The following is a 115,343-nucleotide window of genomic DNA, read 5'->3' as shown; positions in this document are numbered from 1 at the left end:
CCGCCTGAATTCACCACTTCCCGCTAAAAAGCAGAGATTGCTTTTTGAACCCCGGATTTCTAAATTACCTATCCGCATCCCTTAAACAGAAATCACCATGGCCCCACGATTCCAACTGTTCCTCCTGACAACCATCGTCTTTTTCCAACTGGTTTTCACTCAAGCCATCGGCCAACAAAAACGACCCTCCCTTATTCCCTCCCTCAACGCTTACTCGTTCAGCGATCTGCTCACCGCCCGCGACAAACAACAGGTTTATACCTTGTTCAACCTGCTGGAGTGGTGCGCCTCAAAAAAAATAAAGGCACTCGATCCCACCGCCTATTTCTTTCCAACCTATCCCGAAGTTCCTTCGGATGAGTATTTAAAGAAGTTCAAGGATCACGCAGCCAAATTAGGAGTGATCATCAGTGGCACAGGCATACGAAACAATTTTGCTTCTCCGGACCCAAAGGTGCGCGCTGAAGGTGTGCAGTTGGCCAAGAACTGGATTGTGGCCGCCTCGAAAATGGGCGCGCCGATCGTACGCGTCTTTGCCGGCGAGATCCCCAGCGGCTATGAAAACAAATGGACGGAAGTGGCCGGTTGGATGATCGCTTGTTTTAAAGAGTGTGCCGCCTATGGAGAACAGTATGGCGTCAAGATCGGCATCCAAAACCACGGCGACATGTTGCAAACCGCCGAACAATGCATCTATGTCATGAAGGGTGTGAACTCCCAATGGGCAGGCCTGATCGTAGACACCGGAAGTTTCAAGACGGCCGACCCTTACAAAGACATTGCAGCGGTCGTTCCCTACGCGATCAACTGGCAAGTGAAAGAAAGTGTCTTCGGGCTCGGCAACGAAGTCCCGACAGACTATAAACGGTTGGTCCAAATCATCAAAGACGGCGGCTATAAAGGCTATCTACCCGTCGAGACCCTGGCTGTGCGCGGCAAGGCATATGATCCTTTTGCGTTGGTTTCTGAGATGATCGAGGCGTTGGATAAAGCCATTAGTGAGGTGTATCGTTAACCCGCCTTTGTTGGTGTTCTTCACCAACAAATTCAGCGGCCAGCCATCCCGTTGAACCCGGTGGTTCTCCTCTTCACCCTTCCGGGACAATCCATCCGCCGCTTCGGTCACCACAGTCCCTGAGAGACTGTGTTGAGACGTTTCGCACTCCCTTATTAGCTTACTTGTACCCGCTCCTGCCACTTCGGCAAATCGACACCTTTCACCAGCAGCCACAAGCCAAGCGACAGTTCGGCGATAAAGCAAGGCATCAGGATAAACGGGAACAACTGATTTGCCAATGGCGGGTTCAGGAGCAACGTAAATGTATTGACGATATAGCACACGCCCGCCACCTGCATCAACACACCTAGCGTCTTCGGAAAATAGCCCGACCGGAAGATCAAATATCCTTCCACCAGGCACACAAATCCGAAGAAGATGAGCCCGATGCCGAAGCCATGGTCGTGGAGTTTAATAAAAATGTACGACAGCGCGTGGAGTTGAGTCGGATCGATAGATTTTAAATAAGGGGCGTCGGCCAGTACAAACAATGCCATCAAAAGATTTAGTTTGTTCGCCACCAACACCGCCGTCTGTATTAAGTTGAACAGCAAATTAAGCAGGGCAAGATTTCTATTGACCGGCCGGAGCAACACGTAAAAGATCACCATTAAGGGAATGTCACACACCTGCATGACGAGGTCAACACAAATGCCCACGCGCCATAGCAACGGAGAAGCAACGATTTGATTGGCCGTGGCCGTGGCGTCGCCGGGCACGAACAATTTCCCTCTGACAAAAAACTCCCCAAACAAGCCGGCGATAATGATGATCAAATATAACACACCACCCATTCGCGCATACGACTGTGGTGAAGATTCGGTTCCCTTGATGGCTGTCTTCATTGCCACAAAGTTAGCCGACAAAAACTACGCCACCAGTAGCCATTCAAGTATTATCCAGCGGTTTTTTAGGGTTTTCAGGTATTGAAGAAGTAAAGCACTTTGCTTAAATTGACTTACTGCCCTCACCCAACAACAGCAACCATCGCATGCCCGATTCAAACGATAAGCTGTGGCCCTACAACAAAGGTTTGGCGTTCGCCATCATTCCCTTGGTTTGGTTGGTCTTTATGGTCATTTTCATGATCGGGCAACGCTATGCCGGGTGGCAAAACACGCAAGGCACCGTGATCCTGGTGGTCGCGAGCATAAGCTTCCTGCCGGTAGTGCTTTTACTCCTCGATTTCTTCTCAGGAAGAGGTGCCGTGCTCGACATTAAGGGCGTGAAGATCGACTTTAGTAAAATCAATCTGGATACACAGGCCGTGAAGCGGGCGTCGTTCGGCTTGCCCGACAACATTGGTGTTGACGGCGCGCTGATTACAGACTCAACGGCGATGAACATCGTCAAAGTCCTGGCGACGACATTCGATCAGGAAGTGGCGGTGTTGAATTTAAAAAGCGGCGACGCCTGGTGGGTCACCCGGTTGTTGGCATTCAGCGCAGGCGCAGCGCGGACCGGCTCGCCGGCCATACTGGTTTTTATTGGCAAGAAAGAAAATGTCGCCAATGCCTTTCTGGGAATGGCAAAGCCGAAGGATATCGTGAACGCAATTGTGGAAAACAATGACCAATACAAGCTACGTTACGACAAGGCAATCGGCATTGCTCGACAGGTGCTGCTTTTTAGCGATGACACGCTCTTGCCTCCAAATTTCATGCTTGCCCCGGACATAGCGAGATATACCACCCTACCGGAGTATGTAAATCTGCACGAAGCCGTTACCGAACAAATTATCCTGGATCAGATGGCAAACAACAGCGCCTACGCCCCCGCCGGTTCGCTGGAAGAGCCGCCGGATAAAATTACGATAAGCCGCCTCCATGAATTATTTGCCCCTTGCCTATACAAAGATGAGATCGAATTGTCGGCCAGCCACGATCAACAAATCGACAAACTACTGAGTTCAAAGGCGCCCTACATAGCCCTTATGAAAGACGGCCAGTACGACAGCGCCTTAAAGCAAAGCGATGGTGAGCGATTGGTGCTCACGGAATTGTTTCGCCAATCAAAAAACAACAAACCCCAAAACCAGACCACCTAGTCACTGAAACAGGAGACCAGGTTACGACAACCCATAGTACCAAACGGACGGCCCCACCGTTGACGCGTCCGGCGGATTCTTACAGAAACTATCGCTTTATTCCAACCGGCAAAAAGAATGGAGCCAGCAAAACAGTCCTGCGGTTGGTTTTTTGCGTACTTCCCGGCTTGTGTCGCCGCCGATTTTATTGCTAAAGTTCTCATTTTCTTACAAACACCTTACAGGAGTGGCTTGGTTAGCTGAATTTGATGGATATTTTTGCGTTCTTGTCTCCTGGTTTTAATCCATTGTTTGAATATGACGTTTCATTTCCTGGCGCATTGGCTGCGTGTAGCCCTCGGCGTCATTCCGGCCATGAGTCGCCGTTGTTCGTTTTTCGCGGCACACTCCGGTCAGTCAAAAATCAAGGCCCTTCTGGTTTTCGCGTTATTGGGTATAGCCTTCCTGCCCGCAACAGCTCAATTCCTCAAATTCAAATATGTAAACCGTGGCATGCAGGAAGGGTTTGAGTATGTCAATGCCCTATGGATATCACCCGACAACAAGTTTGCCTACACGTCAAGCGACGCGGGCCTGGGTGTGTTCGACTACAATGCCACAACGGGTGCCATGGTGGTGAACGAGATTCACTACCTGGAGATGTACGGGTTTAAGGAGCCCACCGGCATTGGAAATTTTGTTTTCAGCCAAGACGGCCGGTTTGTTTACGCGTCGGGCGAGACCTCCACCTACATGTTCATCTTCACCCGCGACGCCGTCACGGGTAAGCTCACCTATGCGGGCAATTTTTCGGCGACGACCAAAATGTACGGCGGCGCCCCCAACATGTCAATCAGTCCCGACGACAAATTTCTTTATCTACAGCAAGGCGCCTATGTCGATATTTACAAACGCAACACCGTCGATGGTACAGTCACACAAACGGCGCACGTTTATACACAGGGTGGTGGCCTGTACATTAGCAACGATGGGAACTACTTGTACCAGGCAAGCAGGTACATGCACGTATACCAACGGGATCAAAACACGGGTGGCCTCACCCTCGTACAGCAGCAGCCTGTCAGTCCAGCGCTGCTGGGTAGCGGTGGCATGGCGGTGACGCCGGATGAAAAATATATTTTTCTAGGCTCATCACCCTCCGGCATTCACAGGTTTCAGCGAAACGCGGCAAACGGATTCCTCACCTACCTGGGCACGTTTTCCTATCCCACACCGGAAAACAAGAACAACCCGACCGGCCCTTCATCTGTGATGGCCCTTGACATAAATCCTGCGGGCACGCGCTTGTATGCGAGCGCCAAAGGGAACGGCAACGTCACCTCCTATGCCATCGGCGCCGACGGCTCACTGACGTTGCTCGATAGAAAGAACTCCAATCGATATTTCAACGGCCCCTTTGGCCTCTCCCTGAGCAACGACGGCAAGTTCATTTATGAATTCGGCTCCGCCGAAGGCGACCTGACGGTAAAATATTTTACCGAAAACGTCAACAGCAAGCTTGACTCCGTTGGTTTATTCCGGCTCGGCCAGTCCCTCCACCGAGGACTCACAGCGATGTCATCGACGGCCATGAGCAAGGACGGTCAGTATGTCTATACGGCCGGGTCATCGTCGATCCCGCTGAATAGCAACGAGCGATACTTCACATCGTTCCGGTCGGGCCTGTCTTCGGGAGGCGTGATGGAGGAGATCAACCGCGTGACGTTCGACAGCTTCGGAGGCACCAACATCACTTGGGTCAATGAGATGGCGGTAAGCCCCGACAATAAATACCTGTACGCCAACGCCGGCATGTCCTTGCTGGTGTTCACCCTCGATGCCTCGGGAGCCATGCAATACCAGTCGCAAATACAGTTGGCCCAAGCGCCGCGTCGCATGTCGCTAAGTGCCGATGGCAAGTTCCTGTATGTTACCGCCGACGACAATTCGCTGCGGACCTATAGCTGCGGAGCCACCGGCGATCTTACGTTGATCAATTCCTTAACCGCCAATATCGGCGCAGGCGTGACGGATTGGTTGCCCGTAGCAATCGTTCAATCGCCCGATAGCCGGTTTCTGACGGCTGTAAATGAAATCGACGGATATATTTTCCTGGTAACCTTTCAGCGCGATGCCACCACGGGGTTGCTACAGTTTCTGAGGGTCACCAACCTGCCTACCCACTACGGCTATAATGGCAACCTTTCATTTTCGTTGAACGATAAAACAAAGATGCTCTACATCGTCAACAAAAATAACAAGGACTTGCATTCCTATGCATGGGATCCGACCACCGGAGCGATTGGCGCCAGGGTATGCAGCGTAAATGCCGTCATCGATATCCAAAACAGCAGCGTCACGCCCTCGGGATCATACCTGATCCTGAACTCCCGCTACGAATCGGAGTTCTACGAACTTCGGGCCGATGGCGGGATCGCCTACATGGGCATACAGGAAAAAGTGGGGGGCGCATCCTGGTCAAGCGGAGGCACATCGGAACTCGAAACCTTTATGTTGCCTGCCAACTCCAATATGGTCTATGCATGCCGCTCCTTCGACGGTATTTGGATCTACCAGTACGAAGACAAGTTTCCACCCGCCACGCCCCAAAAAGTGACCGCCACCGGTGGTGATAAAAAAATTACGGTGTCATGGGAACCCGCTGTCACGCCCGGTGCTACGTATCATGTCTACCGGTCGACAACCGATCCGTACACAGCGAGCCTGGCCACCGAGATCGCTCAAACCACGGCCACCACCTATGTGGACACGGGCACACCCGTCGGTGTCGTCGCCTACTATTGGGTGACGGCTACCGTGTCGGGATCGACCAGCATGTTTTCACTCTCCGCCAAAGCTGCGGCCATTGATCTGCCACCCGCCGCACCACAAAATGTGACCCTGCAAACCGGCGACAAGTTCCTGAAAGTGAGCTGGGCGACCAACGGGGAAAGCGATCTGAAAAACTATACGGTATATCGCGGTTTTATAAACGACCCTTCGTCGTCCGGTATACTGGCCACCACAACATCGACCTCGTATACCGACCTTACCGTGGATTATGATAAGGTTTACTATTACTGGATCGTGGCCAACGACAGCCAATCGGCGAGCGCCAAGAGTCTGGGGGTTTCCGGAAAGGCAGCCGACGGGCCGCCCGCCGTGCCTTCGGGCATCAATCTGGCAACCGCCGATAAGTATATCACCTTAACGTGGAATGCCAATAGCGAGACCGACTTGGCCGGATACCGTATTTATAAAAACACAATGCCGAACGCGGGCACAGCGGTATTGTATTCATCGCCAACCACCACCCTACTGCGCCGACGACCAAGTGGACTATGGAAAGGCGTATTACTTTTGGCTACAGGCTGTCGACAAAACCGGCCATCAAAGTCCCTTAAGTCAGGTCTACAGCGGTTCGCCCGTCGATTCGACCCCGGGCATACCTACGGGGCTCGATCTTACCACCGCCGATAAATACATTACCCTGACGTGGCAAGCCAATAGCGAGTCGGACATCTCTTCTTATGAAGTTTTCAGGAGCACCACGGCTTCCCTCAGCGACGCCGCGTTATACAAAACCGTGAACACAACAACGGTTGAAGATCATAGCGTGGAATATCTGCAAACCTACTACTACGAGATCCGCGCCGTGGATGCCCAGGGCAACAAAAGTTCCTTTTCAACAACGGTATCCGGAATGCCCCTCGACAACCCGCCCGCAAAGCCAACGCAGGTGACGATCAGTTCCCACAGCAAAAGCAACACGCTTCAATGGCAAGCCAACAGCGAGGCCGACATAAAGGGCTATGCGGTCTACCGCGGCACCACAAACGATCCATCGAACGCAACGTTGTTGGGAACCACCGCCACCACCACGCTTATTGACACCGATGCCTTGACGGGCGAAGGCTTCTATTGGGTGAAGGCTTACGACAACAACGACCACTATAGCGCGTTCAGCGACATGGTGAGCGTGGTGATCACGGCAACGGAAGTAGCGGAAGTGGTGCGCTTCCTGGTATACCCCAATCCCGTAAGTGATTTTCTAAAACTGGAATGGGACCACGCTGCTGCGGCCGAATATATTTTCTATGACGTGAACGGAAAGCCCGTGAAGCAAGGAACCATGGCACCGGGCGAACTTATCGACGTTCGCGATCTGGCCCCCGGGCATTATGAATGCGGGATCGTCACCAACCACAAGTCGACAATCGTAAGCATCATCAAGCAATGACATAACAACAAAAGGGTCACCACAGGCACAACCTGCGGTGACCCCTTTTCAAAATCGAAGGTATTTTTACCTGTGCCTTCGAACCTATTTTATTTCACAGCAACCGGAACTTCCACATTCTCCCATTTCAACGAAAATCCACTCTTGTCCACAACATAGGCAAGCTTCTCATTAGCAGCCGCCGATTTCTTTGGCTTTACGGTCACCGTGAGCACATCCTTTGCCCGGTCGAGGTTAGCGTCTCCCCCTTTCTTAACACCCCACTGGCCGGTCTCGGAATTGAAAATGATGGTCCATTCCTTTTCACCGGGAATAGCAAATAAACTGTACTTGCCGGCGGGTAGGTCCTTGCCTTCAACTTTTATGGCGCTACTGGTTTCAAAGATGGTTGCTTCATTGGCTCCTGCTCTCCATGCTTTACCATAGGGCACCAATTCGCCCCAGATTTTTCTTCCCTTCACGGACGGGCTACTGTAATCGATGGTAATATTTGCCGCACCGACCTTTCCAGTGGCTTTTGCGGGTGGACTGGGGCGGTTTGCTTTATCGCCCTGGGCAAAGACTGCTGCCGCAAAGAGCATGCACGAGAATGTAAGAAACAGCGTCATTTTTTTTGGAGTTTTCATAGTGTGTAAAATTTAGTTAGGGTTGTATTTAGATGTATATATCGAATTGACCGTGTTGTCCGCCTTGCGTTTCCTTTATGGACAGCACGCGCGAAGGCTCTGCATTTTTCGCAAAATCATTTTGCAGGTTGGGGTCGCCTTTGAAATAGATCTGCGAGGTCAGCTCCTTAAATCCAGCGGCCCTGACTTTAAAATGGATGTGCCGGGGTCTCGAGCCATACGACGGAGGAAAAATGGTTTTAAAGGAGTATCGGCCCTGGCTATCCGACTTCACCACGCCGCGGCATTTGAATCCGTTGTTGTCGTAGTTCCCGTGTGCATCGCAGTGCCAAATATCGATCGTCGCGTTTGCGACTGGCGTGGCGCAGTTTGATGACTGAAAGACTCTTCCGCTGATCGTCAACGCATCGCCCTCGGTTTCTATCGTGGTTTTCAGAGGAGCACCCGCCTTGTAGTAAGGACCCTCTGCATCGCGTTGCGTTCTGCATTCTCCCGAAATCAGGCCCCCCGGTGTTCCGAAGAGTTTGACGATGGGAAGCAAAGTCAAGGAAGCCACAAATGATTTTCGTTTCATGTTCTGCCCGTTTAATACTTGCCAAACATTTTCTTTTCCATGCGACAGCTTTTCGAAGTCTGCCTGGATTGAACATCATCTTGAAAGCACCTGGAGTTTTCAAAACTTGTCCCGCCGATTCAATGAACCCCGCCACAGCCCGTTTGTTTTTTTTCTTTATTTTTAAGGCGTCTTTCTCTTTGGAAAATTACAAAATTATAGATCGCCGCACTTAAAATACATGGGGCAAACTAAGCCATCCAAAACAAGAATATACCGTTCCCAACGTAGTTTCCCAAATCCCGGAACTCCTCCCCTCCAGACACCGCTGGTGAATCTTGAGAAAAATATTGACTTTTGCCCTGGCGAAACTGCCTGCTGCCAGAAGCGGTCGCGGTAGTTTGGTATCAACCCGATGTTTGAATATTCAGAAAGTCTATTCGTGCGATGATCTCAACATTGACACGCGTGATTTAAAAAATTAACAGTCGAACAAATGAAGAATTTAATGTTGCCCTTGATTCTCACGGCATTACTGTCATCGTGCACGCCTGACAGCGCAAAAGAAACCATGAACGACGAACTACAGGAAAAAATCGATGAACAACTGTTGATTGCCGAGAACATGCTCAACGATCGCGAATTCAAAAATGCAATTGCACATATAGAATTGCATAAGCTTAGAAATGGAAACTATCCAAATGCTTTGTCTGAATTAATGTTTCTAACGGCAATGGATTCATCCATATTCTATTCTGTTGAATATACGAGACTTGATTCCGTTTATGAGTTAAATATAAACTTTGAACATTCCTTCTTTGGTGATGAAGAAAAAAAAGCGGGTCAATTAAAATATCCACCAGAATTTTGGAAAGGATTGGGATGTGTAAAATCCAACGTCAAGTGAAGTAGATGATCCTCTGCCCTGTAAAGGTCAGGTGAGACTGCTTCGCTAATTCGAACGACTCTCTAACCTTCTGTTGAATACCATACTCCTGCCGAGCCACCTGAATTTCCAATAGCCCCGGACCACCACCGTGTTTAAGTTGGTCAGCTGAACTCTGGCATCGTAGGTATGACCCGAATTGGGGTCGTAGATCTTGCCGCCTCCCCACACATTATTCCCCTGATACGAGAGCTGTTCAACCAGCTTTAACCCCAGTAGCTTTCGCCCCACGAGTTTGGGATCAGGATTCTCTATGTCGACGCGGGACCGCATGATCGTTTCGGTGGCGCATTGGTAATAGGTCATCTTTCCTACATAGTGACCTCCTTCTTTGGAGATCTGTATTAAAAGATTTTTCTCTTCGGATTCCCACACGCCAACAATTCGCTCGGCCGGCGACAGCACACTAAATCCTGTCGTCCCGAAAGACAAGAATAATGCTATTGCCATGACCATTGATTTTGCAGCGCTTTGATAGTTCATTCCGTCGGTGAATAAGAGTTGCCATGCTGGCTAGCAACCTCTTTTAATTAACCGCATATCCGACCGGGATTTTCACAGAGAATGGTAAAATAAATTCAGAAGCTTTCGCAGGAAGTGTAAGATACGCAAATTTCAGGAAGGGAACGCCGAAATGGGGATATATCTTCATTTGGAGAAATGGCTTATGGCCAAGGTGGCGTTTCCAGCCGGATCATCAATGTTTATTGAGGACTCGATGCATAAACCGAACGCGCCTGGAAACGATGAGACCATAATGACGCAGATAGTTTGTACCGAAATCATATCCCCGCAAACGTTGGAACAATACATCATTAAAATAATCCGGTCGACGACAAAAAAATAAATCAAAACGAACATTATCGATTCTTTAAAACGTGACGTGCATGTTCATGGCATCAAACATTCGTGTTAACTTAAAGACGCGATTAGCGGAATGACCTTTTTAACAAACCAATAAAACCCTATTAATTATGAGCAAGATCACAGTAAAAGACGGCACAGAAATTTACTACAAAGATTGGGGAACAGGCCAGCCACTTTTCTTTCACCACGGTTGGCCTTTATCTGGCGACGACTGGGACGCACAAATGATGTTCTTCCTGAACCTGGGATTCAGAGTTATCGCCCACGACCGCCGGGGACACGGAAGATCATCACAAACCGCGGAAGGACACAACATGGACACCTACGCAGCCGATGTTGCTGAACTCACCAAAGCACTTGATCTGAAAAATGCCGTACACATCGGTCACTCCACCGGCGGCGGCGAAGTGATTCGCTACGTCGCAAAACATGGACAGGGCCGCGTGGCAAAAGCGGTGCTCATCAGTGCGGTCACCCCCATCATGGTACAATCGAAAAACAATCCCGACGGCATTCCGCTTTCCATCTTCGACGACATACGCAAAGGCACCGCGACACAACGGCCACAATATTTTCAGGACTTCACCATCCCGTTCTATGGCTACAATCGCGAAGGCGCAAAAGTATCGCAAGGCATCCGCGACAACTGGTGGCGCCAGGGAATGATGGGTGGCATAAAGGCACACTACGATTGCATCAAAGCGTTTTCAGAAACTGATTTCACAGAAGACCTCAAAAGTGTGCAAGTGCCTGTGCTGGTGCTGCATGGAGAAGATGACCAAATCGTTCCGTTTCAGCTCACCGCGGTAAAGGCTGCAAAGCTTTTAAAAAATGGTAAGCTTATCACCTACCCTGGGTTTCCTCATGGGATGCCGACGACGGAGGCGGCAAAAATAAATGAGGACCTGTTGGCATTTATCAAATCTTGATGAAATAGTCAGTATCCAGTAGTCAGTAGTAGTAAGTCATTGATATTAAACTAAAAAAGGCTGTCATCTTTTTTCTGATGACAGCTTTTTTCATTTCAGATAATCCGCGCTAAGCCAATACAGGCTCCTTATTGAACTTCGCCCGGTAATCCAAAGGTGACATGCCGGTGATCCTTTTAAAGATTTCGCGGAAGGCTTTGTCGTCGGAATAGCCAACGTCGTTCATCACTTCGAAAATACTTTTTCTTCCCTTTTCCAATGTGCTCTTTGCCACTTCCACCTTGACGCGTTGTAAATATTCCACGGGTGTGTTACCGGTGGCTTTGATAAAGCGGCGGTCGAAATTTCGGCGGCTGATGGCGAGTCGCGAAGCCAGGTCTTCAAAAGAGATTTTGTCGCTCAGGTTTTCTTCAATATAGGTTTGTGCCTTACATACCAATTCGTCGCCGTGGGTTTTCTGCGTTTGGAAAATATGAAAGGGCGACTGTGAGTTTCTTTCGATGTCGATCTGAAAAATTTTTGAGCAATAGATCGCTGTCTGCCGGTCGAAGTATTCTTCCACCAGGAAAAGCATCAGGTTCAAAAACGAATATCCCCCACCGTTGGTGTAGATCCCCTTCTCGGCGGTGATCACTTTTTCGATGTGCAGGTTGACGTTTGGAAAGAGACGCCGGAACGGGGCCTCTACGTGCCAATGCGTGGAGCAGGTCTTTCCTTCCAGCAAGCCGGTGGCCGCCAGTAAAAATACGCCCGTGCAGATGCTGGCCACTTCGGAGCCGCTTTTATATTGTTCCTTGATCCAGGTCACGAGCTCTTTGTTATCTTCCATCACGTGTTCGTCATACGAAAGCGAAGGGATGATCACCAGGTCGTTCTTTTTTAATTCCCGGATGTTCACCGGGTTGACTGAAAAGAAACCCACATCCATTTTCAGCTCCTTCACAAAGCCTGCAATGCGGACTTCAATCATCGATTTATTGCCCATCGCCCGCCAAAACTCGTTGGCGCGGGTCAGGATTTCATAGGAGCCTGTGATGCTGCTCAAGTTCACATCTCCTTTGGGGACGACTATCGTTACTTGTTTCATCGCTAAAAGGGTTAACCAAATATGGGTGATTCTTTTGTCCAAATCAACCCGACACAATGTCTATTTCACACTCCAATGTTACCAAATTCAGACGGTAGTTTTGTCGAGTTCATATGAAAAAATCATCGGCGAAGAAAAACAATGTGTACACGTTGCTTGGATCAACCATGGATAACTAAATAATAAACATGAAACAAAAGATCATATTAATAACAGGAACGAACAGTGGGTTTGGTTGGCTTGCGGCGGGCAGTTGCGCCGCCCTAGGGCACAAGGTATACGCCACCATGCGCGATACAAAAGGACGCAACGCCGATAAGGCAAAGGCTTTGGTGCAGCAGGCAAACATTGAAGTATTGGATGTGGACGTCACCCAGGGAAAGTCCGTCACCGACGCCGTGGCGACCATCATAGCGAAAGAAGGGAGAATCGATGTGGTAGTGAACAACGCAGGGATCTACGCCACGGGAATTGCCGAGACGTTTACCGAAGACGATCTCGACAAAGTGATGGATGTGGATGTGCGAGGTCCCTGGAGGATCATGCGGGCCGCTTTGCCGCACATGCGCCAACAGGGAGAAGGATTGATCATCAATATTTCCAGTGTATCGGGTCGCTTCTCTTCGCCTTTCATGACCGTCTACAACAGCGCCAAGTTTGCTGTGGAAGGTCTGACCGAAGGCTTGCACTATGAAGTAAGACCCTTGGGCGTGGATGTGGTGATGATCCAACCCGGTGCATTTCCTACAGACATTTTCGGAAAGATCCTGACCGGCTCCGACACCACCGTCATCGCCGGCTATGGCGACCTGGCAAAGGTTCCGGAGCAACTCGGCGCAGGTGTAGGACAAATGTTTGAAGCCATGAAGCCCAACCCTCAATTGGTGGCCGATGCCATTGTGAGACTCATTCAAACTCCTCAGGGCAAAAGGCCACTCCGCACGGTGGTAGATCCCGCCACCGGAAACTTCGCCGAGCTCGCCAACAAACATGTGAAAGAGCAATACGACAATTTCTTAACGGCTTTTGGCATGCAAGCCATGCTGAGCTAATGGTTAGTGTACAGGTTTTCAAAAACAAAAAAGTAAAAAAATGACGACAACAACAGATTTCACCGCTACCGTCCGGGTAGACCAGACTCCAAAAGAAGTTTTCGATGCCATCACCAACGTTCGCGGATGGTGGTCGGAAGAGGTTGCCGGCGGCACGAGCAAACTTCACGATGAATTTGACTATCGCTACGAAGACATCCACAGTTGCCGGGTAAAGATCGTGGAGATGGTCCCGAACGAAAAAGTCGTTTGGCTGGTGATGGACAACTACTTCAATTTCACGAAAGACCAGACCGAATGGAAGAATACCAATGTCTGTTTTGAGATCTCCCGGAAAGATAATAAAACAGAGATCCGTTTTACGCACCTGGGCCTGACCCCGGAATACGAGTGCTTTGACGCGTGCTCCGAAGGCTGGACACACTATATCACGAAAAGTCTGCCCGCCCTGATCACCACCGGCAAAGGCATGCCCAACGGCAAGAGCAAGCCCTCCAGGACGAAATACGAAGAAAAATACCGGTCAGCCTAGACGGCAACAGAATTTCTTGATCCGCTTGCCCCGGAGAACGGTTCGAGCTCCGGGGCAGGCTTTCTTCCGAGTAATCTCTTAAACAACGTGAAAAATGAAAACAAAAGACTATACAACAACCCTAACGGTAGACGCTACCGCACAGGAAGCCTTCCAAGCGATTAACAACGTCACCCAGTGGTGGACGGAAAACCTGGTGGGCCGTTCACAAAAGTTGGGTGACGAATTTACGGTCCGGTTTGACGACGTCCATGCCTCCACGCAAGCGCTGGTGGAAGTCATTCCCAACAAAAAAGTGGTATGGCTCGTCACGGACAGCAACCTCAATTTTATTGAAGACAAATCGGAATGGACCGGCACCAAGATCAGCTTCGAGATCTTTGAGCAGGACAAAAAAACCAAGGTCCGCTTCACTCACCTGGGTTTGGCCCCAGAGGTTGAATGCTTCGACGCTTGCTCCAGTGCGTGGGGATCCTACATACAGGAAAGCTTATTGAGTCTGATCAATACCGGCAAAGGCCACCCCACCCCGGGAGAAGTCACCGTGGCGACAAAACAATAGCCTTTCCGGCTACGGGCGAACCAAAAAGTTCATTCACAAGACAGTAAAAAAACTGTCTTTTTTTCTCAAATATTTGGGTAACTTAAAAGTTACCTGTACGTTTGAGTAACTTAAAAGTTACGTATTATGACCAAGAGCATACATCACCAATTCTTCTTTCCCCACCCTCCCGAGATGGTTTGGGAATATCTGACCAACGCCGAACTGATGGCGCAATGGCTGATGAAAAACGACTTTCAGCCCATCGTCGGGCATGAATTTCAGTTCAGGACAAATCCGATCCCCAGTCTCGATATCGACGGCATCATGTATTGCACCGTGCTGGAGATCATTCCCTTCAAAAAGCTCTCCTATTCTTGGAAGGCCGGGCCCGGCGGCGGCAAGATCACGCTGGACACCGTCGTAGTCTGGGAATTGCAATCCAAAGAAAAGGGCACGGACCTTTTGCTGGAACACAGCGGTTTTTTGGAGATCGAAAATCTGAGCCTTTACAACGGCATGACCGATGGCTGGTTGAAAAACGTGAACAAGATCGCGGAACGCCTAAACGCCAAATATGGTACAACCATCATTTGATGCCTTCCAGGCCATCGCCGACCCGAGCAGGCGGAAGATGCTGAGGCTGCTCTCGAAAGACAGCCTCACCATCAACAGCCTGGGAGAACATTTTGACATGAGTCGTCCTGCGGTCTCGAAGCATGTTAAAATATTGCACGCCGCGGGGTTCATTTCCATCCAGGACATTGGCCGCGAGCGGCATTGCACGCTGAAGCAAGACGGCTTCCACCACTTGCAGGAATGGATCGACTACTTTGATAAATTCTGGGTATCGAAATTGAAAAAATTAGAAACCTTGTTGAACAACAAATCACAGAACAAAAAATAACACGCAGTATTATGGTAACAGAAACAAAAAAAGTGCTGACCACGCAGGACGTGGCAGACCGTTTTGACGCACTCGCCCAACAAGAACGCTGGTTCGAGATCCAGGACGAGTTTTTTGCCGAGAACGTCAGAAGCATTGAGCCTCCAAACTCACCGTATCTCAAGGATCTCAAGGACGAAGAAGGCAAAGGTCCCGTCCGAAAAAAGGGTGAAGATTTTGTAGCGAAGGTCCAGGCCGTTCACAGGATGCATACCACTCATCCGGTTGTGGGTGGCGATCATTTTGCCGTAGGTCGGGAAATGGATATGACGGTGGAAGGCTATGGAAGGGTTGTCATCAACGAGCTCATGCTCTACAAAGTGAAGGACGGCCAGATCGTACTGGAACAGTTTGTTTACTAACATTCGCGACCATCGTGTCTCTTCATCCGCGACACGATGGTCGCAAAAAGATCGGTGCGTCCATTAAATTTATCGTGTTGTTCAACACACTGTCGGGCGACGTCTGCCTCCAACCCTCAACCACCAAACTATGAAAACATCAATATTTTGTCTCCTTGCTTTTATAAGCCTCCTGGTTCATCCTGCCGGGGCACAGGAGATCCGCATGAAAATTCCTGCTTCAAGCCCGGGACAACGCATCGAACAGGATTTCGGGCTCGGAACGATATCGGTAAAATACTACCGGCCCAACACGAAGGGGCGAAAGATCTTTAACGGTATGGAGCCCTACGGGATTGTCTGGCGGACGGGGGCCAACAACGCCACGGTCATTCAACTCACCGACACCATCCAGGTGGAAGGCCACATGCTGCAACCCGGCGCGTATTCACTTTTCAGTATCCCCGATGCCAAGGAGTGGACGGTCATCTTCAACAAAACCATCGATCAGTGGGGAGCTTACTCCTACGACGAAAAACAGGATGTGCTTCGCGTGAAAGTGAAACCGGCAACCCTGGCCACCAAGGTGGAAACGTTGACCATTCAGTTTGCCGATGTTCACGAGGAAGATTGCCTGCTTCAGATCCTTTGGGAGAATACGGGGATAAATCTTCATCTGACAACCGATGTGGACAACCGGATCATGGCCAATATTCAAGAGGCGATGAAGGGTGAGAAGAAACCCTATTATATGTCGGCCATTTGGTGTTATAATCATAACCGGAATCTCGACCAGGCGCTGCAGTGGATGCAGGAGGCGAATAAGAATCAGCCACAGGCATACAATGTGAAATATTGGTTGGCGAGGTTGCAATTGAAGACGGGCGATAAAAAGTCGGCCATCGTTTCGGCGAATGAGGGGTTGAAGCTAGCTTTGGAGGAGAACAATGCGGAGTATATCCGTTTGAATAAGGAGGTGTTGCATGATGCTGGGGTGAACTAGGATGGCCGACACCAGCGGGAACACTTGCGCCGGTTTCCATTTTACAATCAAATTTCTTTATTTACCGGAATATTTGATTGCACGATGAGCAGAACACACACCGTTTACCAAATCAATTCCTTTACAACAAAAAAATTCACAGGCAATCCAGCGGGTGTCGTGGTGAATGCAGAAGGGCTGACAGACCGGGAAATGCTTTTGATTGCCCGCGAACTGAAAAATTCCGAGACGGCTTTCATCTTTTCTTCGCCTGAAAAGAACAGCGGCTACGATGTGGAGGTGAGATTCTTCACGCCGACCACCGAAGTGCCAATTTGCGGTCATGCCACCATCGCCGCGCATTTCGTGAGAGCTTTGGAACGGCAGGTTCAGCCCGGGCAAACGGTATGGCAAAAAACGAAGGCTGGCACTCTCCCCATAGAAATTTTAGAATCGGGTGGCGCGGTAAAGATCAAAATGACGCAGGGGAATATTGCCTTTGAGCCCATTAGCGCGTTCAACCGGTCCAACCTGTTAAAAGCGTTGGGCCTTAACGAAAACGAGCTCAACAGCGATTGCCCTATTGAGATCGCCTCTACGGGACATTCCAAAGTTATGATTGGCATACAGTCAAGGGCAAAGCTAAATCAATTGTCGCCCGACCTGGCGGAATTAAAAAAGGTCAGCGCCGCGATAGGCTGCAACGGCTATTTTGTGTTCACCTTTGATTCGGATAGCCCGGAAGTTTTAACGCATGGAAGAATGTTCGCACCGGCCATTGGTATTGATGAAGATCCGGTGACCGGCAATGCTAATGGACCTCTGGGCGCGTACATTATAAAGAACCGGCTGACGAATTTTCAGGGCGATAGATTTTCATTTATTGCCAAGCAGGGCGAGGCTATGGGGAGACCGGGGATGATGGAGGTCTTCGTTGATGTTCAAAACAACGTTCCGGTGAAGGTAGAGATCTTGGGAGAGGCGGTGCCGGTGTTTAAGACGGTGATCGAGCTTGAATAGATACCGGGCCTCTCATACGTCGAACTGCATGTTGATCTCGTGTTGGAGGAATTCGATGAAACGGGCAAAGTATTCCGGGTAAGTTTTGTTGGCCATGATCGCGACATAGTGCTTTCGCTTTAACCCGGCTTTTCCAATCTTGACGGCTTTCAATGGACTGTGGCGGAGGTAGGGCTGTGCCGCCCACTTGGCCATGACCATGATGCCCATGTCTGCTTTTACCATTTCAATGGATGCCTCTGTGAGCGGAATGGGCGTGATCTTTTTGGGCGTGACTTTGGCCGGCGCCAGGAAGAATTGATGCACGGTGACCGTCTCTAACGGCAGGGAGTGGATGAGCAGGTGTTCGCTTGCAAAGTCCTTGGGAAGGACAAACTTTTTGTCCACCCAGGCGTGGTGGCTGGGCACGATCACCACCATCTCGTCCTGGAACAACTCGATGTATTTGAGCTTTTCGTTCTTCACCGGGTCGCTGGTGATGGCCACATCCAACACACCGGACAACAATTTTTGGAGGGGATAATGGGTAGCCTCGGTGACGATCTTTAAATCGACATTGGGGTATAATAGCTGGAATTGCTTCATGACCGACGGGAGCCAATGATAGCTGGAGAAACATTCGGTGCTTATTTTTATTTCTCCAAATTCCCCGAATACGCTTTTCTTTATCTGCTGCTCCGTCTGGGCAAGTTTGTCCAAAATTTCCTTTGCCGTTTCGAAGAGCTTCTCGCCCGCCTTGGTGAGGACCATTTTTTTATTGACGCGGGAAAACAGCTTGGTGCCGATGTGTTGCTCCGCTTCCTTCAGCTGGTAGCTGAGGGCCGACTGGGTGAGGTGAAGTTTGTCAATAGCCTTGGTCAGACTCCCCTCTTCAGCAATGGCTTTGATCAATTTTAAGTGACGTATCTCCATGATGGCAAATCTCAAAAAATGGTTCACAGGAAAGCAATACGCTATACAATTTCTACCGGCTTTGGTTCAAGAGAAAATCGCATTTTCTCCTTTGCCTTCGCTCCCATCCGATTGTAAAATTCAATAGCCCGCTCGTTAAAAACGGGCGTCTGCCATTGCAGGTTTGCGCATTGATTTTGAATAGCAACATCCATAAGGAGATCAAATATTTTCTTTCCTATGCCCAAGTTCCTGTATTCAGGATTCAGATACAAACAATCAAGATACAAAAATCGTTGCGCATCCCAGGTCGAAAAATCGAAGGTAAAGGTGCAGTAGCCCACGACGCCTTCCGCGGAGGCTACCACGTAACAATATAAAGAAGGTGATTGGGAGAAGATGGCCCTTCTGAGCGCCTCCAGTTTTCCTTCCGGCGAATAGGAGGCCTGCTCGTGGGCCGCATGCTTTTCGCATAAGCTGACCAGGGTTGGTAAGTCGCCTGGTTCACAGGACCGAATGTCATATTTCATTGAGAGAGCTTTTCAATAAACACATTTCCATACACAAAGGTATCAACCCCGCCGTAACTCCTTCTCCATTTCGTCTATGAATTTTATCCATGACATGCATGAAATCTTTTTGTTTTTCCCGGAGCTACCATTTTTATACTCTTGTGAAATAAAATTGCCTCAAATTTATGAACGCACAAATCAAACACTACGAAGACAAACTGGCCTATGAAATGGATCCCTCCGACCTTTTCGCTGCGCTGAACAACGGAGAAAAGATCATCGCCCTCGATGCCCGCAAACCTTTTGGATACGAAGCCGAGCACATCCCCGGCGCGCTGAACATTCCGCACCGTGAAATGAACGAACAAACCACAAAGCACCTCGACAGAGAGGTGGTGTACGTGACCTACTGCGATGGCATTGGCTGCAACGCATCCACCAAAGGCGCGCTGAACATGGCCAGGCTGGGCTTCAAAGTAAAGGAATTGATGGGCGGGATCGAATGGTGGAAGTTCGATGGCTATGAAACGGAGGGAACCAAAGCGGCCACAGGACTGAAAGTAGAATGCGCCTGCTGACAAGCAAAGACGAGAAGTCTATTGGATCACGTTCAAAGACTTTTCCTGTCTGAATGCAGAGGGAGTAACGCCAAAACGCTTTTTGAACGACCGGCTGAAGTGGGAAACGCTTTCAAAACCGCTCTCGAAGGTGGCCTCGCTGATGGTCTTGTGGTGATCGCGCAAAAGCCGCAGGGCGTGATTTAACCGTTGCTCCAGCAACCATTTTCCGGGAGCAGTTTTGTAGATTTTCTCAAAGTCTCTTTTGAAGGTAGACAAGCTTCGGTTGCTCAACTCGGCGTACTGTTCCATCTTCAGATTGAAACAATAGTTTTCATCCATCACGCGCTGCAGCGACACGTGCTGCGGTTCGTGAAGCAACGAAGAGAAGTAGGATAGCAATTCGGCGTTGTGCGGATTGTCTGCGAGGGTCAGGATCAGTTCCTTGAACTTCAGTTCCAGCAGGGAGCGATCGGGCTCATGCGCGTCATTAAAATAGGATGAGATCGACAGAAAAAATGCCGACAAGGCATCGCTTTTATCCAGGACCATCACCGGTTCAAATTTTCCGATCGCGTTGTGCAGGGGCGTCGATCTTGTTTTTAAGGTGTTGCAAATGAATTCATCCGGGATAAAAAATAAGACAACACAAAATCCGTTGTCGAGAAAATTCTCAAAGATCCAGGCGCCCTTTCTCACAAATACACACGTCTCCTTGCCGATGTCGTACGACTTGTGGGCCGTGTGCCAGATCTTTCTTCCCTCGATCACATAAAACAGGTAGTTATACTGGCTCCACAGATCGGCAAACCGCGTCTTCATGAGGCGGGCTTCCAGGGGGCAGTTAAAGACGGTGATGAGCGTATCGCTGCAATTGAATTGGCGATAATAATTCGGATGCTGAAGAACTCTTTCGTAAAAATTTACCATGACGTCTGCAAAATGAATTACGGGAAATCGTTCAAATAGTTTGAACGACCGGGCCAAACACATCCCGAAAATACCCATAAAATCCGACCAAATGAACCGTTCAGGCATATCTTTGAGCCTTTAAGTAAAGCCCGCCGCGGGGGAAGTAGCTAGTTTTGGTGTATCACAAAACAAGATCATGCTACCCGAAAGAACCTCCCCGGCCAGAATGAGCAAAGAAGAATTTCGAAAGGTTGGCTACTACCTGGTCGATAGCATCTCTGACTTCATGGACCGAATCGGCGATGGCCCCGTCACCACCGGCGAAACGTCCACCCAACTCCAGGCATTTCTCGGGACCACGTCGCTACCGGAAACCGGCATGACGGCCGACGTCATCATGAAACGGGCCGTAGACTTGTTGTTCAATCATTCGCTTTTTAATGGACACCCCAAGTTCCTGGGATACATCACCTCTTCGGCCGCACCCCTTGGCGCATTGGCCGATCTTTTGAGCGCGGCGGTTAATCCAAATGTGGGTGCCAATATCTTAAGCCCGATGGCCACGGAGATCGAGAAGCAAACCATCGGGTGGCTGGCCGAATTCATTGGCGTTTCTCCAACGTATGGCGGCATCCTGGTGAGCGGTGGGAACATGGCCAACTTCACCGCCTTTCTTGCCGCGAGAACTGCCAAAGCGCCGAAGAGCATCAGACAAGACGGGATAGCAGCAAACGACGCGCGGTTGGTGGTCTACTGTTCCAAGGCCACACACGCCTGGATTGAAAAGGCTGCCTTCTTCTTCGGCATCGGGGCCAACGGCATCCGCTGGATCGAACAGGACGACTTCGGCAAGATGCACATCGGCTTGCTGGAGCAGGCGATCAAGAGGGACCTCAAAAACGGCTACACCCCGATCATGGTGGTGGGCAACGCGGGCGATGTGAGCACGGGTGTAGTCGATGACCTCAAATCCATTGGCGCGCTTTGCAAAACCTACAACTTGTGGTTTCATATTGATGGCGCCTATGGGATCCCGGCCGCCGTTATACCCGAACTCAAAAATGTATTCGCAGGTGTTGAAGATGCCGATTCTATTGCGCTTGACCCGCATAAGTGGCTCTACAGTCCATTGGAAGCCGGCTGCACGCTGGTGAAAGATCCCCAGACCCTGATCGACACCTACAGCACACACCCCGTATACTACAACTTCAACAGTTCGGAATCTCAACACAACTATTATGAATACGGCTTTCAAAACTCCCGCGGATTCAGGGCGCTAAAAGTGTGGGCGGCCTTGCAACACGTAGGACGAGAGGGATATATCAACATGATCGGCAAGAATATCGAGCTCTCACAACTATTCTTCCGTCTCGCCCAACGCCATCCCGAATTGGAAGCCATCACCCAAAACCTTAGCATCACCACCTTGCGATACGTTCCTGCCGAACGGCCCGACGACGCCAAGGGAAAGGAAGCCTATTTAAATACACTCAACGAAGCGTTGTTGAACCGCCTGCAACGCAAGGGAGATGTATTCCTGTCGAATGCCGTGATCAAGGGAAAATATTGTCTCCGGGGATGCATTGTAAATTTCAGAACCACAGAAAAAGATATCGAAGAGATCATCGACATCGTCGTGCGTGAGGGGCGGAAAATTCACAAGGAGTCAGTGAACGTTCTTTAAAATCACAACACTTTAAACTTAGCTAATAAAAAAAGATGAATCCAAACAAACAACTATGGGAAAAAGGCGACTTTACCCGCATTGCTGAGAGCATGCGGGAAAGTGGTACAGAGCTGGTCTCTAAACTGGGGATCACCAAAGGTATGAAGGTTCTTGATCTCGGCTGCGGCGACGGCACCACAGCCCTACCCGCCGCGCGACTAGGCGCCAACGTACTGGGTGTCGACATCGCAGAGAACCTGGTGAGGGCTGGGAACGCGCGGGCAAAAGCCGAAGGGCTCACCCACTGCACTTTCCAGGAAGGCGACGCCACCAACCTGCAGGCCCTGAGCGATCACACGTTCGATCTCACCGTGAGCATCTTCGGCGCCATGTTCGCGCCCAAGCCCCTCGATGTAGCCAAAGAAATGGTTCGCGTGACACGTCCCGGTGGCCGCATCGTGATGGGCAACTGGATCCCTGGAGACCCAACACTCGTGGCGCAAATCCTGAAAATCAGTTCTGCCTACACTCCCCCACCCCCCGAAGGATTTGTAAGTCCGATGTTGTGGGGTGTGGAGAGCAACGTCATCGAACGTTTTGGCAACGCCGGCGTGCCGAAAGAAAAGATATCGTGCGTGAAGGATACGTATAACTTTATCGCGCCTTTCACCCCCGCACAATTTGTGAGCAAGTTCAAAATCTACTATGGACCGACCATGAATGCTTTCGATGCGGCCGAAAAGAATGGCAAGGCTGTTGAATTGCAACGTGAGTTGGAGGCATTGTTCAGCAGCCAAAATAAAAGTGGCAAAGAAAGCAGCACGTCTATACCTGCGACGTTTTTAAAGGTGACGGTTCACCTTTGAAAGGATCCTCAGCTTGCCAAAAAATATCCATTGCTTTGAATAACCCCAGGCTTTAGCCTGGGGTTTACATGCCCAATTAAAACGTGCCACAGGAACAATCGGATCTGGCTTCACACGTTCTGGCACGAAACGCACACGTCGTCATCGTCATTCGCACGGACACGCCGCTAAATCTTAATGGATGATCAGAACAGCAGATGATTAAGATCGCATAGTTGCTTGGCGAACGCCCGCTCATTTGCTTTGTCCAAACAAGGAAAGCTTCGAAAAGAAATCCTCCAGCAGCAGAGAACAATCCAATTCCGTATAGACCCGGATATTTCTCCCTGTCGTATTCACTTCATACAACCCCTGGCTGTTGATCAGCGGAGCCGGTCGAAGCACATAGCGGCTTGAAGAAGGATCGGCCTCGAAGGATGACTGAAGAGCCGTCAGCAATACCAAAGGACTGTCGCCGATGACATAGGTTTCGCCGATGTTGAAGTTATACTGTATGGCAAGTTTCATAATACGCTCCAGGTTCCCGGTCAGATAGGCCCCGATTTTTCCCTGCCCTTTCACTTTGAGCACCAGGGACGAATACGGGATCAACACTTGCCGATAGCTGCTTCTTGGAATTTGCCAGACGGGAATGCGCGACTTATTAAACACCACCTGGCCCGCCTTGATATCGATCCCCAAATTATATTCCAGGCTCGTATATCCCGGGGGTGGCGGCGCAAGCTCTACATATTCGGGGCCGCCAATCCAGATCAAAGTTAACCGGCTGGCTATTTCAGGCTTTATAAGCAACGCGCTGGCCAGGTCGGTGAGCCCGGCTCCACACACGACATACAACGGCAGCTTTGTATCGTTGCGCATCGCCTCTTGAATGATAGCATTGGCCGCGTCCGAGTGCTGGGGAACACTGTCGCTTTCCAAAGCCGCGTTCGACCCCTGGAAAACCGGGAAGGATTTGCCCAGGTTCATCAGCGCCAACACCTCGTCGACTTTCTTTTTTGCATTGGCCGCCGTCACGTTCGACGGGTCGAAAGGATCGCCCGCCTTTAAGTGCGACCCAATGATCGCCCTAATCTCCACAGAGGGCGACAACAGGTGATGCACCAATTGAAACAACCCATCCGGGTCACCGCTAAAATCATTGTCAATGATGACACGCATACGCGGCCTGATAAGCTCATCCGAAAACCATGGCGCCGGCTTCTTTCCCGCATTGTTTGTCTGACCAAAACCAACCACGCTTGCTAAAAAAAACATCAGCGTGAGCGCATACAGTCTATTCTTTTTTCTGAAGTTCATTGTAAGCTATTTTTTATGAAGCTACTAAAAATAAGACAACCCCGGTTCATTCGAAACAAAGCACACCAACAATCCGGCGAAGCATCTGCATTTCGTTGCATCAACTTTGCCTGCTCGCCGAAGCTTTAGCGGAGGCGAGGCGGTTAAATGTATTTCCTCTATCCAAACCACTAACTTGCCCAAGGCCAACCCACCAATAATTCACCCTCCAATTAACATTCCGACAGGCGAATACGTTATTTTTAGGTACAGCATAACTGCCCACCTATGGAATTTATCGACTACTACAAAATTCTGGGGATCGACAAAACCGCGTCGGCCGACGACATCAAAAAGGCCTATCGCAAACTGGCCCGCAAGCTCCACCCCGACCTGAACCCGAACGACAAAGAGGCCCACAAAAAATTCCAGGAGATCAACGAAGCCAACGAAGTGCTCAGCGACCCCGAGAAGCGCAAGAAGTATGACCAATCCGGCAAAGACTGGCAACACGCCGAACACTTCGAACAACAACGCCAAAGCCGCCCCCGCCCGGAACACCACACCACCACCGGCTACGACTTCTCCGACGAAGGCGGCGACTTCTCCAGCTTCTTCGAATCCATGTTCGGCGACGCCGCACGACACCAACAACAAGCCCGTTTCCGCGGCCAAGACTTCAACGCCGAACTCCACCAGACCCTGGAAGAAGCCATGACTACCCACCAGCAAACCCTGACGGTGAACGGCAAAAACATCCGTATCACCATCCCCGCGGGCATCGAGAACGGCCAGATCATAAAACTGAAAGGCTACGGCGCCCCCGGAGCCAACGGCGGCCCGGCCGGTGACCTCTACATCACCTTCCAGATCGCCCCACACCCCACCTTCAAACGCTCGGGCGACGACCTGTTTGCCACCGCCACCATCGATCTCTACACGGCCGTGCTGGGAGGCGAAACCACCCTCGACACGCTGAGCGGCAAAGTGAAACTGAAAGTGAACCCCGAGACCCAACCCGGCACCAAGGTGAGACTGAAAGGAAAAGGCTTCCCCGTCTACAAAAAAGAAGGCCAAACCGGCGACCTCTACGTCACCTTCGACGTGAAGCTCCCGACAAACCTCACCGACAAACAACGCGAACTCTTCACAGAACTATCACAGCTTAAATAGACCACCATGGAACTCCACGATATGATCCCCGCCCGTGATTTTTGTATTCACCACAACCTCGAGGTCTCCTTCATCCGCACCCTGGAAGAACACGGCATGATCGAAACGGTGACGATAGAAGAAACGCTGTTCGTCCCCAATGTGCAACTTGAGAGGCTTGAAAAGATCGTACGGCTACACGCCGACCTGGACATCAACCTGGAGGGGATCGATACGATCATACACCTGTTGCAACGCATCGAGGAGCAGCAGGCGGAAATCATGCTATTGAAAAATCGTCTCGAACGGTATGAGGATTGACCCCTCACCTGCTCTTCATATCCCAACCTGTGACCGCGAGTGCCTGTCAAAATATCAGAACGTTCATTCGGCTCGAAGATGAGCTCAATCACCCCAAACCAACCGGAAAACATTCGGACTGGAATTCAATATTTTTATACCTATTTTCGCGGCATTATCACGCCTCATGACGCTAGAACAAAAACTACACGAACGGAGCGGATCCGTCTGTGAATTGTGCGGCAGCACAAACGCCCTGCAAGCCCATGCCGTTACACCGGCTTCCACCGATGCCGACAAAAACGTTCTCCTCTGTCAAACCTGTCTCAACCAAATCCACGCTCCCACCCAAGGCGACGTGAACCACTGGCGATGCTTGAACACCAGCATGTGGAGCACCGTCCCTGCCGTGCAGGTCATGGCCTGGCGTTTACTGCAGGCCCTTCGCCACGAAGGCTGGCCCCAAGACCTACTCGACATGCTCTACCTGGACGACGAAACCCTGGCCTGGGCAAAAGCCGGCACTGAAGACGCGGACACAACAGCCGATGAAATGGTGATCCACAAAGACAGCAACGGAACCATCTTGCAGGCCGGCGATACCGTCGTGCTCATAAAGGATCTGGACGTAAAGGGCGGTGGCTTCACCGCCAAGCGCGGCACTGCCGTGCGGGGCATCACCCTGGTAGAAGACAATGCCGGGCAGATTGAGGGAAAAGTTAGCGGGCAACAGATCGTGATCCTTACTCAGTTTGTGAAGAAGTCGGGATGATGTCTCAACAACCTAGATCAACAATGAAAAGAGTGTTAGTTCTTAAAAAAGATCTTTCCCCAACCTGGGTCAAGATCGTCGGCGTAATGATATTTTTAGCAACCCTCTACAAAATTATTTCGCTTACGTTCTTTACCGTTGGTCTGCACGTCTATTTGATTATGAACCTTATCGCCGTGTTGATCTGGCTGGTCAAGACGGTCCTCGTGGTGGACATGGACAAGCAGGAAGTCCGTGAGGGCTTATGGATCTTTGGAAATATCTATCTTGATAAATACAAGTTCCAGGGACTGGAAAAGATTTTCATCAACCGGGTAAACAGCGTCCAGACCTTCAGACAACTGACGCGGACAATCGACATCCACAATCAGCATTACAAGGCTTTTTTAAAGACGACCGATGGCGAGAAGATTTGCATTGGTGAAGATGCGGACAAAGACAAGCTGATTGCGGAAGTGAAGGCGCATAACACGGTGTTGAAGACTGTCATTTTTGACAATTCTTTGGTCGAGCCCATCCAATTAGTTTGAGGCTTAAATCGTCTTTATTATCGACACTATAGCGTAACTATTTATTTTAACGCATCATCCGTATAAACAGGGAGCATTATCCACAGGCTGGTTCACTTTTTGCAGCACTCCGAGAGCCACTCCAAATCCACAAGCACGCAAAATAATTTGATTTGATTCCTCGCGTCAGTCGTTCTTCCAACGCCACATACGATATATTTTTTTTCTATTGACAAACCCATTGTGTTTGTGGAGATTTCGAAATGAACTCGTGTTCATAAAAACGATTGATGTTAGAAACGGTTATAAAGCGCCGTGTAGTATTGTGTAGCAGGCATTCTCTTTCTTCTCACTGAGCTCCCTTGCGCGGAGCCAAGCACGCAAGGCCGCTCGATGGTCACACCCTTCTTTCCTTTTCCGGTTGATTTATTTATTGTCCGAACGCGACTGAATTTTTCGATTTCATACTTAAACAACCCCCCTATGAAAAGATTACCTCAACGTCTGGTACGTGTCTCAGGCTGGGCATGTGCGTTGTTGCTTCTCTCCTGCCAGAAACAGGACGAAGGCGTTCCGGTTGAACAACCGGTACAATTTAGCTTCCATTATACCGCGCCTTCTGTCACGGGCGGCCGAACCGAAGACGTTCTCGCAGGAGCCGCTTTTATCTTCGTTAAAGTTAGTGATGCGGCACACCAACCGGTGAAGGCCAGGATGTTGCCCCTGATCAATTTCAACGGAAAGCTCATCAGTGAACCTATCTCCCTTTTGCCGGGCAATTATTTCATAACCGAATTCCTGGTGACAGACAAATGGGGAGGCGTGATGCTTGCCACGCCGCGTGAAGGCTCCGACTTGGCCTACCTCGTAGTCGACCCGCTCGACATTTCGATGCCCATCAGCAAAGATGAAGTTTCCGAGTTTGCTCCCGAGGTGGTGGCGATAGGCGAGCATCATGCGGAGGATTTCGGGTATGCATCGTTCACCTTCCAGTATGTCAAGACCTTCGACTTTCTGATCGCCGTGGCGGCCTACGACTCCGTGGAAAACAAACTAAACCTCACCGAAGCCAAGGTGTCGATCTCCGGACCGTCGCATACGCCCATCCTTCAACAGACGATTCCGGCCGCCACCGCGCTGCTGACCATGCCCGACGTTGATCAAACCTTTACGGTACTGGTCGAAAAAGAGGGATACTCCGCCTACAAGGAATCGTTTACTACCGCCCAACTGAAGCAATATTTTAGCAGCACCGAAAATGGCCCACTCCTGGTGACCTTGCGCATGGGCCACCTTGTATTTTGGAACGCATTGGGTAGCGACGACGAGGTGATGAACAGTCTTGTGGGACCGGGCTTGTCGTTTTACAACGGCAATGACGGTCTCAATATTCCGGCCAACCACGAATATGGACCAGCCCAGGTCGGCAACGGCATCACGATCGCGCCTGGCTATTATGGTGTGCTGCAACGGGCGCACAACGTTGTCATGACCGACCCGGGTTCGGTGATCAACCCCGAGCGGGGCGCCATTTCCTGTTACTTCCGTCAAAACATATCGCCCGTTGCCTATTCGCAAAACCCGTATCGCATCTTCGATGGAGGGTATGGATTGGACAGCGGTCTGGGAGTTGAAAGTTTAGACTTTAACGGAGATGGGCTGGCCAACGCGTTGGCATTCGTATTCACGCTCGGTGGTGCCACCCCGATCGTCGTCTACAGCATGAACTTCGATGCCTACAACGGCCAATGGATCCACGTGGCTGCCGTGTGGGACCGGGCGGGCATTAACGGTACGACCGAACGAATGCGTATCTATATCAACGGTGAAAAAACCGCCTCCGGCCAAGAACTTGGATGGGGCACCACGTTTGGTCCCCAAGTCGATATTGCCGGTGGCAACAGCGACGGCAACAACATCGCGCGTCAATTCTATGTCGATGAGTTGAAGATCTATGATTATGCGAAGACAGACTACTAGGTGTTTTGATTGACGCCTACTGTCATGTCTTGACACCAACATCCACCCTTGCGTGTCGCGGGGGTGGATGTTGCTCAAGGTTCTCACCTTCCTTTCCGGTTGACTTATTTTTTATTGTCTGAACGACTGAATTATCCGACTACATACTAAACACCCCCCTATGAAAAGATTAACTCAAACTCTGGTACGTGCCACAGGCTGGGCATGTGCGTTGTTGCTTCTCTCCTGTCAGAAACAGGACGAAGGCGTGCCTGTTGAACAACAGGTACAGTTTAGCTTCCATTATACCGCCCCTTCTGATATGGCGGGTCGAACCGAAGACGACCTGGCGGAAGCCGCTTTTGTCGTCGTTACTGTTAATGATGCTGCACACCAACCTGTCCAGACTGGAAAGAAGTTGTCGCTGATCAATGTCAATGGAAAGTTTGTCAGCGAGCCCCTATCCCTGTTGCCGGGCAACTATCTCTTGTCCGACTTCGTGGTGCTCAACCAGTGGGGAGCCGTGCTCTTTGCTTCACCTCATAAACACTCCGGCATGGCGAACCTCGTGGTCGCCCCGCTCGACTTTTCGTTGCCGGTTGGCAAAGGCAAAGTTTTCGAATTTGTGCCCGAAGTGTTGTCGGTTGGTGATCACCGGGCGGAAGATTTCGGGTATGCCTCTTTCAACTTCCCGCATGTCAAGACGTTCAATTTTCATATTGCCGTGTCGGTCTGCGACACGGTGGAAGACAAGTGTACCGAAGCCATGGTATCGATCTTCAGCAAGTCGCATGGGCTCCTCCTCCAACGGAGCATTCACGCCGAGATCACGCGCCTGACCCTGCCCGACTACGAAGATAACTTTACCATTCGCGTGGAAAAGAAGGGGTACTCTACCTACCAGGAATCGTTTAGCGCGACCGCGCTGAAGCAATATCTCAAGGGAACCGAAAAAGGGCCACTCCACGTGACCTTGTGCAAGGGCCACCTCGTCTTTTGGAATACGTTGGGTTCCGACACCGAAGTGTTAAACAGCCGCGTGGGTCCGGACTTGTCGTTCTACACCGGCGGTGATGGCCTCAATAGCCCGGCCAACCACGAATATGCACCAGCCAAAAAGGGCAACGGTATCACGATCGCGCCGGGCACTTATTTCGTGGGCCAACGGCTGCACAACGTCGTCATGACAGACCCCGGCACGGTGATCAACCCCGAGCGAGGTGCTATTGTCTGTTACTTCCGTCAAAACCAATCGCCCGTCGCTTATTCAAACAACCCCTATCGCATCTTCGATGGCCCCTATGGATTGGATAGCGGCTTGGGATTTGTGAGCTATGACTACATTGGAGATGGACTGTCCGACGCGCTGTGGTTTGAACTCACGCTGGGTGGTACCACAGCCATCATCAGCAGTACAAACTTCAACGTCTACAACGGCCAGTGGCTACACGTGGCCGCGGTGTGGGACCGGGCGGGTATTAACGGCACAAACGAAACCATGCGCATCTACATCAACGGTGAAAAAGTTGCCGCCGGTCAGGAAGCCGGATGGGGCACCCTGTTTGGTGCGCAAGCCGATATCGCTGGTGGCAACGACCAGAACATCGCCGGCAAATTTTATGTCGATGAATTGAAGATCTATGATTATGCTAAGACGGACTATTAGACAGTTCTGATAGCGTCTGGCACTTTACACCAACATCCACCTTGCGCGTTGCAGGTGGATGTTGTTTTTTAGAATTGCTCCGTGTTCTTAATGGATCAACTGAATCATCCCTTTCTGATCGGGAATACACTTGCTGCGCAGGGTATAAAAATATACGCCTGTGCTGAGGCTTGCCTGGGGCCAGTTGTTTTCGTAGCTGGAGGTGGTAAAAATGCGTTCACCCCAACGGTTGTAGACCGTTAGTGAACCGTCCTGAACATGATCAGGCAATTGAAAATAGTCGTTCTTGTTGTCGCCGTTTGGCGTGATCACGTTGGGGATCAGGAATTCTCCGGCATCTTTTATCGTGACCAGCACTTCGTCTTGTGCCGCGCCACAGTGGTTGGTGACGGTGATGCCGTAGGTTCCGGCTTGTTCGATGGTGAGGGTTGATGATGTGCTGCCATCCGACCATTGCACGGTTTCGCCGGTCTTTGCGGCATACGAGAGGCGCACTTCTTTTCCATCACACAACTTTTGATCCTCGCCCAGGTCTACGACCGGCAGAGGGCTTAGGGTCACCCCTACCTCATCCGTAACGATCGTGCATCCGTTCGAGACGGTGATCTTATACGTGCCGGGTGATGTGATCGCTAGTGCTGTTGCTGTGCTTCCATCCGACCATTGAATGGTCTCTCCGGGTCCGGCCGCATAGTTCAGGCTGGCTTCTTTTCCGACGCAGAGCTGCAGGTCGTTTCCAAGATCGACGACGGGGGGAAGTTTCACCGTTACCTTCGCGGTATCGCTCACCGTTTGGCAGATGTTGGAAACTTTGACCGAATAGGTGCCCGTCGTGCTCACGGTCTTTGTGGTGGAGGTGCTGCCGTCGCTCCATAGATAGGTGGCGCCATCAAAAACGGGAAGATTCCACGCAACGGAATTGCCGGGGCAGATCAGCTGATCGTTGCCCAGCGTGAACACGATCGGCGCCGGATTGAAGACCTCGACTTCATCGTGGACGGTGTTGCCTTGCCAGGTCACGTCTACCCAGTACGTTCCGGCTTGCGTTACTTCGATTGTGCTGTTGGTGCTGCCCGTGCTCCACAGGTATTGCGCATTGCAGCGCTGGCCGGGAGACAACTTCACCTTTTCGCCATGGCATATGGTGACATCAGACCCCAGCGAGATATCCGTGGCCGGCGGCGGCTGCGGATCGTTAACGTAAGGCGAAGGATTGTTGCCGACGGACGCGACAACCGACCAGACATCGGGATCGTCGACGATCTTTGATCCAAAGACGGAGGCGCCGGTGTTAAGTACGTTGTCGACCATCAGCCAGGCGTTGTCGCCGAAGTCCAGTTCCATGTTCCAAACAATGTCTTCTCCCGGGCCCGTAACGAACCGCGCGCATTCCACAGTAGCCAGGTCGTTGGAAAGGGTGGCGACAAAAGAATCGGCTTGAAATTCGGGTTTTGTCGAGCTGTAGGGACCGATGTCCAGGAGGTAGCTGTAGTAGTAGGCCGACACCAAAACGCGATCCTGGCTATCCACTTCCACTTACGTTCCGGAGTCGAACCCCGTATCTCCAATGGAGCGGGCACTCAGGGGAATTCCATCGGGGTCTACTTTTGTCACAAAGGCATCTGCTTCGCCGTTGTTGACAATGTCGATCGTTCCGAACTTTGTACCCGGGCCGTAAAACCGGCCGGCCACAAAGATGTTGTCCTGGCTGTCGACCGCCACACCATATCCACCCTGGTCCACGCCTCCTTCGCTCTCTCTTGCCCACAGGGTATGGCCGTCGGGTGTGAGCTTCACCAAAAAGAAGTTTTCAGAAACTGTAAAGCTATGAACGATATGACCGTCGAACGAGATCTCCGGCGAGGCGAAGTAGCCGGTAAAGATCACGTTGTCGTGCGAGTCGGTTTTGATGTCCTGGATATAATCGTATGAGTTGCCTTCACCGCCGACGCCTTTGGTCCAGGCCACGGTCCCGTTTGGGCGGATGGCTGCCACAAAAGAATCGTATCCAGCGTCGACCTGGTTGACTGCCCCGGTGATGATCGGCACGCCGCCCATGGTGATGTGGTGGTCCGGCAGTCCCGCGGTAGCACTGCTCTTCTCAACAAAGATTGCTGCCAAAATGATGTTCCCATTGTCGGATATGGTGAGGCCTGCCGGGTTTTCGTCGTCCGCTCCGGTGGAACTTGTCGCCCACAGGGGGAGGCCGTCGGGGGTGTAGTTCACGACAAAGATATCCGAGCGGCCCGTGCTGGTCAGTGCAATGCAGTCGAAGGTAATGGAGGTGTAGAAGATCCCGGCCACCACAACGTTGTCGTTGGCGTCTACTTCAATTTCGGAAGCGAAGGCGGCATCGGCCGTAACCGGGTTTGTTGCCCACACCAGCGAAAAGTTTTTGTCGTACTTGGCGATAAAGGCCCCGTGACCATTGGTAGGAATAGGGAACGTGTAGGGACCAAGGACGAAGTCGTCGATGTGATAGCTTCCGGCCACGTAGAGGTTGTCGAACCGGTCGCGCGCCACATCATCGATGGTTACGTGTTTATAATAGATCAGTTGCTCCCAATCGTTGCACTGCGCGGCAGCCGCCAGGGAAAACAATGCGCTAACAAGGGTTAGAAAACAGCGACCAAACGTTGACATCGAATACGTGGATTTAGAAAAAACAACTGAACACCCAACACCAACAGGCCAGCCTGCAAACATACTAAATCTGTTATTGGTCCAGAAAGGCGTGTAGGGTTTTCGAAGCTATTCACCTTTTTTCAGCGTGCCGTCCCTCCTCCTGTGGAACAAGCAAAAGAAACAGATCCAGCACTTCTCCACCAGTTGGTTTGGGGTGGACGGGTTGCGGCCGCCGTCTGGTCACCAAAGATTCGGAAAATGTGAACAAGGTAGTTTCCGACGCAAGCCGGCATCCCCTTCCGGCCACGGCGGTTCATCGAATAATTTTTGACAAATCCATTCGTTATCCGCACCTATGCGTGTGAAAGTCCCTCTGTCGCCATGAAAAGAATTTTGATCCTGCTGCTTTGCTTTGTTTGCCGTTCGCTGGTGAGCGGGCAGACGTTTAACCGCGAACAAATCATTGGCACCTGGACCTGCCGGGAGGTGGCCTTCACGGAACCGATCGAGCAAACGCCGGAAGAAATGGCGACCGTCGAAAAAACAAAACGCGGGCTCATCGGGTCGCAGTTTATTTTCCAACCCAATGGTTTGTTCATGATGCGGCTGCCGGTGAGTGCGCCGACGGAGTTTAAAGAGCTCGAATCCATGAACAACAAGATGTGGCACATCAAAGCTAAAGAACGGATGGTTTTTGTGGGGTCGCTCGATGATGACCTGATGATCATTAATGTAAAAAATACAAACGGATATTATTATTTTCACATACAGGATTCACCGTTGGCTTTGAGGATGGAGCGGAGCCGATAGCGGTTATGGGGCAGTCGAGTTCTTGGGTTAGGACAACATTTATTACATTAGGCTTTTGTAACCATGACCGAGGCGTACTGCCGGCCCTTCGACAAAAGCACGTCGTTCCGCAGGCACGCATTTCCTCGATCTTCGCGCGTGTTTCAAGGAACCCCGTGGATAGCGCATTGTATCTGTGCCGCATTTGAAGTGGGCGTGACACATTCGGTGTTTGCCGAGGTTCGTTTTATCGGGCGTGAAGTGTATCCGGGTTCAGTGCTCTCGAAATTCGGGATGTCTTGAATTACTGGCGTAGGTTTCTAAAAAACTTGTGCCTGCGACATGACGAAGTACTTCCGCACGTTTGCAAAAGCACGTCGTTCCGCAGGCACAACTTTCCTCGATCTTCGCACTTAATCAAGGAACCCCGCGGATGGCTCGTTGAATCTGTGTGGTGATGCATTTGAATGGGCTCGAGGCATTCAGTGTTTGCCGGGGTCCGTTTTAGTTCGTGCGCAGGTTATCCGGTTTCAGTGCTTTCGAAATTCGGGATGTCTTGGACTACTGGCGTAGGTTTTTAATTAGCTTGTGCCTGCGACATGACGTACCGCCTGCCCAAAAAATCATAACTATGAAACTTCGACATTTTATCCTCCTCACGCTTATTACAACCATCAGCCCGGCCGTAGCCCAAAAGAAGTTCAACTCTATCCCAGCGCTCCGAAAACAAGGCCAGACCACACAACTGATCGTCGAAGACAAACCCTTCCTCGTGTTGGGTGGCGAGTTGGGAAATTCGAGTGCTTCGGATTTGGGGTATATGCGGCCCGTGTGGAAGAAATTGCAGGACATGCACTGCAACACCGTGCTAACCCCGGTATATTGGGAGCTGATCGAACCAGAGAAAGGCCGCTACAACTTCACCTTACTCGACAGCCTTATCGACAACGCTCGGGAACATGATTTGAAGCTTATTCTGCTTTGGTTTGGCAGCTGGAAAAACAGCATGTCCTGCTATGTGCCCGCATGGGTCAAAAAAGATTATAAAAATTTTCCGCGCGCCCACGACAAGAATGGCAGACCCCAGGAAATTCTTACGCCGTTCAGCAACAACAATCTTCAAGCGGACATCAATGCGTTTAGCGCATTGCTCAAACATGTCAAAGAGAAGGATGAGTTGTATCAAACCGTGATCATGATCCAGGTGGAGAACGAGATCGGCATGTTGCCCAGTGCGCGGGATTACCATCCCGATGCCACAAAAGCTTTTCAACAGGAAGTGCCGCAGTCACTCGTTCAGTATTTGAAACAACACAAGAGCACGCTGTCAAAAAATGTGTTGGATGCCTGGGGGAAAGAAGGGTTTAAAACGCAGGGGACGTGGGAGCAGCTCTTCGGTAAGGGATTGGCCACCGATGAGATCTTTATCGCCTGGCATTTCGCCGTCTTCACCAACCAGGTCACCAAAGCCGGTAAGAAAATTTATCCACTGCCGATGTTTGTCAATGCCGCGTTGAACAGGCCGAACGCCATCCCCGGCGACTATCCCAGCGGTGGTCCGCTGCCACACATCATCGACATCTGGAAAGCCGGCGCCCCTGCCGTCGACTTTCTTTCGCCCGATTTTTACAATCCCGACTTTAAACTTTGGAACGATCGCTATACGCGGGAAGGCAATCCGTTGTTTATTCCCGAAATACGCTTCGAACCCTCTGTGGCTGCCAAAGCATTTTATGCCATCGGTCACTATCACGCCCTTGGCTTCTCCCCTTTCTCGATCGAATCAACCGCCACACCACAGGACGAGCCGCTGGGGAAAAGCTATCGCGTCTTGTCGCAGCTTACATCACTCATCGGTGCCCAAGCCAGCGCGAACACGATGGACGGTGCTCTGCTGGACAAGAGTTCCCCTGCCGACACGATCGTGTTTGGCGCGTACACCTTCACCATCAAACATGATTACACCCTGGGATGGTCACCCAAAGCAAAAGAGGACGTGTGGCCTCAAACTGCTTGCCTGGTCATCGAAACGGCTCCCGGTGAATTCATAGTCGCCGGAACGGGCGTCGTCATCACGTTTTCATCCACCCACCCCGACCAAGGCGAGACCGGAATCCTAACCATAGAAGAAGGAAACTTCGACCACGACCAATGGACACCGGCGCGGATCCTGAACGGCGACCAAAGTCACCAGGGAAGACACCTCCGGATCGAAACCGGCAATTTTGGAATTCAAAAACTGAAACTCTACCAATACAAATAACCGGCTCAGTCGTAGTTGGCGAACGGACTTGTATTTCCTCTACGTCGCCATTGCCTGCACGCCGAAGCTTCAGCGAAGGGCGGGCGGTGAAACGTTTCAATACACCATCTACAACACCAACACCTTCGCCCCGCGAACGTGCTTGTGCTTCAAATCGATTAACGCCTCATTGGCCTTCTCAAACGGATACACGTCCACTTCCGGCTTTATCGGGATAGCAGCCGCTATCGACAAAAATTCCTCCACATCAGCACGCGTAATGTTGGCCACTGATTTTATCTCCTTCTCCATCCACAAATGATCCTGATAACGAAGCGTGAGCAATGCATTTTGATCGGCAGACTCCTTTCGAATGGCATTGATCACCAACCTCCCCCCAGGCTTCAGCTGCAGCAACGCTTGCGCGATCGTCGACCAAACCGGAGTCGTGTCGATGATCGCGTTGGCCTGGGATGGTGATGTGTCCGTCGAAGCACCGGCCCAGCGGGCACCAAGTCCCCGGGCGAATTCCTGCTCTTCGGTGCTCCGGGCATAAACATCGATAGCACTCTGCGGATATAAGTGGCGCGCCAGCTTTAACACCAGGTGACCCGACGCGCCAAACCCGGTGAGTCCAAGGGTGTCGCCATCCGACAGTCCGGCAAGTTTTAGCGAACGATAGCCGATGGCCCCTGCACAGAGCAGTGGAGCGGCTTCGGCATCGGAGAAAACGGTGGGGATGGGATAGGCAAATTTTTCGTTGACCGTCAAGTATTCTGCATAGCCGCCATGATGATCTCTTCCGGTGGCCCTGAAATCGGGGCAGAGGTTTTCCGTTCCTGCCAGGCAGTACTCGCACTTCCCGCACGACGAATAGATCCAGGCCACACCCACCCGGTCGCCTTTGCAAAAGCGGCTGGCGTTCGTTCCAACGTCGTGCACCACACCAATCACCTGGTGCCCGGGTATGACTGGATATTCCGGCGGCGGGGTGCGGCCCTCTATTTCATCGAGCTCGGTATGACAAACCCCGCAGCATAAAACTTTGATGAGCACTTCTTGCTCCGCGGGATGAGGCATGGGCACGTCGCTCCGATTGAGGGGTGCTGTTCTCCCGTCGAGGTTTGTGATCTTGGAAAGGAGCCACGCTTTCATGTGGTCGATGCTGTTTTAGGAAGATAGCAAGGGCACGGTAAACCGCAAAACCGATTTACATTTTAGGAAGGTGAAGGCGCCAGAATAAACGCTTGCCCGGCTTGAAACGAATGAGCTGGTATTCCCGGGGGAAATCCCGAAAATGACCGGCGAAAATATTATTGATAGAAGTCAATAGGTTTTCCCTTCTGACGGTTGGCTTTAGGCGTTAACCGTAACACAAATGTATTTCGTTTTAGCCGCGAAGGCATCAACCGGATAAATCCTTTGGCTTCCAGGTCGAGCTTCACATGAAACACTAGCCACGCCACGTTGGGATAGGCCTTCATCGTTTTTTCCGCTTCGGCAATGAGGGTGGCGAGCGTCGCGTCTTCGTCGTGTTTGATTTGACGCAGTATCAGATCTGCGGCAGCAGCATAGGCCTCCCTTTCAATTTTTACACCTTTGCTTTTGCGCGGATGTTCGGTTTCAATCAACTCATTGTTCTTTTCCATCAGCAAACTCCCCATGCTTTTGATAACAGTTTCAACCCGGTGGCTTAAGTTGAAGAAGCTTTCCGACGCAATATCAACAGGATAAAATTACCCTGAACAGGTCAGGATTGAACATTAGACGGATCGTTGAAAAATTTCGACAGACGCCGCCGGGCGGCAAAACACGTTTTGATGGCTTGACCGCCGGTCCAACTTTCTCTCCGTCCGTCCAACAAAGACGCTGCTTTCCTGTTATCTCTTTATCCTCTTTATCTCCATCGTTTCGCACACGCATCGCCTATGAAATCCTGCAGCGCCCCCTGGGTATTGCTCTCCCTACTTCTCGCGGTCCCGACGGCTGCTGCCGCACAGGAAAATGTGTTGCTGCATCCCGACAAATTCTACCGGAAGTTCTTTCCCCATCTGCGCATCAGGCGCCCGCTGCTGGATACAGCCTATATAAAAACCTATCCCAACGCATTGTCGGTGGGCGTGCATGTGCTTTCTCCCGGCGTTAGGCTCAACCTAAGCCCGCGCACGTCGGAGGTCCCGGCGGCGTCGAACTTTCGCACGAGCATGGGCGACATCCTGGGATTTTCGGCAGGCTATCGCTTCGTGGCCGCAGGCTTTGCCTTCCTGCTCAAATCGGGGCTTCAAAAAAATGATGCTTACACACCCAGCGCTTACCGCACTGCTACCATAAAATTCCTGGGCAGCGCTTATTCCTTCCAATTCAAATACATCCGCATCAAAGGATTCACCGACATTGGGTCCATCAACCGAAGCCTCGACGGTTCATATCGTCTCCGGCCCGACCTGATGAGCAAAGAATTTCAGTTCGAGGGGATTTACAATGCCAATTGGAAACGGTATTCCTACGCCGCGCCGATCACGTTCGCACAGCGACAGGTCCGGAGCCAGGTTGGTTTGTTGCTCAAGGCCGGCGCCTTCTACAACCAGTTGTCGGGCGACTCCGCCATCATCACCCGCACGCAACAGCCTTACTATGACCCCGCGTTTGCCAACATCACCACGCTGCGGAGAGTGATGGTGGAAGCCGGACCGGGTGTGGGTGGCAACCTCGTTTTTCGCAGAAGTTTCTTTGTTTCTTTCGTGGTCTTCTCTTCGGTCAATCTATACGTCTACAAATACCTGGAGACCCCTCAGCAAAAAACAAGTGCGCGTCAGGCATTTGTCTTTCGACCTGAAGGCAGGGCCAGCATCGGGTATCAATCCCAGCGCATGTATGGTGGCCTGCGCTTCGAATATGACTGGAGCCGTGCGGCGCTCCAATCCATTACACTCTCTACCGCTAATCGCTACATCGGCCTTGACTTCGGCTACAGGTTTACGGCACCCCGCGCCATGAAAAAGTTCTATCGCAAGACCATGCCCCCGGGCATGTAATTTGCCATCGCGCAGAAATTGGCAGCCGGAAACCTTAGATGGATCTTCGAAAAGCGTCGACCGATGCCCTGGGTTTATCAAATGTTGCCGCGAACGGAGTTTAAATGCCTTGATCAACGGCTCGTGTTGCGTCATGGCCATCACATCGCCAACCGCCAGCATGCCCCGGGGAAGCGTGTTGCCGCCTATGGAAAACACATCGCATGACGAAATAAATAAGATGAATTTAGATATTATTGTGTACACGTAACACATTGAATCCACCCTATGAAAAGAATCATTACCGCCATCGTACTATGGAGTGTCCTCGCTGCTTTGCATGCCAGCGGACAAAAAAGCGTCACCCTCCCGATTCAGAACGGACAAGACATTGCTGTGGCACAAACCCGCTCGGGAAAAGTGCGCGGTTATATTCACAACGGCATCTATGCTTATAAAGGAATTCCCTATGCCCAGGCCAAGCGCTTTCAGGCTCCGCAAAAGCCCACGCCCTGGGAAGGCATTCGAAGCTCGATGACGTATGGTCCTGTTTCTCCACTGCTCACTCCCACCACACAGGTGAACGACGAAAGCGAATTTCTTTTTCATCACGACTGGGGCTATACCAACGAGGACTGCCTCCGGTTGAATGTCTGGACCCCGGCCATCAACGACGGCAAGAAACGGCCCGTCATGTTCTGGATCCACGGCGGTGGTTACACCGCCGGATCATCGCAGGAGTTGCCCTCCTATGACGGTGAATCGATCAGCCGGAAAGGCGATGTGATCCTGGTGTCGATCAATCACCGCCTCAACATCCTCGGATTCCTCGATCTCTCCGAATATGGCGATCAATACAAAGGTTCTGCCAACGCCAGCTTTCTCGACCTGGTGGCCGCCCTGGAGTGGGTGAAGGACAACATTTCAAATTTTGGCGGCGATCCCAACAACGTCACCATCTTTGGACAATCGGGTGGCGGTGGAAAAGTGACCACGCTCATGAGTTCGCCCAAGGCAAAAGGACTGTTTCACAAAGCCATCGTGCAAAGCGGCGTGTGGTCCGACTTCCAGGACAATCTGATATCGAAACGGATCGGCGCCGCCGTGTTGAACGAGCTGGGCATCATCCCCTCGCGTGTTGACTCCATCGCGAAAGTGCCCTACGACAAACTGGTGGCGGCCGGAAACAAAGCGCTCCAAAAAGTGCGCGAACAACTCACAGCCGAAGGCAAGCCCGTCGGTGCTGGATTGCGCTTCGGCTGGGGCCCTACGCTCGACGGCGACTTTCTGCCCTACCAAATGAGCGATCCCAAGGCCCTTGCCCTCTCGGCAAATGTTCCGCTGGTGATCGGCTCCACAAAAAATGAGTTCATCACATCGATCCGCAACCCCGATCTCAGAAAGGCAACACCCGAGCAAGCCAAAGCTCATCTGCAAAAACAGTGGGGCGACAAAACGGAAGCGTACCTTGCCGCTGTGAAAAAGACCTATCCCAACGACACCCGCGCCAGCGACTTAGTGGATATCGACGGTTTCTTCCGCCCCGGCATGGTGGCCGAAGCCAATGCCAAATCGTCCAACGGTACGGCGCCGGTATACATGTATTTGTTCACGTGGCAGTCGCCCGTGTTCAATGGCGACTACAAAGCTTTTCATTGTATGGAGATCCCCTTTGTCATGAACAACATTGCGCGCTGCGAGGAAATGACCGGTGGCGGAAAAGAGGCCTATGCGCTGGCCGACAAAATGAGCCAGGCCTGGATAAACTTCGCCCGGACCGGCGACCCGAATCACAAAGGCCTGCCGCAGTGGCCAAAGTATAGCGAGGCCGTTGGCGCCACCATGATGTTCGACAACATGCCTGCCGTTCGCAACCAGCCCGACAAAGACATCCTGGCGGTATCCAGCGGAACACCTCCCAGATTTTGATTAACGCATACCCCTAAACTCATTTCAGCCATGAAGACCAATCGCAGGAAATTTATTCAGAACGCCGGGCTCAGCGCAGCAGCGCTTGGCTTTGCGCCACAGGCCATCGCCTCCGGCAGCCGGAACGATGCCGATAAAGACGGTCAGGTATTATTCATCGGAGACGATATTGCTGTGGCGAATACGGCCTATGGTAAAGTCAAAGGCTTCATGTTGCGTGGCATCAACACGTTCCTGGGCATCCCGTACGGGGCCGACACATCCGGTGCCAACCGGTTCATGCCCCCTCAGAAACCCAAACCGTGGACCGAGGTGCTGCCCGCCGTGTGGTGGGGCAACACAGCGCCCCAGAACATGGAAAAAAGATATGCGAACGTCTATGCCTCGTTTGTGGATCACTGGAACTACGACGACGTCAGCGAAGACTGTCTGAAACTAAACGTGTGGACGCCGGCCATCAACGACGGCAAGAAACGGCCCGTGATGGTTTGGCTGCACGGCGGCGGATATGCCAACGGGAACGCTATTGAACAGGACGGATACCACGGCGAAAATCTTTCCCGGAAGAACGACATCGTGTTTGTTTCCATCAACCACCGGCTGGGTCCTTTCGGCTATGCACACTTTGGCGCGGCCGGCGAGAAGTTTGGCGCTTCCGGAAACGTGGGCATGCTGGATTGTGTGGCCGCCCTGGAATGGGTGCGCGACAACATCACCAATTTTGGCGGCGACCCCGGCAATGTCACCATCATGGGACAGTCGGGTGGCGGAGCAAAAGTGTGCGTGCTCACGGCCATGCCCGCCGCAAAGGGATTGTTTCACAAGGCTGTGGCGTTGAGCGGATCTTCGTTGAAGGCCGTAGAGAAGGGCAATGCCGAAAAGCTGGCGTCCTACATTCTGAAGGAAGCCGGCCTCACCTACAACGATATGGATAAGCTCCAGCAAATGCCCTGGAAACAATACCTGGAATTTGCCTCGCGGGCCTTCACCAAGTACAGGGAAGATCTGAAGCTGCCCATGTTCGGCGGCGGCGGTGGCTTTGCTCCCGTTGTGGACGGAACCTATCTGCCACAACATCCCTACAACCTCGAGCCCGCTCCTACTGCGGCGGATGTACCCATGCTCATCTGTTCCACCTTCAACGAGCAATCGCCGAGCCGGACCGATTCCGCTCTTGAGAAAATAGACATCAACGGTGTCAAGGATAAACTCAAAGATCGCTTTGGCGATAAGACCGGAAGCATTGTGGATGCCTACACGAAAGCCTTCCCCGATAAACGGCCGATCGAGATCTGGTCTATGATTGCCAGCAACCGTCAGAATGCCATTGCCCTGGCCGATGCAAAATCCAAGCAATCGGCCGGCGTGTATGTGGCCTGGTTTGGCTGGCAGCCGCCGTTGTTCGACAACCGGATGCGTGCTTTCCACTGCTCTGATATTTGTTTTTGGTTCTACAACACCGACGTCATGATCACGCACACAGGCGGCGGCGCACGACCGCGCAAACTTTCAACCAAAATGTCGGACGCGTTGGTGAACTTTATGCGCACGGGTAATCCCAATGGAGGATCGCTGCCGCGCTGGCCTGCCTATACCGCAGCCAACGGCGAGACGATGATCCTCGACGATACATGTGCCGTGAAGAACGATCCCGACAGGGAAGCACGGAAGGCGCTGGCCTGAAGGCTTTCTGATAAACTTGGAGATATGTAGTCCGGGATGAACCTGAGTCCCGGAATTGAATAACCCTGGCCTTTAGGCCAGGGTTAAAAACACCTTCTTCCTCCGGGCTTTAGCCCTGACTGCATCCGACCATCTCCAAGGAACCATAAATCAGATTAAATCTGTGCGCCGGCAAGAGCCTAAGCCTGGGGTTATTCAGCGGCTTCATTATATTGCCATTGGATCATTCCCTTCCCCATGAAAAGAATAAATTCCTTTATCCACCTGGCCCTCGCGTTGGTGGTCTTCACGGCTTGTCAAAAAGAAAAGCCTGTCCAGGATGCCGCCCCCGTACAATCGACACCCAAGCCCTCTGCGCAAGCCATCGCCGAATGGCAGCATCAGAAGTATTCCATGTTCATTCACTTTGGTTTGTTCTCGCTGCCGGCAGGGGTCTGGAAAAATGAGAAGGTAACGAAAGGGTACAGCGAACAGATCCGCGCGCACGGAAAGATCACCAAGGAAGAATTCCACGCGCTGGCCAAGAGCTTCAATCCGGAGAAATGGAATCCCGACTCCGTTGCGTCCCTGGCAAAGCAGGCGGGAATGAAGTCGATCGTAATCACTTCCAAACATCACGATGGCTTTGCAATGTTCCACACTAAATTTTCGGATTTCAATATTGTCGACGCCACGCCCTACAAACACGACGTGATCAAGGAGCTGGCCGATGCGTGCCGGAAACAGGGCTTGAAGTTTGGCGTTTACTTCTCACTCATCGATTGGGATTTCCCCGGCGCCTCGCCGATCTCGGAAACCAACAGCGACTCCATTCCCCCCACACACCACCAGTTCAACCTAAACCAAGTGGAAGAGCTCGTGACCCAATACGGCCCGCTCTCGGAGATCTGGTTCGACATGGGCAAGCCCACCCTGCAACAAAGCCAGGAGTTGGCCGCCATGGTCAGAAAACATCAACCCGATTGCTTGCTGAGCGGCCGCCTGTGGAACGACCAGGGCGATTTTGCCGTGATGGGTGACAACGCCTCTCCCGATTTCCGCATGGGCACCCTGTGGCAAACACCGGCCTCCATGTTTGATGAAACCTGGGGCTACCGCTCCTGGCAAGTGCGCGGTGACGCCAAGGAAAAAGCAAAGGAAAAGCTCACGTCCCTCATCAAGGTGGTGAGCGCCGGCGGCAACTATTTGCTGAACATCGGTCCCATGGGCGATGGCGGGATCGTTCCCTTCGAGCGGGACGTGCTCTTAACAATGGGTGCTTGGTTTAAGCAGAATAGTGAAGGTATCTATAACACTACAGCTTCCCTCCTGCCCGAACAAACCTGGGGAGTACTGACCAGCAAACCGGGCAAAGAATATTTGTTCTTGTTGAACGGGCCTGCAGACGGCAAGTTGATTTTGAAAGGACTCCAGTCCAAGGTGACAAAAGCTTACCGGTTATCGGACAAATCGAAAGATCTTTCTTTCAGCCAGGAAAATGGTGAATGGAAAATCGATGTAGGTAAACAGAAATCAAAAGCGCTTGTCGATGTTGTTGCGTTGGAGTATGAGGGTGAGTTACAATACACGCCATCCAAAACGGTGGCGGCCACCCCTGCCGGGTCTTATCTATTGACACCAGACAATGCCATAAGTTATCATAGCTATAGCGGACGCGATTATAATTCGACCAAGCCTACCCTCATAAAGATGGAATGGTTCGTTGAGGACGCCCCCGAGGGTAAATACACCCTAGTGCTGCAGCAACTTCCTAAAGGCGAAGAAAAGGTATTGCGAATCAAAATTGACGGGCAAGAATCAACCACTACGTTAGAGAGCTACCAAATCCAAGGCATATCCGAACAGTCAAGGCATTTAATGGACGTCGCTCTGAAATCGAAAAAATTCATCACGGTGGAGATCAGCCTGGCGGATCAATCCAATCCCCATAAGAATATGGAAATGGAAGGACTCGTGCTTCGATTGGAGAAACCAATAAAGTGACGCATCGGATTGATCTTTCGATAAAAACTGTCGTATTCATCAAGACATGGGCAAACGGACTCCATTCGTAATGAGCGCTTCAAAATCCTGCTTTCTGTTCCTCCTCTGTGTAGCAAGCCTGGCGAAAGCGTTGGCCCAGTCAACACCGCCAGCCTTCAACCTACGGGTTCTGGAGACCCCACAGCCCACGGTGATCGATGGAAAGTCTATGGTTTATTATGAACTCCTCTTAGACAACTTATTGAACGACTCCCTGGAACTAAAAACCTTGGAGGTGATCCAGACCAGTGACCATTCCGTTGTCGCCACCTTTAACCGGGACGATCTAAGCCGGCGCTACGGCAGCCTCGATGGAACACACAAAGGAAGAAAGGGTGTGTTGAATCCAGATGGATCAGGGATTATCTATCTTGAAATAGCGTTGAAACAGGCCGATGCGGGTGTGCATCTTATTCATCGGCTTGAGGTCGACGCGTTGAATCAAGCGGCCGCAAAACGATCCTTCTCCGTAGAAGGCGGCAAAATCCAACATTCGAAAACCTCGCCCGTGGTGCTAGGCACGCCGTTGCGGGGTGGGCCTTGGGTGGCCATTTATGAGCCCTCCTGGGAGCGCGGTCACCGGCGGGTGATGTTCACCACCGACGGCGAACAACACATCCCCGGCCGCTTTGCCATCGACTTCATCATGCCCGACCAGCAAGGACAGTTTTCGAAGGGCAACAGCGACTCGACCAGAAATTGGTATGGCTACGGCGTCCCCGTGCTGGCCGCCAGCGATGGCGTGGTCGTGGCCACCCGCATCGATTTTATGGAAAGCCTCACCTTGTCTGCCCATCCCGACTACCCTGCTTCGAAAGCCACCGGAAATTATATTGCCATCGCCATCAACAACAACCGGGTCGTATTCTACGAGCATCTTCAACCCGGTAGCATCACCGTAAAGTCGGGACAACGCGTGAAGAAAGGAGATGTGATCGCAGCCATCGGTTTCACCGGTCAGACCACCGGCCCCCACCTTCACCTGCACGTGGCCGACCGGAACTCACCACTCGGCGCGGAGGGAGTTCCCTTTGCGATCGACGCATTCACCCTGTTGGGTGTCTATGCCGATCCCTCGGGGCTTGGCCGTCAGCCATGGACGCCGTTGGAAAATAAGAAGATGGTGAAGGAGCATCCCGGGCCGAATACGGTGATCATGTTTCAACCGTGAGGGATTTTCCACACCATGTTCTAACAACTTTCTATAGTTAGTTCTTGCCTCACCCCGGGTCTTTCTTGGGGATTTCAAAAAAAAGCCTTTCTTCCTGTTATGTTTTTTGATTTTCACCGTCTACCATCCGGATGCATTCAGAAGAATTCAAAAACAATGTTCTGCCCTTAAAAGGCGCCTTGTACCGGTTTGCTAAGTCGCTGCTGAACAATCCAGAAGAGGCTGAAGACTGTGTACAGGAAATATTTCTGAAGCTCTGGACAAGACGAGCATCTTTGAGCACGATCGCGAACCTGAAGGCTTACACCCTGCAAATGACGCGCAACCTATGTCTCGACAAGCTTAAAAGTACGAAGCACATGATGCTGGATGTCGAACAAATCGCGATTGCATCTGATGTGAACCTGCATCGTCAGTTAGAGGCTCGGGAAGCGGTGGCACTGCTGGAACATTTGGTCAAAAGACTACCGGAGTTGCAACGTACGGTCCTCCATTTGCGCAGTGTCGAGGGGCTGGAGATCAATGAAATTACCGAAATAACAGGAATGCGCGTGGAACATGTGCGCGTTACGCTATCACGGGCACGCATAACACTTCGGCAAGCGTATGAAAAATATACCGGTCATGGATAAAGAAAAGTTGGACGATCTGATCGCAAAATATTACCGCGGCGAAACCTCGCTGGAGGAAGAAGAGATTCTTTTGGCGCACTACAACCGTGTGCCATCTGACCTTTCAGCCGACCGTGCGCCATTCCTTTATTTCGATGCCAAAAGAAAAGAAGAACCGTCAGCGGCTTTTGCCGATCGAATAGAAGACCTGATGGGCAATATGCTCGCCACAAAAATCACCCGCCTTGGCCTGATGCTACGAATTGCTGCCGTACTTATTGTGGGGCTTGGTTTGAGTTGGTATTTTCTATCGACGAAAGGCGCCAGCGGAATTCAAATCCTGACCACAAAAGCGGGAGAGCAAACCCGTATCGTTCTGCCCGACAGCACCGTGGTTTGGCTAAATGAGACGACGGAGCTGCAATACCCTGATCCTTTCCAGGAACAGCAAAGAGATATCTGGCTTAAAGGTGAGGCTTATTTTGAAGTGCACAGCAATACAGCGCAGCCTTTTATCGTGCACACGGGGGAAGTTTCCACCACCGTCGTGGGCACCGCCTTTAACCTGAGGAGCTACGAAAACGAACAAACCCTGGCGCTCGATGTCACCCACGGGAGCGTTCGTTTCGGAGCAGAGAAAAACGTTGTCGTGGTGCAGGGTCAAGGTGCTCGTTTTGATTTGAAGCATCGCGAAATAGAGACCACGCCGTCAAATCCCAATGCCCGTGCGTGGAAGACGCGGCAACTGGCGTTTGATGGAACTGCGATGCGCGACATTCTTCTCGACCTGGAGCGCTATTTTCATGTGCCGTTCGAAGTCGAAGACCCGGCGTTACTCCGATGTACATTCACGGGAACATTTCAAAATGCCACCCTGGAGGAAGTTCTCGGTGCCATCGGCTACAGCCTTCACGTTCACTACACGCTTCAAGGGGGAAAGTATATTTTATCGGGACAAAATTGCGAAGGAAAATGAAACTACTGTTCACCACCGTTGCGCTCTTGATCTTGCTATGCACCGCCTCCCGAGGGCAGGATCTTAACCAAAGCGTTTCCATTTCATTCTATGATATGCGCTTTGAGCGGGTTCTTTCGGAATTGACTGCGCGATATGATCTGAAGTTTTCCTATAGCCCGGAAGGGGTTGAGCTGAATAAAAAAATAACGCTTTCCATCGAACGCATCCGCCTCGATGATGCGCTCGACAGAATTTTCAAACAAGCCGAAGTGGAATACACCGTCGTGGGTGAACAGATTGTGTTGAGAGATAAACACAACTTAGAGAAGGGTTTCGTTGTGCGAGGAAAAGTTATCGATGGCCCGTCTGGAACACCCCTCGCCCTGGCCTCGGTACGACTCGATGAAACGGGTATTGGCGTAGCCACCAATCATGATGGTGACTTTATTCTACACGCTCCCGCACAATACGCAGGTAGCAAAATAACGGTGTCCTATATCGGCTATCAGTCTTTCCGTTTTTCATATTCACCGGATAAAAATATAGTGACGATATCCTTGGAGCCGGCATCAACACAACTCGGCGCGGTCGTGGTTACATCGAAAACCGGCCACTCCATTCTCGAAGAAGCGATTGCTCGTATCCATGAGAACTATGACACAGGAAAAGTCATCTACACCTACTTCATACGGGACCTTGCCCTCGAGGACGGCGATCCCATCGAGGCCAGTGAGACCGTCTACCAGGCCTACCGCGAATCCGCTGCACCATCGGCTGACCGCCAGGTCAAAGTGGTGAAAGGGCGAAGGGTGAAAGATTTCCATGCCGTGCAGGGTATTCTGCAAACCTTCATTCGATGGACGGGATTCGAGATCGGTCTGAGCACAGATATCATTTTCTCAGCCGAGTTGAAGAACTCCCGGAACAACGATGAATTTCCGGGTGCTAACTTTTTAAGACAACATGATTTCGAGCTGGAGGGGACGAGCATGCTGGATGACAAAGAAGTTTATGTCGTTTCATTCGATCAAAAAGATGCCTATAAAAACAAAGCGTTATATAAAGGAAAATTCTACATCGACACCGAAAGCCTGGCGTTTGTCCGCACGGAAATGGAGCTTAGCCCCAAAGGTATTCACCAGGCAAAATTCTTTGGAACGTCAAAGGGCGCCGCCATGCTTTTTGGCTATTCGCATTGCGCCGTTCTTGGGCAAAAGTCTATCACAACCTATAAAGCCTGGAAAGGCAAGTGGTATCCGGCCAGCGTCGGCGTTTCCTGGAATGCAAGTCTTGCAAAACCGAAGACAGATTTCTTTTCCGAGATCCTTTTGACCGGCGACGTGGTGGTGACCGGCATTCAGACCGGCAATGTCGAACCCTTCCATCCCTCCGAAGTGCTCACCGCCAAAGATCAACGCAACTGGGAATATCTTTACCGGCTCGCATTCTGGAATGAGATCAACGCCATTCCTCCGGATGCCCCAATGGAAGATGCGTTTCAGACCATCGCTTTGAAAAATAAGAAAAATGGGGTCGACATGAACTTCTGGCGAAGATATCAACCCTATAAAAACGACCGCTCATTGCTGTTGCGTGATTCTATGTTATGTCAACAGGCATCCACAACCACTGGCGGCTCCCAGGTTGTAGCCTCACGCCTTGGGGGCGAGAGCATCAACAAGTTCTCTGCGCCAAAATATCCAGCACTCAATCGTACTTTGGCAACAAAACATTTCGTGCTATCCTTTCTCGCAGAGGACTCGGCCAGTGCCCAGGCGGTGGCCGTTGTTCTTGAAAATAATTACACGAGGGTGCTCGGTAGTTTTGGTATCGATGCCTTACCCGGACGGGTGCAGGTGGAGATCTATCCCGGCATCGAGAACTATCATTTTGCAATCGGACAACCCGGGGCTGCCGACAGCGATGTGGGTATGGCGGTGGATGATCAATCCTTTAAGATGGTTTCGCCCGGCTATCCCGGCCGTTATCACACGCGGGAGAGTCTTCTCAAAGCAGCGATCCACGAGTTTACCCATTGTGTGCATTATCGATTCATAACGCAATTGAGTGAGTCCGATCCTACCCGGTTCGAAACTACCGATGACGCAGCATGGCTATTTGAAGCCATGGCCAGTTATGTGGCGCAGCAATCTTATTCTCCAAAAAAATTTGAATACCTGCGCACAGGGAAATACCCAACCCTGAAAGAGCTCAACGACGTAGACGGCAATGGCAAGATCTACGACATCGGTTTTCTGCTGATTGAATTCATCGAAACGACATGGGAAGAAGAAGGCCTGTTAAACGTATTGGCCCAGAATGGTGATCTTCAAGCGGCGCTTGGCCTGGGTGACCGCGAATTTGAAAAAAGGTTTTACAGCTATCTGAGGGATAATTTTTTAAAGGAATAGCTCACAGCGTCCCCTCAGAAACCCCGTTGATGTCGTGCCACGTTGCCCGGGCACAACACCAACAAGTTTCTTTGAGATCTTATTTCATCGCCACCACCGGACTCTTCGGATTGTAGCTGAAATTTATTTGCATCAACACATATAGCATCTGGCCACCGGCTGCTTTTTCATTCTTGTATAGAAAATATACATCGTGAAAACCGGAGACAGGTTTCAGTTTCGCCATGGCGATAGTCGGTGCGGCGGGACCAGGACCAGCGTTCGCGGCGGGAACAATGGCCGACGATTCGCCGATCACCTCACCCGTGGGACTGTCGATCCGTATTTCAATCGTGCCACCGACCATGCCGTATTGCTTGGCGGCCGATGTAACAAACGTAGCCATGTCTACGCCCGACAGGTCGAAATGTTTGAATCCGATGTAGGCATTGTTCTTCTGACCGATCATCATTGTGAAGGGCACGCCGGGAAGTTTGAACTTTTGAATACCATCGTTGGTGTCGGCGCTGCCGGCATCGATGGTGGCGCTCCGGAGCATCAGCGTTTTTTCGGCGCGTGCAGGCGGCAAACCGTTGGCGCCCTTGTCGGAATACGATGCACGGATCAGGTACGTTCCACCCGCCTGGCCTTTTTCAAGTTTGGTGGTGTAGGTGCCCTTCGACGGCAAGGAGGTTTTGACAACAGGTGATCCCAGGCTCAACACATAGTTCACCATCTCTGTAGCGTCCGCGAGCGAGATCTGTGGGTGGGCTGCCATGTTCACTTCGCCCCAAACACCGCCACCGCCGGCGATCACTTTCTTGGCCAGCCTGTCGGCAGCCTTCAGATCGTCTTTGTATTTCTTGGCCACATCCATGTACATGGGGCCGATCGATTTTTTGTCGATCAAGTGACACGACTTGCAATCGCTTTTCTCCATCAATGCTTTGCCCTTGATGAATTGCGCGTTGTCGTCGGCGTTCATGTGCCCTTGTACGATCTGGGTTTTATCAAACCCTTCCGCCAGGTAGTCGATGTTGACCGAGACCTCGCCGGCAGCGATGCCGTTGTCCAGCGTGCCGTCTTCTTTGTCGCTCACCTTCACTTCGTAGTCAAACGATTGGTTGGGGAAGAAGAAAGTCTGGTTGCCCCGCGTGATGTTAAAAGTAACTTCCGGGGGTTCGTTGCCGGCTTGAATTTCCAGTTCGCGGCTGGTCTTCTCTCCGTTTCCATCGTCCACTTCAAGTGAGGCTTTGTAGGCGCCGGGTTTATCGAACGTGAAGTCCATGTCGGCCTCGTTCTTGGTAACCAATTCTTTGCCGGCGCTGTCGCTGATCTTCCAGGTGTATTTCAACGCGTCGTGATCATAATCTTTTGTTCCGGTCGAGGTCAGCTTCACCGTCATGGGCACAGCACCTTGTGGTTTGTCTACCGCCATCTGCACCATCGGCGCGCGGTTGCCTCCGTTGTATTCGATCTTCACCAGGCGGGCATCGTCGTTGCCCTGGAACCAGGCAGTGCCATATTCCAGCATGTAGAGATCGCCTTCGGGGCCGAATTCCATATCCATGGGATTGCTAAAGCGATGACTGGGCATGAAGCGCTCCATGGAAACGTAGTTGCCTTCGGTGTCCATGGTCACGGCGATCACCCATCCCCGCATCCATTCGTAGATAAAGAGTTTACCTTCATAATAGTCGGGGAAGGCTCTTTTGGCTCCCTTGAAATCGGAAGAATAAAATACAGGCCCTGCCATCGCGGTCCGTCCGCCCTTACCGACCAACGGGAATTCTTTCGACTCGTCGTAAGGATACCAGATAAACGCTTTTTGTGCGGGTGGCAGCTCCGTTAGGCCGGTGTTGTTTGGAGAGTTGTTGATGGGTTTTTCGGGATTGAATTTCTCACCCACTTTCTTTGTAGCAAAATCGCGCTCGTAGTAGGCCTGGTTGTCGCCCACAAAATAGGGCCATCCAAAAAATCCTGGCTTGCGGGCCTGGTTGATTTCGTCATAAGCTCTTGTTCCGCGACCGACAGAGTCTTGCCCTGCGTCCGGTCCCACATCGCCCCAATACAGGAAGCCCGTATGTTTGTCGACGGAGATCCGATAAGGATTTCTTCCTCCCATCATATAGATCTCGGGACGCGTTTTCTCCGTGCCTTTTGTAAAGAGGTTTCCTTCAGGGATGGTATAAGATCCGTCTGCTTCCGGATGGATGCGGATCACTTTACCGCGGAGGTCGTTGGTGTTGGCCGAACCCTTCTGGGCATCCCACGGGCTTCTTCCCGGACGTTCGTCGATGGGTGCATACGCCGTGTTGCGTGGACTCGTGTTGTCGCCGGTGGAAAGGAAAAGGTTTCCGTGGGCATCGAAGGCGATCGAGCCACCAGTGTGGCAGCATTGCTCGCGTTGTGTCTTCACTTCCAACACCACTTTTTTCGACGCTTCGTTGAGCTTGCCGTCTTTGAATTCGTAGCGCGTCAAAGTGTTTTTCGCTTCGTCGCCGGCCGGGGAATAGTAGAGATAGATCCAATGGTTCTCGCTATACTTCGGATCGATGGCCAACCCCAGCAAACCGTCTTCCGCTTCGGACTGTCCGCCATCCTTAAATTTATATTTTGTGCTGACGTCGATCTTCGTAATGAGCTTGGTCTTGTTTTCCGTGGGATCATAGAGTTTCACGTTGCCTCTTCTTTCCACAAAAAGCACCTGGCTGTTGGGAAGTACGGCGAGCTCTACAGGCTCCTCCAGTTTTTCGTCCAGCACAATCTTGGTGAACCGGTTTTCTTCGGGCACGCGTTTCGTCTTCACGAGTTTGTAGTCGAGCTCAACGGGCTTGTCGCCGCCCAGCACATATTGCAGACCGCCCCAGATGTGTCGCAGCACCAGCGGATCTTTAAAGCTTTCGTCGGTGTGGCCCATGGCGGTGTAGAATGCACGGCCGCCGTCAAATTCATGATACCAGGCCATGGGGTGGTCGCCATTGTTGGTGCCGCCTTCGTATGACTTTTCGTCGATCTTCACCAACACATGGATCTCCGGATTGATGTTCTTGAAATTGTAGAACTCATCCGTGCGCTGCCATTTGTCGGGAAGCGAATCGGACGCCGGATGTTTGTGGTCGACCGTCAGGAAATCGGCGGTTCGCACGTTCGGGTTGTTGGGGTGGCTGGTGAAATAGGCGCCAACCAGTTTGCCATACCACGGCCAATCGTATTCCGTATCGGTGGCGGCATGTATGCCCAGGTATCCACCACCCGCCTGGATGAAGCGTTCAAAATCGTTTTGTTGTTCCTGGTTGAGCACATCGCCGGTGGTGCTCAGGAAGAGCACGGCGTCGTAATGCTTCAGGTTGTCTTCATTGAAGTTCGCCGCATTTTCAGTGGTGTCTACGGCAATGTTGTGTTTTTGGGCCATCGCCTTTATGGCCTCAATTCCCGCGCCGATGGACTCGTGGCGGAATCCCGCAGTCTTGGTAAAGACCAGGATGCGGACCTCGTGTTTGGGTTTGCTGCACGACAGCGCCAGAAACATCAGGAGGATGGTAACTAAGCTTGCGTTTTTTCGGGTCATAGTGTAGGAAAGACTATTGTGTAACTTTGACACAATATATAGTTAATTCAGGAAATTGCAACGCGGATTTGGGTGAGCGGTGAATGTGGGATTTGCGGATTTCTTTTCACCGCCCTCCCATCGCTGAAGCTTCGCCGGGCAAGCTCGGAATCGCGAAAGCTAACTCAAGTTTTAAAAAGTAAACGAAAGGTATCGGGCAAAATACGCCAGGGTCGTCCTTACGCCGTCTTATATCTTCATCTCCAGCAAGGCATAGCTTAACGTCTTGCCGTGTGCATCCATGCGTAACGAGGTGGTGACACCGCCGCCGAGGGCATCGTAACAGACAAAGAGCAACGACGCTATGTTGGGAAGCTCATAGCGGATGATGTCGCCCTTTGCGATCTCCTTCAAATGTTCTTTGACCTTTTCGGCGGTCACCTTTTCGCAGAGCAAGGGGTAATCTTTTTCGTGGTAGGCGATGAGCGACAGGGTGAGCGTGTTGCCCTTGTCCCCTGCCCTGCTGTGGGCGATGTCGTAGAGTTTCATGCGGTGAACAAGGTTACGTGATGGGTCACTTTGCTTCGCGGGATCAAGGTGGAGACGATGCCCACCACATCCTGCACATATTTTCTCACACCGCCACCACCACCCGGTCCATTGGTGTACAGGGCTTCCACTTCCTCGCCAATGCGCGACGCCTGCTGAAACGAGGGCGCTTTGCCGGCAACGCGAAGGCGTACTTCATAGGGAATGTTGGCCTGGTGAAGACGGTCGTCGTGCACAGAATTTTGGCCGATGAGATCGATCCGCAATTCCGGGAACGCATCCTTCAATCGCTCCCGCACAATTTCTCCGGCCAGCGTTGCCCGCGCAACAGCGTTTGATCCTGCATAGGTGATCTCTCCCTCGCCCAGGTGGAAGGCCTGGTAGCCCACACTCACTTTGTAGGTATCGGGTTTCTGTTTTCCCTTGCCACCGGCCACCTGCACGCGGTTGCCTCCCAGGTCTGTCAATTGCACGGAAGAAAAATCGGCGATGACATCGGGTGTAAAATATTCATACGGGTTCACCACCTCGTATAACAATTGTTCCTTGGCCGTTTGCAAATTGATGATGCCACCGGTGTTGTCGACTTTGCCGATAATGCCCCGTCCTTCCGGCCATACGTCCACGAACGGGTGGCCGAGCTTGGCCATGCCGGGAACGTCTTTCTTTCCGGGGTCCGCAAAATAGCCGCCGGTGATCTGCCCCGCGCATTCCATGAGATGACCCAACACGGTGCCTTTGCCCAACCGTTCGAAGTCATCCAATGACCACCCGAACGCCACGATCATCGGCGCAATGAACAGCGATGGATCGGCCACGCGGCCAGTGATGATCAGGTCTGCCTCTTGTTGAAGCGCCTCGATGATGCCCGGGGCGCCGAGGTATGCATTGGCCGACAGCAGCGGGCCAGAAGCCGACAGGGGTCGTCCAGTTTCCATGGCTTGATCTTGCGGATCAATTTTATCCAGTACGTCATCGCCGGTAACGGCCGCTACTTTTACCTTTACGTTTTTGCGACGGGCGATCTCTATGATCTTCTGTGCAGCAGCCAGTGGGTTGGCCGCGCCCATGTTGGTGATGAGCCTCACTTTGTTTTGAAGCAGGGGAACGAGCAGCGACTCGATCCTTCTTTCCAGCAACGGGTCATAGCCCAACGACGGATCCTGCCGTTTTCTTTTTTGCGCCAGTGCAATGGTGCGTTCGGCCAGGCATTCCAACACCAGGTAGTCCAACCCGCCGCGCTCAACCAAAACCAGCGAGGGGTCGAGCCGGTCGCCGGAGAATCCTGCGCCACATCCGATCCTGATCTTTTCCTTCATAGATGTATCGATCCGGTTAACAACGCCACCAGGGTCATCACCAGCGTGGTGCCCATGGCCCATTTGAAAACAAATTTCTGGTGATCCCCCAGGTCCACTTCGCAGAGGCCCACCAGCAAAAACGTTGACGCCGTTAACGGACTCAACGGAAAGCCTACCGTCATTTGTCCCAACAATGCCGCGCGGCCGATCTCCAGGGGATTGACCTGGTAGTGTTGTGCCGCCTCGCTCAACACCGGCACGACACCGAAATAGTAGGCATCCGGTGTAAAAAGCAAGCTCGAAGGCATACTCGTGATGGCTGTCAACACTGGGAGCAACGAGGCATGTTGTTCGGGAATCAGCGACACCAGCGCCGAGGCCATGGCGTCGATCATCTTGGAGCCGGTAAGAATGCCCGAGAAAATTCCCGCCGCGAAGATCATACTCGACACCATGAAAATATTTGAACCGTGACTTTTCATCACCTTCTGTTGATCTTTTAGTTTTGGATAGTTGATGAGCAGCGCCATGCAACTGGCGATGATAAACAACACGGGTGTGGGCACCCACCCTTTCATCAAAATAACGATAAGCGAAACCGTCACTACAGCATTGACCAGGATAAGCTTCGGGCGGCGGAGCGATCGTTGTTCGTCGGTGAGGGATGTATGATGATCATAGTCCAGGTGGACTACTCCCAATCGCTTTCGTTCTCTGCGACCCAGGATATAGGCCACGGCAATCACCCAAAGCGCCCCACCGATCATGGCCGGAATGTTGGGGTTGAATAGTTCCGTCGCATTTGAATTCAGTGTCGCCATAGCGCGCGCCGAAGTGCCCGACCAGGGCACAAGGTGCATCGGGCCCACGGCCAAGGCGACAATGCCGGCCAACACCAGACGGTCCATCTTCAGTTCTTTGTAGATGGGAAGGAAAGCGGAGATCACAATCATGAAGGTGGCGGTGCCGTCGCCATCGAGGTGGACGATCATGGTGAGCAAAGCGGTGCCGATCACCACGAGCAACGGATCGCCTTTCACCTGGCGTATGATGAATACAATCACCGGGTCAAACAATCCCGCGTCGAGCATGATGGCAAAGTAGAGCACGGCAAACACCAGCAGTATCCCGGTCGGTGCCACTTGCTTGATCCCTCCCAGCATCATCTCGGCCAGGTCCTTCATCGGAACACCCGCGATCACCGCGAAGATGATCGGCACAAGCACCAGCGCCGTGATGACCGACATGCGTTTCGTGATGATCGTTACAAGGAAAAGGGCAATGGTGGCAAACCCAAAGAAAGCAAGCATGGAATTTATTTTTTAGTGGGAGAACGCAAGATGATAAAGTCGGCGACGTATTCCATTTCCCTTCGCATTCCGGGGAGCCAGCTGGAAATCGTGTAGGATCATATTGGCGGGTGAAATGGATCTACTTCGCCGTGACCTTTACCAGTCTTTACATTTCTTATGGATTTACGGATTTCAAAAATTCAAATTCCGCCGCATATTTTCCCGGCTGTGCCACAGAGACAACCCCCAGATCCTGGATATTGCCACCCGCGGCTTCGTATTTTTTCCATTCCGGCAAGCCCTTTCCATTGGGATCGCCGGTCTTCACAAAATTGATCCAATACGACGACATATACGCTTCCACCTGGCGATCCGCTTCCACCCAGGGCCGGTCCCAGTGCTTCAAGGTATGCAAAGCATAGGGAACTTCTGAAGTATGGAACGCGCCATAGTTCGGGAAGCCCGGTTTGTCGGTGGGAACGTATGTGAATTCATACACGTAGGTGTTATGCTGATTGGATAATGCCCATTCGCGATCGGGATACCCGGCAAACTGAAGCAACGCCAGCTTGCGCTGAGAAGCTTGGCTGCCGGCGTCGTCGTCTGCCGGAAAGAGCTTCAGAAATTCTCCTGCCCGGTTACCATAGCGGGTCTGGGCCGATGCCTTGAATTGGGCTGGCGACTGAATATTTCCTAACACCAATTCTGCATCACCGCTCACCCACCCGGCCACGACGGCCACATCGTTGTGTTGTTTATTTTTAAAGGTCGACCGTACATCGCCGGTCAATACATAGCCATCGACAATGGGAAAAAATGATCCAAACGGCAAGGTGTTGGCCAACGACAACAGGCTGTCGGCAGATAATTGGCGCAAAGCTTCAATGGATTCTGAATTTATTTTTTTCGACAGCGCCGTTCCGGTTTTCTCGGCCTCGCTCAACGGCGTCGATGGTCTGCCGGTCATGGCGCCACTTTCAGCAATCGCTCCGCGGAAAAGTCCCTTCGTCAACGGGCTGGCTACCAGCGCCTGGACGGCCATGGAACCGGCCGACTGGCCGGCAATGGTAACTTTGGATGGATCGCCACCAAAGGCGGCGATGTTGTTCTGTATCCATTGCAAGGCGGCCACCTGGTCCATCAAGCCATAGTTGCCAGAGCTTTCGTGTTCCGATTCGGCGGTTAGTTCAGGATGGGCCATGAATCCAAATACACCCAGACGGTAATTGATGGAGACATACACAATGCCGGCCTTTGCCAACGCCTCGCCGTCATACACCGGGCAAGCTCCCGATCCCGACAAGAACGCGCCGCCATGGATCCACACCAGCACCGGTCGCTTCTCTTCCGGCGATTTGGCCGCCGTCCAGATGTTGAGGAAAAGACAGTCTTCGCTCAAAGGTTTCGCAGGGGTGATAAACTCCTGCGTCCACATCATAAAAGGCTTTGGATCATTTTGTATCGGGCTCGCACCAAACGCCACGCAGGCCAAGGTGTCGGCCCACGGTTTCACCGGCTGTGGTTCACGCCAGCGGAGCTCATCCACTGGAGGTGCTGCAAAAGGAATGCCCTTGAAAATATGGACGCTATCTACCAGCGTTCCCGAGACCAACCCACCTTCCGTCTTCACAACAGGCCAAGTGTCCTGGCGCGCCTGCTCCTTGGGAGAGCAGGCTGCGCAGAGGACGGCCATTAGTACACTGTAAACTATTTTATGGCGCACGGTCTTATCGTTAATGTGTTCCTGAGATCAACAAGCATTCTTTGTGTCAATATTACACAAAGCTTTTTGAATTCCAAATGGAAAGGGACCGTCGTATTCAGATGTAACCCGCGTGTGGGGTCAGTCCGCCAGCTGGCGGACCGGGCGAAGAGTTACTTTTGTTAAATCACAATACATGTATGCAAAGGCTCCTCGATGGCGAAGGGATGAAAAAATTCAAGGATACGGGTGCTGACTACACTTCCAGGATCAGGACGATCGCGCCGTCGGACAGGGATTCGAAGTCGGCTTCGGTGACGGCGTTCAGGGCAAGGCCGTCGCGTTGCAGGAGGAGACGTTCTTTGAATTCGAAGGCTCCTTCCAGGACGAAGGTGAAGAAACGCGTGCTGCCTTCACTGGTTTTGAATGTGTGGTCCGTGCGGCCGGAGAATTTGCCGATGTGGGCCTTGATTTGGGGTGAGGCAAACAGGGTGTGCAGGGTGTTGATCGTGGTGAGATCAAACGGCAGCGTCACTGGCGGCTGGTCATTCCATTCGGGCAGGGTGATCCATGCGCAGATAAAATCAACCGATCCCGTCTCATACGGATTGGTAATGGTGAGCACCGAACCTCTGCGCCCGTTTATCCATGCCGTTTCGCCCGCCTCGACAAATTGATGGCCCGCTCCCATCTCGAAGTTGATACCGCCTGCGATGGGCAACAAAAGTAAAAGATAGTCATCGGTTAGCGAATAGGTGATGCTTGCACCCGGCATCAGGGCTTCGTCATTGAACACGCGCAGCGCACCGAACGGCTCGCGGTGTGCCAACTGATACGTTCCGAAATTAAAAGAATGGAAGCTGCGGTGCACTTGCGTTTGAGTGCACCCCCTCTTCTCCGCCAAATAAATCATAGCCTCCAGCTCCATCTCTTTTTTGTTTTTTTATGCGCTAACAACAATCGTGTGGGTCAGTGTAAAGCCATCGGCGACGCTTCCGGTTACCGTGGCCAGCTCGTTGGCAAGCGAATCGCTGAATACGTTGTCGCTCGCGTTGGAAGTGTCTTGGGTGCCTTTCGTATAGAAGTTGGTGGCCGTGGTGTAGACGGTATTGCAGACGTCGGTGGGGAAAGCGATTTGAGTTACCAGCAGCGATTTGCCGGTGGAATCGTAGATGTGCGCGTGAATGTGTGGCGCACGCCCGCTGTACCAGCCGGGGAAAATGGTCTTGAACGCCACCACGCCGTCGCTATTGGTTGACTGCCGGCCGCGGAGAAAGTGAACCGATTGGAAATTTACACTCTGCATACCCGATCCACCGTATTCAGAATAGTAACCGTCCCGGTCACAATGCCAGATGTCCACGATGGCGTCGGCCAGGGCGGCGCAGCTGTTGTTGCTATTCTGGATGGTGATGTTCACCACCATCTCGATGCCCGTGCGGTCGGAACGGATATCGACCATCACCAGGTCGGCCGGTGTCTTGGTGGGGAACGGGCCGGCGGTTTCGGATGGAGACACCGTGCAGGTTCCGGTTGACGTGGTGCCGCCAGTGGTGGTGGTCGTGGTCGTTCCTGTCGTGGTATCGGTGGCCGGTGTGGGGTCGTCATCCTTTCCGCAGGCCGCTACCAGCGGCACCATGAGACTACCAAAACCCAGGCGCTTAATAAATTCCTTCCTTTGCATAGCGTGTTATTTGTTAATTTGTGGTGATTGATATGGCAAAGTAACGCGACATAACCCGCGCCGAGTGCAGCCCCGGTCAACTTTGCGACGAATGCTGCGGATGTGACGAAGAACTCCACGCGAAAACGGATGCGGGAGTGATAATTTTACAGCGCGATCATTCCGTTATCAAAGCGATGCAAGGTTCTATGACAAAAAAGTACATCACTATCTTTTGGCACGTCCTGGGTTGTCTGGCGTTTCTCGTCATCCCCGTCTTCCTCTCGCCGCGTCCTCCCGGCATGCCCCTGCTATCGCCGGCCACGATGCGCGATTTCCTGGCCGACTGTCTCATGCTGGTCATCTTTTATCTGAACTTCTACCTGCTGATCCCCCAGGTCTACTTTCGCGGAAAAACATTTTGGTATGGGATGCTCATTTTGCTGGGATTTCTCACCATCACGCTGCTGCCCTCGCTCATGACCGGCTACGTGCCGTGGGATCCACCAACACAAATGCAACGGGGCATGCGCCCCCCGATAGATTCCCATGCCATTTCCGCCGTACCGGCAGCCTTGCCCCCCATGCGCAGCGATGCTTCCTTTCTCACACAAGTGAAACACAACATCTTCTTATACATCGCCGTGATCCTGTTCTCGATCCTCCTCCGGGTGAGGATGAAGCTGTTCGACACCGAGGTCCTGAAATTCAAGGCGGAGATGTCCACGTTGCGGAACCAGATCAACCCGCATTTTCTTTTTAACACGCTGAACAACATCTATGCACTCGCCATCCGCGAGAAATCGCCCACCACGGCATCGACCATCCTGAAGCTGTCGGGCATGATGCGCTATGTGGTCACGGAAACGCGCCACGAGTTTGTGCCGCTGGAGCGGGAAATCAATTACACGAATGACTATATTGACTTGCAGAAATTGCGCCTGACGAAGAACATGAACCTGTCGTATCGTGTCACAGGCGTGATCCGCGACCAGGAGATCGCGCCGCTCGTGCTGATGCCTTTCATTGAAAATGCATTCAAGCACGGCGTGAATCCCGATCAGGATTCGTTTATAAACATTCACATCGACGTGAACGAGAGCTTTGTGGAACTGAACGTAGAAAATCAAAAACTAAAGATCGACCACGAGCAACACGCCAAAAGCGGCGTGGGCATCGAGAATACCCGCGCCCGCCTGGAGTCGTTGTATGGCCGGAACTACACGCTGGCCGTCCACGAAGACCCCCTTCACTACCGCATCAAATTAACCCTCCGTCTCACATGATATCCGCCATTGCCATTGACGATGAACCCCTCGCGTTGGAGATCCTGGAAAGTTTCTGCGAACAGGTGGATTTTCTAAAACTCGAAAAAGCATTCACCCAAACCGCGGAAGCGCGCAAATACCTCGAGCGTTATCCCGTCGATCTTTTGTTTCTCGACATCAACATGCCCGCCGTTTCGGGCATCGAATTCTATAAGGGCCTGCCGCAACAAACGATGGTGATCTTCACCACGGCGCATGCGCAATATGCGGTGGAAGGCTTCGAACTGAGCGCCGTCGATTACCTGCTCAAACCGTATTCCCTGGAGCGCTTCACGACCGCGGTGACCAAGGCGCGCGACTATTTCAATTATCTGCATCAGCAGCCTTCGGTGGAGAAACATATTTTTGTGCGCTCGGAATACAACCTGGTAAAGATCGCCCTGGCCGAGATGGGTTATGTGGAAGGATTTGCAGATTATCTGAAGATCATTTTGGATAACGGGAAGACCATCCTAAGCCGGATGACCATGAAGGCCATTGCTTCGAAACTGCCGGCGAAGGAGTTTGTCAGGGTGCACCGTTCTTTTATTGTGCCGCTGTCGAAGATTGAATCGGTGCGGAATAAGATCATTTTGTTAAAGGGGGGAAAGGAAATTCCGATTGGGGTGAGTTATGAGGATGATTTTATGAAGGTGTTTGGGGCGTAGTGAGACTAGCCATATCCTGGCCTTCCGTGAAGAAATGTGTCGGGACAAGAGTGTTTAGGGGATTTGTTTGTAGTAGTGTTTTTGAAAGACGATCCACGAGGTCGTCAGGGTGACGATCACTAACGGCCAGAGTAGTTTCAGGACAATGGCGGCAAAGGAGAGAATGAAGAAGTAGAAAACCGCGTAGATAAATTTTTTGATGTCGAGGGCGGTGCGATAGAGCATGCTGCGCAACAGGAGGCCGGCACTCACATTGAAGATCAGGAGTCCCGACGCCAGCCCCGCTTCGAAGCGCGTGAAAAGCCACAAGATCTCGGGTAAGGTGAGCAAGACATACGTTAATCCCCAACTGGCGTATACGTAGATCTTACGGTAGGGAAAATTGAGCGAAAAGCGCAAGGCCGTATGTTCGAAGCGATAGGATTGATAGAGCAGCAACGCGTGCGCCATCACAAAACCCAAGGTCACCATCCCGGCAGCGCGCGTGTCTTCGCGAACATCGCTGAGAATGTGAAAACCGCCAATGATGGCCAGCGCGGACACCAACTTGGTGACGACAAACGCCACTTTCAATTTGTCCATCACAGCATACAGAAACAAACTAAAGAATGGCTTATTCCATCCCCGCACCAACCCGCTCAGCCACGACCCCTTGTTCGATTTGATCCTTCGGTTGATGACGTACACATACACGCCAGCACTGACGCCCGAAAGCACCACGATGTAAAGAACGATCAGCACAGGGACCACGTAATAGTGATACACCGCTCCCACCACGATCGAAAACAGCGCATACGTAATCATCGGCACCGAGATCAGCAATTGCACGACAAACCAACTCCCCGCCTGCCCGCGCCGGGTTATCGCGGTGCTGCTGTAGTACAGAAACTCGTTCGCTGGCGTCGCCATCTGGCCCAGCACATAGTCCCAGCTTTTCAACGTATAGAAGAACCAGGCAACGAAAACTACGATCACCATGATGGGTGAACTTAGGAGGGTCAGTACCAGGATCAGGTTGTAGAGAATACGGTCTGATGGGATGAGGTGCGTTTCGTTGAGCACGTTTATAAAGAATCCGTACGTGAGCAACGTCACAAAGAAAAACAACAACAACCCGGCATGCACGCGGTAGAAGCCTTTGACAAATATCTTTGTCAGCACAAGGGTAAGCGGCGAGACCATCAGGCGTTTGCTGTAACGGTTTGGTTTTCCACGGTCAGGGTGTCCGTCACTTGGGTCTCGAGCGGTTGATGGGATGAGAGGAAAAAGCTCACGCTCTCGTCGCGGTGCTTTTCTTCGATCCAGCGATACAGCACCTGCAAAGACACGGTGTCCATCGTGATGAGGGGCTCGTCCAGCAGGATCACATCGGGCTTGCCCAGGAAGGCCAGGGCAAGGGAAAGTTTTTTTAGCATGCCGCTGGAATAGGTTGAGAGCGGTTCGTTCACATAGGCGTTCATGTGCATGCTGTCCACGAGATAGTCCTGCTGCCGGGCCGGTGCGCGCTTGGCCGAAGCAAAGAGGTGCAGCATTTCTTTACCGGTCAGAAAGTCGGGGAACACGGGCTCGGCCTCTGCAAAGTTCACACGCCGCCGATACTCGACCGGATCTTTTTTTAAGCTGATCTTCCCTCCCAACGAAATCTCTCCATCAAAATCCAATATTCCCGCCGCCGCTTTCAACAGCGTGCTCTTACCCGTACCGTTGGCCCCTCTGACCCAAAATACGCCGGGCTTGATCGCAAGTTCATCAATGCTCAGCACGGTAAACCTGCCATAGGCTTTCCTGAAATTCCTGATCTGCAACATAGCCAGTATGTCGCCACCCCATGAATAGAATTACAAATTTTTTCGGTCTGACCTCACGAAAAAATAGTCGATCCAATAAAATCCGGATAAAAAAAGCCCCGGAAAATATCCGGAGCTTTCTATCCAATTGAAATGTCTATCTATTGAAACACCACTTTCATGATTTTCGGGCCATCGGCCACAAAAATATTGTTGTTCAGATCTACGGTAATACTGGTGGGCGTTGAGAACAACGCGCCATAGATCTGTGTAGGATTGTCGCTGTCGATAAGCCGACCCGTCAGCGTAATGACACGGCCCTCGGGCGTAATCATTCGCAGACTCTTACTGCCGGAGCTAGGCCACTCGATCACATACATATAACCGTCGCGGTTTATGGCAATGCCAACGGGGTGGTCGAAGAGCGCGGTGGCCAAGGGCCCGTCTTGTGTGCCCGCCGTACCCGTGCCGGCAAAAGTCGTTGTCACGCCGTCCTGGGTTATTTTCCGAATGACGTTGTTGCCATAATCGGCCACATACACATTACCCGTTTTGTCGAATGCTAAGCCGGATACACCGTTGAATTTCGCGGCGGTACCCGTACCGTTTTCAAATCCCTGCGAACTGCCAGCAAGGGTGGTCACTACTCCCTCAAGAGTGACCATCCTGATCTTGTCTTCATCAGACACCACCAAATCAAGGCTGGGGTGCAAAGCGATAGCGGTAGCTTGTGTAAAGCGAGCATCGGTGCCCTTGGCATCGACGTAGCCTGTCGATCCGTTTCCGGCGAGCGTGAAAACGGTGCTTTGGACCATCGTTCGCACCGAAGTACCCGAAGCGATATAGAGGTCACCGAAAAGGCTGGATGCCACGCCTCCCAAGCCATAGAACTGCGCCGTCAGGGCATCGCCATCATGGTAGCCGGGTGTACTTCCTGCTACGATCTCGCGTGTTCCGCCGGGGTAAAATCTCCGCACTACGGCATTCGATCTATCAGTCGCTATTAGCCCGTCGGAGGAAACAATGCTAAGTCCATACAGGTTGGTAAATTTTTGATCGGTGGTGCCGGTCGTGCCGTCAACATACGTCGATACATGCACCCAGGGCTTGATGGTAAAACCGGTTGTCGCCACAGTTGAATTACCAGTGTTCACGGTGATGTTACCCGAAGGTGCATTGATCGGGACAATCACCTTTATTTGCGTAGACGATGCCTCCAATATTTCGGCTTTGATACCCATGAACGTTACTTCATTGCCAGGTCCCGTCACCAATGCCGATCCGTTGATCACAACGGTAGCGCCCGCCGCCGCGCTGGCGGGTTCAAGGCTGGTGATGGTGGGAACCAAAAAGTCGGTTTGTGAATAGGCCGTCTGATCGCCCACCTTGACCGAAATTTTTCCGGTAGTGGCGCCCGGGGGTACCTGCACGGTAAGCTGCGTGGTCGAGGCGGTGCCTACGTTAGCGATTGCTCCGTTAAACCGGACTTCATTTTCCGATGCCGTGGCACTAAACGATACACCCGTTATTGTAACGTTGGCACCGTAAGGTTGTCCCTCACCCGGTGTAAACGATGAGATCACCAGCGAGGGTGCAGGTGTGTCAGATTCGTCGTTTTTGCAGGAGAACAGGAGAATGGAACATGCGAGAACATACAACAAATTCTTAGTGATAGTAGCCATAGCGTGATAAGACGATTTTGTTTACATTAACGTGATTGCGACGCAAAATAATCAAAATCAATAATGAGACGGTTGACGTGTATGATTATGGCGCATTTTGAAAATATTTGAGGCGCAGATGAACGTTACCGTAATAAATAACACCTTCCGGATTCATTAAGGATACGTTATCTTTCGAACATTAGTGATGCCAATGATAAAATTCATCGCGTGGTCATTCGCCGTCATCGTCCTGGCAGGTTGTGATCGCCCCGAACGAAAAATACAGGGCGCTCCAGCCGACGATTCATACAAACCGTTGGCCAGGCTAGACGTCGCGCTCGGCAAGCCCGCTCCCGAGGATTGGCTGGCGGTACATCCAGAACCCGGCCAAACTTTCGAGCAATACGTGGCATCAAAACCGGTCAGGGCGTCGTCAGAGCCATATGAAATTTACCTGCAACCTGTGGGAGTCTTTACGCCCGAGCAAACAGGGCTGTGTCTTCACACGAAAGATTATCTCCAAATATTCTATGGCTTGAACGTTGTCCTGCTCCCTGCAATAGACGATACAGTCGTTCCGGACAGCGCGAGAAGGTCTGAACAATTGTTGACAGGCCCCATTTTAGATCACCTGGAAAAAACGCGTCCCCGGAATGGGTTGGTCATGGCCATCACGGCGAAAGATCTTTATCCCGGTAGTAATTTTAATTTCGTCTTTGGTCAGGCACGGTTAACAAAGCGCGTAGGCGTATCATCTTTTTACCGTTACCTGGAAAGACCGATCGATTCATTGTCGTATAGGCGCTGCCTGGAGCGGCTCATTAAAACTTCTTCTCATGAGATCGGTCATATGCTTTCGTGTCAGCACTGCACGCATGCGGTATGCGTCATGAATGGCTCGAATGGACTTTGGGAATCCGATTCGAGACCCAATCGGCTTTGCTCGGTCTGCTTTAGAAAATTCCAGTGGAACACCGGCTTTGTTGCTGTATCAAGACAACAACAACTCGTCGCGTACTTCCAAAAACATGGCATGAATAGGGACTACCTGTTGGCCAAGGAGGATCTGGCGGCCATTGAAAAACCTTGAGGCAATTTTCAGCTTTTCTTCTCGCGTTTCATTCTCTTCCGTCCGTATTTCCGGTTCATTCGTCCGGTCTCGGTCTGATCATAAAAAAATCGCTACGCCCGTTTCCGCTCGTAATGCAAACACACCACTTCGGCAAAGGTCTTCGTCTCCACAAAATGAAGCGGCATCCGGTCTTTTATTTTAGCGAACAACGGGATGCCCACACCCAGCAAAACCGGGTTCACAAACAACCAATAATCGTCGATAAGATCGAATGCCATGAGGGTATGCGATGCACTCGGGCTGCCGAAGATGAGAATGTTGCCGTTGGCGTTTTGCTTTAGGTTCGTGATTTCCTCCTGCACACGGTCGCTGACAAATTTTGTGCGCTCACGTTTTTCGTTTTTCATGGAACGCGACAGCACCACCTTTGTCACCCGGTTATACCATTGTGAATGTTCGATGTCGTGCTTTGAAGCGTTGGGCTGATCGCCGGCCGCAGGCCAGTAGCTGTCCATCATTTGATAGGTCACGCGACCGTAGAGTGCTGTGTTGGCGTGGTCGGTAAGCTTGCCTACAAAGTCGAACATGTCGGCGTTGTGGCTGATCCAGTCCATTTCGCCTTTGGGGCCGGCCACAAAGCCATCGAGAGAGGTGTGCATGCAGAGGATGATCTTGCTCATGGGGATGTCTTTTTAGTCTTTCAAAAGTATTGATTTTCAAATTGAGGATGCATGCTTTTCCGGAAGAATACCCGCTTTCCGCGATTCATGTTCCCGTGTCATCTGCATTTATACTCCATCCACCCCCAAACCATACCTTCCGCCATGTTAGATTATCCGCCGAAAGAAAGAATTTGGCCCTTGAATTTTTAGTTATTTAGACCCGTTTTCCGGATGCTAAACTTCGCCCCAAGCCTAACCCCGATGTCTTTGAAACATCTACTTTTCTTTGTCCTCACCGCCGTTGCGTGCCGCCATGCCGTGGCACAATCGTCTCCTTTCACCATCGACCACACCCAGCACCTGGACCGCCTGGGCAACGCCAAAGACTCGTTGTACCAAAGCATCCTGGACCAATACAAAGATTTTATCTGGCGCAACCCCAAAGACCCAAATGCCCGGCTGGAGCGTTGCCGGTTTATTCAAACGGCCTACTATGACGACTACGAAGAGTACAACCCCAACGAAGAAGCCGCCGAAGAATGTGCCCGCGAACTGCTGAACGTTTTCCCGAAAGACCCGGACGTGCTCCTGTATGCCTCCGAATTTCTGTACGGCGACACAGCGATCGCCTATCTCAAAAAGCTGACCCTTGCGGTCGAGTATGACCCGGTGTTGTGGAAGACAAACGGCTGGAAAGTATACAACCAACTCGCCGAGCAATATGCCAATACCGACGCACATCGCGAGGCCTTGCGCTATGCCACCCGTGCTGTCGCCAGCAACGATACACTCGACCTCTCCTTGTTGCAGGCGCGAGCCTACAAGGGCATCAAGCAAATCGACAGCGCCATCGCCGTATTGGCCAGCCATCTTGATTCGACGGATGTAGGATGGGTGTTAAATCAAAAAGGCCGCATGCTCCTCGAACTCGGCGCGCCCGCCCGCGCCATCGAAGCCTTCAATCTTGCTGCGCGCGATACGGCTACCCACCAGGACCTCGCCGCCCTCGCCCAAGCCATGATCGACAACGGCCTGCACGAAGAGGCCCGCGCCTACCTGCTGAAGGATTACAAACAAAACCAGTGGAAAACCACGCAACGCGCACAGAAACTACTGGAGTACGACCTCGCCCACGGCACGGCCGACTCCGCCGCATTCTCCTACAAGCGCTTCACCGACGAAAAGTTCATGAACGATCCGCTTGGCGTTTACCGCCTTGAACTTTTCGTCCGGTCGCCGGGCGCAGGATGGTCATGGGCCGACGCAGGTCGTGTGATCTTACTGATCTGCACGATCGCACTGGCGTTCATCGTCCCCTACCTATGGGTTCTGCCGATCCACTACATCGGCGCCATCCGCAGGGCACGTGGCAAACTCATACCCGAAACATCATTCCACTGGGGTCTGAGACATTTCTGGGTGGCGTGCTCCATGTTGCTGGTGTGCGACCTGCTGTCTATCCTCCTCTTCGATTACCCGGGCTTCCTCTCCAACTTCAGCGAAGAGATCGCGGCCAGTCAAACCAACCCGATCAACAAGGCTTCCGCCGACATGATGCTGTTTTTCAGCACCACCTCCTTCGTGTACACTGTCGCACTCATCGACCCGGAAGACATCCGGATGTTCTTTTCGCATCTGCGCTACAACGCTGGCCTCATCCGTCGCCAATTTGGATTGGGCATTGCGCTGGCCTTTCTGCTGCGCATAGGTCTCGCGTTCTATCAAGCCCTCCTGGGCGCCTTCCACATCAACCTCGCAGAAGAAGTATCGACCGTGATGGCTTCCTCCGTGGTGGACAACATTGTCTCGATAAACCAGTTCTATAATCCCGTGCTGGGTTTCATGTTCGTCGTGTTGCTGGTGCCCTTCTATGAAGAAGTCCTGTTCCGCGGCATCTTCCTTTCCGCCTGCCAACGCAACATACCCTTCCTCTGGGCCAACATCGCCCAGTCGCTGACCTTTGCCCTGCTCCACCAAAAGCTGGTACTCATCCCCTTCTATTTTGCCTTCGGCATGGTGGCAGGACATTTCGCAAGGAAAACGCAAAGTCTGACAGCCGGGGTGGCGCTACATGTGACGAATAATTTTTTGGCTTTTTTGGCGATACTGTATTTGCAGAGATAGGGCTAATCGTCATGGGGTGATGGCGCATTGAGGGGGCTGGTTTGTTTGTGCGATGGGTCAAAAAAACTTGTTGGTGAGACACCAACAAGTGGGTATGGGGAAACTTATTGATGCGGAGCAGCATTTGTAGCCCGCCGCCCTGATGCTGCGCGTCATAGCACGGTGAACGCGTCACAACTTGATCTGAAAGGTCGATAGAAGAGAACAAGGAACTCGCTATGCCGATGCTCATCACCACAAATTTGGACTCCTCACTCTAAATGATGCTCCCATCATGAAGTCCCCCCACCGCCCACTTGTTGGTGTCCCACCAACAAGTTTTTTGAATTCGCCCCACAAAAGAAACGAACATCCCACCGCGCCCAAGCCAAGGATGCTCATCACATTCCAGTTTCCACGATAACAAAATGACCCCCAACACCACTCCCACCCCCAATTCCGTCTCCCAAATTATTTCTGCCCAACACTAAACGTCTGCGATCCCCCTTCCCCAAGGACCACCATCTTCTTCAAACCCGTTTCCGCGCCTTTCGTGGCTATGGTTTTCAATTTGAGCGTGCCGTGATGCACCTCGATGGCAACTTTTGCGGTGGCCCCTTCATTCGTGACGTGCGCCATGCCCCAGCTATAGCCGTTTGACCAGAAATAGTTTCCCGGCGTTGATGTGATCGTAAATTTTGCCGCCGGGGCGGAATAGTGAAATCCGCTCAATGCCACAACGGCCGACCAACTGGCCATCGCCCTCGCATAGTGGTTGCCACATTCCTCTTCATTGAAAGGATTTCGTTTAACGCCATTGAAACGGTCACGCACATCGGTGATGGTGCTCAGGGCCTCTTCCCGCATGCCTTCGTAGAGCATGCCCGTAGCCGCCGTGTACTCCAGCCCAGTCCATGCTTCCGACCAATACGACAACGGAATGGCTGGACGCTTGGAAGGGTCGGGATAGGCCGTTAACATGAGACCCGCCTCGTTGCCCAGGGCGTAGGAGCGCATGTTGTTGAAATGATCGCCAAACGTTTTCACATAATTATAGCGGCGGATACTTTGCAGTGTTTTCTTCACATGCTCGGGGTTCACCAGATAGCCGAGGTCACAAATGTGGGCCATGTTCTGCCCCACCAATTGATCTACCAGGCAGCCTTCACCAATCTGAAAATCGGGATCCTTCAAATCCTTCGAGCCCATGCCGATGAGCAGGCCCGGCGCAATGGCCTCCTTGCTGGCCACCGGCTGGATCTGGTGGATGTAGAATTCGCCGTTGAACAGGTGCGCATCGGTCCACTGACTGCCGCGAACAAAAAGCTGTTTGCAGGTGGCTTCAAATTCTTTGTCCTTCATGTAATTGGCCATCGCCGCCGCAGCCTTGAGTGCGCCAAGATACCAGAATTCGATCTCGGGGTTTGGGCCATAGTATTCGATGTCCATCGTGTTGTGTTGGCAGCCTTCCATCACACCGTCTTTGTCGGCGTCCCACCCACCTTTGATCCACGCAAACGCCAGGGCTTTCTTCACACCGGGATAGACTTTCTTCAAAAACGCATCATCACCCGAAAGCTGCCATTCGCGGTACACTTTCATGACCGTTCCCATTTGTCCATCCGCAGCGGCGGCTTTCCAGCTCTTGTTCTTTTCTAACGGTAGTGATACCCGGAAACTCATGAGCCCGGTATCGTCCCACAAGCCATAGGTGTATTCTACTTCGCGCATTTTTTTGGCGAGCTCACCAAACAAGAAGGGCGTGGCGTGTTCATAGTTCCACACGTGCGTACAATTCCCATAACACGATCCGGTGGACGCAAACGCGCCCTCCCACCCAAAGAAATTTCCGTCGCGTGTACGAAAGGCCGTCTGCGAACGGAGCGTGCTCGTGTTGAAGAGCGCGGCTTCTTTTACCACGTCGGGGTAGTCGCTTTGCAGGAACAGGGTGACAAACTCCAGGGTCTTTCGTTCCAGTTCCGGCAAGGCCGTGAGCGTTTTCTCGGCTACGTCCCAGGCGTCGGTGTAGCGGGTGGTGTAATAGTTGCCCACTGTTTGTTTGTCGTCCCAATCTTTTCGGTTTGGGAAATGCCACGTGAGCAGGAACTGTACCTCTTTCGTTTCGTTTGGCGCCAGCGATAGTTTCACGGCCAGCCCAGCGCGTGGGCTGTCTTCCGGCTCGTCGAATGTGATGTCTTTGAAAATGCCATCGTCGGCAAAGTCCATCCACATGTCGTTCATGTTTGCGTTCCATCCCTTGGGGTTGAACGCCGTGCGATAGCTTACGCGATAGTCCTTGTCCATTTCCGACGTGGTGAGCGCGATCGTGCCCCAGGTGCTGGCGTCCTTGTCCACGCTGTCGGAGGTCATGTAGATGCCCGTGAGGTGGTCCGTTTTCCGGAAGGTGTTCCGGTTATCCTTTGCGCCTTGCGGAATGATGGCCCGGTTAAAGGAATTGAACCCCACCTTAAAGCCATCCATGCCGATAAAATTGTCGAGCGAACCCGCAACCGCCACGATGAGGGGCTTGCTGGACTTGTTGGTCAGCGCATAGCGAATAACGGCCACCGGTATGCCGCTGGCGTCGGCATCGGCCGGGATAAAAGGGTTGAACACTCTGACTTTGGCCGAGACAGGCATTTCAGGATCCTCCAGGTTCACCACCGCGAACGGATAGGCCGCGTCAAACGAGGCCGTCGCGAACCGGGGAAATCCGTGATTCGGGGCCGTGCTGCCTTCTGAACCGGCATATTCGTAGGGCGGGATCGGCCCTACCAAGGCCCGCGACGCTTTTTTGCCGTCGGGATCTTCGGTGTATACCATGAAGAGCGGCGCTTGCTTAGGGGTGGTTGAGCCATAAAAACCGATGCCGGGCTTGTTCATCATTTCCACATCCTTCCACTGGCCATTGCCCCCAATGGAAATGTTCCCCGTCCCGATGCCGCCCACCGGCATGGCGATGCGGTCGGTCGCCTCTTTTTCATAATGTTTTAACACCGGCCACGATGTTTTCTGGGCCTCGGCCACCGGAGCGAGCAGTGCGCTCCACAACAAAACGGCGATGTACTTCTTCATGGTTGTAGTTTTAGGGTTGTTAGAAAAGCATTTACCACCCCACAAAACCCAGCATAGAAACCCGGCATCAAGCATTACAGCGAAGCGCTAAACGTTTAAAGCACATTCAAACAGGTGGTTAAAGGAAAGCTACTAAATCACTTCTTCAATCGCCACCGAAAAATGCAAAAACTCACCCGGAACAAACATCCGCCAGACGCGTCGCAACGCAACATCGCATTCGAAAGAACGTGCCAAATAGAAACACGACGCCACATTCCGGGTCTGTTTCTCTTCATTTTAAAAATAAATCCAGCGCATTCATTACATCCCTTCCCCAAACCCGGCATTCTAAATACCTTTGTTACCGTAGAAAGAAATTTGACCACCGGTTATTTAGAGTGGCCACACCGTTGCGCCACATTCCGGACCGAAATAGATTTGCACCGCAAAATTTTCTTTCATCATCCATAAAAGACCACCTCGTTAACAAGAATTGAAGTAGTAAGAAAATAAAAGGCCGGCATTAACTGGAGCAATATGGAAATCCTCACGATGGAAAGCAGCGACGACACACCACAAGTGATCCTGAACAAAGACAAAAACATCTTCGAGATCTCCGGCCGCTGTCTCCCGGAAGACGCCGTATCTTTTTTCAATCCCATCATGGACTGGATCAAACGCTACGCCCAATCCCCCAACCCCGCCACAGCCTTCCACATCAAACTCGACTACTTCAACACCGCCTCCTCCAAACTCCTCCTCGATCTCCTCACCGCCCTCAAACCCATCCCCGCCATCCGCGTCATCTGGCACTCCTACGCCGACGACGAAGAAGTGCAAGAAGCCGGCGCCGAATTCTCCGAACAAGTAGACATCCCCTTCGAATTCCGCGAGCGCTAGTCCACCCCAAGCCCACAATCCCCAAATCAACCGGCTCCCACGAAGCCACGCACCCCCTCACGCCCAATATTCCCCCACAACAACGCACCACCAATTAACAACACTCACCCAATCACAACGCCACCCCTAGACAAAATATTTTTTCCACCCAAAAAACTTTCCCTAACTTCCCCTCAAACCAAAACCCACACCCACCCCCTCCTGCCCTCAGGAGGGACCCGTTGATGACACGACGTGTCATCAACGAGGGAGGTCCTTCACCCCATGCCCGATATCCACAACCGCAAATACCTCGAAAAATTCCGCAAACAAAACCGGAAAAATTCCACCTCTGCCGAAGCCACCCTCTGGCACCACTTAAAAGCAAAAAAGCTCGGCTGGAAATTCCGACGACAACACAGCGTGGGAAACTACATCCTGGATTTCTATTGCGCTACGGAGCGGGTAGCGGTAGAGTTAGATGGAGAATACCATTTTACGGAAGAAGGCAGGAAGCGCGATGATGTGCGGACGAAGTATTTAAATGGGTTGAATATTAAAGTGTTGAGGTTTGAGAATAAGAGGGTGTTTGAGGATTTGGGTGGGGTTTTGGGGGAGATTAGGGGGGCGTTTGACCTCCCTGATTCCGACGGAGTCGGAATCGGTCCCTCCTGAGGGCAGGAGGGGCATTGGTGGGGGGGTGTCGGTTTTTTTGGGGGGAAAGTTTGATGTGGGTGACCTTGGTCGTGGGGGTGAAAAATGCAAGGGAAACAGGAACGCCAGGCTGTGCCTGGCGTTTCTTGTTTTTTGGAAGGGTTATTTTGGTTTGGCGAAGCCTCTCACTTCCATGAGGGCGTTGATCTTGGGGTCGCGGCCGCGGAATTGTTTGTAGCCTTCGGCGGGGTCGATGGTGTTGCCCACGGAGAGGACGTGTTGCTTGTAGCGCGCGCTTACGGTTTTGTCGTAGGGGCCGCCGGCTTCGGTGAAGGCGGTGAAGGCGTCGGCGGAGATGACGTCTGACCAGAGGTAGCTGTAGTAACCTGCGGAGTAGCCGTCGTCGGCGAAGATGTGGAGGAATTGAGGGGTGCGGTGGCGCATGACGATCTCGGCGGGCATGCCCAGGGCCGTCAACGTCTCGCGTTCGTATTGGTCGGGGTCAATTTTCTTGTCGCCTTCCAGGTGGAGCTTCATGTCAATGAGGGCGCTGGCCAGGTACTCGACCGTGGTGAACCCGGAGTTGAAGCTTTTGGTTTTCCGGATCTTGTCTACCAACTCCTTGGGTATGGGTTTGCCGGTTTGATAGTGCAGCGCAAAAGTATTCAGCACCTCCGGGGTGAGGAACCAGCGCTCGTTCAACTGCGAGGGGAACTCCACGTAGTCGCTGGCCACGTTGGGTGACTGCAGCGATGGATACGTGACGTTGGAAGAAAGTCCGTGGAGGGCGTGACCAAATTCATGGAACAACGTGTTGGCGTCGTCCAGCGAAATAAGAACGGGCTCTCCCGGTTTGCCTTTTATGAAGTTGCTGTTGTTGGATACCATGGGCAGCATGCCGCCATCGAGTTTGTGTTGGTTGCGGTAGGTGTTCATCCAGGCGCCCGAGCGTTTGCCGGGTCGTGCATAGGGGTCGAAATACCAGACACCAACGGTCTGGCCGCTGGTCTTGTCTTTTACCTCCCATACTTTGACGTCGGGATGATAGACGGGGATGCTGTCGAGCGGGGTGAACGTGAAACCGAAGACTTCGCCTGCGGCCCAGAACATGCCTTCCCGCATTTTGTCGAGCTGCATGTAGGGCTTCACTTCATTTTGGTCGAGGTCATAGCGTTGCTTTCTCACTTTCTCGGCATAGAAGCGATAGTCCCACGGGGCGATCTTGATGTTGGCTCCCTCCTTTTGGGCAATCGCCTGCATGTCGGCCACTTCCACCTTTACACGGGCGACGGCAGGCTTCCACACTTCTTCCATGAGGGCCATGGCGCGTTCCGGTGTCTTTGCCATTTTGTTGTCCAGCATCAGGTGGGCATGGGTTTTAAAGCCCAGGAGTTTGGCGCGTTCGGCGCGCAATTGCAGGATGTCGGTGATGATGGCGTTGTTGTCGTTGGCGTTGCCGTTGTCGCCACGATTGATAAACATGCGCCATACTTTTTCACGCAGCTCGCGATTGGTGGAGAACGTAAGGAACGGGTCCACCGACGAGCGGGTGTTGGAGATCAGCCAGACGTTTTCTTGCTTCTTTTCCGCAGCCGTGGCGGCCGCACCGTCGATCAGGCTTTGGGGCAGACCCGCCAGGTCTTCTTTTTTGCTGATCGTGACATACTGATCGTTCTCGTCGGCCAACACGTGCTGGCTGAATTTTGTAAAAAGGGCGGCGAGCTTCTGGTTGATGTCGGACAGGCGCTTCTTCGCCGTGGAGTCGAGTTGGGCGCCCGAATGGACAAAGTTGGTGTAATACAGCCAGGTGAGCCGTTGCTGCTCGGGCGTCAGGCTCTTGAGGGCTTCCGATTCATAGACGGTTTTGATGCGGGCAAAGAGTTTCCCGTTCTGGATGATCTGGTCGTTGAACGCCGCCAGCCTGGGGGTGAGCTCGCTTTCAATCTTTTGGAAGGAGCTGTCGTTCATGTTGTTCGCCCAGATATTGAGAAATGTCTGCAGCCGGTTGAACGCCTTGCCCGACTGTTCCAGCGCCAGGATGGTGTTGTCAAAATCCGGGGCTGCGGTTTGGGACGTGATCTTGTCGATGTCGGCGAGGTTGTCGGCGGTGGCCGCTTCAAAGGCCGGTATAAAATGTTTGTGTTCCACCTTGTCGAACGGCGGCAGGCCGCCATAGGGTCCCTCCCATGCCTTCAGGAGGGGGTTCTGGGGGTCCTCGACGGGTGCTTCTTTGTGGGGCTTACTACATGAAAAAAGCGCCGCTGCAAACAACAGCGACAAAGAAATCCGGTAATGGTGTCTCATATCATTGGTCGGGTTTAACAGGTCCGAAAGTAACACAAGTTCCCCGAAAACGCCACGATGGACTTAACATTAGCATAACAGGGCGACCGGGAGGTTAAACGGCTCCCGGCAATCTTCTCCGGCTAAAATAAATCCCGGGTTTGAAAATAAATCGGACCGGGCGTAAACTAAATTCGGTGAGGCGGTGTAGTACGAAATATACCGATTGGTATTTTTTTATAAGATCCGCTTTCGCGGAAACGAAAATCAAACAAGAAACCAACAACGCACCATCCCATGAAAACAACAAAAAACACCATCCTCATCACCGGCGGCACCGCGGGTATCGGCCTGGAGATTGCAAAACAATTCGCCGCGAAAGGCAACCAGGTGATCGTTACCGGCAGAGACGAAGCGCGATTAAAGAAAGCCCTTACACAAATCCCCGGCGCCCAAGGCATCGTGTCCGATGTATCGAATGGCAAAGACGTAGAGCAACTGGTAAAAAAACTCTACGCCGAATTCCCCTCCCTCAACATCGTCATCAACAACGCAGGACGTGCTTACCTGGCTGACCTTGCCGAAGGACAAGGCACCTTTGAAAAAGCCAGCGAAGAAATGCTGACCAATTATCTGTCGATTATTCGTTTCAACGAAGCCGTATTGCCTTTGTTGAAAGAACAAAATGAAGCCGCCATTGTAAACGTATCGTCCATTGTAGCGCTCACCCCAAATCATCGCACAGCCACTTACGGCGCCAGCAAAGCAGCACTCCACTCCTACACCCAATCGCTGCGCATCGCCTTGGCCAAAAACTCCCCCGTGAAAGTCTTTGAACTGATGCCCCCTCTCGTGAACACCGACTTCTCCCAGGAAATCGGCGGCGAACGCGGAATTCCGCCGGCAGCCGTCGCAACGGACTTAATACACGCGATAGAAAGCAATACGTACGAGGTCCACGTCGGCCAAACGGCCTATATTTATGACCTAAGCCGCAACGCTCCCGCAGAAGCTTTGCTGGCGATGAATCCTTAAGGGTTCATTGTTGAGTTTGGATGGATAGTGAATATGCAGGAGGACCTGGCGATGACAAAGTCAATCGTTAGAAAAAAATGCCAGACCCATTGTTAACTCCATACCTATATACGCCCTGAAAAAAGAAGGTCGCCCCAGAGGTGGCCTGCCCTTTTTAGAACGATCTCTTGAGAAAACGACCACATGCTCAAGTCGTCATCGACAAAGCACAACGCAAAAGGAACCTTGGAGGGATTTGCCGTTGCATCATATGTACGAGGCGATATTTGTCTTTTACAGAAACTAAAAATGTATCCAGGATAAGTTCCGTTTCTGCAAAAACCTTGAGTGATTACATTTCTTCTGCAATAAATGCCCGTAGGGCATCCCTACTATAGCCCCGGGTGAAACCCGGGGTTACGGTGAATCGAATGATCAACCCCGGAGGGGTTTCCTCTTCTGGGGGATGTGTTCGACGTTCGCCGCCTCTAGTGTTCCTTTCACCAATTGTGCGTCACGCCTAGGTAACCCTTTCAGGGTTGAAATGCCCAATTTCGCCGACCCCCAGTTTCACTGGGGGCTATGATAGAAGAGCCCTCCGGGCTCATAGCTAGTCTAGTCCTGAAATCCGTTTACAATCGCGGTAAACCGATTCAGAACTAAGCACAAGCTTGTGATTGCAACAAATAAGCATAGCCCCCGCGTGAAATTGCATTTTTCATCACCACATGCCTCAGTGCACCCATCCCCTACTCCTCAAAATGCCGCATCTTTTTTATCTGGAAACTATAATACAGGTAAAACAACGCCGGCAAAATAAACAAGCTCCCCACCAGCAATGCCCAACCCAACGCTGCCAGCGTTTTCGCCGGGGCCTCGTATTCATAAAGGGAGAGGCTTTCGCCGTTGGCCATGATGATAATATTTGGAAAATGGGCGTAGCTGATGGCCAGCAGGATCATCGTCACCTGGAACGATACCAACAGCCTGAGCAGGAGTCTTCTTTTTCTTCTGATCAGGGCCCAAAGTGCGATCAGCGATACCGTGGCGGCCGATACGGCGAGCAACCCTACCGCATCCTTGAACACCCATTTCATGAGCGGCACGTTGTCGATCTCTGCGGCCACAAACACCAGCACGCCGCAGGCGATGGCAATGAGGTTGGCGTTTCGCGCTTTGCGGATGAATTCCCTGCGGTCGCGTTCGTCTTCGGCTTCGCCGATGAGGTATACGGCGGCCAGGAATCCGCATAGCGCCACCGTGAAGAAGCCTACGGCGACGGAAAACCAATTGAACCAGCCATAGACATAGGCCGTCAGAAAATCCTTGGCGTCGGGCTGGATCTGGCCCGACACGGTGCTTCCGGCAATGATGCCCAGGAAGAGCGGCGTGACAAAACTCGACCACACAAAAACGCGGTTGTACAGTTCCTGCATCTCGTCGCGCACGGCATCGTAGTGGCGGAACACGAATGCCGTTCCGCGTGCCGTGATGCCCAGCAGCATGATCAACATTGGGATGTGCAGGTAGATGGATAGTTGGGTGTAGATCACCGGAAAACCCACAAACAAGATCACGACGGCGATGATCAGCCACATGTGGTTGGCCTCCCATATCGGCCCGATGGCGTGATAGAGCGTGCGCCGCGTGCGGCTAACCTGGTGCGACGAGGTGAACAACTCGATGATGCCTGCTCCAAAATCAGCGCCACCCAATACAAAGTAAAGGAGTATCGAGAGCCAAAGAAAGGTTATCACGACGTAGTTCATGCCGCCTTTGTTGAAGGTTGGACATCATACAGGCGCGGCACCATCTGGATCTGGCGCTTCAACAGGAAAACGATGACGAAACTGAGCGAGATGTAAACGGCCGTGAACAGGTAGAACGTCCACGCAATGCCGGGCATGGGGGTGACGGCGTCTTTGGTGCGCAGGATGCCCTGAAGTATCCAGGGTTGACGGCCCACTTCGGTTACGGTCCATCCGGCTTCAACGGCCACAAAACCCAACGGGGTGGCCAGGGCAAAGAGCGTGAGAAACCATTTTTCCTGAAACCACGCGCGCTTGCGGAACGCGATGAGCACCGTGAGCGCGAGCAGCACCAGGAACATGCCGATGCCCACCATGATCTGGAATGCATAGTGCACCACCGGCACGGGCGGTTGGTCGCTTTCGGGGATCTTGTCAAGACCGGCCACTTCGGCATCGAAGCTGCCATAGGTCATGAAGCTGAGCATGCCGGGGAGCTCGATCGCGAAATCAACTGTTTTGGTTTTGGAATTTGGGATGCCTCCGATAACGAGCGGTGCCGATCGTTGGGTGTGGTAGTGCGCCTCCATGGCCGCCAGCTTGGCGGGCTGCCGGGTGGCCACATCCTTGGCAGAAAGGTCACCACTGAGGGGCTGAAGCAATGCCGCGACGCCGCCAAACGTTGCCGCAATCTTGAAGGCGTGCAGATGGAAAGCGATGTTGCGCTGGCGCAACATCATGAGGGCGTGTACACCGGCCACAGCAAATCCGGTAGCGGCTATGGCGGCCAGCGTCATGTGCAGCGCTTGAGTGAACCACGCGTCGTTGAACATGGCCTTGATGGGATCGATGTTCAGGTATTGACCATCGACATAATCAAAACCGGCAGGACTATTCATCCAGGCATTTGCCGATACCACGAGAATGCCGGAGGCCAGCCCGCTCACGCCCACGATCACGCCCGTGAACCAATGGAACCACGTGTTGAACCGGCCCCAGCCATAGAGAAAAAATCCCAGGAAAATGGCTTCAATGAAGAAGGCCACGCCTTCCAGCGAGAAGGGCATGCCGAAAATGGGCCCGGCGTGCTCCATGAATCCAGGCCACAGCAATCCCAATTCAAACGAAAGCATGGTGCCCGACACCGCGCCGGTGGCAAAAAAAATCGCGACGCCTTTGCTCCAGGCTTTCGTGATGTTTTTGTAAATATCGTTACCGGTAGTGATCCATTTGAAATGCGCTACCGCCATGAAGAAGGGCATGACCATGCCGATGCAGGCGTAGATAATATGAAACCCCAGCGACAAGGCCATTTGTAAACGCGCTGCGAGTAGATCATCCATATTGCACTTTAGTACACGAAAATACACCCGAATGGATACAGTTTATTAATTCTTTTCCACGAAAAAAGAAAACCACCTCTACCTGGAAATCACCGTCCAAAAGAATGGCTTTGCGACGCGGCGCACAGGCTCGTTTTTGATTCGGCAAGCCAAAAAAAACAGGGGCGTTAGGCCACGCTTTAGCTCTTTTTTACGCACTCTGTGGAAAGACTTACTCATCCATCCCAGGGATTCCACAATTTCCAATGGCAAAAAGGGGGTTATAAATTAGGAACAGATATTGTTAATGGTTTACCGCCTACAACTTTCTTATGAAAAAGAATTTAAGAATCCTTGTCCTTGAAGACATGGAAGATGACCTGGAGTTGATTGAATACATTTTGACTGATGCCCATCTTGATTTTTCGACCAAACGCGTCGACAACCGGGAACAATTCATAACCGCGCTGCAAACTGAACCGATAGACGTTATCCTCTCCGACCATTCCCTGCCGCAATTCAATTCGCAAGAAGCCTTAGCCATCTACCTGGAATCAGGGTTGAAAATCCCATTCATCCTGGTGACGGGCGCCGTGTCGGAAGAATTTGCGGTGAACACCTTAAAGCAAGGCGCCGACGACTATGTATTGAAGTCCAACCTAACCCGGCTACCGTCGGCCATCATAAACGCCGTCCGGCAACGTGAAGCAGAGGCGGCGAAAATGGTCGCCAACGATGCCATGCGCCGGCAATATGAGGAGTTGATGAAGATCAACAAGGAACTGGATAGTTTTGTCTATAGCGTGTCGCACAACCTGCGCGCGCCGTTGCGCTCGGTGCTGGGGCTGATCAACCTGGCCCGCATGGAGGACGAAAAACGCGGCAATTTTTTTAACGAATATTTCGGCATGATGGAGACCAGCATGAACAAGCTGGACGACACCCTCAAAGAGATCCTCGACTATTCACGCAATGCCCGCCAGGACCTGACCATCGAAAAAATAGACATCCGCAAATTGGTGACCGACAACCTGGAACGCATGCAGTACATGCCCGGTTCGTCGCGCATTGTGAAGGAGATCGACGTAAAAGAAGACTATGCGTTGTTTTCGGATAAATACCGTCTTTCGGTGATCTTCAACAACATCATTTCCAACGCCATCAAATATTACGACGAGCAGAAAGCGCAGCCCTTTTTGCGCATTGCCATCACGGTGACCAAAGACAAGGCCCACATGGAATTCGAAGACAACGGCATCGGTATTGATCCGGCCTATCTTTCAAAGGTGTTCGATATGTTCTTCCGGGCCACGCACAACAACGACGGCGCCGGACTGGGGTTGTATATCGTGCAGGAGGCGGTCGACAAGCTGAAAGGCACCGTGGTGATCAACTCTGAGATCCGGAAAGGCACGACCTTCGTTATTGAAATGCCGAATTTCTCCTGACGGTTACCCGCAGGACACTCCCGGTATATACGATAGTATCCACCGGCTGTGGAATGGCATTGTCCATCCCGAACCCGGTTCCGGTTTCCAAAAGCCGTCCAAAGAATAATTATAAGGCCTTTTCAGCGCGCAATTTGATTCTTGTATATCTTTAGACCTGTAACTTTTTTCGGCTTGTTTACTGTCTTGTTCTCCGGATTCAACTCATTTGCTCCATGAGTCTTTATCGTACTATCCTCCTGGTCGACGACGACAAGGAAGACCAGGAAATTTTTAGGGACGCTATTGAGGAAGTAGACACTTCGGTCCATTGCCTTTGTGCAAACAATGGCGAAGAAGCGCTTGTCCTGTTGAGCAACGACATCACCGCCCAACCCGATCTTTTATTCATCGACCTGAACATGCCCCGTCTGAATGGCAAGCAGGTTTTACAAGAAATAAAAAAACAGCCCCACCTCGACGGCATTCCCGTCATCATGTATTCCACCTTCTTCGGGGAGGCCGATATTGCCGAGATCACGGCAGCCGGTGCGGTCCATCATATGATCAAGCCCACAAAATTTGCAGACCTCTGCGAATCCCTGGAAAGAATATTGGCGACACGCTGGTGATCATCCCACCTCCTCCTGCCGGATGGGAAGGGAAATGATGAACGTGGATCCTTCGTTCACTTTGCTGCGCGCGGAGATATAACCGTTGTGCAATTCTGCTATCTTTTTGCAAAGCGCCAGCCCCACGCCCGTGCCTGCATAGTCGCCGTTGTTGTGTAGCCTCCTGAACATCCCAAAGATCTCTTCGGCATACTTTTGGTCAAAGCCTATGCCGTTGTCCTCCACAAAGATGCGGCAATAGCGATTCACCAGGTTCTTGTCGCGGTCGTTCACCCCCACGCTCACTTCGGAACGAATGCGAATGGTGGCTTCCGTATCCTTCTTTCGATACTTCAAGGCATTGCTGATCAGGTTCTGGAACAAGGGCCGCATCAGGGTCGGACTCACCACCAGCGGAGGCAGCGGTTCAATGGAGATCCTGGCGTGGGTTTCGTGCACTTCTTCTTCCATTTCGGCCAGCAAGTCGGTCAGCACCACGTTCAGATCGCTGTTCACAAATGCGGACTTGTCGATGGAGATCTTTGAAAACGCCAGGATGTCGACGATGAGGGCCTGCATGCGTTCGGCTGCCTGCTGAATGCGGGTCACCATCTTGGCGTCCTCGTGGAGCACGTCGCGGTATTTGCTGAACAACCGGTCGCTGAACATCCTGATCTTGCGCAAGGGCTCTTGCAAGTCGTGAGACGCCATGAACGCAAACCGCTCCAGGTCCTTGTTGGCCGACTCCAGGTTGGCGATGTTCTCCAGCAACTTGTGGTTAAGTTGCCTTACCTTTTCCTCTGACACCTTGCGTTCATTGATCTCGCGCTCGAGGTTACGGTTGATGGTGATGAGTTTCTGCTCCTGTTCGAACAACAACCGGTTTTTCCGGTACAGTTCGATGAGCACCCCCACCTTGGCGCGCAACACGTCGGGATTGATGGGCTTGAAAATGTAGTCGATGGCCCCCGACTGATACCCCTTGAACATGTTCTCGTCGCCATAGTTGTTGGCGGTGATAAAAATGATAGGAATGTGCTTCAGCTTTTCACGCTCGTAGATGAGGGCGGCCGTTTCGAAGCCGTTCAGGTTGGGCATCTTCACGTCCATGAGGATCATGGCAAAGTCAAACTCACTCAGCAGCACCTTCAGCGCCTGCCTTCCCGAGTTTGCCTTCACAAACTGGTAGCCGCTGGGCGCCAAGATGGTTTCGATGGAGAGCAGGTTGTCTTCGCGATCGTCTACGAGCAATATCTTTGGTTGCATACCGATTTCTTATTTACAGAACCACAACCGCATCAACGAAAGCAGCTGATCAATTTTCACGGGCTTCGTGATGTAATCCGAGGCTCCGGCCTCGATGCATTTTTGACGGTCACCCTTCATGGCCTTGGCCGTCACGGCAATGATGGGGAGCGTGTTGTTTTTGTGCTCGCGCCGGATCTTTTGCGTGGTCTCGTAGCCGTCCATTTCGGGCATCATGATATCCATGAGCACCATCTCGATCTTCGGGTTCTCGGTGAGAATGTTGATGGCCTCTCTTCCGGATTCGGCGGTGATCACATTGATGTTGAAGCGCTCGAATACCGTGGTGAGCGCAAAAAGGTTGCGCACGTCATCGTCCACGACGAGGATGTTTTTCCCGGTGAGGATGTCTTCCTTGTTGCGGATGTTTTCGATGATGCGCCGCTTTTCGGGCGCCAGGCTTTTATGGTTGATGTGCAGGTGCGAGATGGTCTCTTCCAACAAGTACTCGATCGAGTTCACACCCTTCACGATGTGCGAGCTGGAATTGAGGTTCACATTGCTCATTTCCGTTTTACTAAAATCCTTGGCGGAATACACGATGACGGGCGTCAGGTCTGCTTTGGCCCTGCTCACCTCGTGCAACAGTTCAGAACCGGGCATGTCGGGCAAGGTATAGTCCAGGATGATGCAATCGAACTCCTCGGCCTGCACCAGTTCGAGCGCCTCCTTGGCCGTGCCGGCAATGGTCACGTCCACCTTGTCGTCGCGATGCATCTTGGCGATCTGTGATGAATCCAGTTCGTTGTCCTCCACGATGAGGATGCTCTTCTTTTCCTTGCGGTCGTAGGTGACGATGTCGTTGAAAAGGTTGTTGAGCAAGTCGTTGTTCAGCGGCTTCAGCAGGAAGCTGCGTGCGCCGCGTTTGAGGGCCAGCACCCGGTTCTCTTCTCCGGAGATCACGTGGATGGGAATGTGGCGATAGGTGAGATCGTTGCGCAGCAAGTCGATCACTTTCCAGCCACTGGTGTCGGGCAGCTTCACATCGAGGGTGATGGCAATGGGCGAGAAACGGTTTATGAAGTCGAACACTTCGAGGTAGTTGGTGGCCACCACGGCTTTCAATCCTTTCTCATGCGCCTTTTCGATCACGATCTTTCCAAAGCGCAAATCGTCTTCCACCACCAGCACCACTTTGTCGTTGGCCTGGATGTGGCTGCGGTCGTCGCCGGAGTCGTTGATCATTTCGTTGACGATGTCCATGTTGCGGGCTTCCACACCTTCGTTGGTGATGCGCAGATTGCCCAGCAGGTTGTTGATCTGGTTGCCGTCGTTGTCGAGTTGCAACTCCTGGATCACCTTGATGCTTTCCGACACCTGGCGAGGCGCAGCACTGGCCAGGCTGTTGAGCGGCAGGTATAATGTGAACGTACTTCCCCGTCCCGCCTCGCTATCCAACTCGATCGTTCCCCCGAGCAACTCGGCCAGACCGCGGCTGATAGACAATCCCAAGCCAGTTCCACCATACTTCCGGCTGGTCGACCCTTCTGCTTGCTGGAAGGCCTCGAAAATGATGAGTTGTTTTTCCTGCGGGATCCCGATACCCGTATCGCTGATGGAGAAGGCCACCACCGTGGACGCGTTGTCGAGCGTGGCCACACCGGGCTTCCAGGTCCGTTGTGCTTCGAAGATCTTCAGGGCCACCTCTCCTTTCTCGGTGAACTTGAAGGCATTCGACAACAGGTTCTTCAGGATCTGGTTGAGCCGCTGGATGTCGGTGTCCATGGTCGCCGGCAAGGTATAATCGGTTTCAATTTTGAATTTGAGGTTGCGCGCTTCCGAGATGGGTTTGAACGTGGTCTCCACAAACGAAGCGATCTCACCGATCCGCACCGACGAGATGTTGGCCGAAATAAATCCGGACTCGATCTTCGAAAGATCGAGGATGTCGTTGATGAGTTGGATCAAGTCATCCCCGCACGAGTGAATGGTCTTGGCGTAGCGGATCTGTTTGTCGTTCAGGTTGCCTTCGGCATTCTCGTAAAGCTGCTGGGCGAGGATGAGCAAGCTGTTGAGTGGCGTGCGCAATTCGTGCGACATGTTCGCAAGGAATTCCGATTTGTATTTGGACGTGAGGGTGAGCTGCTCCGCTTTTTCTTCCAGCGACTTCCGGGCTTCTTCCACTTCCTTGTTCTTCGCCTCCACTTCGTCTTTTTGTTTTACCAGCAGGAACGCCTTGTCTTGCAATTCGTCGTTGGTCCTGCGCAACTCTTCCTGTTGGGTTTTCAATTCGCCGGCCAGCGACTGCGACTGGGCCAGGAGTTCTTCCGTGCGGGTGTTGGTTTCGATGGTGTTCAACACGATCCCCAAACTTTCCGTGAGCTGGTCGAGGAAGTCAAGGTGGGTCTCATTGAAGACATCCAGCGAGGCCAGTTCGATCACCGCCTTCACGTTGTTCTCGAACACGATGGGCAGGATGATGAGGTTGGCGGGTTTCGCTCTACCCAACCCGGAGTTGATCTTCACATAGCCCTGGGGCACGTTGGTGAGCAATATTTTTTCTTTTTCCAATGCACACTGACCAACCAAGCCTTCGCCGATGGCAAATTCGCGCGGAATGGTTCTTTCTTCTTTATAAGCATAGGCGGCAAACAGCTTCAGCTTCACTTGCGCCATATCTTCGTCTTGCTGCAAGATGTAGAAGGCCCCGTAGTGCGTCGAAACCACCTGCGCCAATTCCGAGAGGATCCGGCGCGTCACGGTCTTGAGGTCTTTCTGGCCCTGCAACATCTGCGTGAACTTGGCCAGGTTCGATTTCAGCCAGTCCTGATCCTGGTTTCGGAGGGTCGTTTCGCGCAGGTTGGTGATCATCTGGTTGATCGTATCCTTCAAGGCCTCCAACTCGCCCTTCGCATCCACCCGGATGGTTCGCGTCAAATCCCCTTTCGTCACGGCCGACGCCACTTCCGAGATGGACCGCACCTGCGTGGTGAGGTTGGCGGCCAACTGGTTCACGTTTTCTGTCAAATCTTTCCAGGTTCCGGATGCTCCCGGAACACTGGCTTGTCCGCCGAGGCGTCCTTCCACCCCTACTTCGCGCGCTACCGTCGTTACCTGTTCGGCAAACACGGCCAGCGTGTCGATCATTTCGTTGATGGTATCCGTCAACTGTGCCAACTCGCCAAGGGCGTTGATGGACAGCTTTTGTTTCAGGTTTCCTTTCGCCACCGACGTCACTACTTTGGCAATGCCGCGCACCTGGCCGGTCAGGTTGGAGGCCATCTGGTTTACGGAGTCGGTCAAGTCTTTCCACGTTCCGGCTACACCGCGCACTTCGGCCTGGCCGCCAAGTTTTCCTTCCGTGCCCACTTCGCGGGCAACGCGCGTTACTTCAAACGCGAAGGAGTTTAGTTGTTCCACCATCGTGTTGATCGTGTTCTTCAACTCCAACATCTCCCCGCGCACGTCCACCGTGATCTTTTTGGACAAGTCGCCATTGGCCACCGCGGTGGTCACGCCGGCGATGTTCCGCACCTGGTCGGTAAGGTTACCCGCCATCTGGTTCACCGAGTCGGTCAAATCCTTCCACGTACCGGCTACACCGGGCACAAAGGCCTGGCCTCCCAGTTTACCGTCGGTACCTACTTCGCGTGCCACGCGGGTTACTTCCGAAGCAAAACCGCGGAGCTGATCCACCATCGTGTTGAGTGTATCTTTCAATTGCAGAATTTCTCCGCGCACGTCCACCGTGATCTTTTTGGACAAGTCGCCATTGGCCACCGCGATGGCCACGTTGGCAATGTTACGGATCTGGGCCGTGAGGTTACCCGCCATCTGGTTCACCGAATCGGTCAACCCTTTCCACACACCCCCCACGCCTTTTACTGTGGCTTGTCCACCGAGTTTTCCTTCGGATCCTACTTCCCGCGCCACACGCGTTACTTCCGATGCGAAGGAGTTGAGCTGATCCACCATCGTGTTGATCGTGTCTTTCAGCTCAAGCATTTCACCTTTCACATCCACCGTGATTTTCTTCGACAAGTCGCCTTTGGCCACGGCGGTGGTCACTTCGGCGATGTTCCGCACCTGGTTGGTGAGGTTGTCGGCCATTTTATTTACAGAGTCTGTTAAGTCCTTCCACGTTCCCCCCACACCCGGCACGTCGGCTTGACCGCCCAATTGGCCTTCGGAACCTACCTCGCGGGCTACGCGCGTTACTTCCGAACCGAAGGAGTTCAACTGGTCCACCATGGTGTTGATGGTATTTTTCAACTCGAGCATTTCCCCCCGCACGTCCACCGCGATTTTCTTTGACAAATCGCCTTTGGCCACGGCGGTGGTCACCTCGGCGATGTTCCGCACCTGGTTGGTGAGGTTGGACGCCATCTGGTTCACCGAGTCGGTCAAGTCTTTCCACGTTCCGCCTACACCCGGCACGTTGGCTTGCCCGCCCAACTGACCATCCGAACCCACCTCGCGCGCTACCCGCGTTACTTCCGAGGAGAAGGAGTTCAATTGGTCCACCATGGTGTTGATGGTATTTTTCAATTCCAACAATTCACCTTTGGCATCTACCGTAATTTTCTTTGATAAGTCACCTTTCGCCACGGCCGTGGTCACACCGGCTACGTTCCGCACCTGAGCCGTGAGGTTACCCGCCATTTGGTTCACCGAGTCGGTCAGGTCTTTCCAAACGCCGCCGACACCTTTCACCGTGGCCTGGCCGCCAAGTTTTCCTTCCGTACCTACCTCGAGGGCCACACGCGTTACTTCCGAACCGAATGAATTGAGCTGATCCACCATCGTGTTGATCGTGTTCTTCAACTCCAGCATTTCCCCGCGCACGTCCACCGTGATTTTCTTTGACAAGTCGCCGTTGGCCACCGCAGTGGTCACACCAGCGATGTTCCGCACCTGGCCAGTAAGGTTCGACGCCATCTGGTTTACCGAATCGGTCAGGTCTTTCCAAATACCACCGACACCTTTCACCGTGGCCTGACCACCAAGCTTTCCTTCCGTACCTACCTCGAGGGCCACACGCGTTACTTCAGAGCCAAAAGAGTTGAGCTGATCCACCATCGTGTTGATCGTGTTTTTCAACTCCAACATTTCCCCGCGCACGTCCACCGTAATTTTCTTTGACAAGTCACCGTTGGCCACCGCCGTGGTCACACCGGCAATGTTTCGCACCTGGTTGGTGAGGTTACCGGCCATTTGATTTACCGAGTCGGTCAAATCTTTCCACGTTCCCCCTACACCGGGCACATCGGCCTGACCGCCCAACTGACCTTCCGATCCCACCTCGCGGGCTACACGCGTTACTTCGGAAGAGAAAGAGTTCAATTGATCCACCATCGTGTTGATGGTATTCTTCAATTCCAATAATTCGCCTTTGGCATCTACCGTAATTTTCTTTGACAAGTCGCCCGTGGCCACGGCGGTGGTCACCCCGGCGATGTTTCGCACTTGCGCCGTAAGGTTGCCGGCCATCTGGTTTACGGAGTCGGTCAGGTCTTTCCACACACCGCCTACGCCTTTTACCGTGGCTTGTCCACCGAGTCGTCCCTCCGTTCCCACTTCGAGGGCCACACGCGTTACTTCAGAAGAGAAAGAGTTCAACTGATCCACCATCGTGTTGATGGTATTTTTCAATTCGAGCATTTCACCCTTCACGTCTACCGTGATCTTTTTGGAAAGGTTTCCGCGGGCGATGGCCGTGGTCACTTCGGCGATGTTGCGCACCTGGTTGGTGAGGTTACCGGCCATGTGGTTCACCGAATCGGTAAGGTCCTTCCACACACCCCCTACCCCCTTCACTTTCGCCTGCCCACCCAGCTTTCCTTCCGATCCCACCTCGCGGGCTACACGGGTTACTTCCATGGAGAACAGGTTAAGCTGCTTCACCATGTAATTCACTTCTTTGGCAATGCGAAGGAATTCTCCCTCCAACCGGTGATCACCAATCTCTTCCGGCATTTCCTGCGAGAGGTTGCCTTTGGCCACCGAGCTGATAACGTGTGCGATTTCAATGGTAGGGTGAACAAGGTCAGAGATCAACACGTTGAGCGAGTTCACGCCTTCGCTCCAGGCGCCCTTTGTACTGGGGATCTCGATGCGCTGCGTGAGCTTGCCCTGTTTGCCGATGGTGTTGCCGGCCCGGGTGAACTCTTGCATCATCTTTTCGTTGAGCGAAATGATCTCGTTGAGGGTGTCGTATATCTTTCCATTCAGACCCACTTCGTCGATGGGCATGCGAACAGAAAAGTTGCCATTTTTTACTTCGGTTAAGACTCTAAGAAGTTCTTTTGAACCTATCTGATCAGAAGATATCGCATGACCATCGGCGTGTAGACTGTCGGTGTCGTGACCGTTGGAACCGTTTTTCTTCACGCGCACATTGGATGCGCTCTTCTTGGCTGGAGTGCGCTTCTCTTTCAACGCGGCTTTCGTCTTCATAGCTGGAGGTTTATTTCTAAAAGTAGGAAGAAGCCCTTCAAATTCCATCGTAGGAACCTCGAATTAAATTCATCAAAAACCGGGTGTGTAAAAAATTCCACATGTTCCACACTCCTGTTTTACCCCCGACGTGAACGATATTTATCAAGAAGAAAATTCGAAATGCGATTTTACCCTTGATGCTCAAGCATCTTTCCCCTGTGTAGGTAGGATGATGCTTGAAGTCTGTATCGTCAACGCAATTTGTGGCACGCTATTTTATACACCACGTTCGAGGATCAGGCCTGGACACGACGGAGCAATTTTAGCATCTTGCACGTTCCTCAAACCCTAACCATGATGAAATACGATGCCGTAATTATCGGATCGGGTCAAGCCGGTTCTCCCCTTGCCGCGAAGCTCGCAAAGGTCGGATGGAAAACAGCCCTGATCGAAAAGCGTTGGGTGGGCGGCACGTGTGTGAACGACGGCTGCACCCCGAGCAAAACCCTCATCGCTTCCGGTCGCCGAGCCTACCTGGCACGACACTCGGCCGCACTAGGCATTCAGATGCCCGCTCCTGTCGTTGATATGGCTGCCGTGATCCAGCGCAAAGACAGGATCGTCATCGCTAAGCGCGCGCGTCTTGAAGAATGGCTCCGCAAAACAGACGGCCTCGACCTCATCATCGGCACAGCCAGTTTTACCGGCGACAAAAAATTGACCGTTCATCACCCCGATGGAACGTCCACGGAAGTAGAAGGCGAATTCATCTTTGTCAACACCGGCGCATCGCCACAGATACCCGCGATCGAAGGTGTTAACGATACCCCCTATTACACGTCGACAACGATCATGGACCTGAAAACTGTTCCCGATCACCTGGTTATTCTCGGTGCCGGTTACATCGCCATGGAATTCGGACAACTCTTCCGCCGCCTGGGTAGCCAGGTGACCCTCCTGGAACGCTCGGCCGCACTGCTGAACAAAGAGGATGACGACATTGCCGGCGAATTGAAAAATATCCTTGAAATGGAAGGCATTAAGATCCGCCTCGGCACAGCCGTCACCAAAGCCAGCCGGCTTGCTGATGGAAAGATCGAGCTGACCTTGTCCTCCAACGGCACATCCCAAACCCTCACCGGCTCCCACTGGCTGATCGCATCGGGGCGCCTGCCAAACCTCCGTGAACTAAAACCCGAACGCGCCGGTATTGTTCTCACAGAAAAAGGTTTTATAAAAACCGACGATCGATTGGAAACTTCCGTAAAAGGAATTTATGCGCTGGGAGATGTGAGAGAAGGCCCCGCCTTCACGCACATTTCCTACAACGACTACCTCGTCGTTTCACGCAATTTGCTGGATAAGGCCGGACTTTCCGTGCAGGACAGACTGGTTCCGTATTGCATGTTCACCGACCCCGAGTTGGGCCGCATCGGCCTCACCGAAAAAGCGGCACGCGAGAAAGGACGGCGCATCAAAGTGGCCAAGCTCAGCATGACGCAGGTGGCGCGCGGGATCGAGACCGGCGAAACGCGCGGCATGATGAAAGCCATCGTGGATGAGGAAACGCACGAAATACTCGGCGCTTCCATCCTGGCGCCCCATGGCGGCGAGATCATGTCGGTGCTGGAAGTAGCCATGATGGGAAAGCTGCCTTACGAAAAAATTCGCGACGGCATTTTTGCCCATCCTACTTTTTCGGAATCGCTCAACAACCTTTTTATGACCTTAGACAACGCTTGAAAAGTATTTTTTATGACCGAAGCCTTACTTTCTGAAAAAATAGTTGCCTCGTCGCCCGGGATGACTGCACTACGGGCGACCTATCTGCGCGTACGGAAACTGACGGAGGATATCTGTGCTCCTCTGCAAACCGAAGACTATGTCGTGCAACCGGTGGAAGACGTGAGCCCGCCCAAATGGCACCTGGGACACACCACGTGGTTTTTCGAAACCCTCTTGTTAAAAGCCTACCGGGAGGGCTACCAGGAATTTAATGCCAACTTCAATTTTGTTTTCAATAGTTATTATGAAAGTCTTGGCGCACGCGTGGTCCGGACCCAGCGCGGAAACCTGAGCCGGCCCACGGTAGCGGAAATTTATCAATACCGCCAGCACGTCGATGCCGCCATGATGGCCTGGATGAACGAAACCTTGCCGAAGACCGTGATCGATCTGATCACCCTGGGATGTCATCACGAACAACAACACCAGGAATTGTTGTGGACCGACATCAAATACATCCTTGGCCACAATCCCTTGTTGCCCGCGTACACCGAAAATCACACCCTGGAATTTTGCGATGTACAACCTCATGCCTCCGATCCCTTTATCGCGATCGACGAAGGCATGCACATGATTGGTCACGCCGGGGATTCGTTTTGTTATGACAATGAATTGAACCGTCATAAAGTATTTCTCCCGTCCTTCAACATCTCCCCGGCCCTCGTCACGCATGGGGCCTATCTCGAGTTTATGGAAGACGGCGGCTACACGCATTTCAGCCACTGGCATGCCGAAGGTTGGGATTGGGTGAGGGCCAACGGCATGGCTGCCCCGCTGTATTGGTACAAACAGGACGGGGCCTGGTTCCGCTACACCCTGCGGGGACTGCTTCCGCTCGACCTAAACCAACCCGTCACGCACATCAGCTATTACGAAGCCGCAGCCTTTGCCGCATGGGCCGGCAAGCGCCTGCCTACAGAATTTGAATGGGAGGCCGCGGCGACAAATTTTGCCTGGGGCGACCGTTGGGAATGGACCGAAAGTGCCTACCTCCCCTATCCCGGTTTTGCACGGGCACCCGGCGCCGTGGGAGAATACAACGGCAAGTTTATGGTGAATCAAAAGGTTTTACGCGGCGCCTCCGCCTTCACCTCGCCCGATCACAGCCGCATATCGTATCGAAATTTCTTTCATCCACACCAGCGCTGGCAGCTCACCGGCATCCGGCTGGCATATTAACCACGAACAAAAGCGTCATGACCATACCCTTTTTAACAGATCACTACACCCGGTTGAAGAACCGGCAGGCAGCACGGGAAGAATTCTACGAAGACGTCATTCACGGCCTTACGGCAGCCTCCAAGTCGCTAAGCGCCAAGTATTTTTATGATGCCGAGGGCGACAAACTCTTTCAGCACATCATGCAATGCCCGGAATATTACCTGACCGGCTGCGAGCAGGAAATATTTGAGCAGCAGACACAAGACATCGCCAACCTGATCGGCGACCATGCGACCGACTTTGACCTGGTGGAACTCGGCCCCGGCGACGTGGCAAAATCGGGCTATCTCCTGGGCGAACTCCAGGCCAGGGGTGTCGACTACACCTATTTTCCCATCGATATCTCCGAGAGCATCATCCAAACGCTGGAGAAAACCCTGCCCCTGAGATTCCCGGGCATGCGCGTGGAAGGCTTGCAGGGCGACTATCTCGATATGTTGAAAGAAGTCAAGCTTCGCTCCGACAAACGCAAAGTGGTGTTGTTCATGGGCGCCAGTATCGGCAACGTGCCTCCCGAAGAGGCGTTGGGATTTTGCAAAGCGCTGCGAAAGCAATTGTCTCCCGGCGATTTGTTGCTGGTGGGTTTTGATTTGAAGAAACATCCCCAGGTCATCCTGGATGCCTATAACGACAAGGCCGGCATCACCCGGGCGTTCAACCTAAACCTGCTGAAACGCATCAACCGCGAATTGGGTGCCGACTTTAACCTGGAGCAGTTTGCTCATTATCCTACCTACGATCCCGCGACTGGCTCGTGCAAGAGCTACCTGGTGAGCCAGCGCGAGCAACGGGTACATATCGGGCCGTACGCCATCCGTTTTGCACAGGGTGAGCCGGTGTTTATGGAGATCTCTCAGAAATATTCGCTGCCGGAAATCCAACAACTGGCTGAGCGGTCGGGGTTTAGGAGCCTGGAGCAATTCCAGGATAGCCGGAAGTGGTTTGTGGATACGATGTGGAAATGCGTCTAACCGCCTCACCTTCGCTAAAGCTTCGGCGAGCGAAGAAAGGCGCTGAGGCCCTCCTTCGCTAAAGCTTCGGCGGGCAAGCAAAGTCAACGCAAAGATTCCTAACGTAGACTTGAGTCCCGGCGTTTAAAAATTCTGAACGGCGAGCCTCTTTTTTACACGCCACCCCTTACCTTTAGTTCGCACTTCTGAAATCGTATGGACGACGCTAAACGACATGCCGGCGAATGGTCGGCGCGCTATGTACAAAACGGCATGGTGGTAGGATTAGGCACCGGTTCCACGGTGTTCTATGCCATCCAAAAAATTGGCGAACTGATAAAACAGGGACTCACCATCCGGGCCGTGGCCAGTTCGGAACGCTCCGAAAAACTCGCCCGGGAGATGAACATCCCCATCGTTCCCTTCACCTCCATCGATAGCATCGACCTCTACATCGACGGTGCCGACGAAGCCGATCGCCAGGGCCACCTCATCAAAGGCGGCGGCGGCGCCCACACCCGCGAAAAGATCCTGGCCTACAACAGCAAGAAATTTATAGTCATTGTCGATTCTTCCAAACTGGTGGAACACCTTGGCAAATTTCCGCTGCCCGTGGAGATCCTGCCCTTTGCTGCAGAGCTCACCTTAAAACATCTCAAAGCGCTCGGCTGCGAACCCCGTCTTCGCCGCAACGGCGATCAGCAATATATCAGCGAGAACGGAAACTTCACCGCCGATTGTCAATTCAAAACGATTGAAGACCCTGTGCACCTCGACGCCGCTATCCGGAGCATTCCCGGCGTGGTGGCTACCGGCCTGTTCGCCAACACGATGGTAACGATCGTGATCGCGGGCTACGCCGATGGCACCGTAAAGGAAATTAAACCGCATGAATAAACCTGTGGGCCCATCAAAAACACAAACAACGCCACGGCTGAACGCAAATCAGAATTAAGTATATTTCCAACCCATAATCATTCTTACACGTATGCAAACGAACATTGGAATCAAGCCGGAGAACCTGGCCAGCGTAGCCAAGGAATTGTCGAAACTATTAGCCGACATCTTTGTGCTCTACACAAAAACCCGTCGCGCACACTGGAACGTTGAAGGCCCCGACTTTCACAGCCAACACCTCTTCTTCGAAACCCAGTACAACCAACTGGACGAAGTCATGGACGGCGTGGCCGAACGCATCCGGTCGCTGGGCCACTACGCTCCCTCCACCCTCAAAGACTTCCTGCAACTGACCCATCTCACCGAACAAGTCCGCGAGAAAAATGACTCTCAGGGGTTCTTACGCGAGCTCCTCACCGATCACGAAACCATCATCATCACCCTCCGCGAAAATATCAACCGCTTCGCCAACGACTACGGTGACGCCGGCACGAGCGATTATATCACGGGCCTCATGGAAGAGCATGAGAAAATGGCGTGGATGCTACGGTCGCATTTGAAATAGATCCATGTATTGAACTGTTGTTGGTGCAAGTCGCCAACAACAGTTACCTACTCATTGGGTAGAAGTCATTTCCGAACATCATGAAAACCGTTAGACGATCGTTGTGGTCCTACATGACCCATGTACTGTGGGGCTTGCCCTGTTTCGGCAATTTATTTGTTTTTCACGCGCCGTGGTCATACTTCTGGGCGCTCCCCTGCTTGTGCTGGTTGGTGGTGATGAGGAGGTTGACACCGAACTATTTTGAGGTGAAAGGAACAACGCTATTCATTAACTATGATTTTTTCAACTCCGAGCATGTCGAGATCGCTGACATTGAAAAAATTGAACTGGGGGACGGGCCTCTTTCAAAATCGTACTTCCGTCTCAAAGACCATAAACCAGGATTGGGGTTCTATTACTATCTTGTCAACGACGATGATTTCAATGCGTTCAAAGACTTCTTTCAACTAAAAGCAGAAATTTGGCCAGCTCGCCAGGAGCGATGACATCAATATCTTATAGTCCCAAAAAATTATCCTTGAACTGAACAGAGTAAGTTTCTTTGACCCAAAACCTGGTTAAGACCATCTTCCTATCTCGACACATGAAGAAAAAAATATTAATGGCACTGGGAGTGATCGTCCTCGCAGGGGTTGGATACTACGGCTACTCCGTCTATCAATTCGTTCGATGGATGGACGATCTTGGTGATTGTGGTTTTGCTTCGGGGCCATGTCTTGGAGAAAAAATTGACTTTAATCTTCGGGCCGCAAAGGTCGACCAGTACCTGGATTGTCCCAATGGCCGAATTGGCTTTGTTCATACACAGGACACCCTCACTCCGATCGTCTTCAAAATCGACAAACACTCAAAATTACTCTGGGCGCTACGACTGGAATCTGATTCCTGCAGTGGGATTCCGTTGAAACAAATGAGCGGTATGGAAATTCTAGAGGACAAAGGATTGAAACGCATTCATTTCTTCAATGAAACCTATTCGGAACCGGGGATAATCTACTTGAACGACAATTATGACTTCGAGTATCTCTGCCTGAGTCCCATGTGAAATAAGTCGATTGTTTCGCACTTCCGTTAATTCACATTCACCCTTACGGCTCATTTCGCAAAGCAGCCGTCTGCGTAGTGATCGTCCGGCGGCCGGCCAGATAGCAACTCAGCAACGCGAAGAATGGCGCCGCCACAATATCCACCGTATAGTGAGCGTGCTGGAACAACATGCAAATGGCCACGAGGACTGTATCGGCCGCCAGGAAAATCCTGAGGTTGCGACCCGTAGCCGTCAGGTAAAGCAGGAACATGGCAGACACATGGCCGGAGAAAAACAGGTCTTTCGTAATGATATTCTCCTTGTAGATCAGGTAGCCTACAAACGGGTCTTCCAGCAATACCAAACCAGGGTGTGGCTCTAAGGGGATAAAATACAATGTCGCCATCCGCATCAGCGATAGCAGGATGTAGGCTTGCATCCCGGTAAGCAAAACCTCGGGTTCATTTATGATCGCCGTGCCCACGGCCAGGATCACGCCGACATAGAGCAAGGCGAAAATATACACCGACATATCATACGGCGGGATCCAATCCAGCACAGCGTCGCCGATCAGGTGGCCGGGGCGCGCCTGGATGAATTGAAAGAAGTGATCGGCGAAAGCGGCCAACAGGATGCCGAAGAGAATGGTCAGGATGAAATGGACTCTGAAAGCGGCCGATCCCCACGCATATTTCCAGTTCTTTTTCACATCTATGATATCTAATCTACCAATGGAAATTTCAAGCCCGCAAAGGTAAGGATTTCCGGAATTTATAGTTTGGATTCATACAGGTTGTTGGCGATCCGCTCCAACAGCGCGTCCGGCAAGACTTTGGAGAAGCCCACGCTGAGGGCATTCATCCACCCGGGAATGACTTCCGCCCGGCCGGCAAACATGGCCTTCACACCCGAGCGCGCCACGTCTTCGGCCTTCATCTCGAATTTCTGTGCCGTTTCCTGCATCGCCTGCATGTTGGCTTGCGCTATAAAGTTCGTAGCCATGGGCCCCGGACTTAAACAGGTGACCGATACCGGTCCTTTCCGAAGCTCATAGCGCAGCGACCGGGTAAAGGACCGTACAAAGGCTTTGCTTGCGGCGTATAGCGACATCGTTGGAACGGGCTGGTAAGCCGAGGTGCTGCAAACATTGAGGATATAGGCCTTGGGTTGCTTTTGAAGCAGGGGCAAAATGCGGTGTGTGAGCGACACCATCCCCTGCACATTGAGACCGAGCATGGACAATTGGCTGCTCAAGGGCAACGTGTGAAAATATCCCCAGCAGGCATAGCCCGCATTGTTGATGAGCACGGTGGGTTGGAAGGATGCGCCCTGGCACCAGTCGTAGAGGGTTTGGGATGCTTCGGTTTGGGCCAGGTCGAGGGCGAGTGTATGCACCTTCACGTTGAAGCGGCTGGAGATCTCGGCGGCCAGGGTCTCGAGCAACGGGGCGGACCGGGCCACTAACAAGGTTTCGTATCCGCGGGAGGCCATCTCCAGGGCCAACGCTTTTCCCAGGCCTTTGCTGGCACCCGTAATGATCGCTTGCTTCATTCCCGGCTACCTCACCATGTTTTGAAAATGCTGATAGATAAGGGTCGGGCTCTTTTCGTTCTTGATGGCATAGGCGCCGCTGATGATGGGCACGTACATGACCTGGCGGCGGCTCTGCTCCCCCATGACGGTCGATTGGGCTACGCGGTGCCAAAGACGGCCGTCGTGAACCGTGAGATCGCCGGCCCGGGTTTGCAGCCCGACTTCGTTTTTGTCGGGGCGGTGATCGAGGAAGTATGGCTTTTTGAAGAGCACGCCAAAGATGGTTTGCTTATGTGTTCCCGGCAATATACGCAATCCGCCTTGACCAGGCTTGGCGTCCGTCAGGTGAATGCCCACGTTCAGCATGGGCATGATCTTCTTGCCATAAAAGACGTCGCGCAGGCAGTCGGTATGCCAGCCCATCCGTATGAATTTGCTAAGTTCGGTGTTGATGTAGTGGTTGATGACCAGACCATCCTTTTCGTTGTGGCCTACCCGGGGATTTTCAGCGTCGTCGCCCAGCAGGGGAAACAAGGATTGGAAGCGGGGATCTTGGATAAATTCGCTCAGGAGCGGACTTTGCTGCGAACTGAAAGGGAAGCGCTGGATGATCTTGCGTCCGTCGACGTCGGTCCCGTATTTAATGGGAACGCCGTTGATCTTTTCCACCTGCCTTTCCACACATCTATCTTCGATCACACGGATTTCCGCCCGGATATCGCTCACCGTTTCGCGGGAGATGAAATTGTTAAAATGCAAAAATCCATGCTTGGCAAAAAATTCCAGGGGTTCACGCCCCAGGGGGTCTGATAATTCAAATCGCGGATAATTTTCCATAGTTCAAAGCACCGTGGTGGTAGAATAGTTTCATTTCGAACACCATCCGTCCATAAGACACTCGTCGTTGCCCGCCGGCCGGCTAGTCGTTTGGGGGGTACTTTTCCTAAAACGTATTTTTTGAATAGAAACGTAACATTAATATAACTATATTTTATTCAATCCTTCAAATACCATCGGCATGAGGTCCGTAAATTTACGGGTTTTGTCTTGCCCGTCCGTTCGCCCGGTATTTGAGGTAGTAGAACGAATTCCGGCCCTCAAAGTTTCCGCGACAGGGTTCTCCACCGATGATACTTTTCAGGCCAACAACATGGGCCACTTCTGGCAAAAAATCTGTCCGGCCCGACGGGTCTCTAAATCGTCTGGTCACCAGGAACATGCCCGTGATGTGGATAAGTTTTTCCGGTGAAGCGGAAAATATTCCTTTCGCCGTTCACGGAGAGCCGCTAAAAAAAAGGTTTTCTTCACTTCCACCGGACCTTCAAGGTGCCCACCGATCTCAACACACGATTGAACATCTTCAGGCCAACATTTTCCTTCATCGCGGGTTAGAATGAAATCGGATGGCTGCCACCGGTTATGCCTCAGCAGAAACCGAAAAGAAAAAAAAACGTGACTACTTCACGATAAATGCCGAATTTTGTGTACCCTCTCTTTACCCCCCGTGCCCCCATGAAAGTGAGTGGATTTACATTTGTTCGTAACGCGATACGATACGACTATCCGGTCGTTGAAGCCATACAGTCCATCCTGCCCCTCTGCACGGAAATGGTGGTCGCCGTAGGCAACTCCGACGACGACACGTTGCAATTGATCCGCTCTATTCCCTCCGACAAGATCCGCATCATCGAAACCGTGTGGGACGACAACGTGCGGGATAATGGCCGCGTGCTTGCCCTCGAAACCGACAAGGCCTTCCGCGCCATCGACCCTGCCGCCGACTGGGCCTTCTACATCCAGGCCGACGAAGTGATGCATGAAAAATACATCGACGCCGTGCGCGAAAACATGCAGCGCTACAAAGACGATCACGAAGTCGAAGGGTTGCTTTTTGACTATGTACATTTTTATGGTTCCTATGATTATGTGGGCACCTCCTACCGATGGTACCGTCGCGAGGTTCGTGTGATCCGCAACCGGAAAGACATCTTTTCCTATCGCGACGCCCAGGGCTTCCGCATCCTGCCCAACCGCAAGCTGAAGGTGAAGCACATCCCGGCCTCCATCTTCCATTACGGCTACGTTCGCGAGCCGAAAGCTATGCAAAACAAACAAGTGTCGTTCAACCGCTATTGGCACAGCGACGAGTGGATCGACCAGAACATCCCGCGTACCAGCGAGTTCGACTACTCGGAGATCGACCGCCTCGAAAGGTTCCAGGGCACCCACCCGGAAGTGATGCGCCGCCGCATCGCCAACCTGACCTGGGATTTCGAATTCGACGAAAGTCGCATCCACCTCAGCCTGAAAGACCGGGTCAAGGAATGGGTGGAGAAGACCACCGGCCTCCGCCTGGGGGAATACCGCAACTATGTGATCGTCTGAGGCTTTGGTTAGTCTATGAATGCCGGACAAAGCCGGCAGGATAGGGATGGCCAGTAAATGTGGCCAATTTCACAAAACTTGAACATGGGTTAATCTTTCTGATGATCGCCGCAACCGCCGTGCGAACACCACCCTCGTACTTTTTCGGGACGAAATGTTACGCCCGGCCGGTGCCGTTTGCGCTACCTTTGTAATCCCAGTAAAAACCATTATTTTCGGGGTTATGAAGTTTTCCTCTCTGCTCGTCGCCGCCCTTTGTCTTTCCTCGGGTGCTCTCGCCCAGATCAAGCCACAACCCAGTGAACCGGGTCCAGACCTGCAGCTACAGGAAGACGCTCCCAAGGCCAAAAAAGAATACCGGCTGCTTCATGCCGTGAAGGTGCCTGCCCTGCTGATCGGGTTGGGTGTCTATACCGCGAAGAACGACAACATCATTAACCGCTACGAGATCCGGGAGGAGCGCAACAACCTCATGCCCAACTTTCACAGCAAGGTAGACAACTACCTCATGCATGCGCCCGTGGCGATCGTCTATGGCCTGAACATCGCCGGTGTGAAAGGGAAAAACGATTTCCGGAACAGGACGCTGTTGCTGGTCAAATCGGAGATGATCATGGCGGCCCTCACCTTCTCGTTCAAGTCGATCACACACGAAGAACGCCCCGACGGTAAAGACGAATTTTCTTTTCCATCGGGCCACACCGCCCAGGCTTTTGCCACGGCTACGTTCATGGCAAAGGAATACGGAGATCAGAGCGTCTGGTATACCATTGGCGCCTATAGCATGGCGACCACAGTCGGCGCTATGCGCATTATGAACAACCGCCACTGGGTGTCTGACGTGTTTGCCGGGGCGGGCATCGGTATACTCTCCACGAACATTGCCTATCTGACCCACCGCTATCACTGGAAAAATAAGAACAGCAACCTCACCGTTGTGCCTACCTATGCCAAGGGACCGGGACTCTATATCGGGTACAGGTTTAATTAGCGAACTCCGTTACCCGCTGAGCTTTAGCGAAAGCTAGTAATGTCGTCGGGACGCATGACAACACGCCCTGTCACTTTTCTCGTGGCAATTTTTTTCTGGTGATTTGAACCCTGAATAGTACCTTCGCACACTTGAGGAACCTGACGTTAATGATACCTACCGTGAAATATGGGCTACTCCCCGCCATCGGTTTGCTGCTGCTCTTTTCCTGCGAACTAAAGCGGTACGACAGTCCGCCGGGCTACGATTTCTCGACACCGGAGAAGATCATTATGCGTGAATCGTTGCTCGAGATCTCGGGCATCGCCTTCCACCACGGCAACCCCGACACCGTGCTGGCCATCAACGACGAAGACGGACGGCTTTTCTTTTTCCCCATCGACAAGAAGAAAGCTTACGCCACCAAGTTCGCCAAGAACGGCGACTTCGAAGATGTGGCCGTCTACAAACACCTGATCTACACGCTGCGCAGCGATGGCACATTGTTCTCTTTCTCCGACAGCATCAAACAAAAAAAAGTGAAGGCCCGGAAGTGGGAGAACGTGTTCCCGAAAGGCGAATACGAGAGCCTCTGTGCCCTGGAGACGGATGACAAGTTATATACCCTTTGCAAAAAATGCGGGAAGGAAAAACACATCATCCAGGGCTACACCCTCGACCTGGCCGACACATCAGGTTCGAAGGTGGGATCCTTTCAAGTCGATCTTAGCGGGGTGTCTTCATTGACCGGCAAAGTGAAGCGGGCATTCCAGCCTTCGGCGCTGGCGCTTCATCCGTTGACGGGCGAATGGTACATCCTTTCCTCTGTACACAAGACGTTGCTGATCACCGATGCCACCTGGAAACCAAAAGGGGCGTATGCACTCGATCCAAAATACTTCAATCAACCGGAAGGCATCGCGTTCGACGATGTCGGTCACTTGTATATTTCAAACGAAGGCAACGAAATTCAGAACGGGAACATCATGCGGTTTGCCTTTGTGCGCTAGCGGTCTGACGGCAGCGGCATTAGGTGGTCTTCTTATAGTTCAACACCGCCCAACCATTCAACACCACGGCAAACAGGGCTACAATACCGAGGTGAACTCGCACATCGTGCAGGTCGCTTCCCTTTAACACCACCATGCGCATGACACTGATGAGGTAGCTCACGGGGTTAAACCGCGAAATGAGTTTTGCCCACTCCGGCATGCTATCGATCGGTGTGAAGAGCCCACCCATCAGGATGAAGATCATCATAAAGAAAAACATGATGAACATCGCCTGTTGCTGTGTATCGCAGAACGTTGACACCAGCAAACCAAAACCCAGCACGGCAAGGAGGTATACACCAACAAAAACATACAACACGATCAGATTTCCCACAGGCACGATCCCATAGATAGCCCAGGCCACCAGCAGGCCCAACGTGAACACCACATTGCCAAGCACCCAAAACGGGATGAGTTTACCCAGGATGAAATGGTGCTTCCGCAAAGGGGTAACGTTGATCTGTTCGATGGTACCCACCTCTTTTTCTTTGACAATGTTCAGGGCCGTGAGAAATCCACCGATCATCGTCACCAGGATGGCCAGGATGCCGGGAACCATGAACACGCGATAGTTCAACAGGGGGTTGAACCAGTTCGAAGACGAGATGTCAATGACCGGTGCGGCATTGAAACGTCCCGGCACATTCCAGTCCAACCGGATCTCTCGGTTGTAATCGCGGATGATCGAACCCAGGTAGGCTCCTCCCAGGTTAGCCTTGGTGCCGTTGATGGCATTGACGGCCACGAAAAGCTTCTGCTCATCTTCGCGCACGAGATTGCGCTCAAAGTTCTGTGGCACTTCCAGGATCAGGTCGGCCGCGTCCGATTCCATGAGAGGGAAAGCTTCGTGGAACGAGGGAGCATTTCCGGTGAGTTTGAAGTAGCCGGAGGAAATGATCTTGTTTATCAGTTTCTGGGAGGTCGTGGAATGGTCGTGGTCCACCACACACAAATTGATGTTTTTTACTTCATAGTTGGCCGCCAGGGGCAGCACCATGAGTTGCACGACCGGCATCACCGAGATCATGACCAGGATGGCCCGATTCCGGAAGATCTGCTTGAATTCTTTTTGCAGGAGGAAAAGGATCGTTCTCATGCGAGGCGTATTTTAAAATTCTTGAGACTGATGACAAACAGGAACAGCGTCATGCCGGCGAGGATCAACGTCTCCTTCCAGATCGCGCTAAAGCCCAGGCCCTTGATCATGACGGCTTTCACGATGAGGTAATACCATTTCGAGGGCACGATGTTGGAGATGATCTGCAGGGGCACGGGCATGTTCTCGATCGGAAACATAAAACCGCTGAAAAGCATGGTGGGCAACAACATGCCCATGAGCGAAATGAGCATGGCCACCTGCTGTGAACTCGTTTTGATGCTGATGAAGATGCCCAACGTGAGACACGTGATAATGAACAGCGTGCTCTCCGCGAGCAGCAGCAATAGATTTCCCGCCACAGGCAAGTCCAGCACAAAAATGCTCATCAACAAAATAGTCCCCACATTCACAAGCGAGAGGATCAGGTAAGGCACGGCTTTGGAAAGGATCACCAGCACCGGCTTGAACGGCGACACCAACAGCACCTCCATCGTGCCGGTCTCTTTCTCTCGGACGATGGACACAGCCGTCATCATCACGCATACGAGCATCAACACCAGCGCCATCACTCCCGGCACGTAGTTGTAGACGCCCTTGAGTTGGGGATTGTAGATGAAGCGCGTTTCGGGAAGAATGCGCAGGGGAACGGACAGCGTTTGGTTGAGGCTGGCCTGGTAGTCCTGGATAATGGACGACACATAATTGGTGAGCGAGGTGGCCGTATTGGGATCGGACGCGTCGGTCACGATTTGCACGTGGGCCTGATTTTGATGCAACAGGTCTTCGTTGAAGTTGGCCGGGAACACAATGGCCATTTTGATCTCGCCTTCGCGGAAGGCGGCCTCCATTTGCAGGGGGCTCATGACGGAGCGATCCACTTCGAAATATTGGCTTGCCTCAATCTTGGTCAGCAGCTGTTGTGACGCCGCATCGTTGGCGTTGTCGACAATGAGCACGCGCGAGTTCTTCACTTCGCTGGTCAGCGCAAAGCCAAAAATAAGGATCTGCACGACGGGCATGCCGAAAAGGATCAACAGCGTCTTCCGGTCGCGCAGCACGTGCGCAAATTCTTTCCGGACAAAAGTCAAAAATTGTTTCATAGGCGTCGGGTTATTCGCTTCGTTTGGCGCCACGGGCCAACTGGTAGAACACATCATCCATCGTCGTGGTGTTGTAGCGTTGCTTCAGGGCACGTGGGGTGTCGAGGGCCTCTATTTTTCCATCGACCATGATGGAAATGCGGTTGCAGTATTCGGCTTCGTCCATGTAGTGTGTCGTCACAAAAATGGTGATGCCGTCCTGGGCGGCGGCGTAGATGAGGTTCCAGAATTGCCGGCGCGTCACCGGGTCCACGCCGCCGGTCGGCTCGTCCAGGAACACGATCTTGGGTCGGTGCAACACGGCTACAGAGAACGAAAGTTTTTGCTTCCATCCCAGCGGTAACGAGCCAACCAATTTCTTCGCTTCGCTCTCCATGCCCAGTTGTGCCAGGAGGGATTCACTTTTGGTCTTGATGTCGGCGTTACTCAACCCGTAGATTCCGCCAAAGAAGCGGATGTTCTCCACCACGGTGAGGTCCTCATACAAAGAAAACTTCTGGCTCATATAGCCGATGTTGCGCTTGATCTGTTCAGTTTGTTTATACACATCAAACCCCGCCACCTGCGCACTGCCCGACGAGGGTTTGGAAAGGCCACACAACATGCGCATGGCCGTTGTCTTGCCCGCACCGTTGGCCCCCAGAAAGCCGAAGATCTCGCCTTTGTGCACCTCGAACGTGATGCCGTTGGTGGCAATGAAATCACCAAAGCGCTTGGTGAGTTTATCGGTTTTTATTACGGTTTCGGTCATATCAGTTTTTTAGTTTATTGATGAAGCAGTCTTCAATGGTGGGGGTTGTCTTTTTCATTTCCACCGCCGCGATGCCTTGCTCCCGGAGGTAGTTTTTCACTTCGTCCTCCCCTACGCCGTCCGTAAAAGACGCGTGCATATATTCCCCGAATGCATAACTATTGCGCGTATGCGGATAGTGTTCAACGGCCTGCAACAACGCAAACATCGGTTCCGAGCGCAGCGCATAGAGCGTGTCGGGATAGGAAGCCACCACATTGGCCGGCGTGTCGATGGACAGTATTTTTCCATTTTGAATGAGGGCGATGCGATCGCACAAGGTCGCTTCATCCATGTAGGGCGTCGACACCACGATGGTGATGTTTTGTTCTTTCAGCCGCCTCAACATTTCCCAAAATTCTTTGCGCGAAACCGGATCTACGCCGGTGGTCGGTTCATCCAGGAACAGCACGGAAGGCTTGTGGATCAGCGCACAACACAACGCCAGCTTTTGCTTCATGCCCCCCGACAATTTCCCGGCCCTCCGCTTTTTGAAAGGCTCGATCTGAACATAAATATCTTTGATGAGATCGTAATTTTCTTCCACCGTCGTGTTGAATACGGTGGCAAAAAAATTCAGGTTCTCTTCGATGCTGAGGTCGGGATAGAGGGAAAATTTTCCCGGCATATACCCTACCCGGTTGCGGATCTCCTTGTAGTCCTTGACAATGTCCAGGCCGTCCACGGCGGCCGACCCGCCATCGGGAAGCAAGACGGTGGTGAGCATGCGGAAGATGCTGGTCTTGCCGGCACCGTCGGGACCGATCAGTCCAAACAACTCGCCCTTGCTCACCGCGAACGACACGTTGTCCACAGCCCGTGTGGCACCCTGTCCATAGGTTTTCGAGAGGGCATTGACAACGACGGCTTCCATAGACGCTACCATTTTATTTCACCGTACATGCCGATCTTCAAAAAGCCGTCGTTCTTCACGTTGATCTTCACGGCATAGACCAGGTTGGCGCGCTCATCTTTGGTTTGGATGGTCTTGGGGGTGAACTCCGCCTTGTCACTGATCCATTCCATGGTGCCGTCGTACCCTTTGTAGTTTCCCTTGCCATCGTCGACTTGCACTTTTACGTTTTGATGGAGTTTCACTTGGGCGAACTGGTCACCCGTGATGTAGGCGCGCAGGATGATGGTGGACAAGTCGGCGATCTTATAGAGCGGTTTTGCTGTGACCGCCATTTCGTTTGCCTCGGCATACTTTGTCAGCACCGTGCCACTCACGGGGTTCACGATCTTGCACTTGGCGAGTTGATCTTCCAGTTGGGCAACCTGCACAAAAATGGGAGATGCTTCTTCGTTGAGACTCGAGGTGGTGATGCCCAGTGAAGATTGCTGTGCTTCGATCTGTTTTTTCACCACGTCCAATTGCGTGGTGGCGTCGTCCAACTGTTTTTGCGTGGCCGCATCGGCCTTCACCAGGCGCGTGAGACGCTGTTGTTCGCGCTCGGCTTGCTTGAGTTGCTCCTGCAACGCGGCAAGTTGTTTGGCCACGTTGGGCTTCCGGCTCAGCACGGCGCCGATCTGGGCCTGCATTTGTTTTTTCTTCAAATACAATTGCACGCTGTCGATCACGCCAACGATCTCTCCCGCCTTCAGGTCCTGGCCTTCCGCGACGTTGAACATCTTGAGGGTGCCGGTCGCTTCGGCGGAGACAATGGTTTCCACCGCTTCAAACGTGCCGGAGGCGTCGAAGTCGTTTTTGTGTCCCGAGCAGGCCGTGATCAAAAGGGCGGCGAGGTATGCGATTCGTTTCATATGGAAATGTTAAAAAGGTTAATTGCCAGTAGTGGTTTTCTGATTGTATTGAGCCAGGAGAAATTGGATCTCATGGAGGATCTTGTTCTGCTGCGCCTGGTCTTGGGCGTTCACTTCACGCAGGTAGTCGTTGGTGTCGATCACCCCATTTTCCAACTGCGCCGAAGCGGCATTCTTCACACTGACGCGGAGCGCGATGATCTCGTCATCCGACGCCAACAGTTGTTGATACTTGGCGGCTTCGCGATTTTGTTGTTGCAAAGTCATGTTCGTATTGAACAGAAAGGTGCGGCGTTGCACGTCGATGTTTCGTTTGTTCAGGTCGATGAGGGCCCTGTCGCCTTTGTTGGTATACAGCCCCGCGAGCGACCAATTCAGGCGAATGCCGCCGAGGTAGTAGCCTTTCAAAGTGTTGTCCAGCATGTTTAGTGCGGGGCGGCCAAAGCCGCTTTGCAAGAAGAGGCTCAACTTGGGGCGGTTGCGCGCTGCCAGCATTTTGTATTGCACTTCCGTGCTCTGATCCTGGTAAGCATACAGCTGCATTTCCGGACGGCGGATCTCTTGTTCCACTACCGGAGCCGCGGGCTTCACCAGCACGGCACTATCGCCCAGCGAACGGTTCATGAACAGCCCCAGCATATCCGTGTAGGCCACACGGGTAGCGTTCAGCTCTACAGCCCGCTGACGGGCCTTTAGCAATTCGGCCTTCAGCACGTTAAGGCTGCTTTTGAGGGCTGTGCCGTTGGCAACCGCCGCATCGGTTTTAGCGATGCCATTCTGCAGGTCTTGGATGAGCAGGTCGTTCTGCTTCAATTGTTCACCGATCATCAAGGCCCCAAAAAACAGCTGGTTCACGCGGTCCTTCAATTTATAGAGTTCCACCTCCAACTTTTGTTCGTCAATTTTTGCATTGACTTCGAGGTTGGCTTGTTGCTCGCGGATCACGCCGCCGTCATATAAAGCCTGGGTGGCCTCGCCGTAGATCTTGTATTGATCTTTGCTGATGAGGGGCGCGCGGGAACCGGGCGTGTCGAAGGGAATTCGCGTCACATCCGATTGATAGGTCGCCTGACCGTTGATGGCCAATTGTGGCAGGTAACCTTTCGAGGCATTGCTGAGGGAATACTCCTTGCTCTTCCCAATCAGTTCGCGCTGCTGGATGAGCGGGTAGTTTTGCTCGGCCATCGCATAACATTCGTCAAGGGTGAGCGACTGGGCTTGCCCGGCCAGCGATGCCAGCAGCAGCGCAGCCGTGACCAGGGATCGCAAGGTGGAGATCGTCGTCATATTATTTTTTTGTTTTAATCATTTGATTAATTCCTGTCCAAAAAAAACTACTTCACTTTCAGGATGGCCCCAATCCATTTGGGGATCAGCGTCTTCCGCTCCTCCATCAGCGCCTGGTATTCCTTCGCACTGAGCGAGCCAATGGCCTGCAGCACCGGTCGTCCGATAAACGGGAAGAGGGTCATGCCCATGATGCTCATCACGAACTGGATCGGATGCATATCGGGGCGCCGTTCCCGCAATTGTTTGATAAAGTATGAGTCGCGTAAGATCTTGCCTGCCTGGATGCGCTGACCAAATCGTTCGGGATCTGCCCGAATTTCGCTCAGCACAAAAAGCGGGAGGTCCGGATTGGCGCTCAGCAACTCAATATAGGCATGCACCACCATCTCGACCTTTCTTTCCAGCGTAGTGATCTCCTCGTCCAGGATCGGGTAGAGGTTGCCAAACAGTTGTTGCAACTTTTCCATCATCACGATCTCGAACAACGCCTGCTTGCTCCTGAAGTAATAGTTCAGCAACGCCAGGTTGAGCCCTGCTTCTTCGGCGATGTCGCGCGTTCGGGTGGCGGCAAATCCCTTTTGGGTGAACACCTTACGGGCTGCTTCCTTGATCTTTTCTTCCGTGGATACGTCGGCTTCTACTGGTTTCTTTTTGGCCATGTGCTGTTGCAATTGTACGACAAAGGTAAAGCATAGTTTCAGATTTAATCAAATATTTTAATCAAATGATTAAAAATTTCTCAAATCATTTGTAACAAACTGATTAAAAGTTATTTACGACCATCCTAATGCTTCTGTTTTTCTCCAATATGGCGTTGAGAACCAATCGTTTTGGTCCATGGTCCATCGACAGGCATGCATGACGCGACAGGTCTTTCGATAGAAATTTTTATCGTGCAAGTTGAAAATAGAGTGTGGTCCTATTGCTAACTTGTCGCGTCTTATGGCGCTGTACATTTCATCTTTAAATTCGGGAAGCAACGGCAACTGCTACTACATCGGCAACGACACCGATGCCGTGTTGGTGGATGCCGGCATTTCGTGCCGCGAAACCGAAAAGCGCATGAAACGCCTCGGCCTGAACATGCGGAAAGTGCGCGCCATCTTCGTCACGCACGAACACGCCGACCACATCCACGGTCTCACACAACTGGTCAAAAAATTTAACATCCCGGCCTACATCACGACGCCCACGCTACACGAAGGCAAGTTGAAGATGGCCGAGCACCTGATCCAGCCGTTCGCGGCCTATAGCCCAATGGCCATCGGAACCTTGTCGGTCACCGCCTTTCCCAAACTTCACGACGCCTGCGATCCGCACAGTTTTACGGTGACCGATGGCCAGGTGAAAGTGGGCGTGTTCACCGACATCGGCACACCGTGCAAGCACGTGATCCATCACTTCCAGCAATGTCACGCCGCGTTCCTGGAAGCCAACTACGACGACGAGATGTTGGACAATGGCCGCTACCCTATCCACCTGAAGAATCGCATCCGCGGCGAGCGGGGGCATCTCTCCAACGCCCAGGCGCTGCGCCTGTTCACGCATCACCGGCCGGAATACATGAGCCACTTGTTGCTCTCGCATTTGTCTAAACACAACAACCATCCGCAGATCGTGGAAGATCTGTTCCGGCGCAATGCCCGAAACACCAAGATCGTGATCGCCACCCGCTACGAAGAAACACCGGTGTTTCGCATCACTAAGCCTGTTCAATTGACAGAGAAGAAAGCACAGCCGGATGCGGCCAGCCTTCAGCTTGCGCTTTTCTGAGATCGCCTTTCATTCCAGAACTATTTTATGATTTGTGGCTTCACGCCGGCAACGGTTAACCGCACGGGCTTGATCAAACCCTTTTCGTCAAATTGCAAGACCTCGATACAGGTCTCGCGGTGATTGGCATCTTTCTCGTTGAGTGGCCGCCGGTGGTAGACGATGTACCATTCCTTTGCGCCGGGCACATGCAGGATAGAATGATGACCTGCACCGCGCGCCACCGCCGCATCTTGCTGCAGGATCTTGCCGATCCGTTTAAAAGGACCAAAGGGAGAGTCAGCCATCGCATAGGCCACGGAGTAGTCAGGGCCACCCCAATCTCCCTCCGACCACATGAAATAATACTTGTTATCTTTTATGAACATCACGGGGCCCTCCACATATCCCTGTGGGGTGATCTCTTTAAAACTCGTGCCGTCTTCAAAAGGAAGAATGGCGGTGAAATCGTCGTTCAGTTTGGCAATGTTGCAATGGCGCCAGCCTCCGTAGAGAATGTAGTAGGAACCGTCTTTATCTCTGAAAACAAATTGATCGATGGGTTGCGCTCCATTTTGAAACTTGTCGATGAGGGGCTTGCCCAGCAGATCCTGAAACGGACCTTGCGGCTGCCCGGCAACGGCCACCCCAATCCCGCCGTTTTCCGCGTCGCTTTGGATGTCGTTGGCACCGAAGAACAAATAGTATTTCCCGTCTTTCTCTACGGCTGCCGGCGCCCACATCGCACGACGCGCCCACTTCACGCGGGCGGTGTCGAGGATGTGTTCATGCTTGGTCCAGTGAACCAGATCGGGCGACGAGAAGGCGTCGAAGAAAACCTGACGATCGAACACGTCGGAGTAGGTTGGATAGATCCAATAAGTATTGCCAAAGATGACGCCTTCCGGGTCGGCATACCAGCCGGGAAACAACGGGTTGCCTGAGGTCTTCTTGGGTTGGGCAAAAAGGAATGAGCTGGTCGCTAAAAGCAGGAAAAACAAGACGTTGCTGCGCATGTGGAAAAGGGGGTTATCTCTGAACGATAAAGATAAACCACTCTTTCCCTTTTACAAACCGCGGCAGCTGCCGGTTAAAAATCCAGCGACTTGTAGAATTCGATTTTCACAAGCCGGATAAACGCCACCTGTTGCCGGAAAAGATCTTCGTGGCCATCGTCGCCGCTAAAAAAATTCAGGGTCTGGTAGGCCGTTTCGAGGTCTGGAAATTCGTATTGCCAGATCAGGGAATGCGCCGGCTCGCCACCGGAGATCGGCTGCATGCGCTTTCCCTTGGGATAGTCCGGGCGCTGCTTCTCCAACGCGTCGAATTGTTTTTCCAGGGCCATGAATTCCCGCTCGTAGGCCGGATCGAATTGCTGGATGATGCGCATGATGACTCCCATAGGCAATCAGTCGTTTAATAGGTTTTGGATGGACGTAGTGAGGGCAAAGCCGGTTTCCGTGGCAAAGGTTCTTAGCGAGACCCGGTCAATACCTTTGTGGATCGTATGCGGAGAGGTTACGCTCATTCCTGCCAGCAAGGTGGCCAGGCACTGGGCTTCCGGCAACGGCAAGTTCAACGCAAGCCCGCAAAGCAGTCCTGAAAAAAATGCATCGCCCGCTCCTGCCGTACTTTTTACGTCAACGGAAAGACACGGAGCGTGGTGCCATCGCGCACCATCCCAGCACCAGCTTCCCGCCCGACCGCCGGTGACGGAGATCAACATGCGATCATGATAACGCTGCAGCGTAGCTGTGACATGTTCCACCACTTCTTCATCACGCGTGGTCTCTTCCTTTCGTGCCAACGCACGCGCCTCATCCATGTTGATGGCCAGCAGGTCGACGTCTGCAAAAACTGAGGCGTCCATTTGCTTCAGCTCCTCGGATGTAAACGATGCCGCGCAAAATAAACCGTGTTCGCGACCGAGGGCTAGCAGCGCTTTCCTCGAGGCCAGCGGCACCTCGGGCGCCGCCATGGCTAACCCCTTTTTTCCAAGGGCTTTGATCTCCGGTAGGGCGTTGTCAATGTCTCCGACGGAAACTTGTGCACTCGCCGAATTATCGGTGGTAAGGTTGCCCCCACTGCCGTCGGGATAATAAAAACAAAATGAAAAAAGCGTAGCGGCACCGGCCTTTTTTTGAACGTGATCCATCGAAAAACCAGTGGCCTTCATTTCGTGGTAGAGCCTGTAGCCGGTATCGTCCTCTCCCACGCTGCCAATAGGGATCACGTGGAACGGATCGCCCAGCAATACTTTTACGTAGTGTAAAATGATATGTTGTTTACAATAATCCTCGATATCAAAAAAATGGCCACTGCGGCTTTCTTCCCGGCCCAGGGTGTGCTCTCCATTCAACTGGAAAAATTTACCCGAACCAATTCCTCCCGTGCCGATCAGGCCGGTGTATTTCAATTGCTGCTTGTGGAATGTCAAGGGTTTCATTTGGAAGACAGGCCCAGGTCCCAATCCGGGTTTTCGCTTATGGGATGCGTGGCGGTTTTAACTGTCGCGGTAATCAGCACATCGGGATGTTCCTGGCAAAGCGTGATGGGGTATTCCGGCGTTAAATGACCAAACAAAGCCACCCGCAGTGCCGTTTGCTTCCACTTGCCTGTATCGCTATACAACCGCACTTTTTTCGCCGAGAGACATTCCTTCACTCCCAACGTTACCGACATGGGTGGAACAAACTGATATGCCGCGCCGAACGTGCGCTGCGCCAATGCAATGATCGTGTCGATATTATTTTCCTGGACCCGGATGGTCGACTGCCTGAGATCATCCAGGGAGACCTTGCTGAACGGGTGGCGCCTCGCCTGGTTGTAGGCAATGTGCCCGTCTTGTCCCCATCCACCGTACGTGATGTCGATCGGCGCCTGTTCGATCTTTTCCTTCACGTCCAACGTATTGTTGGCATTGAGCCAATGCCGGTTTTCTGTGGGGACGGCCAGGGAAGAATGGATGGGATCATAAAAATTTCTCTCCATGAAGCCTCTGAAATTATAGGGGTGCTTCTTTGGCAGTTCGCGCCCCTGCCAGTCGAGGCATTCGTCCATGTGAAAGACCACGAAGTTCTTCAACGAAATTTTCTTTTCATTTATCAACGCGGTGAACGGCGCATACCAGCACGCGGGGCCACACGGAATGATCGCTCGCGTCGATCTGTTGCCAGCATTATTCTTTTGGATCTCGTCGGCAAGTTCGCGTGCCATGACGATTCCCATGTGTTGAGAGTCACGCACGAGCCGGAAGGGAACTTTGCGCAACGGGTGCGTTTCCAATTGATCGCACGGAATGCTGCACCATGTATAAAGTTCCTCTGCTGTTATGTCTGATGTCATGTTTGTCGGGTTGTGATCGGGTCTTCTTTGAAGAGGCGTGGCGCGGGAAATTCTCATTCAAAGAAAAAATATTTTTGCATGATGCGTCTGTGAAGATACTACCGGAGCGGCAACGGATGTTCCGGAATTTATTTCTTCAACGCAAAAGCCACATAGGCATCGCCGGAAGGCGAACCCACCTTGCCACCACCGCCTGCAGCAATGACGATGTATTGCCTGCCGTCGACACTATACGTGGCGGGGGTTGCGTAGCCGCCCGCAGGTAATTTATATTCCCATATTAGCTTACCGGTCTTCTTGTCGAACGCCCTGAATTTTTCATCCCGCGTGGCGCCGACAAATACCAGTCCACTGGCGGTAACCATGGTACCCCCCAGGTTTTGGGTGCCCGTTGGCGGGATCCCTTTTTTTATCAACTCGGGATACTCGCCTAACGGAACCTGCCAGAGGCGATCGCCGGTGTTCAGATCGATGGCATTGAGTGTACCCCAGGGCGGCTTCACGCCGGGGTAGCCTTCCTGATCGGTGAGCGCATTCCAGCCGTCGTGCACATAGCGGTACGTGGTGGGTTGGGATGGGGTGTTTGCAGGTTTTGCGGACGCCTCTTTTTTATCAAACAAATACGCGATGAGTGCGTCTTTATCCGTTGCCGAAATATTGGGGAAGGCGGGCATTTGTCCACGTCCGGTTTTCAAAAGGGTACGTACGGCGTCTTCCTTTTTTCGCTTGGCGAGATTTTGCAGCGAAGGAAAAACACCGGTGCCCGCGCGATCGGCACCGTGACACATCGTGCAATTGTTCAACGTATAGACTTTCTCGCCCGCCGAAGCCAGCAACTGTCCGTCCGACATTTCCATCGCTTTCATTTTGATGAGCAGTGGAATTTCATTGGCATTCACATACAAAACTCCCGTCTCCGGATCGAACGAAGCGCCGCCCCATTCTGCGCCACCGCGCGTGCCGGGGAACTGCACGACGCCGTCGGTGCTGGGTGGGGTATAAATGCTGCCCCTGCGTGCGCCGGTGATCTTTGCTTTTACATAGTCGTGGGACGCTTGTGAAATATTCGTGATGTCATCTTCGGTAAAGTTGTGTCGCACAAAGGGCAACGGTTTTACGGGGAACGGCTGCGTGGGCCAGGTCTCTTCCGCCATCAGGTCAGACTTGGGTACGGGTCGCTCTTCAATGGGGTACACAGGCTCGCCGCTTTCCCGTTCGAACAAAAAGACCATGCCCATCTTGGTGACCTGGGCCACGGCGTCGATTTCTTTTCCGTCCTTGTGGAGCGTCACCAGGGTTGGCGGCGCGGGAAGGTCGTAGTCCCACAGATCGTGGTGCACCAATTGGTGGTGCCATTTGCGCGTACCGGTTTTAGCGTCCAGCGCGATGAGGCAATTGCCAAAGAGGTTCTCTCCTTTCCGGTTGCCCCCATAAAAATCGAACGCGGGCGACCCTGTGGGGACAAATACAAGACCAAGCTTTTCATCCAGCGTCATCCCAGCCCAACTGTTGGTGCCGCCCACTTGCGTGTAGGCGTCTTTATCCCACGTGTCGTGACCGTATTCGCCGGGTTGGGGGATCGTGTGAAACGTCCAGGC

98 protein-coding genes (1 of these 98 running past the window's edge) are annotated in these 115,343 nt (G+C 52.4%); 53 read left to right on the top strand and 45 right to left on the bottom strand.

The features are described from left to right. The first annotated feature begins 97 nt into the window (after positions 1 to 97). Entirely contained in the window at positions 98 to 1,015 is a 918-nt protein-coding gene (locus BUB30_RS01085) for a sugar phosphate isomerase/epimerase family protein (protein WP_073130096.1), read from the top strand. Positions 1,016 to 1,170: 155 nt separating this feature from the next. On the opposite strand, the gene BUB30_RS01080 is transcribed toward BUB30_RS01085, so the two are convergent. Beyond that, a complete protein-coding gene (locus tag BUB30_RS01080) occupies positions 1,171 to 1,902 on the bottom strand; it encodes a DUF4386 domain-containing protein (RefSeq protein ID WP_073130093.1) in 732 nt (243 codons plus the stop codon). A 146-nt stretch (positions 1,903 to 2,048) separates the two neighbouring features. Here BUB30_RS01080 and BUB30_RS01075 point away from each other — a divergent pair, with 146 nt between their 5' ends. From BUB30_RS01075 to BUB30_RS35865, 3 genes are all read left to right on the top strand, one after another. Then, positions 2,049 to 3,104, top strand: coding sequence for a hypothetical protein (locus tag BUB30_RS01075; RefSeq protein ID WP_073130090.1), 1,056 nt, complete (start codon positions 2,049 to 2,051; stop codon positions 3,102 to 3,104). 297 nt (positions 3,105 to 3,401) lie between these two features. Next, positions 3,402 to 6,563 carry a beta-propeller fold lactonase family protein gene (locus tag BUB30_RS01070; protein WP_073130087.1) on the top strand — a complete coding sequence of 1,054 codons (3,162 nt, stop codon included), beginning with the start codon at positions 3,402 to 3,404 and terminating at the stop codon, positions 6,561 to 6,563. Positions 6,564 to 6,786: 223 nt separating this feature from the next. Beyond that, entirely contained in the window at positions 6,787 to 7,323 is a 537-nt protein-coding gene (locus tag BUB30_RS35865) for a T9SS type A sorting domain-containing protein (RefSeq protein WP_317044197.1), read from the top strand. An 89-nt stretch (positions 7,324 to 7,412) separates the two neighbouring features. Here BUB30_RS35865 and BUB30_RS01060 read toward each other — a convergent pair whose 3' ends face one another. After that, entirely contained in the window at positions 7,413 to 7,949 is a 537-nt protein-coding gene (locus BUB30_RS01060; protein WP_073130080.1) for a DUF2911 domain-containing protein, read from the bottom strand. A gap of 28 nt (positions 7,950 to 7,977) precedes the next feature. Further along, positions 7,978 to 8,523, bottom strand: a complete 546-nt coding sequence (locus BUB30_RS01055) for a dioxygenase family protein (RefSeq protein ID WP_073130077.1) — start codon at positions 8,521 to 8,523, stop codon at positions 7,978 to 7,980. A gap of 475 nt (positions 8,524 to 8,998) precedes the next feature. Between BUB30_RS01055 and BUB30_RS01050 the strand changes: the two genes are divergently transcribed. Further along, positions 8,999 to 9,409 (top strand): hypothetical protein, encoded by a 411-nt coding sequence (locus tag BUB30_RS01050; protein ID WP_143164721.1) that lies wholly within the window; start codon positions 8,999 to 9,001, stop codon positions 9,407 to 9,409. Positions 9,410 to 9,454: 45 nt separating this feature from the next. On the opposite strand, the gene BUB30_RS01045 is transcribed toward BUB30_RS01050, so the two are convergent. Further along, positions 9,455 to 9,898, bottom strand: coding sequence for a DUF2147 domain-containing protein (locus tag BUB30_RS01045; RefSeq protein WP_073134610.1), 444 nt, complete (start codon positions 9,896 to 9,898; stop codon positions 9,455 to 9,457). A 524-nt stretch (positions 9,899 to 10,422) separates the two neighbouring features. On the opposite strand from BUB30_RS01045, the gene BUB30_RS01035 reads away from it, so the two are divergent. Then, a complete protein-coding gene (locus BUB30_RS01035; RefSeq protein ID WP_073130071.1) occupies positions 10,423 to 11,244 on the top strand; it encodes an alpha/beta fold hydrolase in 822 nt (273 codons plus the stop codon). Positions 11,245 to 11,353: 109 nt separating this feature from the next. Here the strand turns inward: BUB30_RS01035 and BUB30_RS01030 are convergent, their stop codons facing one another. Next, on the bottom strand, positions 11,354 to 12,331 hold the full coding sequence (locus BUB30_RS01030) for a GlxA family transcriptional regulator (protein WP_073130068.1): 978 nt from the start codon (positions 12,329 to 12,331) through the stop codon (positions 11,354 to 11,356). Between the two features lie 188 nt (positions 12,332 to 12,519). On the opposite strand from BUB30_RS01030, the gene BUB30_RS01025 reads away from it, so the two are divergent. The 8 genes from BUB30_RS01025 to BUB30_RS00990 all read left to right on the top strand — a co-directional run bounded on the left by BUB30_RS01025 (position 12,520) and on the right by BUB30_RS00990 (position 17,745). Next, positions 12,520 to 13,383, top strand: coding sequence for an SDR family oxidoreductase (locus BUB30_RS01025; protein ID WP_073130065.1), 864 nt, complete (start codon positions 12,520 to 12,522; stop codon positions 13,381 to 13,383). 40 nt (positions 13,384 to 13,423) lie between these two features. After that, positions 13,424 to 13,915 (top strand): SRPBCC family protein, encoded by a 492-nt coding sequence (locus BUB30_RS01020; RefSeq protein ID WP_073130060.1) that lies wholly within the window; start codon positions 13,424 to 13,426, stop codon positions 13,913 to 13,915. A 94-nt stretch (positions 13,916 to 14,009) separates the two neighbouring features. After that, on the top strand, positions 14,010 to 14,477 hold the full coding sequence (locus BUB30_RS01015; RefSeq protein WP_073130057.1) for an SRPBCC family protein: 468 nt from the start codon (positions 14,010 to 14,012) through the stop codon (positions 14,475 to 14,477). A 126-nt stretch (positions 14,478 to 14,603) separates the two neighbouring features. Beyond that, the gene (locus tag BUB30_RS01010; RefSeq protein ID WP_073130053.1) at positions 14,604 to 15,053 is read left to right on the top strand and encodes an SRPBCC family protein; all 450 of its coding nucleotides are present in this window, start codon (positions 14,604 to 14,606) and stop codon (positions 15,051 to 15,053) included. Beyond that, positions 15,034 to 15,363: an ArsR/SmtB family transcription factor gene (locus BUB30_RS01005; RefSeq protein ID WP_073130050.1), complete on the top strand. Its 330-nt coding sequence runs from the start codon at positions 15,034 to 15,036 to the stop codon at positions 15,361 to 15,363. The genes BUB30_RS01010 and BUB30_RS01005 overlap by 20 nt, the downstream gene beginning before the upstream one ends. 11 nt (positions 15,364 to 15,374) lie before the next feature. Continuing rightward, complete coding sequence (locus tag BUB30_RS01000) at positions 15,375 to 15,764, top strand: SnoaL-like domain-containing protein (protein WP_073130046.1); 390 nt, start codon at positions 15,375 to 15,377, stop codon at positions 15,762 to 15,764. A gap of 130 nt (positions 15,765 to 15,894) precedes the next feature. Next, a complete protein-coding gene (locus BUB30_RS00995; RefSeq protein WP_073130043.1) occupies positions 15,895 to 16,746 on the top strand; it encodes a DUF2911 domain-containing protein in 852 nt (283 codons plus the stop codon). An 84-nt stretch (positions 16,747 to 16,830) separates the two neighbouring features. After that, positions 16,831 to 17,745, top strand: coding sequence for a PhzF family isomerase (locus BUB30_RS00990; protein ID WP_073130040.1), 915 nt, complete (start codon positions 16,831 to 16,833; stop codon positions 17,743 to 17,745). A gap of 12 nt (positions 17,746 to 17,757) precedes the next feature. On the opposite strand, the gene BUB30_RS00985 is transcribed toward BUB30_RS00990, so the two are convergent. Both BUB30_RS00985 and BUB30_RS00980 read right to left on the bottom strand, forming a co-directional pair. Next, a complete protein-coding gene (locus tag BUB30_RS00985) occupies positions 17,758 to 18,657 on the bottom strand; it encodes a LysR family transcriptional regulator (RefSeq protein WP_073130037.1) in 900 nt (299 codons plus the stop codon). A 41-nt stretch (positions 18,658 to 18,698) separates the two neighbouring features. Further along, positions 18,699 to 19,166, bottom strand: a complete 468-nt coding sequence (locus BUB30_RS00980) for a GNAT family N-acetyltransferase (protein WP_073130033.1) — start codon at positions 19,164 to 19,166, stop codon at positions 18,699 to 18,701. A 167-nt stretch (positions 19,167 to 19,333) separates the two neighbouring features. Here BUB30_RS00980 and BUB30_RS00975 point away from each other — a divergent pair, with 167 nt between their 5' ends. After that, complete coding sequence (locus tag BUB30_RS00975; RefSeq protein WP_073130030.1) at positions 19,334 to 19,726, top strand: rhodanese-like domain-containing protein; 393 nt, start codon at positions 19,334 to 19,336, stop codon at positions 19,724 to 19,726. 18 nt (positions 19,727 to 19,744) lie between these two features. Here the strand turns inward: BUB30_RS00975 and BUB30_RS00970 are convergent, their stop codons facing one another. Then, positions 19,745 to 20,635, bottom strand: coding sequence for a helix-turn-helix transcriptional regulator (locus tag BUB30_RS00970; protein ID WP_178376987.1), 891 nt, complete (start codon positions 20,633 to 20,635; stop codon positions 19,745 to 19,747). Between the two features lie 178 nt (positions 20,636 to 20,813). Here BUB30_RS00970 and BUB30_RS00965 point away from each other — a divergent pair, with 178 nt between their 5' ends. Further along, positions 20,814 to 22,301: a pyridoxal phosphate-dependent decarboxylase family protein gene (locus BUB30_RS00965; protein ID WP_073130023.1), complete on the top strand. Its 1,488-nt coding sequence runs from the start codon at positions 20,814 to 20,816 to the stop codon at positions 22,299 to 22,301. A gap of 35 nt (positions 22,302 to 22,336) precedes the next feature. Then, the gene (locus BUB30_RS00960) at positions 22,337 to 23,149 is read left to right on the top strand and encodes a class I SAM-dependent methyltransferase (protein ID WP_073130020.1); all 813 of its coding nucleotides are present in this window, start codon (positions 22,337 to 22,339) and stop codon (positions 23,147 to 23,149) included. Between the two features lie 234 nt (positions 23,150 to 23,383). Here the strand turns inward: BUB30_RS00960 and BUB30_RS00955 are convergent, their stop codons facing one another. Then, positions 23,384 to 24,448, bottom strand: coding sequence for a nucleoside hydrolase (locus BUB30_RS00955; RefSeq protein ID WP_073130018.1), 1,065 nt, complete (start codon positions 24,446 to 24,448; stop codon positions 23,384 to 23,386). Positions 24,449 to 24,715: 267 nt separating this feature from the next. Between BUB30_RS00955 and BUB30_RS00950 the strand changes: the two genes are divergently transcribed. The 6 genes from BUB30_RS00950 (at position 24,716) to BUB30_RS00925 (ending at position 30,785) form a co-directional block, all read left to right on the top strand. After that, complete coding sequence (locus BUB30_RS00950) at positions 24,716 to 25,600, top strand: DnaJ C-terminal domain-containing protein (RefSeq protein ID WP_073130015.1); 885 nt, start codon at positions 24,716 to 24,718, stop codon at positions 25,598 to 25,600. 6 nt (positions 25,601 to 25,606) lie between these two features. Further along, positions 25,607 to 25,900 carry a chaperone modulator CbpM gene (locus tag BUB30_RS00945; RefSeq protein WP_073130012.1) on the top strand — a complete coding sequence of 98 codons (294 nt, stop codon included), beginning with the start codon at positions 25,607 to 25,609 and terminating at the stop codon, positions 25,898 to 25,900. A 166-nt stretch (positions 25,901 to 26,066) separates the two neighbouring features. Then, positions 26,067 to 26,651, top strand: coding sequence for a PhnA domain-containing protein (locus BUB30_RS00940; protein WP_073130009.1), 585 nt, complete (start codon positions 26,067 to 26,069; stop codon positions 26,649 to 26,651). Between the two features lie 23 nt (positions 26,652 to 26,674). Beyond that, a complete protein-coding gene (locus BUB30_RS00935) occupies positions 26,675 to 27,181 on the top strand; it encodes a hypothetical protein (protein ID WP_143164720.1) in 507 nt (168 codons plus the stop codon). A 462-nt stretch (positions 27,182 to 27,643) separates the two neighbouring features. Further along, positions 27,644 to 29,140: a LamG-like jellyroll fold domain-containing protein gene (locus BUB30_RS00930; protein WP_073130000.1), complete on the top strand. Its 1,497-nt coding sequence runs from the start codon at positions 27,644 to 27,646 to the stop codon at positions 29,138 to 29,140. 160 nt (positions 29,141 to 29,300) lie between these two features. Continuing rightward, the gene (locus BUB30_RS00925; protein WP_084137821.1) at positions 29,301 to 30,785 is read left to right on the top strand and encodes a LamG-like jellyroll fold domain-containing protein; all 1,485 of its coding nucleotides are present in this window, start codon (positions 29,301 to 29,303) and stop codon (positions 30,783 to 30,785) included. Between the two features lie 87 nt (positions 30,786 to 30,872). On the opposite strand, the gene BUB30_RS00920 is transcribed toward BUB30_RS00925, so the two are convergent. Together BUB30_RS00920 and BUB30_RS00915 are read right to left on the bottom strand one after the other, a co-directional pair. Next, the gene (locus BUB30_RS00920) at positions 30,873 to 32,321 is read right to left on the bottom strand and encodes a T9SS type B sorting domain-containing protein (protein ID WP_073129995.1); all 1,449 of its coding nucleotides are present in this window, start codon (positions 32,319 to 32,321) and stop codon (positions 30,873 to 30,875) included. After that, positions 32,322 to 33,428, bottom strand: a complete 1,107-nt coding sequence (locus BUB30_RS00915; RefSeq protein ID WP_143164718.1) for a hypothetical protein — start codon at positions 33,426 to 33,428, stop codon at positions 32,322 to 32,324. A 363-nt stretch (positions 33,429 to 33,791) separates the two neighbouring features. Between BUB30_RS00915 and BUB30_RS00910 the strand changes: the two genes are divergently transcribed. Together BUB30_RS00910 and BUB30_RS00905 are read left to right on the top strand one after the other, a co-directional pair. Then, complete coding sequence (locus tag BUB30_RS00910) at positions 33,792 to 34,220, top strand: hypothetical protein (RefSeq protein WP_143164717.1); 429 nt, start codon at positions 33,792 to 33,794, stop codon at positions 34,218 to 34,220. 610 nt (positions 34,221 to 34,830) lie between these two features. Beyond that, entirely contained in the window at positions 34,831 to 36,462 is a 1,632-nt protein-coding gene (locus BUB30_RS00905; RefSeq protein WP_073129986.1) for a GH35 family beta-galactosidase, read from the top strand. Between the two features lie 108 nt (positions 36,463 to 36,570). Here BUB30_RS00905 and BUB30_RS00900 read toward each other — a convergent pair whose 3' ends face one another. Together BUB30_RS00900 and BUB30_RS00895 are read right to left on the bottom strand one after the other, a co-directional pair. After that, a complete protein-coding gene (locus BUB30_RS00900) occupies positions 36,571 to 37,596 on the bottom strand; it encodes a zinc-dependent alcohol dehydrogenase family protein (RefSeq protein ID WP_073129983.1) in 1,026 nt (341 codons plus the stop codon). A 158-nt stretch (positions 37,597 to 37,754) separates the two neighbouring features. After that, positions 37,755 to 38,090 (bottom strand): DUF6958 family protein, encoded by a 336-nt coding sequence (locus tag BUB30_RS00895; protein ID WP_073129980.1) that lies wholly within the window; start codon positions 38,088 to 38,090, stop codon positions 37,755 to 37,757. A gap of 279 nt (positions 38,091 to 38,369) precedes the next feature. On the opposite strand from BUB30_RS00895, the gene BUB30_RS00890 reads away from it, so the two are divergent. From BUB30_RS00890 to BUB30_RS00855, 8 genes are all read left to right on the top strand, one after another. Continuing rightward, positions 38,370 to 39,476 carry a DUF4421 family protein gene (locus BUB30_RS00890; RefSeq protein ID WP_073129977.1) on the top strand — a complete coding sequence of 369 codons (1,107 nt, stop codon included), beginning with the start codon at positions 38,370 to 38,372 and terminating at the stop codon, positions 39,474 to 39,476. Between the two features lie 267 nt (positions 39,477 to 39,743). Then, positions 39,744 to 41,384 carry a carboxylesterase/lipase family protein gene (locus BUB30_RS00885; protein WP_073129974.1) on the top strand — a complete coding sequence of 547 codons (1,641 nt, stop codon included), beginning with the start codon at positions 39,744 to 39,746 and terminating at the stop codon, positions 41,382 to 41,384. A gap of 30 nt (positions 41,385 to 41,414) precedes the next feature. Beyond that, entirely contained in the window at positions 41,415 to 43,067 is a 1,653-nt protein-coding gene (locus BUB30_RS00880; protein ID WP_073129971.1) for a carboxylesterase/lipase family protein, read from the top strand. A 237-nt stretch (positions 43,068 to 43,304) separates the two neighbouring features. Continuing rightward, positions 43,305 to 45,050 carry an alpha-L-fucosidase gene (locus tag BUB30_RS00875; protein WP_073129969.1) on the top strand — a complete coding sequence of 582 codons (1,746 nt, stop codon included), beginning with the start codon at positions 43,305 to 43,307 and terminating at the stop codon, positions 45,048 to 45,050. 70 nt (positions 45,051 to 45,120) lie between these two features. Then, positions 45,121 to 46,260, top strand: coding sequence for a M23 family metallopeptidase (locus BUB30_RS00870; RefSeq protein WP_178376986.1), 1,140 nt, complete (start codon positions 45,121 to 45,123; stop codon positions 46,258 to 46,260). Positions 46,261 to 46,391: 131 nt separating this feature from the next. Beyond that, positions 46,392 to 46,892, top strand: coding sequence for an RNA polymerase sigma factor (locus BUB30_RS00865; RefSeq protein WP_073129964.1), 501 nt, complete (start codon positions 46,392 to 46,394; stop codon positions 46,890 to 46,892). Further along, positions 46,885 to 47,847 carry a FecR family protein gene (locus BUB30_RS00860; RefSeq protein WP_073129961.1) on the top strand — a complete coding sequence of 321 codons (963 nt, stop codon included), beginning with the start codon at positions 46,885 to 46,887 and terminating at the stop codon, positions 47,845 to 47,847. Before BUB30_RS00865 ends, BUB30_RS00860 begins: the two co-directional genes overlap by 8 nt. After that, a complete protein-coding gene (locus tag BUB30_RS00855) occupies positions 47,844 to 50,240 on the top strand; it encodes a carboxypeptidase-like regulatory domain-containing protein (RefSeq protein WP_073129958.1) in 2,397 nt (798 codons plus the stop codon). The genes BUB30_RS00860 and BUB30_RS00855 overlap by 4 nt, the downstream gene beginning before the upstream one ends. A 79-nt stretch (positions 50,241 to 50,319) precedes the next feature. On the opposite strand, the gene BUB30_RS00850 is transcribed toward BUB30_RS00855, so the two are convergent. The 7 genes from BUB30_RS00850 to BUB30_RS00820 all read right to left on the bottom strand — a co-directional run bounded on the left by BUB30_RS00850 (position 50,320) and on the right by BUB30_RS00820 (position 60,297). Next, positions 50,320 to 53,790: a ThuA domain-containing protein gene (locus tag BUB30_RS00850; RefSeq protein WP_073129955.1), complete on the bottom strand. Its 3,471-nt coding sequence runs from the start codon at positions 53,788 to 53,790 to the stop codon at positions 50,320 to 50,322. Positions 53,791 to 54,018: 228 nt separating this feature from the next. Then, positions 54,019 to 54,318: an AtuA-related protein gene (locus BUB30_RS00845; protein ID WP_073129952.1), complete on the bottom strand. Its 300-nt coding sequence runs from the start codon at positions 54,316 to 54,318 to the stop codon at positions 54,019 to 54,021. Beyond that, entirely contained in the window at positions 54,315 to 55,637 is a 1,323-nt protein-coding gene (locus BUB30_RS00840; protein WP_073129949.1) for an acyclic terpene utilization AtuA family protein, read from the bottom strand. Before BUB30_RS00840 ends, BUB30_RS00845 begins: the two co-directional genes overlap by 4 nt. Next, positions 55,634 to 56,929: a CitMHS family transporter gene (locus BUB30_RS00835; RefSeq protein WP_073129947.1), complete on the bottom strand. Its 1,296-nt coding sequence runs from the start codon at positions 56,927 to 56,929 to the stop codon at positions 55,634 to 55,636. The genes BUB30_RS00840 and BUB30_RS00835 overlap by 4 nt, the downstream gene beginning before the upstream one ends. A 157-nt stretch (positions 56,930 to 57,086) precedes the next feature. Continuing rightward, on the bottom strand, positions 57,087 to 58,604 hold the full coding sequence (locus BUB30_RS00830; RefSeq protein ID WP_073129944.1) for a carboxylesterase/lipase family protein: 1,518 nt from the start codon (positions 58,602 to 58,604) through the stop codon (positions 57,087 to 57,089). A 265-nt stretch (positions 58,605 to 58,869) separates the two neighbouring features. After that, positions 58,870 to 59,541 (bottom strand): cupin domain-containing protein, encoded by a 672-nt coding sequence (locus BUB30_RS00825; RefSeq protein ID WP_073129942.1) that lies wholly within the window; start codon positions 59,539 to 59,541, stop codon positions 58,870 to 58,872. Positions 59,542 to 59,556: 15 nt separating this feature from the next. Then, complete coding sequence (locus tag BUB30_RS00820) at positions 59,557 to 60,297, bottom strand: dioxygenase family protein (protein WP_073129939.1); 741 nt, start codon at positions 60,295 to 60,297, stop codon at positions 59,557 to 59,559. 188 nt (positions 60,298 to 60,485) lie between these two features. On the opposite strand from BUB30_RS00820, the gene BUB30_RS00815 reads away from it, so the two are divergent. Further along, positions 60,486 to 61,562 (top strand): sensor histidine kinase, encoded by a 1,077-nt coding sequence (locus tag BUB30_RS00815; RefSeq protein WP_178376985.1) that lies wholly within the window; start codon positions 60,486 to 60,488, stop codon positions 61,560 to 61,562. Next, positions 61,559 to 62,251: a LytR/AlgR family response regulator transcription factor gene (locus BUB30_RS00810; RefSeq protein WP_073129933.1), complete on the top strand. Its 693-nt coding sequence runs from the start codon at positions 61,559 to 61,561 to the stop codon at positions 62,249 to 62,251. The genes BUB30_RS00815 and BUB30_RS00810 overlap by 4 nt, the downstream gene beginning before the upstream one ends. A gap of 54 nt (positions 62,252 to 62,305) precedes the next feature. Here BUB30_RS00810 and BUB30_RS00805 read toward each other — a convergent pair whose 3' ends face one another. The 3 genes from BUB30_RS00805 to BUB30_RS00795 form a co-directional block, all read right to left on the bottom strand. Further along, entirely contained in the window at positions 62,306 to 63,412 is a 1,107-nt protein-coding gene (locus BUB30_RS00805) for a hypothetical protein (RefSeq protein WP_143164715.1), read from the bottom strand. 20 nt (positions 63,413 to 63,432) lie between these two features. Next, positions 63,433 to 64,059 (bottom strand): ABC transporter ATP-binding protein, encoded by a 627-nt coding sequence (locus tag BUB30_RS00800; protein WP_073129927.1) that lies wholly within the window; start codon positions 64,057 to 64,059, stop codon positions 63,433 to 63,435. 140 nt (positions 64,060 to 64,199) lie between these two features. Then, a complete protein-coding gene (locus tag BUB30_RS00795) occupies positions 64,200 to 65,720 on the bottom strand; it encodes an IPT/TIG domain-containing protein (RefSeq protein ID WP_084137818.1) in 1,521 nt (506 codons plus the stop codon). A gap of 193 nt (positions 65,721 to 65,913) precedes the next feature. Here BUB30_RS00795 and BUB30_RS00790 point away from each other — a divergent pair, with 193 nt between their 5' ends. Further along, complete coding sequence (locus BUB30_RS00790; RefSeq protein ID WP_073129921.1) at positions 65,914 to 66,792, top strand: archaemetzincin; 879 nt, start codon at positions 65,914 to 65,916, stop codon at positions 66,790 to 66,792. 92 nt (positions 66,793 to 66,884) lie between these two features. Here the strand turns inward: BUB30_RS00790 and BUB30_RS00785 are convergent, their stop codons facing one another. Next, positions 66,885 to 67,454, bottom strand: a complete 570-nt coding sequence (locus BUB30_RS00785; RefSeq protein WP_073129919.1) for a dihydrofolate reductase family protein — start codon at positions 67,452 to 67,454, stop codon at positions 66,885 to 66,887. A gap of 249 nt (positions 67,455 to 67,703) precedes the next feature. On the opposite strand from BUB30_RS00785, the gene BUB30_RS00780 reads away from it, so the two are divergent. Next, entirely contained in the window at positions 67,704 to 69,560 is a 1,857-nt protein-coding gene (locus tag BUB30_RS00780; protein WP_178376984.1) for a type II CAAX endopeptidase family protein, read from the top strand. A 450-nt stretch (positions 69,561 to 70,010) separates the two neighbouring features. On the opposite strand, the gene BUB30_RS00775 is transcribed toward BUB30_RS00780, so the two are convergent. Next, positions 70,011 to 72,614, bottom strand: coding sequence for a GH116 family glycosyl-hydrolase (locus tag BUB30_RS00775; RefSeq protein ID WP_073129915.1), 2,604 nt, complete (start codon positions 72,612 to 72,614; stop codon positions 70,011 to 70,013). A 519-nt stretch (positions 72,615 to 73,133) separates the two neighbouring features. Here BUB30_RS00775 and BUB30_RS00770 point away from each other — a divergent pair. Both BUB30_RS00770 and BUB30_RS00765 read left to right on the top strand, forming a co-directional pair. Continuing rightward, entirely contained in the window at positions 73,134 to 73,496 is a 363-nt protein-coding gene (locus BUB30_RS00770) for a DUF1987 domain-containing protein (RefSeq protein WP_073129912.1), read from the top strand. 264 nt (positions 73,497 to 73,760) lie between these two features. Then, entirely contained in the window at positions 73,761 to 74,150 is a 390-nt protein-coding gene (locus BUB30_RS00765) for an endonuclease domain-containing protein (RefSeq protein ID WP_073129910.1), read from the top strand. A gap of 141 nt (positions 74,151 to 74,291) precedes the next feature. Here the strand turns inward: BUB30_RS00765 and BUB30_RS00760 are convergent, their stop codons facing one another. Continuing rightward, a complete protein-coding gene (locus BUB30_RS00760; protein WP_084137815.1) occupies positions 74,292 to 76,433 on the bottom strand; it encodes a M3 family metallopeptidase in 2,142 nt (713 codons plus the stop codon). A 276-nt stretch (positions 76,434 to 76,709) separates the two neighbouring features. Here BUB30_RS00760 and BUB30_RS00755 point away from each other — a divergent pair, with 276 nt between their 5' ends. Then, positions 76,710 to 77,447 (top strand): SDR family oxidoreductase, encoded by a 738-nt coding sequence (locus BUB30_RS00755; protein WP_073129908.1) that lies wholly within the window; start codon positions 76,710 to 76,712, stop codon positions 77,445 to 77,447. Positions 77,448 to 78,175: 728 nt separating this feature from the next. Here BUB30_RS00755 and BUB30_RS00750 read toward each other — a convergent pair. Both BUB30_RS00750 and BUB30_RS00745 read right to left on the bottom strand, forming a co-directional pair. Then, on the bottom strand, positions 78,176 to 79,195 hold the full coding sequence (locus BUB30_RS00750) for a cytochrome d ubiquinol oxidase subunit II (protein WP_073129907.1): 1,020 nt from the start codon (positions 79,193 to 79,195) through the stop codon (positions 78,176 to 78,178). Beyond that, positions 79,192 to 80,517, bottom strand: a complete 1,326-nt coding sequence (locus BUB30_RS00745; RefSeq protein ID WP_073129905.1) for a cytochrome ubiquinol oxidase subunit I — start codon at positions 80,515 to 80,517, stop codon at positions 79,192 to 79,194. Before BUB30_RS00745 ends, BUB30_RS00750 begins: the two co-directional genes overlap by 4 nt. A 311-nt stretch (positions 80,518 to 80,828) precedes the next feature. Here BUB30_RS00745 and BUB30_RS00740 point away from each other — a divergent pair, with 311 nt between their 5' ends. Together BUB30_RS00740 and BUB30_RS00735 are read left to right on the top strand one after the other, a co-directional pair. Then, entirely contained in the window at positions 80,829 to 81,944 is a 1,116-nt protein-coding gene (locus BUB30_RS00740; RefSeq protein ID WP_073129903.1) for a sensor histidine kinase, read from the top strand. Between the two features lie 215 nt (positions 81,945 to 82,159). Further along, positions 82,160 to 82,555: a response regulator gene (locus tag BUB30_RS00735; RefSeq protein ID WP_073129901.1), complete on the top strand. Its 396-nt coding sequence runs from the start codon at positions 82,160 to 82,162 to the stop codon at positions 82,553 to 82,555. On the opposite strand, the gene BUB30_RS00730 is transcribed toward BUB30_RS00735, so the two are convergent. Both BUB30_RS00730 and BUB30_RS00725 read right to left on the bottom strand, forming a co-directional pair. Further along, positions 82,556 to 83,800, bottom strand: a complete 1,245-nt coding sequence (locus tag BUB30_RS00730) for an ATP-binding protein (protein WP_073129899.1) — start codon at positions 83,798 to 83,800, stop codon at positions 82,556 to 82,558. Between the two features lie 9 nt (positions 83,801 to 83,809). Continuing rightward, positions 83,810 to 90,235: a HAMP domain-containing protein gene (locus tag BUB30_RS00725; protein WP_084137814.1), complete on the bottom strand. Its 6,426-nt coding sequence runs from the start codon at positions 90,233 to 90,235 to the stop codon at positions 83,810 to 83,812. 336 nt (positions 90,236 to 90,571) lie between these two features. Between BUB30_RS00725 and BUB30_RS00720 the strand changes: the two genes are divergently transcribed. The 7 genes from BUB30_RS00720 to BUB30_RS00690 all read left to right on the top strand — a co-directional run bounded on the left by BUB30_RS00720 (position 90,572) and on the right by BUB30_RS00690 (position 96,683). Further along, a complete protein-coding gene (locus tag BUB30_RS00720; protein ID WP_073129897.1) occupies positions 90,572 to 91,960 on the top strand; it encodes a mercuric reductase in 1,389 nt (462 codons plus the stop codon). Between the two features lie 12 nt (positions 91,961 to 91,972). Beyond that, positions 91,973 to 93,181 carry an ergothioneine biosynthesis protein EgtB gene (egtB, locus tag BUB30_RS00715; RefSeq protein WP_245804009.1) on the top strand — a complete coding sequence of 403 codons (1,209 nt, stop codon included), beginning with the start codon at positions 91,973 to 91,975 and terminating at the stop codon, positions 93,179 to 93,181. Between the two features lie 17 nt (positions 93,182 to 93,198). Continuing rightward, a complete protein-coding gene (gene egtD, locus BUB30_RS00710; RefSeq protein ID WP_073129896.1) occupies positions 93,199 to 94,194 on the top strand; it encodes an L-histidine N(alpha)-methyltransferase in 996 nt (331 codons plus the stop codon). 195 nt (positions 94,195 to 94,389) lie between these two features. Then, positions 94,390 to 95,070 carry a ribose-5-phosphate isomerase RpiA gene (gene rpiA / locus BUB30_RS00705; RefSeq protein WP_073129894.1) on the top strand — a complete coding sequence of 227 codons (681 nt, stop codon included), beginning with the start codon at positions 94,390 to 94,392 and terminating at the stop codon, positions 95,068 to 95,070. A 91-nt stretch (positions 95,071 to 95,161) separates the two neighbouring features. Next, entirely contained in the window at positions 95,162 to 95,635 is a 474-nt protein-coding gene (locus tag BUB30_RS00700) for a Dps family protein (protein WP_073129892.1), read from the top strand. Between the two features lie 80 nt (positions 95,636 to 95,715). Next, complete coding sequence (locus tag BUB30_RS00695) at positions 95,716 to 96,123, top strand: PH domain-containing protein (RefSeq protein WP_143164713.1); 408 nt, start codon at positions 95,716 to 95,718, stop codon at positions 96,121 to 96,123. Positions 96,124 to 96,221: 98 nt separating this feature from the next. Then, the gene (locus tag BUB30_RS00690; protein ID WP_143164712.1) at positions 96,222 to 96,683 is read left to right on the top strand and encodes a hypothetical protein; all 462 of its coding nucleotides are present in this window, start codon (positions 96,222 to 96,224) and stop codon (positions 96,681 to 96,683) included. Between the two features lie 43 nt (positions 96,684 to 96,726). Here BUB30_RS00690 and BUB30_RS00685 read toward each other — a convergent pair whose 3' ends face one another. From BUB30_RS00685 to BUB30_RS00675, 3 genes are all read right to left on the bottom strand, one after another. Next, positions 96,727 to 97,374 (bottom strand): phosphatase PAP2-related protein, encoded by a 648-nt coding sequence (locus BUB30_RS00685; RefSeq protein WP_073129887.1) that lies wholly within the window; start codon positions 97,372 to 97,374, stop codon positions 96,727 to 96,729. 62 nt (positions 97,375 to 97,436) lie between these two features. Continuing rightward, positions 97,437 to 98,216 carry an SDR family NAD(P)-dependent oxidoreductase gene (locus tag BUB30_RS00680; protein ID WP_073129885.1) on the bottom strand — a complete coding sequence of 260 codons (780 nt, stop codon included), beginning with the start codon at positions 98,214 to 98,216 and terminating at the stop codon, positions 97,437 to 97,439. 6 nt (positions 98,217 to 98,222) lie between these two features. Then, positions 98,223 to 99,035: a phytanoyl-CoA dioxygenase family protein gene (locus BUB30_RS00675; RefSeq protein WP_073129883.1), complete on the bottom strand. Its 813-nt coding sequence runs from the start codon at positions 99,033 to 99,035 to the stop codon at positions 98,223 to 98,225. A gap of 675 nt (positions 99,036 to 99,710) precedes the next feature. Between BUB30_RS00675 and BUB30_RS00670 the strand changes: the two genes are divergently transcribed. The 3 genes from BUB30_RS00670 (at position 99,711) to BUB30_RS00660 (ending at position 102,563) form a co-directional block, all read left to right on the top strand. Further along, positions 99,711 to 100,583 carry a glycosyltransferase family protein gene (locus tag BUB30_RS00670; protein WP_073129882.1) on the top strand — a complete coding sequence of 291 codons (873 nt, stop codon included), beginning with the start codon at positions 99,711 to 99,713 and terminating at the stop codon, positions 100,581 to 100,583. 223 nt (positions 100,584 to 100,806) lie between these two features. After that, complete coding sequence (locus BUB30_RS00665; protein ID WP_073129880.1) at positions 100,807 to 101,574, top strand: phosphatase PAP2 family protein; 768 nt, start codon at positions 100,807 to 100,809, stop codon at positions 101,572 to 101,574. Positions 101,575 to 101,723: 149 nt separating this feature from the next. Further along, positions 101,724 to 102,563, top strand: a complete 840-nt coding sequence (locus BUB30_RS00660) for an SdiA-regulated domain-containing protein (protein WP_073129879.1) — start codon at positions 101,724 to 101,726, stop codon at positions 102,561 to 102,563. Between the two features lie 19 nt (positions 102,564 to 102,582). On the opposite strand, the gene BUB30_RS00655 is transcribed toward BUB30_RS00660, so the two are convergent. The 7 genes from BUB30_RS00655 to BUB30_RS00625 are packed head-to-tail and all read right to left on the bottom strand — an operon-like array spanning position 102,583 to position 109,307. Continuing rightward, the gene (locus BUB30_RS00655; protein ID WP_073129877.1) at positions 102,583 to 103,701 is read right to left on the bottom strand and encodes an ABC transporter permease; all 1,119 of its coding nucleotides are present in this window, start codon (positions 103,699 to 103,701) and stop codon (positions 102,583 to 102,585) included. Beyond that, positions 103,698 to 104,804: an ABC transporter permease gene (locus BUB30_RS00650; RefSeq protein ID WP_073129875.1), complete on the bottom strand. Its 1,107-nt coding sequence runs from the start codon at positions 104,802 to 104,804 to the stop codon at positions 103,698 to 103,700. Before BUB30_RS00650 ends, BUB30_RS00655 begins: the two co-directional genes overlap by 4 nt. 10 nt (positions 104,805 to 104,814) lie before the next feature. Continuing rightward, positions 104,815 to 105,555, bottom strand: coding sequence for an ABC transporter ATP-binding protein (locus tag BUB30_RS00645; protein WP_073129874.1), 741 nt, complete (start codon positions 105,553 to 105,555; stop codon positions 104,815 to 104,817). Between the two features lies 1 nt (position 105,556). Then, on the bottom strand, positions 105,557 to 106,468 hold the full coding sequence (locus BUB30_RS00640) for an ABC transporter ATP-binding protein (protein WP_073134600.1): 912 nt from the start codon (positions 106,466 to 106,468) through the stop codon (positions 105,557 to 105,559). 5 nt (positions 106,469 to 106,473) lie between these two features. Continuing rightward, positions 106,474 to 107,358: an HlyD family secretion protein gene (locus BUB30_RS00635; RefSeq protein ID WP_073129872.1), complete on the bottom strand. Its 885-nt coding sequence runs from the start codon at positions 107,356 to 107,358 to the stop codon at positions 106,474 to 106,476. 18 nt (positions 107,359 to 107,376) lie between these two features. After that, complete coding sequence (locus BUB30_RS00630; protein WP_073129871.1) at positions 107,377 to 108,645, bottom strand: TolC family protein; 1,269 nt, start codon at positions 108,643 to 108,645, stop codon at positions 107,377 to 107,379. A 47-nt stretch (positions 108,646 to 108,692) separates the two neighbouring features. Beyond that, positions 108,693 to 109,307 carry a TetR/AcrR family transcriptional regulator gene (locus BUB30_RS00625; RefSeq protein ID WP_073129869.1) on the bottom strand — a complete coding sequence of 205 codons (615 nt, stop codon included), beginning with the start codon at positions 109,305 to 109,307 and terminating at the stop codon, positions 108,693 to 108,695. Positions 109,308 to 109,590: 283 nt separating this feature from the next. Here BUB30_RS00625 and BUB30_RS00620 point away from each other — a divergent pair, with 283 nt between their 5' ends. Further along, positions 109,591 to 110,421: an MBL fold metallo-hydrolase gene (locus tag BUB30_RS00620; RefSeq protein WP_073129867.1), complete on the top strand. Its 831-nt coding sequence runs from the start codon at positions 109,591 to 109,593 to the stop codon at positions 110,419 to 110,421. A 20-nt stretch (positions 110,422 to 110,441) separates the two neighbouring features. Here BUB30_RS00620 and BUB30_RS00615 read toward each other — a convergent pair whose 3' ends face one another. From BUB30_RS00615 to BUB30_RS00595, 5 genes are all read right to left on the bottom strand, one after another. Next, on the bottom strand, positions 110,442 to 111,416 hold the full coding sequence (locus BUB30_RS00615; protein WP_073129865.1) for a glycoside hydrolase family 43 protein: 975 nt from the start codon (positions 111,414 to 111,416) through the stop codon (positions 110,442 to 110,444). Between the two features lie 74 nt (positions 111,417 to 111,490). Beyond that, positions 111,491 to 111,802, bottom strand: coding sequence for a hypothetical protein (locus tag BUB30_RS00610; RefSeq protein WP_073129863.1), 312 nt, complete (start codon positions 111,800 to 111,802; stop codon positions 111,491 to 111,493). A 6-nt stretch (positions 111,803 to 111,808) separates the two neighbouring features. Then, positions 111,809 to 112,846 (bottom strand): carbohydrate kinase family protein, encoded by a 1,038-nt coding sequence (locus BUB30_RS00605; RefSeq protein WP_073129861.1) that lies wholly within the window; start codon positions 112,844 to 112,846, stop codon positions 111,809 to 111,811. Next, a complete protein-coding gene (locus BUB30_RS00600) occupies positions 112,843 to 113,745 on the bottom strand; it encodes a sugar phosphate isomerase family (RefSeq protein ID WP_073134598.1) in 903 nt (300 codons plus the stop codon). The genes BUB30_RS00605 and BUB30_RS00600 overlap by 4 nt, the downstream gene beginning before the upstream one ends. A gap of 128 nt (positions 113,746 to 113,873) precedes the next feature. Beyond that, positions 113,874 to 115,343: the 3' portion of an outer membrane protein assembly factor BamB family protein gene (locus BUB30_RS00595; protein WP_073129860.1), read on the bottom strand. It continues 663 nt past the right edge of the window; only the last 1,470 of its 2,133 coding nucleotides appear in the window; the start codon falls outside the window, past its right edge; the stop codon is at positions 113,874 to 113,876.

The sequence above is a fragment of the Chryseolinea serpens genome (genome assembly GCF_900129725.1).
Classification (GTDB): domain Bacteria; phylum Bacteroidota; class Bacteroidia; order Cytophagales; family Cyclobacteriaceae; genus Chryseolinea; species Chryseolinea serpens.
This window is presented reverse-complemented; position numbering and strand designations above follow the sequence as displayed.

What these genes read in the sequence shown, in the direction of transcription:
- BUB30_RS01085 (WP_073130096.1), top strand. Translation starts at nt 98, where the DNA reads ATGGCCCCACGATTCCAACTGTTCCTCCTGACAACCATCGTCTTTTTC.
- BUB30_RS01080 (WP_073130093.1), bottom strand. Translation starts at nt 1,902, where the DNA reads ATGAAGACAGCCATCAAGGGAACCGAATCTTCACCACAGTCGTATGCG.
- BUB30_RS01075 (WP_073130090.1), top strand. Translation starts at nt 2,049, where the DNA reads ATGCCCGATTCAAACGATAAGCTGTGGCCCTACAACAAAGGTTTGGCG.
- BUB30_RS01070 (WP_073130087.1), top strand. Translation starts at nt 3,402, where the DNA reads ATGACGTTTCATTTCCTGGCGCATTGGCTGCGTGTAGCCCTCGGCGTC.
- BUB30_RS35865 (WP_317044197.1), top strand. Translation starts at nt 6,787, where the DNA reads ATGCCCCTCGACAACCCGCCCGCAAAGCCAACGCAGGTGACGATCAGT.
- BUB30_RS01060 (WP_073130080.1), bottom strand. Translation starts at nt 7,949, where the DNA reads ATGAAAACTCCAAAAAAAATGACGCTGTTTCTTACATTCTCGTGCATG.
- BUB30_RS01055 (WP_073130077.1), bottom strand. Translation starts at nt 8,523, where the DNA reads ATGAAACGAAAATCATTTGTGGCTTCCTTGACTTTGCTTCCCATCGTC.
- BUB30_RS01050 (WP_143164721.1), top strand. Translation starts at nt 8,999, where the DNA reads ATGAAGAATTTAATGTTGCCCTTGATTCTCACGGCATTACTGTCATCG.
- BUB30_RS01045 (WP_073134610.1), bottom strand. Translation starts at nt 9,898, where the DNA reads ATGGCAATAGCATTATTCTTGTCTTTCGGGACGACAGGATTTAGTGTG.
- BUB30_RS01035 (WP_073130071.1), top strand. Translation starts at nt 10,423, where the DNA reads ATGAGCAAGATCACAGTAAAAGACGGCACAGAAATTTACTACAAAGAT.
- BUB30_RS01030 (WP_073130068.1), bottom strand. Translation starts at nt 12,331, where the DNA reads ATGAAACAAGTAACGATAGTCGTCCCCAAAGGAGATGTGAACTTGAGC.
- BUB30_RS01025 (WP_073130065.1), top strand. Translation starts at nt 12,520, where the DNA reads ATGAAACAAAAGATCATATTAATAACAGGAACGAACAGTGGGTTTGGT.
- BUB30_RS01020 (WP_073130060.1), top strand. Translation starts at nt 13,424, where the DNA reads ATGACGACAACAACAGATTTCACCGCTACCGTCCGGGTAGACCAGACT.
- BUB30_RS01015 (WP_073130057.1), top strand. Translation starts at nt 14,010, where the DNA reads ATGAAAACAAAAGACTATACAACAACCCTAACGGTAGACGCTACCGCA.
- BUB30_RS01010 (WP_073130053.1), top strand. Translation starts at nt 14,604, where the DNA reads ATGACCAAGAGCATACATCACCAATTCTTCTTTCCCCACCCTCCCGAG.
- BUB30_RS01005 (WP_073130050.1), top strand. Translation starts at nt 15,034, where the DNA reads ATGGTACAACCATCATTTGATGCCTTCCAGGCCATCGCCGACCCGAGC.
- BUB30_RS01000 (WP_073130046.1), top strand. Translation starts at nt 15,375, where the DNA reads ATGGTAACAGAAACAAAAAAAGTGCTGACCACGCAGGACGTGGCAGAC.
- BUB30_RS00995 (WP_073130043.1), top strand. Translation starts at nt 15,895, where the DNA reads ATGAAAACATCAATATTTTGTCTCCTTGCTTTTATAAGCCTCCTGGTT.
- BUB30_RS00990 (WP_073130040.1), top strand. Translation starts at nt 16,831, where the DNA reads ATGAGCAGAACACACACCGTTTACCAAATCAATTCCTTTACAACAAAA.
- BUB30_RS00985 (WP_073130037.1), bottom strand. Translation starts at nt 18,657, where the DNA reads ATGGAGATACGTCACTTAAAATTGATCAAAGCCATTGCTGAAGAGGGG.
- BUB30_RS00980 (WP_073130033.1), bottom strand. Translation starts at nt 19,166, where the DNA reads ATGAAATATGACATTCGGTCCTGTGAACCAGGCGACTTACCAACCCTG.
- BUB30_RS00975 (WP_073130030.1), top strand. Translation starts at nt 19,334, where the DNA reads ATGAACGCACAAATCAAACACTACGAAGACAAACTGGCCTATGAAATG.
- BUB30_RS00970 (WP_178376987.1), bottom strand. Translation starts at nt 20,635, where the DNA reads ATGGTAAATTTTTACGAAAGAGTTCTTCAGCATCCGAATTATTATCGC.
- BUB30_RS00965 (WP_073130023.1), top strand. Translation starts at nt 20,814, where the DNA reads ATGCTACCCGAAAGAACCTCCCCGGCCAGAATGAGCAAAGAAGAATTT.
- BUB30_RS00960 (WP_073130020.1), top strand. Translation starts at nt 22,337, where the DNA reads ATGAATCCAAACAAACAACTATGGGAAAAAGGCGACTTTACCCGCATT.
- BUB30_RS00955 (WP_073130018.1), bottom strand. Translation starts at nt 24,448, where the DNA reads ATGAACTTCAGAAAAAAGAATAGACTGTATGCGCTCACGCTGATGTTT.
- BUB30_RS00950 (WP_073130015.1), top strand. Translation starts at nt 24,716, where the DNA reads ATGGAATTTATCGACTACTACAAAATTCTGGGGATCGACAAAACCGCG.
- BUB30_RS00945 (WP_073130012.1), top strand. Translation starts at nt 25,607, where the DNA reads ATGGAACTCCACGATATGATCCCCGCCCGTGATTTTTGTATTCACCAC.
- BUB30_RS00940 (WP_073130009.1), top strand. Translation starts at nt 26,067, where the DNA reads ATGACGCTAGAACAAAAACTACACGAACGGAGCGGATCCGTCTGTGAA.
- BUB30_RS00935 (WP_143164720.1), top strand. Translation starts at nt 26,675, where the DNA reads ATGAAAAGAGTGTTAGTTCTTAAAAAAGATCTTTCCCCAACCTGGGTC.
- BUB30_RS00930 (WP_073130000.1), top strand. Translation starts at nt 27,644, where the DNA reads ATGAAAAGATTACCTCAACGTCTGGTACGTGTCTCAGGCTGGGCATGT.
- BUB30_RS00925 (WP_084137821.1), top strand. Translation starts at nt 29,301, where the DNA reads ATGAAAAGATTAACTCAAACTCTGGTACGTGCCACAGGCTGGGCATGT.
- BUB30_RS00915 (WP_143164718.1), bottom strand. Translation starts at nt 33,428, where the DNA reads ATGTCAACGTTTGGTCGCTGTTTTCTAACCCTTGTTAGCGCATTGTTT.
- BUB30_RS00910 (WP_143164717.1), top strand. Translation starts at nt 33,792, where the DNA reads ATGAAAAGAATTTTGATCCTGCTGCTTTGCTTTGTTTGCCGTTCGCTG.
- BUB30_RS00905 (WP_073129986.1), top strand. Translation starts at nt 34,831, where the DNA reads ATGAAACTTCGACATTTTATCCTCCTCACGCTTATTACAACCATCAGC.
- BUB30_RS00900 (WP_073129983.1), bottom strand. Translation starts at nt 37,596, where the DNA reads ATGAAAGCGTGGCTCCTTTCCAAGATCACAAACCTCGACGGGAGAACA.
- BUB30_RS00895 (WP_073129980.1), bottom strand. Translation starts at nt 38,090, where the DNA reads ATGGAAAAGAACAATGAGTTGATTGAAACCGAACATCCGCGCAAAAGC.
- BUB30_RS00890 (WP_073129977.1), top strand. Translation starts at nt 38,370, where the DNA reads ATGAAATCCTGCAGCGCCCCCTGGGTATTGCTCTCCCTACTTCTCGCG.
- BUB30_RS00885 (WP_073129974.1), top strand. Translation starts at nt 39,744, where the DNA reads ATGAAAAGAATCATTACCGCCATCGTACTATGGAGTGTCCTCGCTGCT.
- BUB30_RS00880 (WP_073129971.1), top strand. Translation starts at nt 41,415, where the DNA reads ATGAAGACCAATCGCAGGAAATTTATTCAGAACGCCGGGCTCAGCGCA.
- BUB30_RS00875 (WP_073129969.1), top strand. Translation starts at nt 43,305, where the DNA reads ATGAAAAGAATAAATTCCTTTATCCACCTGGCCCTCGCGTTGGTGGTC.
- BUB30_RS00870 (WP_178376986.1), top strand. Translation starts at nt 45,121, where the DNA reads ATGAGCGCTTCAAAATCCTGCTTTCTGTTCCTCCTCTGTGTAGCAAGC.
- BUB30_RS00865 (WP_073129964.1), top strand. Translation starts at nt 46,392, where the DNA reads ATGCATTCAGAAGAATTCAAAAACAATGTTCTGCCCTTAAAAGGCGCC.
- BUB30_RS00860 (WP_073129961.1), top strand. Translation starts at nt 46,885, where the DNA reads ATGGATAAAGAAAAGTTGGACGATCTGATCGCAAAATATTACCGCGGC.
- BUB30_RS00855 (WP_073129958.1), top strand. Translation starts at nt 47,844, where the DNA reads ATGAAACTACTGTTCACCACCGTTGCGCTCTTGATCTTGCTATGCACC.
- BUB30_RS00850 (WP_073129955.1), bottom strand. Translation starts at nt 53,790, where the DNA reads ATGACCCGAAAAAACGCAAGCTTAGTTACCATCCTCCTGATGTTTCTG.
- BUB30_RS00845 (WP_073129952.1), bottom strand. Translation starts at nt 54,318, where the DNA reads ATGAAACTCTACGACATCGCCCACAGCAGGGCAGGGGACAAGGGCAAC.
- BUB30_RS00840 (WP_073129949.1), bottom strand. Translation starts at nt 55,637, where the DNA reads ATGAAGGAAAAGATCAGGATCGGATGTGGCGCAGGATTCTCCGGCGAC.
- BUB30_RS00835 (WP_073129947.1), bottom strand. Translation starts at nt 56,929, where the DNA reads ATGCTTGCTTTCTTTGGGTTTGCCACCATTGCCCTTTTCCTTGTAACG.
- BUB30_RS00830 (WP_073129944.1), bottom strand. Translation starts at nt 58,604, where the DNA reads ATGGCCGTCCTCTGCGCAGCCTGCTCTCCCAAGGAGCAGGCGCGCCAG.
- BUB30_RS00825 (WP_073129942.1), bottom strand. Translation starts at nt 59,541, where the DNA reads ATGGAGCTGGAGGCTATGATTTATTTGGCGGAGAAGAGGGGGTGCACT.
- BUB30_RS00820 (WP_073129939.1), bottom strand. Translation starts at nt 60,297, where the DNA reads ATGCAAAGGAAGGAATTTATTAAGCGCCTGGGTTTTGGTAGTCTCATG.
- BUB30_RS00815 (WP_178376985.1), top strand. Translation starts at nt 60,486, where the DNA reads ATGACAAAAAAGTACATCACTATCTTTTGGCACGTCCTGGGTTGTCTG.
- BUB30_RS00810 (WP_073129933.1), top strand. Translation starts at nt 61,559, where the DNA reads ATGATATCCGCCATTGCCATTGACGATGAACCCCTCGCGTTGGAGATC.
- BUB30_RS00800 (WP_073129927.1), bottom strand. Translation starts at nt 64,059, where the DNA reads ATGTTGCAGATCAGGAATTTCAGGAAAGCCTATGGCAGGTTTACCGTG.
- BUB30_RS00795 (WP_084137818.1), bottom strand. Translation starts at nt 65,720, where the DNA reads ATGGCTACTATCACTAAGAATTTGTTGTATGTTCTCGCATGTTCCATT.
- BUB30_RS00790 (WP_073129921.1), top strand. Translation starts at nt 65,914, where the DNA reads ATGATAAAATTCATCGCGTGGTCATTCGCCGTCATCGTCCTGGCAGGT.
- BUB30_RS00785 (WP_073129919.1), bottom strand. Translation starts at nt 67,454, where the DNA reads ATGAGCAAGATCATCCTCTGCATGCACACCTCTCTCGATGGCTTTGTG.
- BUB30_RS00775 (WP_073129915.1), bottom strand. Translation starts at nt 72,614, where the DNA reads ATGAAGAAGTACATCGCCGTTTTGTTGTGGAGCGCACTGCTCGCTCCG.
- BUB30_RS00770 (WP_073129912.1), top strand. Translation starts at nt 73,134, where the DNA reads ATGGAAATCCTCACGATGGAAAGCAGCGACGACACACCACAAGTGATC.
- BUB30_RS00765 (WP_073129910.1), top strand. Translation starts at nt 73,761, where the DNA reads ATGCCCGATATCCACAACCGCAAATACCTCGAAAAATTCCGCAAACAA.
- BUB30_RS00760 (WP_084137815.1), bottom strand. Translation starts at nt 76,433, where the DNA reads ATGAGACACCATTACCGGATTTCTTTGTCGCTGTTGTTTGCAGCGGCG.
- BUB30_RS00755 (WP_073129908.1), top strand. Translation starts at nt 76,710, where the DNA reads ATGAAAACAACAAAAAACACCATCCTCATCACCGGCGGCACCGCGGGT.
- BUB30_RS00750 (WP_073129907.1), bottom strand. Translation starts at nt 79,195, where the DNA reads ATGAACTACGTCGTGATAACCTTTCTTTGGCTCTCGATACTCCTTTAC.
- BUB30_RS00745 (WP_073129905.1), bottom strand. Translation starts at nt 80,517, where the DNA reads ATGGATGATCTACTCGCAGCGCGTTTACAAATGGCCTTGTCGCTGGGG.
- BUB30_RS00740 (WP_073129903.1), top strand. Translation starts at nt 80,829, where the DNA reads ATGAAAAAGAATTTAAGAATCCTTGTCCTTGAAGACATGGAAGATGAC.
- BUB30_RS00735 (WP_073129901.1), top strand. Translation starts at nt 82,160, where the DNA reads ATGAGTCTTTATCGTACTATCCTCCTGGTCGACGACGACAAGGAAGAC.
- BUB30_RS00730 (WP_073129899.1), bottom strand. Translation starts at nt 83,800, where the DNA reads ATGCAACCAAAGATATTGCTCGTAGACGATCGCGAAGACAACCTGCTC.
- BUB30_RS00725 (WP_084137814.1), bottom strand. Translation starts at nt 90,235, where the DNA reads ATGAAGACGAAAGCCGCGTTGAAAGAGAAGCGCACTCCAGCCAAGAAG.
- BUB30_RS00720 (WP_073129897.1), top strand. Translation starts at nt 90,572, where the DNA reads ATGATGAAATACGATGCCGTAATTATCGGATCGGGTCAAGCCGGTTCT.
- egtB (WP_245804009.1), top strand. Translation starts at nt 91,973, where the DNA reads ATGACCGAAGCCTTACTTTCTGAAAAAATAGTTGCCTCGTCGCCCGGG.
- egtD (WP_073129896.1), top strand. Translation starts at nt 93,199, where the DNA reads ATGACCATACCCTTTTTAACAGATCACTACACCCGGTTGAAGAACCGG.
- rpiA (WP_073129894.1), top strand. Translation starts at nt 94,390, where the DNA reads ATGGACGACGCTAAACGACATGCCGGCGAATGGTCGGCGCGCTATGTA.
- BUB30_RS00700 (WP_073129892.1), top strand. Translation starts at nt 95,162, where the DNA reads ATGCAAACGAACATTGGAATCAAGCCGGAGAACCTGGCCAGCGTAGCC.
- BUB30_RS00695 (WP_143164713.1), top strand. Translation starts at nt 95,716, where the DNA reads ATGAAAACCGTTAGACGATCGTTGTGGTCCTACATGACCCATGTACTG.
- BUB30_RS00690 (WP_143164712.1), top strand. Translation starts at nt 96,222, where the DNA reads ATGAAGAAAAAAATATTAATGGCACTGGGAGTGATCGTCCTCGCAGGG.
- BUB30_RS00680 (WP_073129885.1), bottom strand. Translation starts at nt 98,216, where the DNA reads ATGAAGCAAGCGATCATTACGGGTGCCAGCAAAGGCCTGGGAAAAGCG.
- BUB30_RS00675 (WP_073129883.1), bottom strand. Translation starts at nt 99,035, where the DNA reads ATGGAAAATTATCCGCGATTTGAATTATCAGACCCCCTGGGGCGTGAA.
- BUB30_RS00670 (WP_073129882.1), top strand. Translation starts at nt 99,711, where the DNA reads ATGAAAGTGAGTGGATTTACATTTGTTCGTAACGCGATACGATACGAC.
- BUB30_RS00665 (WP_073129880.1), top strand. Translation starts at nt 100,807, where the DNA reads ATGAAGTTTTCCTCTCTGCTCGTCGCCGCCCTTTGTCTTTCCTCGGGT.
- BUB30_RS00660 (WP_073129879.1), top strand. Translation starts at nt 101,724, where the DNA reads ATGATACCTACCGTGAAATATGGGCTACTCCCCGCCATCGGTTTGCTG.
- BUB30_RS00655 (WP_073129877.1), bottom strand. Translation starts at nt 103,701, where the DNA reads ATGAGAACGATCCTTTTCCTCCTGCAAAAAGAATTCAAGCAGATCTTC.
- BUB30_RS00650 (WP_073129875.1), bottom strand. Translation starts at nt 104,804, where the DNA reads ATGAAACAATTTTTGACTTTTGTCCGGAAAGAATTTGCGCACGTGCTG.
- BUB30_RS00645 (WP_073129874.1), bottom strand. Translation starts at nt 105,555, where the DNA reads ATGACCGAAACCGTAATAAAAACCGATAAACTCACCAAGCGCTTTGGT.
- BUB30_RS00640 (WP_073134600.1), bottom strand. Translation starts at nt 106,468, where the DNA reads ATGGAAGCCGTCGTTGTCAATGCCCTCTCGAAAACCTATGGACAGGGT.
- BUB30_RS00635 (WP_073129872.1), bottom strand. Translation starts at nt 107,358, where the DNA reads ATGAAACGAATCGCATACCTCGCCGCCCTTTTGATCACGGCCTGCTCG.
- BUB30_RS00630 (WP_073129871.1), bottom strand. Translation starts at nt 108,645, where the DNA reads ATGACGACGATCTCCACCTTGCGATCCCTGGTCACGGCTGCGCTGCTG.
- BUB30_RS00625 (WP_073129869.1), bottom strand. Translation starts at nt 109,307, where the DNA reads ATGGCCAAAAAGAAACCAGTAGAAGCCGACGTATCCACGGAAGAAAAG.
- BUB30_RS00620 (WP_073129867.1), top strand. Translation starts at nt 109,591, where the DNA reads ATGGCGCTGTACATTTCATCTTTAAATTCGGGAAGCAACGGCAACTGC.
- BUB30_RS00615 (WP_073129865.1), bottom strand. Translation starts at nt 111,416, where the DNA reads ATGCGCAGCAACGTCTTGTTTTTCCTGCTTTTAGCGACCAGCTCATTC.
- BUB30_RS00610 (WP_073129863.1), bottom strand. Translation starts at nt 111,802, where the DNA reads ATGGGAGTCATCATGCGCATCATCCAGCAATTCGATCCGGCCTACGAG.
- BUB30_RS00605 (WP_073129861.1), bottom strand. Translation starts at nt 112,846, where the DNA reads ATGAAACCCTTGACATTCCACAAGCAGCAATTGAAATACACCGGCCTG.
- BUB30_RS00600 (WP_073134598.1), bottom strand. Translation starts at nt 113,745, where the DNA reads ATGACATCAGACATAACAGCAGAGGAACTTTATACATGGTGCAGCATT.